This is a genomic window from Novosphingobium clariflavum (genome assembly GCF_026420865.1).
GTDB lineage: Bacteria > Pseudomonadota > Alphaproteobacteria > Sphingomonadales > Sphingomonadaceae > Novosphingobium > Novosphingobium clariflavum.
Window position 1 is genome coordinate 52,903 of sequence record NZ_JAPCWC010000008.1, and the last position, 84,357, is coordinate 137,259.

General features: G+C 66.4%; 74 protein-coding genes and 1 tRNA gene. 34 read left to right on the plus strand and 41 right to left on the minus strand.

The features are described from left to right. Positions 1-81: 81 nt before the first annotated feature. From rpsO to OKA11_RS12855, 4 genes are read right to left on the minus strand one after another with little or no spacing between them, the layout of a single operon-like run. Positions 82-351, minus strand: coding sequence for a 30S ribosomal protein S15 (gene rpsO, locus OKA11_RS12840; protein ID WP_021232261.1), 270 nt, complete (start codon positions 349-351; stop codon positions 82-84). A gap of 6 nt (positions 352-357) precedes the next feature. Further along, positions 358-1,281: a tRNA pseudouridine(55) synthase TruB gene (gene truB / locus OKA11_RS12845; RefSeq protein ID WP_267220842.1), complete on the minus strand. Its 924-nt coding sequence runs from the start codon at positions 1,279-1,281 to the stop codon at positions 358-360. A 46-nt stretch (positions 1,282-1,327) separates the two neighbouring features. Then, positions 1,328-2,014, minus strand: coding sequence for a site-2 protease family protein (locus OKA11_RS12850; protein WP_267220844.1), 687 nt, complete (start codon positions 2,012-2,014; stop codon positions 1,328-1,330). A gap of 56 nt (positions 2,015-2,070) precedes the next feature. Then, positions 2,071-2,991: a hypothetical protein gene (locus tag OKA11_RS12855; protein ID WP_267220846.1), complete on the minus strand. Its 921-nt coding sequence runs from the start codon at positions 2,989-2,991 to the stop codon at positions 2,071-2,073. 177 nt (positions 2,992-3,168) lie between these two features. Between OKA11_RS12855 and OKA11_RS12860 the strand changes: the two genes are divergently transcribed. Then, positions 3,169-3,552, plus strand: a complete 384-nt coding sequence (locus OKA11_RS12860; RefSeq protein WP_267220848.1) for a hypothetical protein — start codon at positions 3,169-3,171, stop codon at positions 3,550-3,552. A gap of 6 nt (positions 3,553-3,558) precedes the next feature. Here the strand turns inward: OKA11_RS12860 and OKA11_RS12865 are convergent, their stop codons facing one another. Beyond that, positions 3,559-4,149: a thymidine kinase gene (locus OKA11_RS12865; RefSeq protein WP_267220980.1), complete on the minus strand. Its 591-nt coding sequence runs from the start codon at positions 4,147-4,149 to the stop codon at positions 3,559-3,561. Between the two features lie 131 nt (positions 4,150-4,280). Between OKA11_RS12865 and OKA11_RS12870 the strand changes: the two genes are divergently transcribed. Continuing rightward, complete coding sequence (locus OKA11_RS12870) at positions 4,281-5,933, plus strand: DUF1963 domain-containing protein (RefSeq protein ID WP_267220850.1); 1,653 nt, start codon at positions 4,281-4,283, stop codon at positions 5,931-5,933. Between the two features lie 18 nt (positions 5,934-5,951). Here the strand turns inward: OKA11_RS12870 and rbfA are convergent, their stop codons facing one another. Beyond that, on the minus strand, positions 5,952-6,347 hold the full coding sequence (rbfA, locus tag OKA11_RS12875) for a 30S ribosome-binding factor RbfA (protein ID WP_142632391.1): 396 nt from the start codon (positions 6,345-6,347) through the stop codon (positions 5,952-5,954). A gap of 122 nt (positions 6,348-6,469) precedes the next feature. Here rbfA and OKA11_RS12880 point away from each other — a divergent pair, with 122 nt between their 5' ends. After that, a complete protein-coding gene (locus OKA11_RS12880; protein WP_267220853.1) occupies positions 6,470-6,808 on the plus strand; it encodes an RcnB family protein in 339 nt (112 codons plus the stop codon). Positions 6,809-6,864: 56 nt separating this feature from the next. Here OKA11_RS12880 and OKA11_RS12885 read toward each other — a convergent pair whose 3' ends face one another. The 10 genes from OKA11_RS12885 to pspF form a co-directional block, all read right to left on the minus strand. Then, positions 6,865-7,398, minus strand: coding sequence for a DUF1697 domain-containing protein (locus OKA11_RS12885; protein ID WP_267220855.1), 534 nt, complete (start codon positions 7,396-7,398; stop codon positions 6,865-6,867). Between the two features lie 381 nt (positions 7,399-7,779). After that, the gene (gene infB / locus OKA11_RS12890) at positions 7,780-10,611 is read right to left on the minus strand and encodes a translation initiation factor IF-2 (RefSeq protein ID WP_267220857.1); all 2,832 of its coding nucleotides are present in this window, start codon (positions 10,609-10,611) and stop codon (positions 7,780-7,782) included. Between the two features lie 23 nt (positions 10,612-10,634). Next, a complete protein-coding gene (locus tag OKA11_RS12895) occupies positions 10,635-11,363 on the minus strand; it encodes a DUF448 domain-containing protein (RefSeq protein WP_267220859.1) in 729 nt (242 codons plus the stop codon). Next, positions 11,344-12,963 carry a transcription termination factor NusA gene (gene nusA, locus OKA11_RS12900; protein ID WP_267220862.1) on the minus strand — a complete coding sequence of 540 codons (1,620 nt, stop codon included), beginning with the start codon at positions 12,961-12,963 and terminating at the stop codon, positions 11,344-11,346. The genes OKA11_RS12895 and nusA overlap by 20 nt, the downstream gene beginning before the upstream one ends. A 3-nt stretch (positions 12,964-12,966) precedes the next feature. Continuing rightward, the gene (gene rimP, locus OKA11_RS12905; RefSeq protein ID WP_267220864.1) at positions 12,967-13,527 is read right to left on the minus strand and encodes a ribosome maturation protein RimP; all 561 of its coding nucleotides are present in this window, start codon (positions 13,525-13,527) and stop codon (positions 12,967-12,969) included. Between the two features lie 502 nt (positions 13,528-14,029). After that, on the minus strand, positions 14,030-14,341 hold the full coding sequence (locus OKA11_RS12910) for a JAB domain-containing protein (protein ID WP_267220865.1): 312 nt from the start codon (positions 14,339-14,341) through the stop codon (positions 14,030-14,032). A gap of 32 nt (positions 14,342-14,373) precedes the next feature. After that, a complete protein-coding gene (locus OKA11_RS12915) occupies positions 14,374-14,877 on the minus strand; it encodes a hypothetical protein (RefSeq protein ID WP_267220867.1) in 504 nt (167 codons plus the stop codon). A 20-nt stretch (positions 14,878-14,897) separates the two neighbouring features. Further along, entirely contained in the window at positions 14,898-15,236 is a 339-nt protein-coding gene (locus OKA11_RS12920) for a hypothetical protein (RefSeq protein WP_267220869.1), read from the minus strand. Between the two features lie 87 nt (positions 15,237-15,323). Beyond that, on the minus strand, positions 15,324-15,848 hold the full coding sequence (locus OKA11_RS12925; protein WP_267220871.1) for a helix-turn-helix domain-containing protein: 525 nt from the start codon (positions 15,846-15,848) through the stop codon (positions 15,324-15,326). A gap of 169 nt (positions 15,849-16,017) precedes the next feature. Then, positions 16,018-17,157: a phage shock protein operon transcriptional activator gene (gene pspF / locus OKA11_RS12930; RefSeq protein ID WP_267220873.1), complete on the minus strand. Its 1,140-nt coding sequence runs from the start codon at positions 17,155-17,157 to the stop codon at positions 16,018-16,020. A 160-nt stretch (positions 17,158-17,317) separates the two neighbouring features. Between pspF and OKA11_RS12935 the strand changes: the two genes are divergently transcribed. From OKA11_RS12935 to OKA11_RS12965, 7 genes are all read left to right on the plus strand, one after another. Beyond that, a complete protein-coding gene (locus OKA11_RS12935; RefSeq protein WP_267220875.1) occupies positions 17,318-17,506 on the plus strand; it encodes a hypothetical protein in 189 nt (62 codons plus the stop codon). Further along, positions 17,503-18,414, plus strand: coding sequence for a phage shock protein PspA (pspA, locus tag OKA11_RS12940; RefSeq protein ID WP_267220877.1), 912 nt, complete (start codon positions 17,503-17,505; stop codon positions 18,412-18,414). The genes OKA11_RS12935 and pspA overlap by 4 nt, the downstream gene beginning before the upstream one ends. 119 nt (positions 18,415-18,533) lie before the next feature. Next, on the plus strand, positions 18,534-18,974 hold the full coding sequence (locus OKA11_RS12945) for a PspC domain-containing protein (protein ID WP_267220879.1): 441 nt from the start codon (positions 18,534-18,536) through the stop codon (positions 18,972-18,974). 33 nt (positions 18,975-19,007) lie between these two features. Further along, positions 19,008-19,307: a hypothetical protein gene (locus OKA11_RS12950; protein WP_267220880.1), complete on the plus strand. Its 300-nt coding sequence runs from the start codon at positions 19,008-19,010 to the stop codon at positions 19,305-19,307. Beyond that, a complete protein-coding gene (locus OKA11_RS12955; RefSeq protein ID WP_267220882.1) occupies positions 19,304-19,588 on the plus strand; it encodes a hypothetical protein in 285 nt (94 codons plus the stop codon). The genes OKA11_RS12950 and OKA11_RS12955 overlap by 4 nt, the downstream gene beginning before the upstream one ends. A gap of 19 nt (positions 19,589-19,607) precedes the next feature. Further along, complete coding sequence (locus OKA11_RS12960; RefSeq protein WP_267220884.1) at positions 19,608-19,946, plus strand: hypothetical protein; 339 nt, start codon at positions 19,608-19,610, stop codon at positions 19,944-19,946. Further along, positions 19,943-20,182 carry a hypothetical protein gene (locus tag OKA11_RS12965; RefSeq protein WP_267220886.1) on the plus strand — a complete coding sequence of 80 codons (240 nt, stop codon included), beginning with the start codon at positions 19,943-19,945 and terminating at the stop codon, positions 20,180-20,182. The genes OKA11_RS12960 and OKA11_RS12965 overlap by 4 nt, the downstream gene beginning before the upstream one ends. 69 nt (positions 20,183-20,251) lie before the next feature. On the opposite strand, the gene OKA11_RS12970 is transcribed toward OKA11_RS12965, so the two are convergent. From OKA11_RS12970 to OKA11_RS12980, 3 genes are all read right to left on the minus strand, one after another. Then, on the minus strand, positions 20,252-21,244 hold the full coding sequence (locus tag OKA11_RS12970) for a phosphatase PAP2 family protein (RefSeq protein WP_323748322.1): 993 nt from the start codon (positions 21,242-21,244) through the stop codon (positions 20,252-20,254). A 170-nt stretch (positions 21,245-21,414) separates the two neighbouring features. After that, the gene (locus OKA11_RS24625; protein ID WP_288806332.1) at positions 21,415-22,239 is read right to left on the minus strand and encodes a CatB-related O-acetyltransferase; all 825 of its coding nucleotides are present in this window, start codon (positions 22,237-22,239) and stop codon (positions 21,415-21,417) included. A gap of 115 nt (positions 22,240-22,354) precedes the next feature. Continuing rightward, positions 22,355-24,409 (minus strand): NAD(+) synthase, encoded by a 2,055-nt coding sequence (locus OKA11_RS12980; protein ID WP_267220888.1) that lies wholly within the window; start codon positions 24,407-24,409, stop codon positions 22,355-22,357. Between the two features lie 78 nt (positions 24,410-24,487). On the opposite strand from OKA11_RS12980, the gene OKA11_RS12985 reads away from it, so the two are divergent. Beyond that, complete coding sequence (locus OKA11_RS12985; protein WP_267220890.1) at positions 24,488-24,910, plus strand: SufE family protein; 423 nt, start codon at positions 24,488-24,490, stop codon at positions 24,908-24,910. After that, positions 24,907-25,266 (plus strand): YbaN family protein, encoded by a 360-nt coding sequence (locus OKA11_RS12990; protein ID WP_267220892.1) that lies wholly within the window; start codon positions 24,907-24,909, stop codon positions 25,264-25,266. Before OKA11_RS12985 ends, OKA11_RS12990 begins: the two co-directional genes overlap by 4 nt. Positions 25,267-25,386: 120 nt before the next feature. Here OKA11_RS12990 and OKA11_RS12995 read toward each other — a convergent pair whose 3' ends face one another. The 3 genes from OKA11_RS12995 to OKA11_RS13005 form a co-directional block, all read right to left on the minus strand. Next, entirely contained in the window at positions 25,387-26,793 is a 1,407-nt protein-coding gene (locus OKA11_RS12995) for a L,D-transpeptidase scaffold domain-containing protein (RefSeq protein WP_267220894.1), read from the minus strand. A 65-nt stretch (positions 26,794-26,858) separates the two neighbouring features. Continuing rightward, positions 26,859-27,128, minus strand: coding sequence for a hypothetical protein (locus OKA11_RS13000; RefSeq protein WP_267220897.1), 270 nt, complete (start codon positions 27,126-27,128; stop codon positions 26,859-26,861). 169 nt (positions 27,129-27,297) lie between these two features. Continuing rightward, positions 27,298-27,864, minus strand: a complete 567-nt coding sequence (locus tag OKA11_RS13005) for a sterol desaturase family protein (RefSeq protein WP_267220899.1) — start codon at positions 27,862-27,864, stop codon at positions 27,298-27,300. Between the two features lie 603 nt (positions 27,865-28,467). Here OKA11_RS13005 and OKA11_RS13010 point away from each other — a divergent pair. From OKA11_RS13010 to OKA11_RS13045, 8 genes are all read left to right on the plus strand, one after another. Then, positions 28,468-28,854, plus strand: coding sequence for a hypothetical protein (locus tag OKA11_RS13010; protein ID WP_267220901.1), 387 nt, complete (start codon positions 28,468-28,470; stop codon positions 28,852-28,854). Between the two features lie 112 nt (positions 28,855-28,966). After that, positions 28,967-30,400 (plus strand): 3-isopropylmalate dehydratase large subunit, encoded by a 1,434-nt coding sequence (leuC, locus tag OKA11_RS13015; RefSeq protein ID WP_267220903.1) that lies wholly within the window; start codon positions 28,967-28,969, stop codon positions 30,398-30,400. A gap of 7 nt (positions 30,401-30,407) precedes the next feature. Next, the gene (locus OKA11_RS13020) at positions 30,408-30,569 is read left to right on the plus strand and encodes a hypothetical protein (protein WP_267220905.1); all 162 of its coding nucleotides are present in this window, start codon (positions 30,408-30,410) and stop codon (positions 30,567-30,569) included. Then, a complete protein-coding gene (gene leuD / locus OKA11_RS13025; RefSeq protein WP_267220907.1) occupies positions 30,569-31,171 on the plus strand; it encodes a 3-isopropylmalate dehydratase small subunit in 603 nt (200 codons plus the stop codon). The genes OKA11_RS13020 and leuD overlap by 1 nt, the downstream gene beginning before the upstream one ends. A 208-nt stretch (positions 31,172-31,379) precedes the next feature. After that, entirely contained in the window at positions 31,380-31,697 is a 318-nt protein-coding gene (locus tag OKA11_RS13030) for a DUF1476 domain-containing protein (RefSeq protein ID WP_142632368.1), read from the plus strand. 12 nt (positions 31,698-31,709) lie between these two features. Continuing rightward, positions 31,710-31,943, plus strand: a complete 234-nt coding sequence (locus OKA11_RS13035) for a BolA family transcriptional regulator (protein ID WP_267220911.1) — start codon at positions 31,710-31,712, stop codon at positions 31,941-31,943. Positions 31,944-31,972: 29 nt separating this feature from the next. Continuing rightward, positions 31,973-32,302 (plus strand): Grx4 family monothiol glutaredoxin, encoded by a 330-nt coding sequence (gene grxD, locus OKA11_RS13040; RefSeq protein WP_267220913.1) that lies wholly within the window; start codon positions 31,973-31,975, stop codon positions 32,300-32,302. Positions 32,303-32,863: 561 nt separating this feature from the next. After that, positions 32,864-33,625, plus strand: coding sequence for an NUDIX domain-containing protein (locus tag OKA11_RS13045; RefSeq protein WP_267220983.1), 762 nt, complete (start codon positions 32,864-32,866; stop codon positions 33,623-33,625). 96 nt (positions 33,626-33,721) lie between these two features. Here OKA11_RS13045 and OKA11_RS13050 read toward each other — a convergent pair whose 3' ends face one another. The 7 genes from OKA11_RS13050 to OKA11_RS13080 all read right to left on the minus strand — a co-directional run bounded on the left by OKA11_RS13050 (position 33,722) and on the right by OKA11_RS13080 (position 45,314). Continuing rightward, positions 33,722-34,981, minus strand: a complete 1,260-nt coding sequence (locus tag OKA11_RS13050) for an MFS transporter (protein WP_267220915.1) — start codon at positions 34,979-34,981, stop codon at positions 33,722-33,724. 176 nt (positions 34,982-35,157) lie between these two features. Then, on the minus strand, positions 35,158-35,478 hold the full coding sequence (locus tag OKA11_RS13055; RefSeq protein ID WP_267220917.1) for a PilZ domain-containing protein: 321 nt from the start codon (positions 35,476-35,478) through the stop codon (positions 35,158-35,160). Between the two features lie 144 nt (positions 35,479-35,622). Next, positions 35,623-36,630, minus strand: coding sequence for a bile acid:sodium symporter family protein (locus OKA11_RS13060; protein ID WP_267220919.1), 1,008 nt, complete (start codon positions 36,628-36,630; stop codon positions 35,623-35,625). A 166-nt stretch (positions 36,631-36,796) separates the two neighbouring features. After that, positions 36,797-38,878 carry a glycoside hydrolase family 97 protein gene (locus tag OKA11_RS13065; RefSeq protein WP_267220921.1) on the minus strand — a complete coding sequence of 694 codons (2,082 nt, stop codon included), beginning with the start codon at positions 38,876-38,878 and terminating at the stop codon, positions 36,797-36,799. Next, positions 38,875-40,509 (minus strand): alpha-amylase family glycosyl hydrolase, encoded by a 1,635-nt coding sequence (locus OKA11_RS13070; RefSeq protein ID WP_267220923.1) that lies wholly within the window; start codon positions 40,507-40,509, stop codon positions 38,875-38,877. The genes OKA11_RS13065 and OKA11_RS13070 overlap by 4 nt, the downstream gene beginning before the upstream one ends. A gap of 22 nt (positions 40,510-40,531) precedes the next feature. Next, positions 40,532-42,361: an alpha-amylase family glycosyl hydrolase gene (locus OKA11_RS13075; protein WP_267220925.1), complete on the minus strand. Its 1,830-nt coding sequence runs from the start codon at positions 42,359-42,361 to the stop codon at positions 40,532-40,534. A gap of 238 nt (positions 42,362-42,599) precedes the next feature. Continuing rightward, a complete protein-coding gene (locus OKA11_RS13080; RefSeq protein ID WP_267220986.1) occupies positions 42,600-45,314 on the minus strand; it encodes a TonB-dependent receptor in 2,715 nt (904 codons plus the stop codon). Between the two features lie 389 nt (positions 45,315-45,703). On the opposite strand from OKA11_RS13080, the gene OKA11_RS13085 reads away from it, so the two are divergent. The 5 genes from OKA11_RS13085 (at position 45,704) to OKA11_RS13105 (ending at position 55,099) form a co-directional block, all read left to right on the plus strand. Then, positions 45,704-46,744: a LacI family DNA-binding transcriptional regulator gene (locus OKA11_RS13085; protein ID WP_267220928.1), complete on the plus strand. Its 1,041-nt coding sequence runs from the start codon at positions 45,704-45,706 to the stop codon at positions 46,742-46,744. A gap of 732 nt (positions 46,745-47,476) precedes the next feature. Beyond that, a complete protein-coding gene (locus tag OKA11_RS13090; RefSeq protein ID WP_267220988.1) occupies positions 47,477-48,994 on the plus strand; it encodes an MFS transporter in 1,518 nt (505 codons plus the stop codon). A 153-nt stretch (positions 48,995-49,147) separates the two neighbouring features. Then, on the plus strand, positions 49,148-51,778 hold the full coding sequence (locus OKA11_RS13095) for a TonB-dependent receptor (RefSeq protein ID WP_267220930.1): 2,631 nt from the start codon (positions 49,148-49,150) through the stop codon (positions 51,776-51,778). 605 nt (positions 51,779-52,383) lie between these two features. Next, a complete protein-coding gene (locus tag OKA11_RS13100) occupies positions 52,384-52,899 on the plus strand; it encodes a porin family protein (protein ID WP_267220932.1) in 516 nt (171 codons plus the stop codon). 223 nt (positions 52,900-53,122) lie between these two features. Then, a complete protein-coding gene (locus OKA11_RS13105) occupies positions 53,123-55,099 on the plus strand; it encodes a hypothetical protein (protein WP_267220934.1) in 1,977 nt (658 codons plus the stop codon). A 569-nt stretch (positions 55,100-55,668) separates the two neighbouring features. On the opposite strand, the gene OKA11_RS13110 is transcribed toward OKA11_RS13105, so the two are convergent. From OKA11_RS13110 to OKA11_RS13120, 3 genes are all read right to left on the minus strand, one after another. Beyond that, positions 55,669-56,769 (minus strand): glycoside hydrolase family 53 protein, encoded by a 1,101-nt coding sequence (locus OKA11_RS13110; RefSeq protein ID WP_267220936.1) that lies wholly within the window; start codon positions 56,767-56,769, stop codon positions 55,669-55,671. A 14-nt stretch (positions 56,770-56,783) separates the two neighbouring features. Then, positions 56,784-59,315: a beta-galactosidase GalA gene (galA, locus tag OKA11_RS13115; protein ID WP_267220938.1), complete on the minus strand. Its 2,532-nt coding sequence runs from the start codon at positions 59,313-59,315 to the stop codon at positions 56,784-56,786. Positions 59,316-59,479: 164 nt separating this feature from the next. Beyond that, entirely contained in the window at positions 59,480-60,202 is a 723-nt protein-coding gene (locus OKA11_RS13120; RefSeq protein ID WP_267220940.1) for a FadR/GntR family transcriptional regulator, read from the minus strand. 136 nt (positions 60,203-60,338) lie between these two features. Between OKA11_RS13120 and OKA11_RS13125 the strand changes: the two genes are divergently transcribed. Then, positions 60,339-60,791, plus strand: coding sequence for a tRNA (cytidine(34)-2'-O)-methyltransferase (locus tag OKA11_RS13125; RefSeq protein WP_267220942.1), 453 nt, complete (start codon positions 60,339-60,341; stop codon positions 60,789-60,791). A 371-nt stretch (positions 60,792-61,162) separates the two neighbouring features. Here OKA11_RS13125 and OKA11_RS13130 read toward each other — a convergent pair whose 3' ends face one another. The 4 genes from OKA11_RS13130 to OKA11_RS13145 form a co-directional block, all read right to left on the minus strand. Next, on the minus strand, positions 61,163-61,396 hold the full coding sequence (locus OKA11_RS13130) for a hypothetical protein (RefSeq protein ID WP_267220945.1): 234 nt from the start codon (positions 61,394-61,396) through the stop codon (positions 61,163-61,165). 284 nt (positions 61,397-61,680) lie between these two features. Continuing rightward, positions 61,681-62,865, minus strand: coding sequence for a pyridoxal phosphate-dependent aminotransferase (locus tag OKA11_RS13135; protein WP_267220947.1), 1,185 nt, complete (start codon positions 62,863-62,865; stop codon positions 61,681-61,683). Positions 62,866-62,906: 41 nt separating this feature from the next. Next, a complete protein-coding gene (locus OKA11_RS13140) occupies positions 62,907-63,734 on the minus strand; it encodes a sulfite exporter TauE/SafE family protein (protein WP_379489442.1) in 828 nt (275 codons plus the stop codon). An 86-nt stretch (positions 63,735-63,820) separates the two neighbouring features. Beyond that, a complete protein-coding gene (locus OKA11_RS13145; RefSeq protein WP_267220951.1) occupies positions 63,821-66,448 on the minus strand; it encodes a TonB-dependent receptor plug domain-containing protein in 2,628 nt (875 codons plus the stop codon). A 945-nt stretch (positions 66,449-67,393) separates the two neighbouring features. Between OKA11_RS13145 and OKA11_RS13150 the strand changes: the two genes are divergently transcribed. From OKA11_RS13150 to OKA11_RS13160, 3 genes are all read left to right on the plus strand, one after another. Next, positions 67,394-68,368 (plus strand): helix-turn-helix domain-containing protein, encoded by a 975-nt coding sequence (locus OKA11_RS13150; RefSeq protein WP_267220953.1) that lies wholly within the window; start codon positions 67,394-67,396, stop codon positions 68,366-68,368. Between the two features lie 335 nt (positions 68,369-68,703). Beyond that, complete coding sequence (gene adh / locus OKA11_RS13155; RefSeq protein WP_267220955.1) at positions 68,704-70,230, plus strand: aldehyde dehydrogenase; 1,527 nt, start codon at positions 68,704-68,706, stop codon at positions 70,228-70,230. Between the two features lie 197 nt (positions 70,231-70,427). Continuing rightward, entirely contained in the window at positions 70,428-71,198 is a 771-nt protein-coding gene (locus OKA11_RS13160; protein ID WP_267220957.1) for a TorF family putative porin, read from the plus strand. A 44-nt stretch (positions 71,199-71,242) separates the two neighbouring features. Here the strand turns inward: OKA11_RS13160 and OKA11_RS13165 are convergent, their stop codons facing one another. Both OKA11_RS13165 and OKA11_RS13170 read right to left on the minus strand, forming a co-directional pair. After that, the gene (locus OKA11_RS13165; RefSeq protein WP_267220959.1) at positions 71,243-74,371 is read right to left on the minus strand and encodes a glycoside hydrolase family 2 TIM barrel-domain containing protein; all 3,129 of its coding nucleotides are present in this window, start codon (positions 74,369-74,371) and stop codon (positions 71,243-71,245) included. Positions 74,372-74,576: 205 nt separating this feature from the next. Continuing rightward, positions 74,577-74,653: transfer RNA gene (locus OKA11_RS13170), tRNA-Arg, on the minus strand. Positions 74,654-74,772: 119 nt separating this feature from the next. On the opposite strand from OKA11_RS13170, the gene OKA11_RS13175 reads away from it, so the two are divergent. Together OKA11_RS13175 and recF are read left to right on the plus strand one after the other, a co-directional pair. After that, on the plus strand, positions 74,773-75,585 hold the full coding sequence (locus OKA11_RS13175; RefSeq protein WP_267220961.1) for a queuosine precursor transporter: 813 nt from the start codon (positions 74,773-74,775) through the stop codon (positions 75,583-75,585). Between the two features lie 53 nt (positions 75,586-75,638). Continuing rightward, positions 75,639-76,742, plus strand: a complete 1,104-nt coding sequence (gene recF / locus OKA11_RS13180) for a DNA replication/repair protein RecF (protein ID WP_267220964.1) — start codon at positions 75,639-75,641, stop codon at positions 76,740-76,742. On the opposite strand, the gene OKA11_RS13185 is transcribed toward recF, so the two are convergent. After that, the gene (locus tag OKA11_RS13185) at positions 76,739-77,473 is read right to left on the minus strand and encodes an arylesterase (RefSeq protein ID WP_267220966.1); all 735 of its coding nucleotides are present in this window, start codon (positions 77,471-77,473) and stop codon (positions 76,739-76,741) included. The genes recF and OKA11_RS13185 overlap by 4 nt on opposite strands. Before the next feature lie 48 nt (positions 77,474-77,521). On the opposite strand from OKA11_RS13185, the gene OKA11_RS13190 reads away from it, so the two are divergent. Together OKA11_RS13190 and OKA11_RS13195 are read left to right on the plus strand one after the other, a co-directional pair. Continuing rightward, positions 77,522-78,241 carry an ABC transporter ATP-binding protein gene (locus OKA11_RS13190; RefSeq protein ID WP_267220968.1) on the plus strand — a complete coding sequence of 240 codons (720 nt, stop codon included), beginning with the start codon at positions 77,522-77,524 and terminating at the stop codon, positions 78,239-78,241. After that, positions 78,207-80,762: an ABC transporter permease gene (locus OKA11_RS13195; RefSeq protein ID WP_407673449.1), complete on the plus strand. Its 2,556-nt coding sequence runs from the start codon at positions 78,207-78,209 to the stop codon at positions 80,760-80,762. Before OKA11_RS13190 ends, OKA11_RS13195 begins: the two co-directional genes overlap by 35 nt. A gap of 68 nt (positions 80,763-80,830) precedes the next feature. Here OKA11_RS13195 and OKA11_RS13200 read toward each other — a convergent pair whose 3' ends face one another. Beyond that, on the minus strand, positions 80,831-81,367 hold the full coding sequence (locus tag OKA11_RS13200; protein WP_267220970.1) for a DUF805 domain-containing protein: 537 nt from the start codon (positions 81,365-81,367) through the stop codon (positions 80,831-80,833). Between the two features lie 462 nt (positions 81,368-81,829). On the opposite strand from OKA11_RS13200, the gene typA reads away from it, so the two are divergent. Next, a complete protein-coding gene (gene typA, locus OKA11_RS13205) occupies positions 81,830-83,659 on the plus strand; it encodes a translational GTPase TypA (RefSeq protein ID WP_267220972.1) in 1,830 nt (609 codons plus the stop codon). Between the two features lie 70 nt (positions 83,660-83,729). Here the strand turns inward: typA and OKA11_RS13210 are convergent, their stop codons facing one another. Beyond that, complete coding sequence (locus tag OKA11_RS13210) at positions 83,730-84,140, minus strand: PilZ domain-containing protein (protein ID WP_267220975.1); 411 nt, start codon at positions 84,138-84,140, stop codon at positions 83,730-83,732. Between the last annotated feature and the right edge of the window lie 217 nt (positions 84,141-84,357).

Consider the following 84,357-nt stretch of genomic DNA (forward strand, 5'->3'; position numbering starts at 1 on the left):
CGACCCTCAGGCCCTCCGCCGGATTGCGAAGGAGCCCCTGATGCAAGAAGCGGCCCGCTAGGGGCCGCTTCCCGTTAAGTCTTACTTACGCAGACCCAGCTTCTGGATCAGGGCGTTGTACCGCGCGACGTCCTTCTTCTTCAGGTAGTCGAGCAGCGAGCGGCGCTTGTTGACCATGGCCAGCAGACCGCGACGCGAGTGGTTGTCCTTGTGGTGAGCCTTGAAGTGCTCGGTCAGATTGCGGATGCGCTCGGTGAGGATCGCGACCTGAACTTCCGGGCTGCCCGTGTCGCCAGCGACGCGTGCGTTGTCCGAAATGATGTCCTGCTTCTTTTCAGCGGTAACCGACATAGTACTTTACTCCGCGACATCCGATAGATTGAACCCTCTGACGACGCGGGCTTCTCCGCCCGAAAGCTCCATCAGCGCGACGGGTGTGATCCCTTCTCGCGCCCAATGCAGCCCGTCTTCATAAGGCAGTCCGGTCAGAACGCGGCCCTGGCGGACCGCTCTTGCCTGCTCCGAACCGAGGTCGATGGCCGGGATGTCGTCCAGCCCCACCTCCAGTGGCAAGAGTATCTGTTCAAGCGCTGCCCCCTTGCCGATTTCGTTCAATTTGTCCAGCGAAATCGCGTGAGACAGGTCGAACGGACCGGCCTTTACGCGGCGTAGCATGGAGACTGTTCCGCAGGTTCCAAGGGCCTGTGCGATGTCGCGTGCAAGGGACCGGATGTACGTGCCCTTGGAGACGTGGGCCCGCAGGGTAGCGCCCTCCTCCGCATCGAATCGCTCGAGGCTCAGTTCGAAGATCGTCACGCTGCGCGACTTCATTTCGACCTCCTGCCCGGCGCGCGCCAGATCGTAGGCGCGCTCGCCATCGACCTTCAGCGCCGAATAGATCGGCGGCACCTGCTCGATCGGGCCGGTGAAGCGCGGCAGCACGGCCTCCACCTCGGCCTGCGAGGGGCGGACGACGCTGGTGGCGATGACCTTGCCCTCAAGGTCGAGCGTGTCGGTCTCCTCGCCGAAGCGCACGGTGAACGCGTAGGTCTTGCTGGCATCGAGCATCCGCCCGGTCAGCTTGGTCGCCTCGCCGAGGGCAACCGGCAGGATGCCGGTGGCCAGCGGATCGAGCGTGCCGCCGTGGCCGACCTTGACCTTCTTGCCATAGCCCGCCTCGCGCAAGTTGCGCTTCACGGCGGCAACCGCCTGGGTCGAGCCGAGGCCCAGCGGCTTGTCGAGAATGATCCAGCCATGCGGCGTCTTCAGGGTTTCGCTCATGCCCTTCCCCAAGGCGAGGCAGGCGGCGATGTCAACGCCCGACGGTTCAAACCCCGCCGACAGCGCGCGCCAGCGCCTCGTAATGATCGAGCATCCACAGCACCGGCGGCAGCACCACCCGCTGCACCAGCCCGAGGCCCGGCGCCAGCCAGGGCAGCACGACGATCAGCAGCACGATGATCGGGAACCCGTAAGGCCGCAGCCGGGCATAGCGGCGCGCAAGACCGTCGGGCAGCAGCCCCTCGACGATGTGCGAGCCGTCGAAGGGCGGGATCGGCAGCAAATTGAAGAACGCCAGGAAGACGTTTACCATGACGAAGAAGCCGAGGCTCGTCACGACGAACGAGAGCACCGACCCACTGCCATCGCCGAAGAAGCGCATCAGCAGGCCGAGCAGGACCGAGCCCAGCGCGGCGAGCACGAGATTGCTGAGCGGCCCGGCGGCTGCGACCACCATCATGCCCCGGCGCGGATTGCGCAGGCGCCAGGCGTTCACCGGCACCGGCTTCGCCCAGCCCAGCACCGGCGCTCCGGTCAGCGCCAGAAAGCCCGGCAGGATGAGCGTGCCGAACGGATCGACATGGCGCAGCGGATTGAGCGACAGCCGCCGCTGCTCCCGCGCGGTCGGATCGCCGAGTGCGAGGGCAGTCCAGCCATGGGCGACCTCATGGAAGACGATGGCGACGATGAGGGGAACGATGAGCGCCGCGGCTTGCAGCAGGGTATTTTCCATGCCGCCGATCTAGGAAGCGTACCGCGCTATCGCAATGGCCGCCTCGCCGGACCGGCTCAGAGCGGATAGCCCAGTTCCTCCAGCGGCAGGTCGCGCAGTTCCATCAGACGGCGGTTGCTTTCAGGATAGTGCGCGGCGATGCGGGCCTGCATGCGCGGCGAAAGCCGCGCCGGGCGGTTGTTGATCACCGGCACCCGGCCTGCCAGCCACTTGGCACCATGGCGCAGCGCCTGGCTGCCCGGCAGATCGATGACATAGTGCTTGTTCACCACCGACTGGCGCGAGAACAGGTTGGCCCCGCGCACCATCGCCAGCCCCACCGCCCCCAGCGAACGATTCGCGCGCGAGCCCTCCGGCGGCAGGCTCTCGATCGCGAGGCCGAGGTCCTGCTGCATCCGCGCAATCAGCACATCGCGCTCGCGCAGCCATTCATAGGGATAGACGTGGACGTGATCGCGTCCGAACAGGGCGTCGTAATGGGCGATCAGCCGGTCATATTCGAAATGCTCGAATTCGAAGGCCGGCGCCTTCCACGGACGGGTCAGCGCGCCGCGCACCTTGCGCGCAGTCTCGAAATAACGGTGGGAGCCCCAGGTGCCGCCGCCCGAGACGTACTGCGCATAGCTCGCCCGGCAGATGTCGAACTGGTTGCGGATGAAGATGACGATATGCGCGTCCGGCAGCACCGCCTTGATCCGCCGCGCCACTTCCGGGGCGAGGAACCCGTGCAGCCCGCCATTGTGGAGATAGCCCGAGAGGTTCTCCTCGCTCAGCAGAACCGGACGGTTGCGGCCATGCAGCGAGAGCACCTCGCTCGCCTGCTCGGGGCAGAAATGCATGCCGCAAGGCTTGAGAAAGGCTTCCTGCACGGTCTGCCGCGGCACATAGTCATGACTGGTGGCGCTGGGGAACAGCTGTTGCTGCAGCCAGGTCGTGGCTGTCTTGTGATATCCCAGATGAACTATCGCACTCTGCATCTCGGCCCGTCTGCACCCGTTGTCGCACTGCCAACGAGGGGACGGTGTAGAAGTTGCCTGCGAATTTCGCATAGTTTGCGGCGAAATGACAGCGTGCCGGGAACAGCTGCGGCAGTCGGAATGCGATGCCCCCCCGGGGAGGAAATATCTTAACCCTGCAGCGTCAACAGTACCGCCATGGCCAACGAACCCTTGTCGGAACATTGTTCCTTGTTGTCGAAGCCCGGAGGGCCGCCCAGGCCGGCCGACCGTCCGGCCGATTGCCCGAAGGACGCCGCATATATCAAGCCGGTCGGCGCCGGCACATCGACCTTGCCCGGCAACGCGCCGTTCCCGATTGTCTTCGAAGGCGGCGACGGTGACGACAAGGTCACTTTGGTGGGTCAAAGCAAGGCCGGGGTCATGGTCTTCGGCGGCAAGGGAAACGACAGCCTTCTGGTGGAAGACAGATGGACCTGGCTGGTCCATGAACTGACCCCGCCCGGAGCCCTGTCGCTCGCACTGGTCATCGCGATATTGCTTGGGCTGATCACGTTACGGGCATTGCGGCTGGGCGAGTAGCGCCGGCTAGGCCAGCGATTCCCCGAAGTGACGGCGGCACAGCGCGACGTAGCGGTCATTGCCGCCGATCTCGGTCTGCTGGCCTTCCCGCACCGCCGCGCCCGAGGCATCGACGCGCAGGTTCATCGTCGCCTTGCGGCCGCAGTGGCATACCGCCTTCAGCTCGATGAGCGCGTCGGCAATGCCCAGCAGCACCGCCGAGCCCGGAAACAGCTGCCCGCGAAAATCGGTGCGCAGTCCGTAGCACAGCACCGGGATATTGGTCCGGTCAGCCAGACGCGCACATTGCCAGACCTGCTCGGGGGTCAGGAACTGCGCCTCGTCGATCAGCACGCAGGCAAGCGGTTCCACCGCGTGGACCGCCCCGACGCGCGCCGAAAGGTCGGTATCAGGCGAAAAGCGATGCGCCGCCGTGTGCAGGCCGATGCGGCTCTCGATCGCGTGATCATCGCCCCCCTCGCCGCTGCCCCGGTCGTCGTGCGCGGCGGTCCACAGCATCGTGCGCATGCCGCGTTCGTGGTAGTTGAAATTCGCCTGGAGCAAGGTCGCCGACTTCCCGGCATTCATGCTGGCATAATAGAAATAGAGCTTGGCCATCGCAGCTGGGGATAACATGCCGGTTTGCCCCGCGCACGGGCACGATCCGCGATTGTCCCCGCTTGAATGGACAGGCCCAAGGTTATCTAATGGTTCCGGGCGGCACGCGGGGGCCGGGAGTGGAGGTGGTCATGAGACGATGGATCGCCGTCTTTGCGGTCTTGGCACTGGCCGTGCTGGTTGCGGCCTACATCGCCCTGTTCCCGCTGGCACCGCAAGGCGGCGCGCTTGCCCCGCTGCTGTCCAGGCTTGACGATACCGCCGCCAACCTCGTCGTCCGTTCGGGGCGCGAACTGGCAGTGCTCACGCCGCTGGCGCTGGGGATCATCCTGGCGCTGCTGCTCGCCGCCAGCGCCCACCGCGCCGGCCTGGCCGCTGCCAGGGGCGCACGCAAGCGCATGCCGGGAGGCCGCAAGGGCAATCGCCCCGACCCCGATGCCGTCTGGCGCCCCGAACCGGAACCCGTCGAGGCGGAGATGGACCATGTCCCCGGCCTTGAGCGCCGCGCCGCCGGCGATGCGGAAGCCGGGACCGGCACGGGCGCGCCGGTCGCCGCCGCCCGCACGCCGGCGGCGCCGCCGCTGATGCCCGACCTTGACGACGAACCTGCCCTGCCGCCGATCCCCGGCGCGATCGTGCTGGCCCGCAAACCGCGCGAGCGCACCACCAGCGAGCAGGCCTGGTTCGACGAGACCAGCTGGCTCGGCGGCCTGCCCCGTCTCGGCACGGCCGCCTGGCCCGCGGACGAACGCGGCCCGCTGCCCTTCGCGGCCCAGCTGGACCTCGCCGCGATCGCCGCCGCCTGCCCCGACAGCCCTTTGCCCAGGTCCGGTTCGCTCGCCTTTTTCCTCGGCTCCGGCGCAGTCATCGAAGTGCCCGGCGCGCCGGAACTCTTCACCGAGCCGCCTCCCGGCCTGCCCCCCGCCTTCGACGAGGGAGGACACCCCCTGCCCGCCCATGCCGGTCCGCTGTCGCGCGCATTTTTCCCGTTCTGGCCGGTGGAACCGCTCTCTATGGACCTGCCCGGAGACACGGCCCCACGCAGCGAAGGCTTCACCGCAACCCAGCCCGCAGAGCACCTCTGGTGGCACGGCGCCGTGCACCTGGCCGATTGCCTGCACATGGCCCACCACAGCGCCGCCCATGCCGTCGCCACCGAGCGTGAGCGGGGAACCCTTGCAGCCGCGCGGCTGGCCCGGCTCGAACAGGATCCGACCACCAGCATCGAGGACCTCGACGAGGCCGGCGAGGCGCTGGCCGCCTGCGAACGGCAATTGCCCGCGATCCTGGCCGAACAGGCCAGTCTGGCACAAGTGGTGACGGCGATGGACGGTTTTGTCGCCGACCGCGATCCGTGGACGGCGCTCAACGCCGAGGAAATCGCGGTGCTGGGCGAACTGCTGGCCCATGTGCAGCGCGACTGCCCCACCCTCGTCCGCTTCTACGTGCCTGAAACGCTGGGAGAACTCACGACCTTGTCGCTGCGCGCGATGATGACCGGCGATGCCCGGGCCTTCGCGCAGGTGCCCGCGGCCGAGCTGGCGCGGATCAACGATCAGCACCGCCTTGCCATCGGCCATCAGCACCAGCTTTTCGGCATCGCGGCGCCGCGTCCGCGCCATGCACCGCCGCCGGACGGCGACGTGCTGCTGCTCCAGCTCGGATGCGACGACATGATGGAATGGAACTGGGCCCACAAGGGCCTGTTCCAGTTCCGCCTCTCCGCCCGGGACATGGCCGAGCGGCGCTGGGACCGGGTAACGCTGACCTTCCTGCCGGAATAACGACTCCGCGCGGAAGACCTACTCTTCGTCGAGGTCGCGCTTGACGCGCGGATCGCTCAGCAGCGCATCGATGCGGCTGGCCTCGTCGAACGTCTCGTCGGCCCGGAAACGGATCTTGGCGGCGAACCGCAGCTTGAGACGCTGGGCAACCTCGCGCTGGAAAAACGCGGTGTTGGTACGCAGGGCCTTGAGCACCGCTTCCTCGTCCTCGCCCAGCAGCGGCTTCACATAGACCGTCGCGATCCTGAGATCCGGGCTCATCCGCACTTCGGTGACCGAGACCGAATGCCCGCTCAGCGTGGCGTCGTGGACCTGCTGGCGGGTGAGGATTTCCGAAATGACGTGGCGCACCTGCTCGCCAACCTTGAGAAGGCGGACGGACTGCTGCTCGGGCGTGATCTGCTGGCGGGACATGACGACCTCCATGTGGGCGTAATGCGACAATTTGCAACAAATGATTACGGCACCCATCGCCGTTCCTGTGGTTAAGGGCTGCAAGAGACACATTCCCCCCACCCGTTCAAGGAGCCGAACCCATGCGTAAATTCACCGCAGCCCTGCTCGCCGCCGCGATCGTCGTGCCCAGCCTGGCAGCCCCGGCGATGGCGCAGCCCGGCAAGCCCACCCAGGGTCATTCGAATCAGGGTCACGCGACCCCGGCCAAGAAGCCGAGCCAGACCCCGCACCGCTTCAAGAAGGGCGAGAAGTTCGACCGCAGCCGCGCATCGCACTACCAGACGGTCGACTACCGCAAGTATCGCAACGTGAAGGCCCCGCCGAAGGGTTACCACTACGTGCGTTCGGGCAATGACCTGCTGCTCGTGGGCATCACCAGCGGCCTGGTTGCCGCCGTGACCATGAACATGTTCCACTGATCCTTCAGCGGACCTGAAAACCGAAAAGGGCGGCACCTGCAAAGGCGCCGCCCTTTTTACATCTTGGCGTCGATCCGCGCCAGCGAGCGGACATTGCGCGCGGTGGCCCGGCAGCCGAGGCGATTGCCGACGAATTCCATCGTCAGCAGGCTTTCCGCCGGCGGACGGGCATAATCGATGAACAGACAGCGCGTGCCGAGCGCCAGACGCTCGCCGCCCAGCGTGCCATGATCGGCCTGCAACCGCTCGAACTGCGCCTGCGCCGGTTGCCCCGACAGCAGCAAGGTGTGCACGAAGCTGTCACCGCTCTCCCCGGCGAAAGGATTCTCCTCCACCGCCGCGCGAATTTCCGCGCGGGTACGCACGGCGACAAACGCCTTGAGGTCGAACCGGTCGCGCATCAGATAGGCCAGCAGGTCCTCCAGCCCTTCGCTCGGCCGCTCCTCATACTCGAACAGGACATTGCCGCTGGAGATCACCGTCTCGGCATTCTCCAGTTCCTCACGCTCGAAGGCATACCTGAGGTCCGCCATCGACAGGCGGTCGCCGCGAACGGTCAGGCTCTCGAAAAAGGCGCAATAGCGGGTCATCGCAGTATCATCAGTCCTATTGGCAGAAAGAGTCTGTTTGAAAAATGCCCGAAAGGGCATTTTTGGTCCGGCACCGGCCCGCTCCCCCACCCGACCGCCCATCGGCAGTATCCTGTGGGTGGTCGGGTGGGGGAGCGGGCCGGTGCCGCGAAATTCGCTTTGCGCGAATTTCCAAACGATCTCTAACATCGCCGCGCAGGTCAAAGCTCCAAGGCAGCCGCATCCGGTGCGCGTCACCGCTTCATCGACAAGGGCATTCCCGAAGGCCCTGCCGATCCGATCACGGCGCCTGAAACGAGGGCGGCCACCGCCGGGCTTGTCGCCCGACGATGGCCGCTGCTGTCCTTTCGGCCGGCGCCCGCGCGAAACGGGCACCGTCTATCAGCCGACGGTACGCTCGCGGTGGCTGACTTCGAAGACTTCGAGGTGGTCGCCCGCCTTGATGTCGTTCGTGTCGGCCAGCACGACACCGCATTCGAGCCCGGCGCGCACTTCGTCCACGTCGTCCTTGAACCGGCGCAGCGAGGAGATGGTCGTGGCCGAAACGATGACGTCGTTGCGGGTAAGACGCGCGCTGAGCCCCTTGCGGATGTAGCCTTCGACCACCAGCAGACCGGCGGCCTTGTCGCGCTTGCCGGCCGGGAAGACCTGCTTGACTTCGGCGCGGCCGACGACGGTTTCGATCCGTTCGGGGCCCCAGATGCCGGCCATCTGCTTGGCGACTTCGGCGGTCAGTTCGTAGATGATGTCGTAGTACATCATCGGCGTCTTGGTCTTCGCGATCAGTTCGCGCGCCTTGGCGTTCGGACGCACGTTGAAGCCGACGATCGGAGCCCCCGAGGCCGAAGCCAGAGCCACGTCGGTTTCGGTGATGGCACCGACGCCCGACTGCAGGATGCGAACCTTGATCTCGTCGTTCGACAGGTTGTTGAGCGCGGCGCTGATCGCCTCGACCGAACCCTGGACGTCGCCCTTGATCACCACCGGATACTCGATGACATTCTGCTTGGCGGCCAGCGCCGAGAACATCGTATCGATGTTGGCGGGCGCCGTTGCCGTGCGCTTGGCGGTCGCCTGTTCCTGACGGTAGGACGAAACCTCGCGGGCACGCTGCTCGCTCTCGACGACGGTCAGCTTGTCACCGGCCATCGGCACGCCGCCGATACCCAGCACTTCCACCGGCATCGACGGCGGTGCGGCCTTCACCTGGCGGCCCTTGTCGTCGAGCATGGCGCGCACGCGGCCGCTCTCGGTGCCGACGACGAGGATGTCGCCGACCTTGAGGGTGCCGCGGTTGACCAGCACGGTCGCCAGCGGGCCCTTGCCCTTGTCGAGCTTGGCTTCGATCACGGTCGCCTCGGCCTCGCGGTCGGGGTTGGCCTTGAGCTCCATCAGTTCGGCCTGGAGCAGGATCTTCTCGATCAGCTCGTCAAGACCGACACCGGTCTTGGCCGAGATTTCGACGTCCTGGACGTCGCCCGACATCGCCTCGACGACGACCTCGTGCTCGAGCAGACGCTCGCGGACGCGCTGGGCGTTGGCTTCGTGCTTGTCGATCTTGTTGATCGCCACGATCATCGGCACGCCGGCGGCCTTGGTGTGATTGATGGCCTCGATCGTCTGCGGCATGATGCCGTCGTCGGCCGCAACCACCAGGATCACGATGTCGGTCACGTTGGCGCCGCGCATACGCATCTGCGTGAAGGCGGCGTGACCCGGCGTATCGAGGAAGGTGACGAGATCGCCGCCCTTGGTCTTGATCTGGTAGGCGCCCATGTGCTGCGTGATGCCGCCGGCTTCGCCCTTTACCACGTCGGTGCCGCGCAGGGCATCGAGCAGCGAGGTCTTGCCGTGGTCGACGTGGCCCATGATGGCAACCACGGGCGGACGCGACTTCAGGGTTTCGGGTGCATCGACGTCCACCGAGGTGTCGATGTCGACGTCGCTGTCCGAAACGCGCTGGATGTTGTGGCCGAATTCGGTGACGAGCAGTTCGGCGGTATCCTGGTCGATCGTCTGGTTGACGGTGACCATCATGCCCATCTTGAACATCGCCTTCACAAGGTCGGCGCCCTTCTCGGCCATGCGGTTCGCCAGTTCCTGGACGGTGATCGCCTCGGGGACGATCACGTCGCGGACCTGCTTCTCACGCTGCTGCGACTGGCCGCCGAAGTGGGCACGGCGTTCCTTCTCGCGGGCGCGCTTGAGCGCCGCGAGCGAACGGGCGCGGGCGCCCTCGTCGTCGTTGAGCGCGCGGTTGACCGTGAGCTTGCCCGACTGGCGGCGATCACCGCCCTTGCGGTCACGCTCGGGGGTGCTGCGCGGCGGCGGGGCGCTGGTCTTCTTGGCGCCGGCCGGGCCCTTGGGCGCGCTGCCGGCGTTGCTCGAACCAGCGGCATTGCCGCTTGCATTGCCGCTTGCATTGCCGCCGGCGTTGCCAGCCGTATTGCCACCGGCATTGGCGGGAGCGGCTTCCGGACGGCGCACCGGCTCGGGGCGCTGCACCGGGGTGAAGCGGCGCGGCGCGGGTGCCGGTGCGGCGGCCTGCACAGGTGCCTTGGCGACCGGAGCGGGCGCGGCTGCCGGGGCAGCAGGCGCCGCAGCAGCGGGTGCCTCGGCCGGAGCGGCCTCTGCCGGAGCAGCCTCTGCCGAAGGCGCCTCTGTCGGAGCCTGGGGCGCGGCCACCGGCTGCTGGGCCGGAGCAGCCGCTTCGGCGCTGGCTGCGGCTTCGGCCGCTTCGCGGGCCTTGACGGCTTCTTCCTCGGCGCGGCGATTGGCTTCGGCGCGCTGCTTCTCTTCCTCGATCGCGCGCAGCTTCTGTTCCTGCTCGCGGCGGGTGGTTTCCTCCAGCACCGCAAGGCGCGCTTCTTCGGCCTCACGCTGCAGGCGGGCGACACGTTCCTGCGGGGTTTCACCGGGGATGAAGGTCGGCTTGCGGGGCGCAGGCTGCGGAGCCGGGCGCGCGGGCGCAGCGGCCTGCGGCGCGGGCGTAGCCTGCGGTGCGGGTGCGGGTGCAGGTGCAGCCTGCGGAGCCGGGGCAGCCTCGGCACCGCCCTCGCCGGGCTTGCCGATCACGCGCTTCTTCTTCACCTCGACCACCACCTTGTTGGTGCGGCCGTGGCTGAAGGTCTGCTTGACCTCACCCGCTTCCACTGAGCGCTTAAGCCCAAGCGGCTTGCGGCCCAGGGTCGGTTTGTTGTCGGTCTCGCTCATATCTCTCGTCTTGCCCTTCGGTCTCAATTCGTCGTCGCGGATGCGGCAGCCTGTGCCGGATCCGTGCCACTAGCCATATCGCCCCCGGCCGCATCGGCGCGGGGTTGCCCCTGGAAATGCAGTAGGCGCTGCAATTGCGCCGCGACTCGGGAAGCCGAGCCGCGATCGTTGAGCGCCAGGTGAACGACGTTGTCGCGGCCCAATGCCACAGACAGCGTCTCCCGGTCCAGTGGCAAGCGTGTGCCCTTGAGACCGCTTCCTTCCGCCTCGCTCCCGACTCTCCAGGCCTGGTCGAGCTTTCGCGAGCCGTCTTCGCTCGCATCGGCGGCATGGGCAAGCCACGTGACCCGGCCCTCACGCGCGTTCTGCGCAATGCGGTCCGAGCCCATGAGCAACTTGCCCGACTTCAGTTCGAGCCCCAGCCGGTCGGTCAGCGCGCGGATGAGCGCCTGTTCGATCCTGTTGCCGAGGTCGTCCGGAATGGTGAGTGCTGCGCCCTTATAGGCGCGCGCCATCGCGCCCTTTAGTTTGCCCTTCACGAGGGCAATTTCAAGGGTCTCGCGTGAAACGCCGATCCACGCGCCGCGCCCGGGGGCACGCGCGTGGACGTCGGGAAGGACCAGACCGTCCGGCGAAATCGCCAGACGGATCAGGTCTTCACGCGCACCGGTCTCGCCGGAGAGAATGCATTTCCTCTCCGGACCGGTGCCATCGATGTCGGAGCTTACGCGCTCATTGCGAGGATTCCGCATCGGCGGCCTCCTCGGTTGCCGGTTCGTCTTCGAACCAGTGGGCACGGGCAGCCATGATGATCTCGTTGCCCTGTTCTTCGGTCAGGCCGTACTCGCCAAGCGCGCCGCCCTTGTCCTCGTCACGCGCACGCTTGTTCACCGTGCCGTCGCGGCGACGCTGCTCGGTGCGCTTCTTGGCGATCAGCTCGTCGGTGGCGAGGTCGGCCAGATCGTCGAGCGTCTTGATGCCGGCCTTGCCGAGCGTGACCAGCATCGCTTCGGTGAGGTGCGGCAGGTCGGCGAGGCCGTCCTCGACGCCGAGCGCACGGCGTTCCTGGCGGCTTGCCTCTTCGCGGCGCTCGAGCGCTTCGTGGGCGCGGCTCTGGAGTTCCTCGGCCAGTTCCTCGTCGAAGCCCTCGATGTTGGCCAGTTCGCCGACTTCGATGTAGGCGACCTCTTCCAGCTCGCTGAAGCCTTCGGCGACCAGCAGCTGCGAGAGCGTCTCGTCGACGTCCAGTTCTTCCTCGAACATCTTCGAGCGCTCGGTGAATTCCTTCTGGCGCTTCTCCGAGGCTTCCGCCTCGGTCATGATGTCGATCTGCGAGCCGGTCAGCTGCGAGGCAAGGCGCACGTTCTGGCCGCGACGGCCGATCGCCAGCGACAGCTGGTCATCGGGAACGACGACTTCGATGCGGCTTTCTTCCTCGTCGATGACGACGCGGCTGACCGTGGCGGGCTGGAGGCCGTTGACGACGAACGTCGCGGTGTCCTCGCTCCAGGGGATGATGTCGATCTTTTCGCCCTGCAGTTCCTGCACGACGGCCTGGACGCGGCTGCCCTTCATGCCGACGCAGGCGCCGACCGGGTCGATCGAATGGTCGTTGCTGATCACGCCGATCTTGGCGCGCGAGCCCGGATCGCGGGCTGCGGCCTTGATCTCGATGATGCCGTCGTAGATTTCGGGCACTTCCTGCGCGAAGAGCTTCTTCATGAAGTCCGGGTGGGCGCGCGAAAGGAAGATCTGCGGACCACGGTTCTGGCGCTCGACACGCAGGACCAGCGCACGGACGCGCTCACCGACGCGGGCGGCTTCGCGGGGGATCTGCTGGTCGCGGCGGATCACGCCCTCGGCGCGGCCGAGGTTGACGATCACGTGGCCGAATTCGACCGACTTGATCACGCCGGTGATCACTTCGCCGACGCGGTCCTTGAATTCCTCGTACTGACGGTCACGCTCGGCGTCGCGGACCTTCTGGAAGATCACCTGCTTGGCCGACTGCGCGTCGATGCGACCGAGGTCCACCGGGGGCAGCGGATCGACGATGAAGTCGCCGAGCTGCGCGCCCTTCTGGAGCTTTTCGGCCTGCTTGAGGTCGACCTGCTTGAAGTAGTCCTCGACATGCTCGACCACTTCGACGACGCGCCACAGGCGCAAGTCGCCGGTGCGCGGATCGAGCTTGGCGCGGATGTCGTTCTCGGCGCCGTAACGGTTACGGGCCGACTTCTGGATCGCTTCTTCCATCGCCTCGATGACGATCGACTTGTCGATCATCTTCTCCGACGCGACCGAGTTCGCGATTGCAAGCAGCTCGGCGCGGTTGGCGGAAATCGCACTGGCCATGGCTTAGTCTTCCTGTTCCTCGACGATCTCGTCGGCCCCGCTGACGTCCAGCGGGCGGGTTGCGGCGATCAGCTTGTCGGTAAGGACGAGCCTTGCGGAATGAATGATGTCCAGCGGGAACGTGACGCGGCCGGACTTCTTGTCGTCGACCGTGACCTGGTCGCCGTCGATGCCGACGAGTTCGCCGGTCAGCCCCTTGCGGTTGCCGTCGACCGGCGCCGTCAGGTTCACCTTGACCTCATGCCCGGCCCAGTTCGCATAGTCCTTGGGGCGGGTCAGCGGACGGTCGATGCCCGGCGAGCTGACTTCGAGACGATAGGCTTCCTCGATCAGCACGTCGCCGGCTTCTTCCAGCGCGTCCATGCGATCGGAAATGCGGTGCGAGAGCTTCACGCAGTCCTCGATCACCAGCTGACCCGTTGCCGGGTTCTCCGCCATGATCTGCAGCGCGATCTCGTCGTCGCCCACTTCGCTCTTGCCGAACACACGCACGCGCACGAGATCGAAGCCGAGGGCGGTAACCTCCGGTTCGATGACTTCAATAAGGCGTGCGATGTCGGCCAAGCCGTATTCTCCGAATCGATTCGTTGCTGTGAAACCGGCCACCGGGGCAACGCAGTTTCGCGCCGGCCCCTTCCGGCGCCAGCCCGAACCTTGTTTCACCAATGTCGGGATGAGGCGCAGATAAGCGCATTGCCGGAAAAACGCAAGAGCGAGAGTCGCAGCCGCGGCGACGCGGGCACAAGGGCGCATGAACCGCCGTAAACGGCACCGACCCGCCGCCTTGGCGACCTCCCGTCAGGACACACGCCGGGAAGTCAGCCGGTTTCTCCACCTTGGCGAAAGGACCCGAGGGTCGCGTTCGGGCCCGCCAGGAGAGCGACGGATCGGTGCCGCCAACCCGCCACCAGAGTGGCGAGCGCACCTCACAGGACATGCAGGCCGGGCGGGATCGTGTGTGGGGGTGGGGCCCACCCGGCCTGCGTCCGGCGACGGAGGGAGGTGTCGCCGAACCACGTCATTCTTGTTGCCGGCGCGGGCATGATCGCCCCGCGCCCCGCAGGCGCTACCCCGCGCCTGCCATCAGACCTGCCTGGCGCATGCTGGCAACGCTGCGCCCGCCGATCACGAGATGGTCGAACAGATCAAGGTCCACCGCCCGGCATACCGCGGCGATCTGGCGCGTGGCGACAACGTCGGCCCGGCTCGGCCGATAGCTGCCGGAGGGATGGTTGTGCGCCAGCACGATGCCCGCCGCGTCACAGGCCAGCGCCCGCTGGACCAGCATCCGATAGCTGCTGCCGATCGAGGCGACGCCGCCGGCGACGCACACCGCCTCGCCGATCAGCCGCCCGGCGCGGTCGAACGGCAGTTCCACCAGCACTTCCCGGCCAAGCCGGCCAAGCCGGACTACCAGCGTTTCGAGTAACCGGCTCGAGAGCGGACGGACCCGGCAGTATCCCGGGACCAGATCTGCCAGGAACGATCGCTGCCATCCCGCCGCATCCGGCGCATATGCATCAGCGTCCCCGCCAGCAGCACCGCAAGCGCCAGCCCCGTCGGCGTACTGCGCATCACGGCATAGACCACCGGCGGGATGCCGATGTCCGCCCACCGTGCGAAATGCGCGCTGAGGCTCAGCAATTGCAGCGAAGTTGCCCATAACGGCCAGATCCTCATCGCGTGAAGCGCCAGCATGCCGAAACCGATGGTCCCTACCAGGTCCGTCAGGAGCGACAGCGGGTCCACGGTCCGGAAGCCGCTGGGAAGGAAGATCTCGGCGGTAGCCTCGAACCCGACCATCGCAAGGATGACCACGGCGCCCCAGCGTTCGGGAGCCCCACCCTTCCACAGCGCCAATGCCAGCGAAACGACCAGGAGCAGGAAGAAAACCAATTGTTCCGAATTGATCACACCAGCCCCTTCGCCATCGATCAGGCGGCGGTTGCCACCATCGCGCCGATCTCTTCCGCAGTCATCTCCGCGAGACGTGCTTCATCGGGGCAGCGGATCGGAATGTCCATGGTTTCCGCGATCTTCGAGAGGTCGCGGTGCGCCCGCACCAGTTCGAGACGGGCATCCATCAGGCTCTGCTGCAGCCGGGCGACGCGCGCCATCGGCTGCTGGCCAAGCCGGGCCGCTTCCTCGGTGACGATACGCGCCCGGGCGATCTCGGCAAAAAGCTCGCTCGACTTGGCGAGCAATTCGTCCATGTCGTTCTCGACCGAGCGAATGGTGCGTGCGATCCGCATGCCTGCGATTTCCGGTGTCATGCCTCTAACCCCTATCTGCGCCTTGGCGCCGGTTCCCGTGACGGAGGCATCGGCAGCGGCCAGGCACGAGAGCAAGGGCAGGCGCCGCTAGATCAGCCGCCCCAGGACATCGGCGATCGACAGCGTTGCCGCCAGCGTCACCGCCATCATCAGGGCCAGCACGATTACCGCGACGATGCGCCCGGCCCGGCCGAACTTCGCATCGAAAGCCTCCAGACCCGCCGGTTCGATCGTCGGGGCTCCGTACCAGTCCGGATGCCGCTCCATCGGGCGGGCATCGGAGAGAACGAAGACCGGATCGACCGGCAAGTCCTGATCCGCTTCATCCGGCAGCGCGGGGTCGGCGTCGACACGGGAAAAATCACATAGGGGTTTGCCACATAGCTCGACCAGCTGGGCATAGAGGCGCGCGGTATCCTTGCGGTTGACCGTTCCCCACTTGTCGCGCACGGCACCGATCCGCTGATCCACGGTGTTGGGCGCAATCGCCAGCTCACGGGCGATTTCCTTGGTGGTGCGATGCATGACCAGCAGGTCCAGCACCTCGACCTGCTTGTCGGTCAGGCTGCCCAGCATGGCCTTGCCTTCCGCAATGTCGGTCACGTCGTCCACACTGCCCTCAATCGGTGTATCCCAGGGTCCATGCCCGCCGGGCTACTATACCAGAACACCACCCTATACGGGCAGTCCCTTAAAGAAAATATCTTCAGGAAATCAGTCGCCGGATGTCCGGCTTTCCCAAGTCCGCCCAGAAAAACCCCATACGGGTTCACCGGGCCCCTTAAACCGATTCGGTGTCCGAAAGCGAATCCCGCCGCCCGGCAGCCAAAGACGGCGCCACAATCATATCGGCGGAAAGGCGATGCCGTTTGATCGCATGGCGCAACTGGTCGTAACTCAATCCCAGCGCCGCCGCCGCCCGCCGCTGGTTCCAGCGATGCCCCTCCAGCGCCTCGACCAGCAGCGCCCGCTCGTAGGCCTCGACCGCGCCCCGCAAGTCGCGCCCGGCACGAGGCGGACCTGCCGAAACCGGCACAGATTGCACCGCAGGCGGAACCGGCACATCGGCAAGCGGCGACACGCGCACCGGCCCCGGAACTGGCCCCGGAACTGGCCCCGCCCCCGGAACTGTCACCGGCTCGGCCCGCCAGGGATAATCGAACGGGTCGAAGACGATTCGCGCGATCGGCTCCTCCTCCAACCCCCAGCGGTAGACCGCCCGCTCCACCACATTGCGCAGTTCACGCACGTTGCCGGGCCAGCGATGCGCCTCCAGCGCCGCCATCGCCTCGGCCGCGAAGCCCGGCCAGCGATCCCACTCCAGCTCGCTGGCCATGCGGCGCCCATAATAATCGGCCAGTTCGAACACATCCCCTTCCCGCGCCCGCAGCGGCGGCAGGTTGATGACCTCGAAGCTGAGCCGGTCGAGCAGGTCGGCGCGGAACGTCCCCTCCTCCACCATGCGCGGCAGGTCGGCATTGGTGGCGCCGACGATGCGCACATCGACCTGCACCGGCCGCGAGGCGCCGATCCGCGCGACCTCGCCATATTCGATGGCGCGCAGCAGCCGCTCCTGCGCCGCCATCGACAGGGTGCCGAGTTCGTCGAGGAACAGGGTCCCGCGATCGGCCTCCTCGAAGCGCCCTGCCCGCGCCCGCACCGCGCCGGTGAAGGCCCCCGCCTCGTGCCCGAACAGTTCCGCCTCGATCAGCGTCTCGGGCAGCGCCGCGCAGTTGAGCGTGACCAGCGGCTCCCCCCAGCGCGGCGAGAGGTGGTGGAGCCGCTGGGCGATCAGTTCCTTGCCGGTCCCCCGCTCACCGATCACCAGCACCGGGCGGCGCACGGCAGCGGCACGGCTCGCCCGCTCGACCGCGTCGAGGAAGGCCGAGGACTGGCCGATGAACTGGACTTCGCGCTCCATTCCCAAATGTTAGCGAAATTTCCCATTCATTGGCAATTCATATTTCCAGCGCATCCGAGACAAGACACTGAAATCACGCAATTCCGCCATTTCCGCAATTTGGCACACCCCTTGCGAAGCATTGGGCAATCTCACTGATCCCAACCGAAGGACCGATGCCATGCCGTTCCATGAAGCTCCCGCAGCCAGCCGCGACGCCGCCGGCGCCCCGGTGCGCAGCAAGCTCGACTGGGCGATCCTCATCAGCATCCTGGCGATGGGTTCGCTCAACCTCGTGGCCATGAGCGATCAGTTCGCCACCAAGGCCCATGCGGCGGCCCCCGTGTGCATGGGGAGCCACCTGCAATGAGCAGGCTCGACGCGGAGATCGAAATTCTCCAGACTTCGGGCCAGGCCGCCGGCAGCGCCCGGGACGGCCGCGCCCGCCCTTTCGATCCGAGCCAGCTCGGTTTCGAGAACCGGACGCGGACAGGCGGCAACCACGGCACCACGGGCTTCAAGGCTTCGGGCATCAATAATTCGGGCTTCGGCACCAAAGGAACGACCACGATGGGTATCTTCTCCCGCACCCGCGACATCATCGCCGCCAACTTCAACGACATGCTCGACAAGGCCGAAGACCCGGCCAAGATGATCCGCCTGATCATCCTCGAGATGGAAGAGACGCTGGTGGAGGTGCGCACCAGCAGCGCGCGGACCATCGCCGACCAGAAGGAACTGCGCCGCCACGTCGGCAAGCTCGACCGGCTCCAGGCCGACTGGGGCGACAAGGCCCAGCTCGCGCTCAGCAAGGACCGCGAGGATCTTGCCCGCGCCGCCCTGCTCGAACGCAAGAAGGCCGCCGACATGGCCGAGCAGCTCAATGCCGAGATCCTCGTGCTGGACGATGCCCTGCGCGCCTACGAGACCGACATCGCGAAGCTGCAGAGCCGCCTGCGCGAAGCGCGCAGCCGCCAGTCCTCGATCGCCGCGCGCTTGCAGAGCGCCGAGAATCGCGTCAAACTGCGCACCTTGCTGTCGAGCGAGCGCGTGGACGAGGCGCTGGTGCGCTTCGAACAGCTCGAACGCCGTGTCGACTATGCGGAAGGCCGTGCCGAGGCGATGAGCCTGGCCGACAAGCGCCAGCCGACGCTCGCCGAAGAGATCGCCGCACTCGCCGATGGCGACACGATCGACGCCGAACTGGCCGAGATGAAGCGCGCGATGGGCACGCCTGCCGCCAGCGCTCCTGCCAAGCCGGACGGCGACCCGTTCTGATCCTGTCGGCGCGCACCTGGCCTCCCGGCATGCGCGCGCCGTCCGGCCCCTTCAGATGGGGCGTGTGACCGGGAGCGGAGGCCTGCGGCCTCCAGCGTTTCAGGGGAAGGAAACAAACAGTGTCACGCGGAAATTTCTATCTCGACAAGTCGAACGGCAAGATCAAGGGCGTCTGCGCGGGGATCGCCGACTATACCGGGATCGACGCATTGTGGGTGCGCCTTGCGGCCGTGCTGCTCACGTGTTTCGGCCTCGCGGGCTTCACGATCTTTGCCTACATCATGATCGCCTGGCTGGCCGACGACAAGCCGATGTACCTCTATTCCGAAGAGGAGGAGGACCGCCTGCTGCGCCGCATGGAACAGCGCCGCGTGCGCCGCAGCCGCGGGCTTGATCGCGGCCTCAATCTCAGCGGCTTCGGCATGACCCGCGAAACCGCCCGCTCCAGCCGCCTGCGCTCGGACATCTCGGACATCGACCGCCGCGTCGCCGAGATGGAGGAACACTACAAGACCAGCAGCACCTCGCGCCTCGCCGCCGAAATCGACAGCCTGCGCTGACCCGCCCCCCGACGGCAAGAGAGATACAGGACCATGGACAACCACACGATCGCGCTGCTCATTCCGCTGGCGCCGTTCATCATCGGCGGTTTCGCGATCTGGACCCGCCACCAGCGCAAGATGGCGGAACTGCAGGTCGAGGCGACGGCCGAAAAGGCCGCCCAATACGCCTCGAACTCCCGCGAGCTGGAAGAGCGCGTGCGCGTGCTCGAACGCATCATCACCGATGGCGGCTACGACACCGCGCTCCAGATCGAGGCCCTGCGCGACACACGGATCGGCGATCAGCGCGCCATGGAAGCCGGCACGACGGAAAAGGAAACCCGCCAGTGAGCTTCGGAGACTTCATGGGCCTGGCCGCCGTCATGGGCGCGATGATCGCCATGGCCGCGATCCTTGCCGGGGCCTACAAGCGCCGCCTTGCCTTCCTGGAGCGCAAGCTGGAGCTGACCGCGGGCATCACCGCCCAGAACGCCGCCGAAAAGGCCGCGCAGTACGCCACCCATAATGCCGAGATCGAGAGCCGCCTGCGCGCCCTCGAAACCATCGTCACCGACGGCGCCTGGGACACCGCGCGCCAGATCGAAACGCTGCGCGAACCGCGCGCGAACTGACCACAGGGGACTTTCACACATGGCACTCGACTTCGTCATGATCGAAGCGCTCGCACCCGTCATCATCTCGGCGACCGCGGTGGCGACGCTGGGCTGGGTGGTCAACAACTGGCTGCGCATGCGCAACGGCTATCCGCTCGAGAATTCGTGGGGCAAGGCGGTCTACCCCAAGGACGACACCGAGGCCCAGGCCCGCGTGCAACTGCTGACCCAGGAGAATGCCCAGCTGCGCGCCGAAGTCGGTTCGATCAAGGACCGCCTCGCCAGCGTCGAGCGGATTGTCACCGACCAGGGTTATGATGTAGCCCGCCAGATCGAAGGCCTGCGCGAGGCCCGCCACGAGGTTACCAAGCAATGAGCTTCTGGACTGCCGTTGTCGTCATGTTCGCCATCGCCAGCGGGGTCTGGCTGCGCGCCCAGAAGCTGCGCGGCGAGAAGCTGGGCTTCGGCGCCGGAGACGATGGCCAGCGCGAACACGAACTCGAAGCCGAAGTCGAAAACCTGCGCAAGCGCATCGCCGTGCTCGAACGCATCGCCACCGATGACAAGCGCGGTTCCGACCTCGCCCGCCAGATCGAGGCGCTGCGGGATTGAGGCCGCTCCGGGGTTGAGGCCCTGCGGGATTGAGTAAAGTCCGCCCGCAAGCGAATTTACAGACCTCTCTCAGGCCGCGAGAAGCCCCGCTTCTCGCGCGCCGCTGCGCCGCAGCATCGCCCGGTAGGCCATGACCAGCGAGAGCGAGACCCCCGCCACCGCCGCACCGATGATCATGTCGATCAGGTAGTGCGTTCCCTCCACCGGGGTCGACAGCAGCATCGCCGTGTTCAGGGTAACGATCGGCCAGCGCAGCCCGGCGATCCGCCAGCCCGCCGCGATATAGAGAACCGCCGCCGCGGTGTGGAAGCTCGGCGCCGAGACGATCCCGCGCAAGTGGGCGATGTCGACTTGCGTCACGCTGTGCGCCCGCAAGCCCGGGATCAGCCCCTGCTGCCACAGCTCGCTCTCGGGCATATAGGGGATTGCCCCGTGCCACAGGTAGGAGAACGGGCCGACCGCCGGCATCAGGCTGAACACGCCGAGCGTGATTACGGCCGCCAGCCAGAAGGCGGCGAGAAACTCGTAGGCCCGGCCCTGCCGTCCGGTCCAGGCCGCATGGGCCAGCAGCACCGCCGGAGTGAAATAGATGCTGCGGTAGGCGGCCGTGCCCAGCAGTTGCAGCAAGGGATGCGCGGCGACGCGCCGGTAGCAGGCCAGCCAGTCGAACCCAAGCGCCAGGTCGATGCGCTGCAAGGCCGCATCGGCATAACCATGCGTGAGCGCCGCCACCGGATAGCTCGCCGTCGCCCCCATCAGCGAGATCAGCGTGAAAAGCGCCGCATACTCGCTGAAGCGGGCGACCGGTACGGCGTGGCGCCAGTCGCTGCGCGGCAAGCCGAAACGCAGGATGAGCAAGGCCAGGCCCGCGCCATAGAACGGCAGGTTGTCACCGTGCCACGGATCGATGTGCAACGCCGCGCGGCGCATCAGCAGCGACAGCACGCAGAGACTGACCAGCAGAGCGACCAGCAAATGCCGCCGCAGACGCGGCCCGCTCTTGCGCAGGGCCGCCAGGGCCGTGGCCATTGCGGCGGCCTGTGCATCGTGCGCAGCGGCCACGGGACTATCTTGCAGGCGCCAGGACGGCGGCGTCGGGATCATCGAATCGAATCCAGGAGGGTATGAAAGCGTAACACCGGGCTCCGGCGATCCGCCCGCGACGCTTAAGCGAAGGTGAACTGGATAGCCATAGACCGCATGCGTTCGCCGGCTCCCATCCCCATTCCGGTTCAGATCGAGACGGGAACCATTCCCTGCGCATCGGCATCGTAGCGGCAGAACGAGAGGCTGCGGTCGTGCCCGATCACCGCCAGCGTCCCGTCGTGAAGACGCGCCTCGCCCGAAGCGATGCGGCGGTCCGCAGTCGCGATGACATCGGCAATATCGGTGAAGTCTGCTCCTTCCAGCGCTGTCAGCCCATAGTTCCACCATTGCAGGCGCAGCAGTTCGGCAATGACTTCCGGCTCGAAACGATAGCGGATGATCCGCGCGGGCGAGCCGCCGACAATCGCGTAAGGCGGGACATCCTTCGTCACCACCGCGCGCGCCGCAACGATCGCGCCATCACCGATCGTCACCCCGCACCGAATGAAGGCGCCTTCGCCGATCCACACATCGTTTCCGATACGGACCTTGTTCGCCCGCTCGCCCAGTGCCGAGGCCAACTTGCGTCCAGCAACGGCCATGCCGTGCCGGTTGTTGGCCTTGAAGGTCTCGATCGCACTCCCCTTCATCGGGAAACCTAGGAAGATCGGACTGGCGGACACGAAATCGGTGGGATGCTCGGACTGGCCGCAAATCACGTTGGCTGCGATCGAACAGAAGCGGCCGATGGATTCGATGTGCAGCATGAAGGTGCTCGACCCATTGATGCCGATATAGCTAAACGCGCCCATGAAACCGAACTTGAAGACGCCGTAATCGAGCCGTGCCGGGCTTTCGATGATCGTCTCGCTAGTATCGTGATGGGTGTACAGGAACTGGGTGTCCCCCCGAATCTCGATATCGATGCCGTTCAGCGATGCGATCTGGTCATCGGAAAGAGCGGCAATCATCCTGAACCTCAATAGTGTTGAGGCCTTATTATAGGCGGCACTCAGCCGCATGAGCCGAACATCGCAAATGGCCGCGCCTTACATTTTGTCAAATGAAGTCGCGACCACGGATCCTTCAGCGGATCGGCACTTTCGCCTCCAACTCGGCCAGCCACACCGCCGCGCTGGCATCGGACGGCGCGCGCCAGTCACCGCGCGGGCTCAGCGCGCCGCCGGACGACACCTTCGGCCCGTTCGGCACCGCCGAGCGCTTGAACTGGCTGAAAGCGAAGAAACGCCGCAGGAACTTCTCCAGCCAGGAGCGGATCGCGGCGAGGTCGTACTCGTTCTTGCGGTCCTCGGGGAAACCCGCAGGCCAGGTGCCGAGGGCAGCGTCGTGCCAGGCATGGAGCGCGAGGAACGCCACTTTCGACGGCTTCTGCCCGAAGCGCATGACGTGATGCAGGAAGAAGTCGTTGAGTTCGTAAGGCCCGATCTTCGCCTCGGTGCTCTGGATCGCGCCGTCCGCGCCTGCCGGCACGAGTTCGGGCGAGATCTCGGTGCCGAGGATGGCGAGCAGCACTTCCTCGGTTTCCGCGCCGAACTGGCCGGTCGTGGCGCACCAGCGGATCAGGTACTGGATCAGCGTCTTGGGCACGCCCGCATTGACCGTGTAGTGGCTCATCTGGTCGCCGACACCGTAAGTGCACCAGCCCAGCGCCAGTTCGGACAAGTCGCCGGTGCCGATCACGAAGCCGTCGTGCTGGTTGGCGAGGCGGAACAGGTAATCGGTGCGCAGGCCCGCCTGCACGTTCTCGAAGGTCACGTCATAGACGGGCTCCCCATTCGAGAAAGCGTGGCCGATGTCCTGCAGCATCGTCGTCGCGGCGGGGCGGATGTCGATCTCCTCGGCGGTGATGCCCACGGCGTTCATCAGCGTCCAGGCATTGGATTTCGTGCCGTCGCTGGTGGCGAAACCGGGCATCGTGTAGCCGCGAATGAAGCTGCGCGGCAGGCCCAGCCGGTCGCAGGCGCGGGCGGCGACGATCAGCGCGTGGGTGGAATCGAGCCCGCCCGAGATGCCGATCACCATCGACTTCGCGCCGGTAGCCTCGATCCGGCGCATCAGGCCGTCCACCTGGATATTGAACGCCTCGTAGCAGTCGGCATCGAGCTTGTCGGCGCGCGAGGGCACGAAGGGGAAGCGCGAGACCGGGCGGATCAACCCGATGTCGCCGCCCGCCGGGGCATGGCGGAAGCGCACGGTGCGGAACGTCTCGTCCGGCCTGCCCGCCACTTCGGCCGCGTCGTTGAACGTGGGCACGCGCATGCGGTCCATGACGATGCGATCGACATCGACGTCGGCGATGCAGAGTTCGGCCTCCAGCGAGAAGCGCTCGCTCTCGGCCAGGAGGTCGCCCAGTTCGTAGACGATGCCCTGCCCGTCCCAGGCAAGGTCGGTCGTGCTCTCGCCGTGGCCCGCCGCCGAATAGATATAGGCCGCCGTGGCCCGGGCCGACTGCGAGCGGCAGAGCAGGTGCCGCTCGTCCGACTTGCCGATGACGATGTTGGAAGCCGAAAGGTTGCACAGGATGGTCGCCCCGGCGAGCGCGCCGTGCGAGCTGGGCGGAGTGGCGGCCCAGATGTCCTCGCAGATCTCGATGAAGAAGCGGAAGTTGGGCAAGACTTCGGAGGCGAAGACCAGATCGACGCCGAAGGGCACCTCCTGCCCGTTCACGCGGATGGTCTGGCCCTTCAGCGTCTTGCCGCTGGCGAACCAGCGCTTTTCGTAGAACTCGCGGTAGTTGGGCAGGTAGGACTTGGGCACCACGCCCAGCAGCCGCCCATGCGCGATGGCGAGCGCGCAGTTGTAGAGCCGCCCCTTGTGCGGCAGCGCCGCGCCGACCAGCAGCACCGGTGAAAGATCGGCGCTGGCGTGGACGATTTCCGCCACGGCCGCTTCCACCGCCTCGATCATCGCCGCCTGCAAGTGCAGGTCGTCGATCGCGTAGGAGGAGAGGCACAGTTCGGGAAAGACCAAGAGGTCCACATGCGCCTCATGCGCGCGCTGCGCCTCGGCCAGCACGGCGTCGCGGTTGAAGGCGACATCGGCGGTGCGGACCTTGGGCGTGGACGTGGCGACGCGCACGAAGCCGTGTTCGTGCATGGAATAGAAGGGATGTGCACTCATGGCCAAATCCCTGACAGGAACGAGCGCGAGAGGCAACTTCCCCTTGCCCTCCCCCGCGCCGCGCTTAAATGGCAGGTCATGCGCAGCCTCGACGACATCCGCGAAGAATACGAGTTTTCCGAAGGCGATGAACGCTATCGCCTGTTGATCGGCCTCGGTTCCGAACTCGACCCCATGCCCGATGCGCTCAAGACGGACGCCACCAAAGTGCGCGGCTGTTCGGCCAGCGTCTGGGTCTATCCGATGGCGCAGGCGGACGGCACGCTGCACTTCCTGGCGGACAGCAACGCGGCGATCACCAAGGGCATCGTCTCGCTGGTGATCTCCGCCGTGCAGGACCGCCCCGCCGCCGAAGTGGCCGCGACCGACATCGCCGCCGCGCTGGAGCCGTTCGACCTCAAGAACCAGCTCTCCTCCAACCGCACCCAGGGCGTGCCCAACATGATCGCGCTGATCCGCGAGACGGCGGCGCGCTATGCGCAAGGCGCGGGAACGGAATGAGGCACGTCGGCCGCCACGCATGGATGGCGGCGGGGCTGTTCTTCGTGGCGCTGGGCACGATCGGCATCTTCCTGCCGGTGATGCCGACGGTGGTGTTCTACCTGCTGGCCGCCTGGTGCTTCGGCAAGAGCCACCCGGCATGGGCCGAACGGCTCTACAACCACCCCACCCACGGCCATCACTTGCGCGCATGGCGCGACCGGCGCGCCATCAGCCGCAAGGGCAAGGTCTCGGCGATCCTTGCCATGAGCGCCTCGGTGCCGTTCACCGGATTCACCGTCGGCTGGCCCTGGGTGCTGATCCCGGCGGGCGTGCTGCTGGTGATCGGCCCGTGGATCTGGACCCGCGCCGAATAGACGGCCCTCTAGAGCGTTTTGCGATCTGATTGAATCAGATCGGGCTCTCCAGATTCTTTGTTTTCCGCGTTTTTCCGAGTCACTGCGGGTTCCACTCCGTTCGAAAAACGCTCTGAAGGATCAGCGCGCCGCCACCTGCCGGGGCCGGCCGTCGCGGCCGTAGACATCCTCCAGCAGCGCCACCCCGTCCCCGTCTGCCGCAGCGGTAAGGTACGTGAGATAGACCGGGACCGCGGCCGGCAGGGCCACCTGCTGCTCGGGCGCGCTGCCCGGGGCAGGAAGCCGGTAGGCCGCTCCCATCAGCCAGCGCCCCAGTTCATCCGCATTGCCGAGCCGGACGCAGCCGTTGGAAAAGTGCCGGTTCTCCTTCAGCAGCAAGTCCCGGCTCGGCGTATCGTGCAGGTAGATACCCTCGCCGTTCGGGAACACGAACTTGACCTTGCCCATCGAATTCGTCGGCCCCGGCAGTTCGCGCACGCGCAAGTCCCGCGTGCCCGCCGCCACCGCGCGCCAGTCGATCGTGGCGGGATCGATGCGCCGGGGATTGTCACCCCAGTCCGACAGGGCCTCCATGTGCATCGAGGCCAGCGTACGCCCGGCCAGCACCTTGCGGGCGATGCTGTCGCGGGTAAGGTAGTCGGGCACGTTCCAGTAGGGATTGAACACCGCCCAGCCGACGTAGCCCGCCAGCATCGGCGTCTGCGTCCGGCCCGCGCCCACCACCACTTTCATCGATCCGGCCAGCCTGCCGTCCTGATAGTACCAGAGGCGGGCGCTGGCCGCATCGACGACGATATGGCGCACCGAGGCGGGCGGCAGCACCCGCGCCCGCTCGATGTTGAGGCGGATGACCCCAACCATCTCCTCGCCCTCACCCCGCGCCAGCGCGGTGCGCAGCAGATCGCGCAGGCGCAGGTAGTGCGGGCTCATCCAGGCCATGGTCTGCAGATGGGTGCCTAGGTCCTGCGCCGTTGCCGCGCGCAGCACCGCCTCGTCGTCGAGCCGGGGCGGTTCGAGCCCCGGCCCGACAAACGTCATGCCGACATCGCGCGTCTCCCGCATCTCGTGGACATAGCGCACAAAGACGCGCGACAGCGCCAGTTCGGCACGGGCCTGCGCGCGCGGATCGCCGCCCTGCGCGGCGGCCAAGGCGCCGCGCAGGGCGGCGGGATCGTAATGGCCGGGCCTGAGCCCATCGAGATCGGCCTCGCCAAGCTCCTCCAGCAGGAGCTCGGCCGGCCTGCCGATCTGCCCGTTCTCCAGCCAGAGCGGGCGGTAACCCCGCGCCGCGTAGAACCGGCCGAGCTTTCCGCCCGCCTCGGCCCGGATCGCCGCCTGGAGGGCAAGCTCCCCTGCGGCTCCCGGCGCGCCTGAAGCGGCGTCCGGAGGCGCACCGGAGAGCTTGCTGGCAGGCGTGCCGGGCCCCGATGCACGCACCGACGCCAGCGCCGATCCGCTCGGCAGCGCCGTCGCGGCGAGGACCAGCGCAGCCGCGCCGGCGCCAGGGAGAAGCGGGCGGCAGGTCATGGCAAGGTCATGGCAAGCTCATCGCAAGGTCATCGCCACTGGGCGAACACCCGCGAGGGCGTCGCTCAGCCGCGCTCGCCCCGACTGCCGGACGGCGGCGGCACGCAGGTCGGGTGGTAGACACCGTCGGAAGTGTAGTAGCCATCGACCACGCCATCGCCGTCACGATCGGCCGCCATCGTTCCGGGGATCGCCCCCGGCGGCAGCGGCGGCCTTGCCGGCGGCGGCGGGGCAGGCGCGGGAATCGTGTCCCCACTCGACGAGCAGCCGCCCATTGCCAGGCTGCCCGTCATCAGGCCGCCTGCTACCAGCACTTTCAGGATGTCCTTTCTCATGGGGCAACACTCCCAAAGACACGTGCCGGGAAAGGAACGGCTGGGATCACACGTCTAAGCGTTCCGGTGGCACGGAAAAATACGTACTCCCGATGCCGGGGGGCCTATATGGACGGTTGTAGCATGCGCGGCAAGGCGTGCATTATGAGCGACGAGTTGAGGTGCCCACTCAGGGCTCTCCGGCCTCCTCGAATCCGCGCCCGGCATCGCCGTCCACCGCCTCGCGCAGCACCGCGATGCCGGACAGCCGCTGCTGGCGCAGCTCCCGCCGCAAGGCCGCCGGATCGCGCGCGACCAGGAAACCGAAGCTCACCCCGCCCTCCTTGCCAAGCGTCGCATGGTGCAAGCGGTGCGCCTGCACGAGTCGCCGCGCATAGCCGCGGCGCGGCACCCATTTGAAATAGCGCTGGTGCACCAGTCCGTCGTGGATCAGGCTATAGATCACGCCGTAGATCAGCACGCCGATGCCCATCCACGTCCCCGGCGCCCAGGCCCGCGCCCCCAGGATCATCGGCGAGCCCAGCACGAACAGGCCGATGCTGATCCCCGCCCCGAACAGGGCATAGAGGTCGTTCTTCTCCAGCACGCCCGTGTGCGGTTCATGATGGTCGCGGTGCCAGGCCCAGCCGAAGCCGTGCATCACATACTTGTGGCTGGCCCAGGCGATCCCTTCCATCGCGGCCACCGTGGCCAGGACAACAAGAACCGGAAGCAGCAAGGCGGGAATGGAGGACATGCGGCCAGCCTAGCGCCGCCCCCCCGGTTTGTCAGGAACCGATTGCCCTTTCGCCGCGACTTTGCCCGGCCAGCCCCCCGTTCACAGGACAAGAAGGGCGCAGGACAAAAAAAAGGCCGGTCCGTGAGGACCAGCCCTTGAAAGTCTTTGGGAGAGGATGCCTGAAAGGCGAGTTCCTTTTGCGTCAGACCGCGCCTAACCGCAAATGACTAGGTGGAACTGCCAGTTGCGCGGGACGCAACAAAATTGCACGCAGCGCACGCAACTCCCCCTCCAGGCCCGCAAAGGTTGCGTTTTTCGCACTTCAAGTTGCGCGCACCGCAACGCAGGACGGCAAACGCTCTCGAATTGTCGGAAAGTCGGGAGAATCGGGAATGCAGAGGCGGCCGTGTCGGCTCGGTGGCGAAACACGTCCGCGCCTGCATTCCTTCTGTTTTCAGGCGCCCTCTCCCTCGGGTCGCAAGCGGGTTCATACCGCAGCGCCCTTGCGACACTTAGTTACAAATGCCGACAGGACTGTGACCTCTTGGTCGTCTCCCGTTCATCTTCGGACTTCTAAATCTGAACTCACGAAACAAGATCCGAAAATGGAAGGAAAATTCGATGCGCAAGATTGCCCGCCTGATCGCCCCCGCCCTCGTCGCCACGCTGGCCTTCTCGGCCGTCGCGCCGGGCATGGCCGAGGCCGCGCCGCGCTACGACGCACCGCGCCAGCAGGCCGCCCATGTCACCCCCAAGCGTGAAGCGGCGATCCGTGCCGACATCGCGGGCCTGCGGGCGCAGATCGACCGCGCCGCCACCCGCCGCACCATCAGCCAGCGCGAAGCCGCCGGCCTGCGCCGTGAAGCCGCCGACATCCAGCGCCTCCACACCGCCTACGCCCGCGGCGGCCTCAATGCCCGCGAGATGGAGACGCTCGAGCGCCGGATCGACAAGGTCCACGTCGCGCTGCGCGGTGAACGCAGCGATCGCAACGGCCACAGGGGGTAATGGGGCCCGCCGATAAAGGCTCCCCCTGGCGGCCCAGCAAATAAAGTTGCGCGAAAAGGCGCGCCGATCCCCCTTGAATTGCGGGACAGGCGCGCCTAATCGCGCATCCATCATGACCAAACAGCCGCGCACCCTCTACCAGAAGATCTGGGACGCCCACGTCATCGACACGCGCGATGACGGCACCAGCCTCATCTACATCGACCGGCACCTCGTTCACGAGGTCACCAGCCCGCAGGCCTTCGAAAGCCTTCGTGTCGCCGGACGCCCGGTGCGCCGCCCCGACCTTACGCTTGCGGTGCCGGACCACAACCTGCCCACCACCGCCCGCAAGGACGCGGCAGGCCATATCCTGCCGATCACCGACCCCGAAAGCGCCCAGCAGCTGGCCGCGCTGCAGAAGAACGCGCCCGAATTCGGCATCCGCTACATCGATTCGACCGACGCCGAACAGGGCATCGTCCACGTCGTCGGCCCCGAACAGGGCTTCTCGCTGCCCGGCGCCACCATCGTCTGCGGTGACAGCCACACCGCCTGCCACGGCGGCCTCGGCGCCCTCGCCTTCGGCATCGGCACCAGCGAGGTGGAGCACGTGCTCGCCACGCAGACCCTGCTGCTCAAGCGCTCGAAGACCATGGAAGTGCGCGTCGAGGGCCAGCTCGGCGCCGGCGTCACCTCCAAGGACGTCGTCCTCCACGTGATCGGCGTGATCGGCACGGCCGGCGGCACCGGCCACGTGATCGAGTTCTGCGGCAACGTCTTCGAGGAAATGACCGTCGAGGGCCGCCTGACGGTGTGCAACATGGCCATCGAGGGCGGCGCCCGCGCCGGCCTGATCGCGCCCGACGAGACGACCTTCGCCTACGTCAAGGGCCGCCCCTACGCGCCCAAGGGCGAGGACTGGGACAAGGCCCTGGCCTGGTGGCGGAGCCTCGCCACCGATGAAGGCGCGACCTTCGACAAGTCCGTGCAGATCCGCGCCGAGGACATCCAGCCCACCGTCACCTGGGGCACCAGCCCCGAGGACACCTCGGCCATCGGCGGCAGCGTGCCGGCGCCGGAAGACTTCGCCGACGCCTCCAAGCGCGAGGCGGTCAAGGTCAGCCTCGACTACATGGGCCTGACGCCGGGCACGAAGCTGACCGACGTGGAAGTGCAGAACGTCTTCATCGGCTCGTGCACCAACAGCCGCATCGAGGACATCCGCGCCGCGGCCGAAGTGCTCAAGGGCCGCCACAAGGCGGACAACGTCAAGTGGGCGATCGTCGTCCCCGGCTCCGGCCTCGTGAAGGCGCAGGCGGAAGCCGAAGGTCTCGACAAGATCATCATCGATGCCGGCCTTGAGTGGCGCGAGCCGGGCTGCTCGGCCTGCCTGGCGATGAACCCCGACAAGGTTCCGGCGGGCGAGCGCTGCGCGTCGACCAGCAACCGCAACTTCACCGGCCGCCAGGGCCCTGGCAGCCGCACCCACCTGATGAGCCCCGCCATGGCCGCCGCCGCCGCCGTGACCGGCAAGCTCACCGACGTCCGCGAACTGATGGGATGATCACGAGATGACCGACGAAACCAAGGATCTGGCCGGCAAGGCCGCCATCGCTGCCGGTGCCGCCATCGGTTCGGCCGCCATCGCCGCGGCCCTGCTCTTCGTGAAGCGCCGCAAGGCCCGCAGCAACGAAAAGGCGCTGCACCCCGAAAAAGCCACCGAGACCGATTGATGGACGCGATTTCCCACGTCGCCGGGCGGGCCATCCCGTTCGGCCGCAAGAACGTCGATACCGACGTCGTCATCCCCGCCCACTGGCTCAAGACGATCACCCGCGAAGGCCTTGGCAAGGGCGCCTTCGAGGCGGTCAAGAAGGAGCCGGGCAACGTCTTCACCGATCCCGAATATGCGGGCGCCCCGATCCTGATCGCGGGTGACAACTTCGGCTGCGGATCGAGCCGCGAGCACGCCGCCTGGGCCCTGCTCGACATGGGCGTCTCCTGCGTGATCGCGCCGAGCTTCTCGGACATCTTCTCGGGCAATGCGTTCAAGAACGGCATCCTCACCGTGGCGCTGCCGCAGGAGGCGATCGACCGCCTGATGGAAGTCGCGCGCGAGCATCCGATCGACGTCGACCTCGAAACCCAGTCGGTGACGACCCCGTTCCAGGACCGCTGGACCTTCGAGATCGATGCCTTCCGCAAGCACTGCCTGCTCGAAGGGCTCGACGAGATCGGCCTGACCATGGCGCAGGGCGATGCGATCTCGGTCTACGAAGCCAAGGCCAAGGCAGACCTGCCCTTCCTTGCGAAGACACCTGCGACGGCGGCCTGACGGGTTTCTGCCCGCAGCGCCCGGCGATCGGATAGCGGCCCGCCCTCCCACCGGAGAGCGGGCCGCTATCGTTTCCGGCCGCCGCACTGCCGCGCTTTTGCGTTTCATTCTGTGAAACGGGATTGAACAGGATCAATCCCCGCCCTATCGGCACGTGCTAATCCGTGCGGCCCAGTGTATGGACACTTGTATTGACAGAGGGTGCAAGATGACGACTTTCCAGGATCGTGAACGGGCTGAGGAGGCCAAGTTCGTGCATGACGCCGATATCCAGTTCCGCATCCAGGCCCGCCGCAACCGCCTTCTGGGCGAATGGGCGGCCGAGCGCATGGGACTTTCCCACGCCGAAACCGAAGCTTATGCAAAAGCCGTGGTCCAGGCCGACTTCGAGGAAGCCGGCGACGAGGACGTGATCCGCAAGCTCATCGGCGACATCACCGCCGCCGGCGTGGACACCAGCGAAGCCGAAGTGCGCAGCGCGCTCGAGGCCAAGCAGGTCGAAGCCCGCCGCGCTTTCCTGGGCTGAGGATCACGCACGATGGCCATGTCCGCCCCCGAGATCGAGGCTCTCATCCGTGAGGCCCTGCCCGACGCCCAGGTCGAGATCACCGACCTTGCCGGTGACGGCGACCATTACGCCGCCCACGTGACCAGCGCCGCCTTTGCCGGCAAACCGCGCGTCGCGCAGCACAAGATGGTCTACGAAGCACTGGGCGGCCGCATGGGCGGCGTCCTCCACGCCTTGCAACTTACCACCGCCGTTCCCAACTGACGTCGGTCCGTTTCTGAAGGTTTCGAAAAATGTCCGACGTCAACGCCCGCATCGGCGAGATTGTAAACAATAACGACATCGTCCTGTTCATGAAGGGCACGCCGCTGTTCCCGCAGTGCGGCTTCTCCAGCCGCGCCGTCGCCATCCTGGAGCGCCTTGGCGCCCCTTACGAGAGCGTCGACGTGCTGCAGGACATGGAAATCCGCCAGGGCATCAAGTCCTTCTCGGACTGGCCGACGATCCCGCAGCTCTACGTGAAGGGCGAATTCGTCGGCGGCAGCGACATCATGATGGAGATGTACGAGGCCGGCGAGCTTTCGCAGCTCTTCATCGACGCAGGCCTCGCCACGCAGGGCTAGAGCAGTTTCCGAGTCATCAGGTGATTCCACCTGATGAGAAAACGCTCTAAAAACCAGCGTAAAGCATTTGCAAAGCGCCCGGGGGGAAACCTCCGGGCGTTTTCGCATGCGCGCGATACAGCTTCGCCGCCAGCGAGAGCAGGAATTTCGCGGATTTCGAAAAAGGGGAGAGGCTCGGGGAGACGGGGCCGGGAGACTTTCGGCCCCGTCTCAGTCGAGACATACTCGGGGTACGCAGATATATAAGCACAAGTCGTGCCAAATTCCAAATTTCGCGGAATTCCGCCATTCGTATGATTCGCGAGGCAACGAATTGTCAACGATTGTAAAGAGAACCGACAATAGACGCCGATCCGCTGCGATCCGGCGCCGGTCTGCCCTGCCGCCCCGGCGACGAATTGCCGGTTTGCCGCCTTTGCCGACAATTCGCCTTGCCACCCCGCCCGGCCGCGCCATGATCGGGCGATGACCACGACACCGCCGAACGCTCCGTCCACAAGCGGCCCGCCCCAGAGCGACCAGCCGAGCGCTTACCAGAGCACGCCCCCGAGCGACCAGCCGATGCCCGCCGATGGCCCCAGGGTCATTCCCGCCGCCACCCTGGTGATTTTCCGGGGGGCTGCCGACGGCCCGCCGGAAGTGCTGATGGTCCAGCGCGCCAAGGAAATGCGCTTCGCGGGCGGCGCGGCGGTGTTCCCGGGCGGCCGGGTGGATGCGGCCGACCGCGAGCTTGCGCGCAGGATCCTGCCCGGCGAGGCAGAGGAAATCGCCGCCGCCCGCATCGCCGCCATTCGCGAGACGCTGGAAGAGACCGGCCTGATGGTCGCCACGACCGCACCGGTTTCCCCCGCCGAGGCTGCCGGGGCGCGGGCGATGCTGCTGGAACAGGGCAGCCTGGCCCCGGTGCTCAAGCACTTCGGCTGGCATCTCGAACCCCAGCGGCTGGCGCTCTACGCGCATTGGTGCCCGCCATGGGAAGGCGCCTTCGACACCCGCTTCTTCGTGATCGACCTTGGCACCGGCGCCGTCGACATCGAGGTGGATGCCACCGAGAACACCCGCCTGTTCTGGACCAGCGCCGCAGAGGCGCTCGCCATGGCGGATCGCGGCGAGATCTCGGTGATCTTCCCGACCCGCCGCAATCTCGAACGCCTCGCCCGCTTTGCCAGCCACGAGGAGGCACTGGAAGACATCGCCCGCCACCCGGTCCGCCGCATCCATCCCCGCATCGAGATTCGGGACGGCGCCCAATGGCTGACGATCCCGGCCGACCTCGGCTATCCGGTGGACGGACAGCCAAGAGCGACCGCGCAAAGGGGTTAGAGCAGACGATCCGATTGCATCGGATCGTCTGCTCTAAGATTTTGGTTTTACGCGTTTTCCGAGTCATCAGGTGATTCCACCTGATTAGAAAACGCTCTAAGCGGGAGCCGCCTCGGCCACGCCAGGGCGCGCCAGGCGCCCTCCGGCGGCGTAGAGCCCCAGCAGCATGGCCACGACGAAGAAGCCCGCCATCGCCATGATGGCGCCGTCGTAGCTCTGCGTCAGCGAGAAGACCTTGGCCGAACCGACCACCGAGATGGCAATGAACGGCAGGCCGATCAGCGTGTTGAGGCCAAAACCACGGCTGTAGCTGGCCTGCCCGAAGGCATCGGACAGGCCGCGTCCCAGCGCCGGGATCGCCCCTGCCCCGTGCAGGCCGATCAGGCCGATCACCACGCCGGTCACCGCGAACGGGGGATGCAGCAGCAGCACCGCCCAGAGCACCGCGCAATCGAAGCCAATCAGCGCCAGCGAGCGGCCGCCGCCCAGCCGGTCTGCCACCCAGCCGAACAGCACCGAACCGGCGATGCCGACCAGCGACATGCCCGATTGCAGCAGCGCCGCTTCGGCGCGGGTGAAGCCCCAGGACTGCCCCATCGGCACCAGCAGCGAACCAAGCATGACCGAGCTTGCCATGCTGGCGATGGCCGCCAGGCACAGCGCCCAGAAACGCGGGCGCGAGAGCAACTGGGCAACGCTCAGCGAGCCGTCCGACGTGCGCTTGCCTGCCGAAACCGGGGCCTTGCCCTCACCGCCGGGAGGGTGATCGATCGCCAGCAGGCTTGCCGGCACGAGGATCAGCGCAATGGCGGCCGCGATGCCGAGATAGATCGCGGTCGGCGTGAAGACGCGCAGTCCGCGCTCCACCAGCCAGGGCATGATCGCAATAACGACCGGCAGATGGACAAGCCCGAGCGCCAGCCCCCGGTTCTGCACGAACCAGCGCGTCACCAGCGTGGCCGGGGCGATCGATCCTGCCAGGATCATCGCCGGGCCCAGCAGCAGCGCATAGACGGCAAGATAGAGCGCATAGCTGTGCGTCAGCGCCAGCATGGCAAAACCCGCAGCGCCCAGCAGCGCGCCCAGCAGCATCAGCAACCGCAGCGAGAACCGCGCGATCAGCACGCCGACGAAGGGGGCCAGCAGCGAGGAGCCGACCAGCACCAGCGGAATACCGGCGGCGGCCGCTTCCGCACTGACGCCCAGCCTCTGTTCGGCGGGGGCCAGCATGATGCTGAACGCGCCCATGATCGTGCCGATCACCAGGTTATGCGAAATGCCCGCAATGACGCCCATCCGCCGTGCCAGCGGATGGTTCGGGGCCTCGTGAACGGCCGCATCGGCATCAGGTGCCATGTCTCTCTCCCGACTCGCCGGCCCGTGGCCGGATGCTTTGTCTGGGAAGGCAGCCTAGGCACTGCGGCCCGGCGGGCGAGACACTTCGCCCCGGCCGCGCGCAAATACCGCCGCGGCGAAGCGGCCTGGATTCTGTCCGGGAAAGCTCCGGGCGGGCCTTTTTTCCGAAGCCGCCCTCAGCCCGGCACGACCGTGGTCACCCCGTGGAGCCGGACAAGATGGTCGACCACCGGCTGGTAGATCTCGCGGTCGAACTCGACCCCGGCATAATCGCCATCGACCCAGCGCACCACGCCGGTCAGCCCTTCCAGCCCTTGCGGGCGGATGACCACGCGGGCGCCAACGCGGAAATAGAGCCCGGATACCCGCACGCAGCAACCGCTGGCGGAAATGTCGGAAATTTCGCCGCGATCGCGCAGGCCGCTTTGCGTGCGGCACTGCGCAGTCAGCGAAACAGCACGGCGCGATGCCTGCCTGGGGGATGAAGAGCGGGCCATAGCCGCATTGTACCGAGACAGGGTTTACACTTTGTTAAGCGCAAGAACAGATCCCGGAATTTACTCAGATCACCGCACAATACATTGGCGAAAAAGCAGAATTTTCGCCTCGACATTACTTTGACCTTACTTTCAGCGCCAGGATCAGGGCGCTTTGGCAAGTTCCGCGCGGGCCGGAACGGCCGCTTGCGCCTCGGCCTGCGCCGCCAGCCGGCGCGCCAGCACCGCGCAGACCATCAGCTGGATCTGGTGGAAGAACATCAGCGGCAGGATGATCGCGCCCACTTGCGCCGGCGCGAACAGCACGCCTGCCAGCGGCACCCCGGTGGCGAGGCTCTTCTTCGAGCCGCAGAACAGGATGACGATGCGGTCCTCGTGGTTGAAGCCGAGCAGGCGCCCCATGACATTGCCCGCCACCATGATGACCGCAAGGATGCCCAGCGACAGCGCCGCGATCAGGCCCAGCTCGGCCAGCGTCACCTTGTGCCACAGCCCGTCCAGCACCGCGGCGCCAAAGGCCGTATAGACCACCAGCAGGATCGAGCCGCGGTCGGTGTAGCCCAGCAGCTTCTTGTGACGGCTGACGAAACCGCCGATCCACGGGCGCAGCAAGTGTCCGGCGATGAACGGCAACAACAACTGGACGGCGATGGTGATGATCGGGTCGGTCGAGAAGCCCTGGGTCTTGCCGGTGATGAACAGTGCCGTCAGCACCGGGGTGATGAAGATGCCCGCCAGGTTGGAGAACGAGGCGCTGCACACCGCCGCCGCCACGTTGCCCCCGGCTATCGCGGTGAAGGCGATGGAGGACTGCACGGTCGAGGGCAGCAGGGTCAGGAACAGCAGGCCCATCGCCAGCGAGGGTTCCAGCCCCGGAATGACGCTGACGCCGAGGCCGACAACGGGGAACAGCACGAAGGTCAGGCAGGCGACCGTCAGGTGCAGCTTCCATGCCTTGGCGCCGTCGATGATCGCCTCGCGCGAGAGCTTGGCGCCGTGGAGGAAGAACAGCAGCGCAATGCCCGCATCCGCCGCGCCTCCGGCGATCCCCGCCCAGGCGCCGCGCGCCGGGACGATCGAGGCGAGCCCCACGGTCGAGACCAGCAGCAGCAGATAGGGATCGATGTTCAGGCGCGCGAGAAGACGGTTCATGCCCGCCTGTCTAAGCACAACCGGCGCGCGGCAAAAGCCCTCACCTGCAATCGTCCCTATCCGTCAAGATCGCGGCGATCCGCAGGGAAAATCCCCGCACCGCGCCCCGCGCCTCTGAGATTTTGCCGGGAAAATGCCCGAAGGGGCATTTTTGGTCCGGCCCCGTCTACTTGCCCGGCACCAGCCGCATCGCCGCGCCGCCGCCCGGCGCCAGCCAGAGCGTGTAGGTATCGCCCTTCTTCACGCTGCGCGTTTCATAAGCGATCCGGTGGCGGGCCTCGGTCAGGTAAGTGGCGCCCTCCCCGTCCTTCCAGATCGTTGCCTTGTAGGTCTTGCCGGGTTCGAGGAAGTCGAACGAGAGCGTGACGCTACGCGCGGTCGCGTCGTTGACGCCGCCGACGAACCATTCGGGGCTCCCCCGGTCCTTGCGCGCGAAGATCGCATAATCGCCCACTTCGCCTGCGATCAGGTGGCTTTCGGCCCAGTCGGTGGGGACGTGGCTGATGAACTCCATCTCGCGCGGGTACTTGTCGAGGTTCTCGACAAAGTCCGCCGCCATCTGGATCGGCGAATAGATCGCGAGATAGAGCCCGAGCTGCTTGGCGAGCGTGGAGGCCAGCGGATCGTGCTTCGCGCCCTCGAGGCTCAGCACGCCGGGCGTGAAGTCCATCGGACCTGCCAGCATGCGGGTATAGACCAGCGTCGGCTCATGGTCCGGCCCGTTGGCGAAGGCCCCCCAGGCGTTGTATTCCATGCCCCGCGCGCCTTCGCGGCTGACCCAGTTGGGATAGGTGCGGCGCAGCCCCGTGTCCTTGACCGGCTCATGCGCGTCGATGGAAATGTGGTGCTGCGCGGCCAGCTTCACCACGTCGAGATGATGGTTCACCTGACGCTGGCCGTCATGCCATTCCATATGCGTTTCGCCCGGCTTCTCGCCGAAATGCCAGGTGCCGGCGATGATGCCGCCGCCGTCCGCCACGTAGCCGGTCTTGACCGCCGTGACGCCGAGCTTCTCGTAGAGCGCAAAGCCTGCATCCATCTGCTTCTCGTAGATGGCGATATTGCCGCCGGTCTCGTGGTGGCCGATCAGCACCACGCCCTTCTTGCGCGCATAGTCGGTCACTGCCTTGATGTCGAAGTCCGGCGTCGCTTCGGTGAAGCTGAAATCGCCGTGGCCGAACCAGTCGCCGTCCCAGCCCTTGTTCCAGCCCTCGATCAGCACGCCGCCGAAATTGTGGCGCGCGGCATAGTCGATGTACTGCTTGGCCCGCGCGGTGGTGGCGCCGTGCCGGGGGCCGGTCGCCCAGGTCCAGTCGCCCCGGATCATGCCCCACCAGATGCCGATGTAGCGCATCGGCCTGACCCAGCTGACATCGCCCAGCGCGTTGGGTTCGTTGAGGTTGAGTTCCAGATCGTTCTCGACAAGGCCCGCTACATTGTCCGCTATGCGGATCGTGCGCCAGGGCGTGTTGAACGGCAGATCGCGCACCACCCGCGCCCCGCGTGACGAGGGCGAGAGCGTGGTGCGGAAGGTCTGCCCGTCAGCCCGCTTGAACCAGTAGCCGGCATAATCCACCAGCGCCGCTTCGTGGAACGAGAGGTGGGTGCCGTCCTCCAGCTTCATCGTGATCGGCGTGTGGGCGGTGGAAACGGCGTCGATCGCGGTCTTCTGGTAGACCTGCTCGTAGCGGTTCCACTCGCCGCCCGGGATCCACCACGCCGTCCCCTTGGGCACGATGTCGAATTCGGTGGTCTCGTCGGCGATCTTCATCGTCTTCATCGCCGGCTGCGCGGGCAGTTCGTAGCGGAAACCGATGCCGTTATCGAACAGGCGGAAATGCACGTCCATCAACCGGCTGCCCTGCGCGGCGGACTGGCGGAAGTGGACGGTCACCTCGTTGTAGTGATCGCGCACATCGGTGCGCTCGCCCCAGGGCTGCTGCCAGGTATCGTCCTGCGCGCCCGTCTCGCTGCCGGAAATCGCAAAGCCGCGCACCATGTTGACGCCGTCGGTGAGCACGAAGCCCAGCTTGCTCGGCGCGATCAGCAGCTGCCCCTTGCGCGACAGCGACCAGGTGGGGCGGCTGTCGTTGTCGGTGCTGACGGTGAGCACGATCGAACCATCGGGCGAGGCAGCGGTGACGCTGGGTTTGGCTTCCTGCGCATGGACGGCAAGCGGCGCGAGAGCAGCGGCGAGGATGCCGGCTCCAAGAAAGCGGGCGGGGGCCAGCAGGCGGAAAGGCTTCATGCGGGTTCTCCGTTAGGAGCCTTGGCCCCTTCTTCAATCCAGATCGCGCCCCAGGCGGGGAGCCAGCCGGGTACAGTCTCGTTGACGGCGGCGAGGACTGGGCCGGCAACCGGCACGCCCTCGGGCCAGAGCGCCTCGTTTTCACCGATGTTGAACACGGCCAGTACCGAACGCCCCTCCGCCGCGCGGCGCAGCACCAGCCGCGCCGCGTCAGCCAGCAGCACCTCGCAGGTGCCCTCGCGCAGCGCCGCATCGCTGCGGCGCACGTGGATGAGGCGGCGCGTCAGGTGCAGCAGCGAGGCGGGATCGGCCTCCTGCCGGTCCACCGCGCGGGCCAGGTTCGCTTCGCTGAGCGGCAGCCACGGGTGGCCGCTGGTGAAGCCGCCATGCTCGTCCTGCGCCTGCCACGGCAGCGGCGTGCGCACGCCGTCGCGCGAGAGGGTGAGCGGCCAGTTGGCGATGGCCTCGGGATCCTGCAGCAGTTCGAACGGCACCTCGTCCTGCTCCAGCCCGAGTTCCTCGCCCTGATAGACGATCGGGTTGCCCCTGAGCGAAAGCAGCAGCATCGCCTTCATCCGCGCGAAGGCATCACGGTGTCCCGGGCCAAGTTCAACAGGGCACCAGCGCGAGACGGCGCGGGGGGCATCGTGGTTCTCGAAAGCCCAGCTCGGCCAGCCCATGCCTGGCTCATCGGGCCAGAATTCCTGCGTGGCGGCGACGCGCGCGGGCGTCAGGCTCTCGGCATAGAGGAAGTCGAAGCCATAGGCGCTGTTCAGCCGCGCGGGGCCTTGCGTGAAGGCCTTCATCTCCACCCCGGCATTGAGCCCGCCGACTTCGGCCAGCGAATAGGTATCGGGATAGGACGCAATCAGCGCCTGCAACCGCTCGATGAAGGTCAGGAGATCCGGGTGCGACTGGTTGTAGCGCTGGGTCTGGAAGTCGTAGGGCCGCGTGCGCAGTTTGCCGTCCTGCGGCGCGGGCGGATTGTCGCGCAGCAGCGGATCGTGCATCGCATGGTTGAGCGCATCGATGCGGAAGCCCGCAACGCCCCGGTCCAGCCAGAATTTCGCCACGCCCAGCAGCGCGTCCTGCACCGCGGGGTTGTGGCAATTGAGCTGCGGCTGCTCGGCCAGGAAGTTGTGCATGTAGTACTGCCCGCGCCGCGCGTCCCAGCGCCATGCCGGGCCGCCGAAGATCGACTGCCAGTTGTTCGGCGGCGTGCCGTCCTCCTTCGGATCGGCCCAGACGTACCAGTCCGCGCGCGGGTTATCGCGGCTGGAGCGGCTTTCCGCGAACCATGCGTGCTTGTCGGAGGTATGCGCGTAGACCTGATCGACGATGATCCTGAGCCCCAGCTCGCGGGCCCGCGCGATCACCGCATCGAAGTCGTCCAGCGTGCCGAAGATCGGATCGACCGCGCAGTAATCGGCAATGTCATAGCCGAAATCGGCCATGGGCGAGGCGTAGAACGGCGAAATCCACACCGCCTCGATGCCAAGGCTGGCCACGTGCCCCAGCCGCGCGGCGATGCCGGGCAAGTCGCCGATGCCGTCGCCGTTGGCGTCCGCGAAGCTGCGGGGATAGATCTGGTAGATGGCGGCGCCGCGCCACCACGGGGCTGTCTGGGTCATGGTCGTTTCCGGGGGGAGTGAATCAGGGTTTGGCCGCGCAGACCGCAAAGCCGAGCGGCGGCAGGTCGACGCGCACCGAGCCGGGCGCGCTGGCCGCGGCGGCGCAGGCCGTGCCCGCCAGCGTCTCGAAGGCGAGCGAGGCCGGATCGACGGCAACTTGCGCCGAAACCGGCGCGTCCGAGGTGTTGAAGGCCAGCAGCACTTCGCGGCCCGTCCCGGGATCGAAGCGCGATACGGCGACGAGGCCGGGCTTGTCCGAAGCGGCGCGGGTGACCGAACGGCCTTGGGTCAGTGCCGGGGTCTTCACGCGCAAGGCGGAAAGCTGCGCGATCAGGCGGTAGAGCGGATGGGCGGGATCGAAGCTTGCGCTTGCCGTCGTCCTGGCCGTGCCGACCAGCGGCTCAGCGTTGTAGATCGCCACTTTGCTGGCAAACATGTCCTGGCGCGACAGCTGGTCGCCGCCGCCCCCTGCAAAGCCCTGCTCGTCACCGTAATAGATCGTCGGCACCCCGCGCAGGGTGAGCAGCATGGCATGGGCCAGCTCGTCCCGCCGGAGCAGTTCGTCCGCGCCCATCGCCGGGTTTGCGGCCTTGAGGAACATCGCCGCGCGCCCGGCGTCGTGGTTGCCAAGGAACGTCGGCAATTGCATCGCCGCCGCGCCTCTGCTGGTATTTGGGCCGCCCTCGTAAAGCCCGTCATCCTCGGGCAGGCGCGCCAGTTCCTCGGCGCTGCCGCCGCCCGCCGCCTTCAGCACCGCGTGCATGAAGGCGAAGTCGAGCACGCCGGGAAGGCCCGCATTGCGGGTCCAGCTCGCCAGCAGCGCCGGGTCGTAGTCCCCCGTCATCACTTCGCCGAAGATGTGGAAGTTCGGGATGCCTCTCGCCGCCGCGCGCGCCTTCATGGCGGGGACGAACGCGCGCCAGAACTGCGGGTTCACATGCTTGGCGGTATCGATGCGGAAACCGTCGACGCCGTACCGGTCGATCCAGTCGCCGTAGATCGCGATCATGCCCTCGACCACGCGCGGGTTCTCGGTCGCAAGGTCGTCCAGCCCGACGAAATCGCCGTACTGCGCGCTCTCGCCCTTCCAGTCGGTATTGCCGCGATTGTGGTAAAAGATCGGATCGTTGAGCCAGGCGGGCACTTTCACCCGCTCCTCGCCCCGGGGCACATAAGGCGTATAGGCGAAGGAGGGATCGGTCAGCTTCGCCCAGTTCGACGCGCCCGCATCGCCGTCACCGGCAAAGCCGGGATTGATCGGCGCGCCGGAGACACCGCCCCTGCGCGAAAACGGGTAATCCGCCTTCGAGCGGTAGGGATAGCCCTCGGCCCTGCCCTCCTTGTACTGGATCACGTCCGCCGTGTGGTTGACGATGATGTCCATGTAGACCTTCAGCCCCCGCGCATGGGCGGCATCGACCAGTGCCCTGAAGTCCGCGTCGGTGCCGAAATGCGGGTCGACATGGGTGAAGTCGGTGATCCAGTAGCCGTGATAGCCCGCGCTCTCGCCGCCCCTGGGCCCCTGCACCGGCTTGTTCCTGAAGATCGGCCCCACCCAGATCGCCGTCGCGCCGAGGTTCTGGATATAGCCCAGCCTTGCAGTGAGCCCCTTGAGGTCGCCGCCATGGTAGAACGCCTTGTCCGCCGGATCGAAGCCGGTGGTCAGCCTGCCCCCCTTGAGGCCGCCCGCATCGTTCGACGGATCGCCGTTCTCGAAACGGTCGGGCAGGACGAAGTAGATCACTTCCTGCTCGGGGCTGCGGGCGCGCAGGTCTTCCAGCGGGCCCGCCGCCGCGCCCGTCGCGACAAGCGCTACGGCCAGGGTCAGGAGAGAAGGGAGCAGGCGTTTCATCTCGGGCACTCTCCGATGTCTTGTCTCATCGTCGCCCCGAAACCCGTTCGGGGGAAGCGGAACCGGGAAGGGAGGGAGAGGGACTTCCCGGTTCCGCCCATGGCGGTGCCGCCGGAGAGGAGGAGAGGTTCCCCGCACGGCACCGATAACTGGCCTCAGAACTTGCCCCGAGCCCGGCGGGGCTCAGAACTTGCCCGGGCCCGGATGGGCTCAGAACTTACCCGAGCCCCGGATGGGCTCAGAACTTATACGTGAAGCCGGCCAGATACCGCGCGCCGTAGCGCTGGTAGTCGATGATCTGGCGGTTATCGCCCGGATTGGTGGTCACGAACGGCGCATTGGTGAGGTTCTGGCCCTGAATGTAGAGCGAGAGCCCTTCCAGCGAACTGCCCGGCTGGAAGTCGTAGCCGATCTGCGCATCGACGATCGTTTCCGGCTGGGCGCGGCGGCGCACGCGGTTGGCCGCGAAGCCGGACACTTCACCGATGAAGGTCGAACGATAGCGCACCGAGGCGCGGGCGTTGAAGCCCCACTTCTCGAAGAAGGCGGTGCCGTTGGCGACCCACTTCGAATAGCCCGGCAGCGCCGAGGCCGGTTCGCCCGGGGTCGGGTGGATCTTCGACTGGGTATAGGCCACCGAGCCGGTCACGCCGAAGCCCTCGAGCGCCGAGGTGAAGGCATCGAACGGGATCGTGCCCGCCACTTCCACGCCGTAAAGCTTGCCGCCCTGCCCGTTGACCGGGATGTTGATCACCGCCGTCGGCGAGATCGTGTAGCCCGCGCCCGGATCGGGCAGCGCCAGCGTGGCGCTGTCGATCACCACGTCCTGGTTGTAGACGTAGCTCTTGAGGTCCTTGAAGAAGAACTGCGCGGCGATGTAGCCCTTGGCGGCGAAGTACTTCTCGAAGGTCAGGTCGAGCGCATTGGCGCGCCAGGGCCGCAGGTCCGGGTTGCCCGAGGAGCCGGTCACCTGCGCCACGCCATTGGTGAAGGTATAGCCATATTCCAGCGAGGCGCGCATGTCGTCGAGGCGCGGGCGGATGATCTCGCGCGCGGCGGCAAAGCGCACCACGAAGTCGCTGGGCATGCGCAGCGAGAGGTTGAGGCTGGGCAGCACGTCGAGATAGTCCGTGCTCGAACGGCGCACCGCGTAGATGTAGGCGGGCGAGCCATTGGCATTGACCACCTGCTGGCCGGTCGCCGGATCGATGTTCGGCGCGGCGCTGCCGCCGGTCGAGTTCTGGTCGGTCCAGATCGCCTGGACGCCGATGTTGCCGGTCAGCTCCGAGGCGCCGATCTGCGAGCGGATGTTGGCCTGGAGATAGGCCGTCATCAGCTTCTCGCGGATCGCGTAGCCCTTCGAGACGACATCGCCGGTGGGGTTCGGCACGAGATTGTAGATGCCGTCGCGGATCAGCGCGAGCGGGTTGTAGCTGATGACATTGCCCAGCCCGAGGTACTTGAGGTTGGTGGTGCCGAGGCGGTACTGCTCGGGCACTGCCAGGCTGACGGTGCCGTCGGTATTGGCGGCAAGACCGAGGAAATATTCCTCCGGCGTCAGCGTCTTGGAATGGTTGGTGTAGTTCATGCCCGCCTGGATCGAGCTGAAGAACGAGGATTCCAGCTCCTTCGTCACCTCGCTGCGGAACTGCCAGAGCTCGTCCTTGATCTTGCGGTTGTTGTAGTAGCCGTCCTGGCCGCCGTAGATCGCAGTGCCGTCGGTGCCGATCTGGGTGCCGCCCCAGCCCTGCGGGCTGGTCAGCAGGATCTGGCTCCAGTCGCCATAATCGATGTCGTGGGTGAAGGTCGTGCCCTTGGCGGCGCTGGTGAAGCCGATCGTGTCGGTGGCGCCGGTGCCGGCGCGGCCGGTGCCCGAATAGCTCTCGATCGTCAGCTCGTTGCGGTCGGTCTTCGAATAGCTGGCATCGGCCATCGCGGTCCAGCCATTGTCGCCCTTCCAGGTGTTGTTCCAGCCGAATGAATAGAGCTTGGCGTGGCGCTGGAACACGTCGTTGCGCAGCACGCCCTTGACGTTCGAGAAGCTGCCCGCGCTGATCAGCCCGTCCTCGACCGTATAGCCGGGATCGAGCGTGGCCGAGGACCAGTAGAGCGGCAGTTCGATGCCGCGCTTGATCTGGTTGTCCTTGAAGTTCGAATAGAAGGCATCGAGGGTCGAGGTGAAGTCGGGGCTCGGGCGCCACTGCAGGGTGCCGTTGAGGCCGAGACGCTTGAGCTTGCTCGAGGTGTTGTACGACTTCGAGCCGCCGATCACCTTGTTGCCGTCGGCGGTGTCGGCATAGCCCCAGGCGTTGAACTCCTGCACCTGGTAGGGCTCGCTGTTGTAGCTGGCGCCCAGCGCCACGCCGAGCGTGTCGTTCGCGAACTGGTCGACGTACATGCCGTTGATGCGGTACCCCTTGTCGTCCGAGCCCTTGTTGAGCTTGCCGAGGTCGGCATAGACGCCGCGCGCGCCCACGGTGACGATGCGCTTGCCGGCATCGAGCGGGCGGATCGTGCGCATGTCGACGGTGCCCGACAGGCCCTGGCCGACCAGGCTCGCCATCGGCGTCTTGTAGACGTTGACCGCGTTGATCACCTCGGAGGGATACTGGTCGTACTCAACCGCGCGGTTGTCGCCGGTCGAGGTCTGCTCGCGGCCGTTCAGCAGCGTGGTCGAGAAGTCCGGCGCGAAGCCGCGGATCGAGATCGCGTTCGAGCGGCCGTTGACGCGCTGCGAGGTCAGGCCCGGCAGGCGGGCGATGGATTCGGCGATCGAGGCGTCGGGCAGCTTGCCGATGTCTTCGGCCGAGACCGATTCGACGATCTGCTCGGCGCCCTTCTTCTTGTTGACCGCCGATTCAAGGCTGGCCCGAAAACCGGTGACGACGATCGACTGGGTCTCGGCGTCGGAGGTAACCGTGCCCGCTTCCTGCGCCGATGCGCCGTGCGGCATGGCAACCAGCGCGATGGCGAGCGCCAGCGAAGACACGGTCTTCGCGCCCGAAATGAAGGCCAGCGAAGACACCGTCTTCGGGCCCGACATGAAATCCAGCGAAGACACGGTCTTCGGGCGCGAGATAGGGTCGTGAAGCAACATCTGTGTCCTCCTCCAAAGTGACCGGCGGATCGGGGCAAATGCGCATCCCCAAGCGCCGTGGAAGGCCCGGTGGTTGTCCACCGCGACGCTTCCGCTCTCCCCCTGCTTAGGACGGGACAGGTGAATGCATAATATGGCATACGTATACGCAAGTGCCGGTAGGCCACGCGGCGTTGCCGTTCTGCCACCTCCGTGGAAACGCGCAGTCTCGTGGAAATTCTGGATTTTTTACGGAAGAGGACAAGGTGGGACGCAAGCCGAGCAACAGGCCGACCAGCTTCGACATCGCCTATCGCGCCGGGGTCTCGCAGCCCACGGTCAGCCGCGCGCTCAGGGGGTCGAAGGCGGTCAGCGCCGCCACCCGCGAGCGGATCGAGGCCATCGCGCGCGAGCTGAACTACTCGGTCGACAAGAACGCCTCGTCGCTGCGCTCGCAGCGCGCCAACACCATCGCGCTGCTGTTCTTCGAGGAGCAGACGCCCGACGATTCGAAGATCAACCCCTTCTTCCTCGCCATGCTGGCATCGATCACCCGGCAATGCGCGAATCGCGCCCTGGACCTCCTCATCTCGTTCCAGAAGATGGAGGACGACTGGCACGTGCGCTATCAGGACAGCCACCGCGCCGACGGGCTGATCCTGCTGGGGTACGGCGACTACACGCTCTACGAAAGCCGCCTCGAACAGCTGGTCAGGCAAGGCACCCACTTCGTGCGCTGGGGTTCGGTGGACGATCGCACCATCGGCGCCACCGTGGGCTCGGACAATTTCGGCGCGGGCAAGCTGGCGGGCGAGCACCTGATCGGCCTCGGCCGCAAGCGCATCGCCTTCCTCGGCCAGGCGGACGAGCACTACCCCGAATTCGCCGACCGCTACCGGGGCCTGTGCAGCGCGCTGGCGGAGGCCGGCCTCGCCTGCGACCCCATGCTCCAGCGCGATGCGATCAGCCACGAGGAACTCGGCCAGCGCGCCATGCAGGACATCCTGGACAGCGGCGCCGGGTTCGACGCGGTGTTTGCCGCCAGCGACCTCATCGCCATCGGCGCGATGCGGGCGCTGGCCGCGGCCGGACGCGCGATCCCGGACGACGTCGCGGTGATGGGCTTCGACGACCTGCCTGCCGCCAGCATGACCCATCCGCCGCTGACGACGGTGATGCAGGACCTCAAGGGCGCGGGCGAACGGCTGGTCGAGACGCTGGTCGCGCAGATCGAGGACACCCCCCTGCCCGCCCCCACCCTGCCGTCACGCCTGATCGCGCGGGCCAGTACCCTGAAGTCAGCGTAACGTGGGGAAACGAGGGGGATGGGAGGTCATGTTCGGGTGGAAAGCGGACGCTGCCCTAACCACCCCGCTCATGCTGAGCGTGTCGAAGCATGGGGGCTGAGCGCCCCGCTTCGGGGCCTTCGACAAGCTCAGGCGGAGCGGGTTTGGTCCGTTTCGGGTGGCTATGTGCCGGTCGGACTGACGGTTAGCGCTCGGGCCTTGTCGATGTAGACCATCCTCATCCAACCTGGCCGGTTCCGCGTCAGTGGGCATGTGTGGAATGTGCCCCAGACACTTCGTTCAAAAGATGGCGACAGCCTTGAGATACTGTCCGGAAGAACGCCGCGCCCTTCTGCTGCCCCCTCGCGGTTGAGAACTCCAAGAATTCGCTTTGTACCGCGAGGCCAAATCCTGATGCTGGGCGTCCCGTTTGCGACAAACAGGCGGCCTGTCACCCACTTGCAGTTTGACGGAAGCCGAGCGTCGGCTGCGATAGGCACGGGGGTTGCCAGCAACGAAAAGGCTGGCAGCAGGGTGAGATATCGAAGCATACGGTATCGTAACTCAGGCCCCCTATGACTGCTATGGGGCGTGATCGGATCTGTCTGCGGCTCCTGACCGGCATCCCCCCGCCCCCGGCCCGCACCGCCAAAGCATTCGTATGCATCTTGCCCAGGCGCACCGCCCATGCGAGGCCCGGCGTTACACAAACGCCGGGCCTCGATGCCTTGCGGAACCAGGGAAAAGGACGTGATGGATCAGGCGGTTTCGGGCGCGATCAGGGCGGAAAAGCCGCGGCAAGGCTGGGCCGGCCTGTGGAACATCAGTTTCGGCTTCTTCGGCATCCAGATCGGTTTCGCGCTCCAGAACGCGAACATGAGCCGCGTGTTCCAGTCGCTCGGCTCCGCGATCGACGATCTCCCCGCGCTGTGGATCGCCGCTCCGCTGACCGGCCTGCTGGTGCAGCCGGTGATCGGCCATTTGTCCGACAGAACCTGGCTCGGGCGGCTCGGCCGCCGCCGCCCCTATTTCCTCGGCGGCGCGCTGCTGGCGGCGCTGGCCTTGCTGGTCATGCCGGAAAGCTCCGGCCTCCTCATGGCAGCGCTGCTGCTGTGGATGCTGGATGCCAGCCTCAACGTCTCGATGGAGCCGTTCCGCGCCTTCGTCGGCGACATGCTGAGGAAAGACCAGCACACCGCCGGATACGCCGTGCAGACCGCCTTCATCGGCGTGGGCGCGGTCGCAGGCTCGCTGTTTCCCTATGTCCTCGACCATCTCGGCGTCAGCAACATCGCCGCCCCCGGCGGCATTCCCGATACCGTGCGCTTCAGCTTCTGGGCGGGCGGTGCGGCGCTGTTTGCCGCCGTGCTGTGGACGGTGCTGAGCACCCGCGAATATGCCCCGCACGAACTCGCCGCCTTCGAGGGCGAGGAGCCCTTCCACGCCCCCAGCGCCGAGGCGCTGGCCACGCGCAGCCCGCTTGGCGGCCTCGTCTGGATCGCCGCCGGCGCAGCGGTGGCGCTGGGCGTCTGGACGTGGAATCTGGAAAAGGAAGTCTACCTGCTCGGCGGATTGCTGGCGGGCTACGGCCTTGCGGTGATCGCCGCCGTCCTGCTGGCCCGCGCGGGCCGCAGCGCCTCGATGCTGGCCGGGATCGTCGGCGATTTTGCCGGCATGCCGCCGATCATGAAGCGCCTCGCCTTCGTGCAGTTCTTCAGCTGGTCCGCGCTTTTCATCATGTGGATCAACACGACCCCGGTGGTCGCGCAGTACCACTTCGGCTCGGCCGATCCCGCCAGCGCCGCCTATCAGCAGGCGGGCAACTGGGTGGGCGTGCTTTTCTCCGTCTATAACGGCGTGGCAGCCATCGCCGCCCTGGCCCTGTTGCCCTGGCTGGCCCGCCGCCTCGGCAAGGCGCGCACCCATGCCCTGTGCCTGACGTTCGGCACCCTCGGCTTCGCCCTGTTCCTGGTGCTGCGCGACCCCCACCTGCTGGTGCTGGCCGAGATCGGCATCGGCATTGCCTGGGCCTCTATTCTCGCCATGCCCTACGCCATCCTCGCAAGCAGCCTGCCGCAGGCGAAACTCGGCATTTACATGGGCCTTTTCAATGTCTTCGTGGTGCTTCCGCAGCTGCTGGTGGCCACCGTCATGGGCTCGATCATGAAGGCTTTCTTCCCACACGAGCCGATCTGGACGATGGCCTTTGCCGCCGCGACGCTGCTCGTCGCCGCCGTCGCCGCGCTGCGAATCAAGGCCCCGGCAGACTGATAGCGCTACCTTAAAAACGGCGCCTTTCCCGATACCCTCGACAATCCGCCATTTACCGCGATTCCCGGCGTTCCCCACGGCTGCGCGTTGACTTTCATGTCCGACAAATATAATTGTCCGATAAATAAGACATCTGCTTATTGGGAGGGATACGTGGACCTGAAGCTTCGCACCGCATTCCGTGCGTCCAGCGCGCTCGCCATCGCACTTGGCGTGCAGGCGCTTTCGCAGCCGGCATTCGCACAATCGACCGACACCGCCGCAGCCGACCAGAGCGCCGCCGAAAACGACGCCATCGTCGTCACCGGCCTGCGCGCCTCGCTGCGGGACGCGCTCAACGCCAAGCGCGCGCAGACCGTCGTCACCGAACAGATCAGCGCGAAGGACATCGGCGCCCTGCCCGACGTCACCATCGCCGATTCGCTCGCCCGCCTGCCGGGCGTCACCGCCACGCGTGACCGCGGCAACGCCAGCCAGGCCGCCGTGCGCGGCCTCGGCCCCCGCCTCGTGCTCGGCCTCATCAACGGCCGCGAAGTCGCCTCGTCCGAGCCCGACCGCAACGTCCGCTGGGAAATCTACCCCTCCGAAATCGTCTCGGGCGTCACCGTCTACAAGTCGCAGGCCGCCAACGTGATCTCGGGCGGCGTCGCGGCGACCATCGACATCCGCACCGTGCGCCCGCTCGACTATCAGGGCCCCGCCCTCACCGTGCGCGCCGGCGCGCTCTACAACGACGGCGGCAAGGACATTCCGGGCTATTCCGGCTGGGGTTCGCGCGGCAGCGCCCAGTACATCGGCCACCTGACCGACAATCTCGCGGTCGTCGTCGGCGGCACCTTCCAGCGCCAGAAGAACGGCTACAACTCGTTCCAGGGCTGGGGCTACAACACCTACGACGTCAACGGCGCCTCGGCCCCCACGCTGAACGGCGAGCCGGTCAACGCCCCCTGGGGTGCGCAGACCGAGATCAAGGCGCTCAAGGAAACCCGCTGGTCCACCACCGGCGCGATCCAGTGGAAGCCGACCACCGACTGGGACATCAACCTCGACGTTCTCTACTCCAAGGTGAAGATCGACGAGAACCAGGCGCAGCAGTGGTACGGCCGCTCGAACGGCTGGGGCGACTGGGGCGGCACCATCGGCGCGCCGGGCGACATCTACCAGAACGGCAGCTACACGCTTTCGGGCAACACGATCACCGGCGCGACGCTGAACAACTACTCGTCGGTCACCAACGCGATCGCCAAGTACACCGAGGACAAGAACCTCTTCGTCACCGGCCTCAACGCCAAGTACGACGATGGCGACTGGACCGTGAAGTTCGACGCCTCGTACTCGCGCGCCCGCCGCGACAATTCGTGGGGCGCGCTCTACGTCGACATGTGGCCCGAAAGCACGACGTTCGCCACCGGCCGGAACCAGGTGCCCAGCGTCTCGGTCAGCGCGAACACCGCCGACCTTTCGAACCAGGTCGTCTCGGGCGGCCAGTATGACGGCCCGCAGCGCCTCAAGGACGATCTCGGCGCCGGCCAGGTCGACATCTACCGCCACATCGATGGCGGCTTCTTCACCGGCTTCGGCGCGGGCCTGCGCTACTCGAACCGCGTGAAGAGCTACGATGCCTACAGCGCCTCGGTCTCGGGCAGCGGCACGATCGATTCCTCGTACCTCACCGCCTTCGACGTCCACGGCTTCGACGTGCCCACGCTCGTCTGGGGCAACTACAAGACGCTGGCCGCCGAATACCTGACCATCGGCACCCCCACGCAGGACAAGTCGAAGTACTGGCGCGTCAAGGAAGACAACTTCGAAGGCTACCTGATGTCGGACTTCGCGGGGTCCTTCTTCACGGGTAACCTCGGCGTGCGCTTCGTCAACGTGGCCACCCACTCGAACGCCTTCTCGGGCCGCACCTACTGGGACGGCACGCAGAACGTGACCGAGTATTCGCCGGTCAACGACAACAGCAAGTACTTCCGCGCGCTGCCCAGCCTCAACCTCAACTTCGACCTGACCGACACGCTCAAGCTGCGCGCCGGTGCCGCCCGCGTGATCTCGCGTCCGCCGCTCGACGAACTGCGCGCCAGCCTCGCGCTCAGCAACTACCCGCCGACCAACACCGCCTCGGGCGGCAACCCGTACCTGAAGCCGCTGATGGCGACGCAGGGCGACCTCAGCCTCGAGTGGTACTTCCACAAGGACGCGATGATCGCCGTCGCCGCCTACTACAAGGACGTGTCGAGCAACGTCGGCTATACCCAGACCCAGCAGGTCATCGGCGGCGACACCTACACCGTCACCTCGCCGGGCAACGGCAAGGGCGGCCATGTCGCCGGTGTCGAAGGCACGATCCAGACGCCGTTCTACTTCCTCGGCATCGACAACTTCGGCCTCTACGCCAATGCCAGCTACGTGGATTCGAACATGAAGGAGCTGGCGCCCGCCAGCAATCCGTTCCCGGCGGTGGGTCTCACCAAGTTCACCGGCGAATTCGACCTGTGGTATTCGGGCCACGGCATCGACGCCCGCGTCGCGCTCAAGCACCACAGCCCGTTCACCGTGATCTACGGCTGGGATGCCTCGCAGCTGACCCGCCTCGAATCCGAGACGACGCTGGGGGCCAGCGTGTCCTACGCGATCAACAAGAGCATCTCGGTCCGCTTCCAGGCGAACAACCTGACCAACCAGGTCGCCCGCTTCTACTGGAACAACGACCCCGACCAGATCGCCCGTTACGAGAAGTATGGCCGCAGCTATCTGGCGGACATCACCTTCAAGTACTGATCTTCCGGATCGGGCCGCGCCTCCATCGCGGCCCTATAACCGGCCCGCCCATACGGGCCGAAACCTCGAAAAGGGGCGCCAACTCCTCCCGGCGCCCCTTTTTTCGTGCCTGCCGCCTAGGCAAAAGTGCCGCCGGTTTGTGCGAAAGTGTAACCATGTGGCGCAAAATCATCACCTTGCGGCGCGCAGCCCAAGCGTAGTCCGCGCGTCGTCCGCGCTCCTGGCGCACAAGACGCCGCATGGCCCTGAAAACCCGATGAAACGGCGATTTCAGGCGATTGCGACAGGGCGGACAAGCGCGAGCGCAGCGCCCCCGCCAGCCCGGCCGCTGCCCCAAAATCGCCACGAACCGACCCGCGCCATGACGAAGCTGTCACATTTGTGAACGCCGACATTACGGCCCATTAATTTTGAGTACACCCTTGAACGAGCATAGCAAATTCACCCCAAGGGGTTGCTCGACAAACATATCACCCCCCGAAATGTCCGAGCAACATGGTAGAAACGAACCAAGCAAAGCACCGCAGGTCGAGTAATACTCGATTTACTGGTCGATGAATGCCGCCCTTTGGATCTATATTTATAATGGAATTATGAGGAATCTTATGAAGTACATCGTTCTTTCGGCTGCCGCCGCTCTCGCTGCTTCGGCTTCGGTCCCCGCCTTTGCGCAGGACGGCGAGCCTTTCACGGGCCCGCGCGCCGGAATCACCATGGGTTTCGACAAGATCCAGGGCGATGAAGGCTTCTCGTACGGCGTCAACGCCGGCTACGACATCGGCGTTGCCCCCCGCATCACCATCGGCCCCGAAGTGACCCTCGGCGACGCCACCACCGACAGCGCCACCACCGACGTCAGCCGCGACCTCACCGCCTCGGTGCGCGCCGGCTACGTGGTCACCCCGAAGGTCCTCGCCTTCGCCAAGGTCGGCTACACCAACACCCGCTTCGAGCCGGTTGCCGGCGGCAACTACTCGCTGGAAGGCGTGCGCTACGGCGGCGGTCTTGAATACGCGGTGACCCCGAAGACCTACATCTCGGCCGAATACCAGCGCACCGAATACGAATCGAACTTCGGCGGCCGTGACGCCGGCGTGGTCGGCATCGGCTACCGCTTCTAAACACTTCCGACCCGCCACCGAGACGGGAAGGCAACAGGAACGGGAAGGGTTGTCCTGCGGGACCACCCTTCCCGTTTTCGTTCGTGCGGCGAGCGACCCTCCGGAAATTCGCGAGAGGCGCATTTCGCAGCCCCCCCGTCCGCTCCCACGCCCCGAATGGACAAGACCCCGAACACATCATAGGTCTCTGCTTGCAAGCATCTGTGCATGCGGGGGAATATTGATGACTTTGATGGTGTTTCTGGCCGCTGCGGCGGTCGCCGCGCCCAATGCGGCCCCCGCGCCTGCGGCCGGCGGAACCTTGCAGGAACGCTTCAATGCGGCGAGCGAACTGGCTGCCGCCGACAAGTGCATCGAGGCGGTCCCCCGGTTCGAAGCGCTCGAAAAATCCCCGCACGTCAAGCCCGGCTCGTTTGCCGCCGCCTCGATCGCGGTGCGCAAGGGCACCTGCCTCGTGCGCCTTGCCCGCTACAGCGAAGGTGAAAGCGCCATCGACACCGGCCTCGCCGCACTCGTGGCCGCCGGCCCCAAATTCGCCAGCGACGTCTCGGATGCCCGCCTCGCGCTGGGCGACGTGCACATGGCCCGCTCCGACCGTGCCGGGGCGGCCGGGTACTTCCGCCAGGCGCTGGAGAGCCGGACCGGCGAGACCCGCCTCGTCCCGCTGGCCCGCCTGTCCCGCGCCCTTGCCTTCGACGGGGGCGAGGCCGCACTGGCTCCCAGCCGCGAGGCCCTGCAGATCCTCGGCTCCGGGTCACAGACAAACAAGCTGGTGCTTGCCGGCTATCACACGCTCTACGCCCGCACGCTGCTCAACCAGGGCCGCAATGAAGAGGCCTACACGGAACTCCGGCAAGCGCTGTCGCTGAGCGGTGGGCTGACCTTCCGCTCTTCGGTCGAGCAAATCTCGCTGCGCAGCGATCTGGCGATGGCGGCGATGCTGACGAAGCACCCGAGCGACGCCCGCCGCTACCTGGCCTATACCGGCGCCGGTCGCACCCGCGGCGCGCCGCTCATGCCCGCCGAATCGATGGAATCGCCGCTGTGCGGGACGGAAACCGGCCTGCGTCCTGACGATGTCGCAATCGTGGAGTTCGGCATCAGGGATGACGGCACGATCTCCCATGCCGAAACCGTCTACTCGCGCGGAGGCCCAGAGGTGGCAGCCGCTTTCGAGCAGGCCGTTCGCGAGTGGTACTGGAAGCCCGAGGATGCGGCCAAGCTCCCACCGTTCTATCGCGCCGCCGTGCGCATGGAGCTGCGTTGCAGCAACCGGCTGGGCGATGCCCCCGACGTCTGGGCCCCCCTCACCACGCGGTTTCGCGAATGGGCGCAAAGCGCGCTTCCCGCCACAGCAACGGCGGGCGACGACCGCAAGAGCGTGCTGAATACCATGCGTCCGCTGGCCGCCGATACCAGCGGAGCGACTTCCCCGGCCGCCCGCGCCGCCGCGCTTGGCCTGATCCTGTCCTACGACCCGTTCGCGCCGGATGCCTCCGCGCAGACGGCGCTCGATCTCGCAACCGGGGCGCAGGCACCGCCAGCTGCCATCAACTGGCTGCGCGTGGAGCAGCTCAGACGCTCCATCAAGCATGGCAGCTACGAGACCGGTAACCAGGCCGGCAAGCCGCGCCCCCAGACCTTTACGCAGCTCGCCGGCGATCCCGCTTTGGCCACCGATCCGCTGGCAGTCGATACACTGTTGCTGGCAGCGGCACAGGAGCGCTTCTATCGCCGCCAGCCCCAGTCGAACACCTGGCTGCTGAGCGTCGCGCAGGATGCGCGCCTGCCCGAACATCACCCGCTGCGTCAGTTGAGCTGGCTGGAACTGGCCAACCGCGCCGCCGCCAATCACGACTTGCCCCAGGCACAGGACTATTATGGCAAGACCGGGCTGACCGCGGAGCAATGCGCGCTCATCAGCTTGCCGCCGGCGATGCGCAGATCCAATGCGACCGGCTCCTCCTATCCGCTCTCGGCCCTGTTTCTGGGTTTCGAGGGCTGGGTGAACATCGAGCACGACATCAAGGCCGACGGCACGCCCGCCAACGTACGCGCGCTGGCGGCCTACCCTCCGCTGATCTTCATCGAGGCGGCAACGGCGTTGGCCGGGAATGTGCAGTACGACCCCACCTACCGCCCCGAGCAAAGCACCGCCTGCAGTGCGCACTCCGTTGTGATCGGCTTCGGGCTCAGATGAGCGGCCACAAGAGCGTTTTTCGAACGCGGTGAAACACGCAGTGACGCGGAAAACAAAGAATCTGGAGAGCCCGATCTGATTCAATCAGATCGCAAAACGCTCTAGGCCGTAAACTCATAAACGGCACCATCGAGGCGTCCAAATGGCGAACAGCTCGGGCCGAAGCGGCCGCCGGGCGGGCTGGTTGCCCGTCCAAGGCCGCATCGGTTCGAGATGGAAGCCATTTGGACGCCCCGTCGGGGTTTGACCAAAATGGTCCATCGCTGCGTCAGGAAGCCTAGAAATATCGACATATTCCGTCGCCTTCCTTCCTCACGCTGAACCATTTTGCCTCAAACCTCGATGGTGCCGTTTATGAGTTTACGGCCTAGGCGAGGCGCACAGACAGACATACTGGCAAGGCCGGCGCTTCCCTTTCGGAACCACCGGCCTTGCTGCATTCAGGGCATCGCTACCGTCAGGTCACTGTGCCGCCTTGACGCAATGCCAACCTGCATTGAGCGTGACTCATTGCAGGTCGGCTAAGCCCGCGCGGCGCCTGAGCGTTGCAAGCTGCTGATGCGTCAGCATCACTGCGCCTTGGTGTAGGTCTTCGCCAGGAAGTCCATCGCCGGCAGCACTTCGTGGCGCTTGAGGTCGAACCACGCCGCGTTTTCCCAGTTCGAGCCGGTGCCCCAGCGCGTCTTGCACTGGGTCGAGACCCAGTCCGGCGCCCAGTAGACGACACCGTTGCCGCCCGCATTCACCACCGTCTGCGTCAGGTCCTCGAGATACTTGAGCTGGCCCTTGGGCGTCGCCGGATAGCCCGGGATCAGCGAATCCGTGCCCAGCAGGTTGGTCGAGGCATCGGCGCTTTCCTCGGTGAAGGGATAGGCCGTCTCCACCACCATGACATCGGCGCCGTAACGCTGGTGCGCCGCCGAGATCACCTTGGCGAGCCCGGAGAGATTGTAGGTCGACCACTTCGAATAATAGCTGATGCCGATGATGTCGTAATCGAGCACGCCCGCCGCCGTGGCATCGTCGAACCAGGGCAGCACGTTCTCGGGCTGGGCGATGTGGAGCATGACCTTGATCGGCTTGCCGGTGACCTTCGATGTCTCGCGCACGGCGGCAACGCCCGCGTTCAGCAAGCTGGCATTGCGCTTCCAGTCGATCGCCTTGGCCTTGACCCCGCCCATGACCTCCGGGTTGGTCTCGTTGCCCACCTGCACCAGTTCGGGCAGTTCGCCCGCCGCGTTCAGCTTCGCCAGCACATCGCGGGTATAGTCATGCACGGCCGTAATCTGCTGCGCGGTGGTCATGCCCGCCCAGGCCTTGGGGACGATCTGCTTGTCGCCGTCGGCCCAGTCGTCCGAATAGTGGAAGTCGAGCAGCACCTCGAGGCCCGCCGCATGGGCGCGGCGCACGGTCTTCAGCACGTCCTCGTAGTTCGAGTAATGCGTCCACTCCGGGTCGTTCCAGATGCGCACGCGCATCAGGTTGCCGCCCTTCTGCTTCAGCAGCACGAAGGGATCGACCGGCTTGCCCTTCTGGCGGAAGACCGCGCCGCAGTCCTCCATCTCGTTGGCGAACGACAGGTCGGCGCCGAGGTAGAGCTTTTCAGCAGCATGGGCCTGGGCAGCCGACAACAGGGTGGCAGCCGCAAGCGCGGCGCGGATGGCTTTCATGGAATGCATGTCCTTCAGGAATAGAAGCTGAGGTCGACGGCGGCGCTGGCCAGCCCCGCACCCGAGACGGTGACGCGCACCGCCCCGCCTGCCCCGGAACTTTGGCCAGTGCCCTGCACGATGGCCTGCGCCAGCCCGTTGAACGCCTTGCGCGCGGCGCCCTTGTCCGGCTCGGTCGACGTGGGATTGCCGTTGCCGAGGCCGATGATCTTGCCCGGGCCGGAGACCGTGAAATTGAGCGCGCTGTCGGCGGTAGGCACCAGGTTGCCCGCCTTGTCCAGCACTTCCACACGCAGCATCGCCGCATCGGCAATCGCGGCGGAGTAGCGCTTGCGGTCGGCCGTGACGCGCAGCTTCGCCGGAGCGCCTGCCGTCACCCGCGTGTCCTGCGCGGCGAGCCTGCCGCCGTTGTAGCCGCGCGCCTCCAGCTTGCCGGGTGCGTAAGGCACCTGCCATTCGAGGTGGCCGTTGCGCGGCATGGCCTTGCGGCCAAGGCTCTTGCCGTTCAGCAGGAGTTCGATCTCCTCGCAGTTGCCGTGCGCCCAGACCGGGATCGGCTGGCCTTCGCGGCCCGCCCAGTTCCAGTGCGGCAGCAGGTGCACCAGCGGCTGGTCCGGCCGCCACCAGGCGCGGTAGTAATAGTAGTTGTCCTTGGCGAAGCCGCAGCTGTCCATCGCGCCGAAGTAGCTCGCAACGCTGGGGAACGCCGGATAGGGCGTGGGTTCGCCGCGATAGTCGAAGCCGGTCCAGATGAAGCCGCCCGCGATATAGGGCGCGTTCGCCACGATGGTCCACCACTCCTCGGCGGTGGAGGCCCACCAGGGGTGCTCGGTGTCGTAGGCCTTGACGATGTGGCGCGCCGCGTCGTTCTCGTAGGCGCCGCGGGTGGAGACGGTGCTGCCCGTCTCGGTGCCGATCACCGGCTTGTTCGGGTGGCGCTGGTGCCAGGCCGGGATCTTGTCGGTGCGGTAGTTGAAGCCGACGACGTCCACGGCCTCTGCCGCGCCGCCGTCCCAACCGGTGTCCATCGCCTGCGTGGTGAGGCGCGTGGGATCGAGCGCCTTGCAGCGCGCCACCAGTTCGGCCGAAATCCGGCGGCCACGCTCGCTGCCCTGATGGCCTTCCTCGTTGCCGACCGACCACAGGATCACCGAGGGGTGGTTGCGCGAGGAGAGGATCATCCGCTCCAGCTCGTCCATCGCTTCGGGATTGGTGGTGTTGAGCCGCGTCTCCGCGATCATCATCATGCCCTTGCGGTCGCAGATGTCGAGCAGCGCCTGCGCCGCCGGATTGTGCGCGCTGCGCCAGGAATTGACGCCCATCTCGATCGAGCGATCGACCCGCCATGCGTGCAGCGCATCGGGGATCGCGGTGCCGACCCCGGCGTGGTCCTGATGGTTGCACACGCCCATCAGCTTCACGTTCTGGCCGTTGATCGTGAAGCCCTTCACCGCATCGAAGGTGACGGTGCGAATGCCGAAGGGCGTCTCGGTGCGGTCCACCACCGCGCCGTCACGCAGCACTTCGGTGATGAGCGTGTAGAGCACCGGGCTCGCGGGCGACCACAGCTGCGGCGCGGCGATATGGGTGTCCTGCGCGGTCTCGGTGCGGCCGAGCGGCGCCAGTTCCACCTGTCGGTCCGCCGCGCGCGCCACCTCGCGGCCCGCATCGTCGCGGACCGACTGGCGCAGCGTCACCGCCAGCGCGCCCTCGGAGTGGTTGGCGAGCGTCGTCGCCAGCGAGACCCTGGCGCCTGCCGCGTCAATCTCGCTGCGCACGCAGGTGCCCCACTGCGGCACGTGAGCGGCATCGGCGCTGACAAGGTGGACATTGCGGTAGATGCCCGCGCCTTCGTAGAACCACCCCTCGCCCAGCGAAGCGTCGACGCGCAGCGCCAGCTGGTTCGGCCCGCCCTCGTAGTCGAGGAAATCGGCGATATCGACCTTGAACGGCGCATAGCCGCTCTCGCTGCCGCCCGCCTCGAAGCCGTTGACGAAGACCTTGCAGGCGCGGAACACCCCGTCGAACTCCAGCCAGATCGCGCGGCCCTTGTCGCCCCCTCCAACCGGCAGGCGCAGGCGGTACCAGCCCACGCTGTTTTCCGGGAAGGCGCGGCCGATCGCCTTGAAGCCATGCGCGGCGACGGCATCGGCCTTGTCTTCCGGCGCGGGCGCGGCGGGCGGCGCGAACGGCAGGTCCACCGCCCAGTCGTGCGGCACCGAGACGTGCGACCAGGCGCTCTCGTCGAAATCGGCCACGGCTGCCGGAGAGGTGACAAGACCGGGCTTAGCATACGTGCGCTGGTTGATGCCCCAGTCGAAATCCTTGGTCATGTCCGCCGCATGACCCATGTGGAAACGCCAGCCCCGGTCGAGCAGCCAGGTACGGCGCGGGCTGGCGGAAGCCGGGGCAGTAGCCTCCTCCGCGCGCGCTGCGGCGACCTGCGGCAGCGTCGTTGCGGCGAGGCCGGCCACGCCCAGCGCCATGGCCTTGCGGCGGTCGGTCGTCAGAATGCGGGGCCGAACGATTTGGGGGGAGTCGGTCATGTCTTTCAGGGGCTCTCTTAGGTGTCGCTGAGGCAGCTGTTCTCGGCACAGTCGGGAGCCCGCCCAGTCACGCGCGCGACCGGGCCCATGCAGTTCAGGCTCCCCACTCTTCGCTTATTTGTATGATATATATGTTCAGGACGGTCAACCGCTCTGCCCGCCCATCAGGCCGCGCTTTCGTTGTGCTGGATGGCGTCGAGCGCATCGACGATGATCTTTTCCATCCGCGCGCGGGCCAGATGCGGGTCGCGGGCAAGGATCGCGCGCATCACCCCCTCGTGCGCATCGAGATCGGCGCTGCGCCCGACGATGCGGTTGGTATAGTGGATCGAGGTCTTGAGCGCGGTGGACACGACGTCGCGGAACTGCCCGAAGAACGGATTGCCCGAAGCCTTGAGGATGGCGACATGGAAGGCGACGTCGGCCTCCAGCACATCGTCCTGCCCGGCCTCGGCGGCCTGCATGCGCGCGAACCCCGCTTCGATCAGCGCCCGCCCCTCCTCGCCGGCCGCCTGCGCCGCCAGCGCCGCTGCGGCAGGCTCGATGGCGACGCGCAGCTGGCTGAACTGCCTGAGCAGGTCGATCGAGAAACGCCGCTCCAGCATCCAGCGCAGCACGTCGGTATCGAACAGGTTCCACTGGCTGACCGGCAGGATCGAGGTGCCCTGCCGGGGCCGCGCGGTAACGAGGCCCTTGGCGGTCAGCATCTTCACCGCCTCGCGCGTGACCGAGCGGCTCACCCCGTGCTGCTGCGACAGTTCCATTTCGGTGGGAAACGAACGCCCCGTCCAGGTGCCGCCGACGATCTGCGAGCCCAGACGGTCGAGCAGCCCATAAGTCAGATTGCGCCCCAGCGCGTCGCGGTTTTCCTGCGGGTCTACGGGCATGACAGTCGCGGCATCCTCGCTATTCTATCTCTTTAATCATATAAAAGGGCATTACTGGACATTGGCAAGCGGAAACGGGGCAGGATTACGCGCAAGCAGACTTGCCAGCCGCGCCGGACGCCGCCAAGCAGCGGCGATGCGTATTGCCCTGTTCGAACCCGAAATCGCCGGAAACGTCGGCGCCGTCCTGCGCCTCGGCGCCTGCCTCGGAGCGGCCGTGGACCTGATCGAGCCGCTGGGCTTCGAATGGGACGACAGACGCGTGCGCCGCACCGCGATGGATTACATCGACCACGTCTCGATCACCCGCCACGCCAGCTTCGACGCCTTCCGCGCCACCGTCGGCACCGGCAGGCTGGTGCTGTTCACCACCAAGACCACCCGGTCGGCCTACGCGTTCGAATATAGAGCCGACGACATCCTGCTGTTCGGCAAGGAAAGCGCGGGCGTGCCGCAGTCGGTCTCCGACATCTGCGACGAGCGGGTGCGCATCCCGCTGCGCGCCGAAGTGCGCTCCCTGAACCTCGCCACCGCCGCCGCCCTCGCATTGGGCGAGGCCCTGCGCCAGACGGGAAGCCTGCCGGGCTGAGCCTGTTTGCATCGCCGGGATCGCTCTCGATCAGGCGGAAAGATTCATAGGAAAAAAGCAGATTCCGGGGATGATCCCCCGGACCCGCGAAACGTCTACCTTGCGCCCCTCTACACGTTGCGCGCCCATTGTGAGGCGGAACGGAAAGGCCTTCGGCCGCTTAGCGATCAACGGAACGGCTGCATTCGAGTTGGCCATTCGAGATGTTAAAGGGCAGCGAGGCCGGGGATTGCGGCCATTGCTCCACCCACTCCGCTCATGCTGAGCTTGTCGAAGCATGGAGCCACAGCGCCCAGCCTCGGGGCCTTCGACAGGCTCAGGCTGAGCGGGATGGAGATGTCTGATTTGGGTGGTAAGCAGGCGCTGGAGAACTAACCGAAGAGTTGGACAAAATTGTCGATTTCTTCATCAGAAGCCTGCCATGCCTCGCCTCTAGCTTCCGCCATCGCTATCAAACCGAGAAGAGCGACAGGGCCGTTGGCTGCGAACGAGTTTTCCGCACGTTCCGCAAACATTAGGCTGCCTTCGGACCGCACCGAATAGCCCCTCGACAAGATCGTCAGATAGGCTGGGGTCATCGTATTCGTAGCGTCAACGAGGCGCATGTAGGTTCGCTCCGGTAGAATATGAACAACGTAGCAGCAGCAATCATAAAAGTCCGCAATGGGGCGATTCCAGAAAGTCCGCTTCGCTCAAAGAATCTGCAAAAGCGGACATGGATAGATCCCGTGCCCCCAAGGCCGGCCTATTTCCCGCTCCCAAAACCGAAAATGGACCCGGCACGCCCCTCCCCTTGCGGAGCGCACCGGGTCCAACCTGACGGGCGATCGCCCCGCCGCCATCCGGTCCATGCCCCCATGAACCGGCGCGGCAGGGGCGATGCCGGCGATCAGGCCATCAGCACCTTGTCGAGAGCGAGGCGGAACTTCTGCATTTCTTCCGCCGAGCCCACCGTCACGCGCGACATCGTCGGATAGGCGCTCCACGAACGACCGATCTGCACGCCTTGCGCCAGCAGCGCCTCCATCATCGCCTTGGGCGCCTTGCCGCCCCAGTCGACCATGAACATGTTCGCATGGCTGCCCGGCAGCACCTTGAGACCGCGCTTCTCGACATGGGCGATGCTTGCCTCGCGCGCGGCGATCATCTGGTCACGGCGGGCCTTGATCTGGTCGGCCAGCGTCAGCGAGGCGGTGCCGCAGGCCACCGCCGTCATCGGCAGCATCGAGGTGACCTGCCCACCGTCGTAGCGCATCATCTTCTCGTGCAGCGCCGGCGAGCCGAGCGTCAGGCCGAGCCGCATGCCCGCCATGCCGAACAGCTTGGAGAAGGTGCGCATCACCAGCACGTCGTCGCGCGAGGCGGCGAGCTTCGCGGCGTTTTCGGTGCCGGCGAAGTGGATATAGGCCTCGTCCACCAGCAGGACCGCGTCCTTGGGCTTGTTCTCGGCCAGCCAGACGATGTCGGCGATCGGCGTCAGCGTACCGGTCGGGTTGTTGGGCGAGCAGATATAGTAAAGCCCGGCGTTGGGATCGGCGGCCAGCATGGCCTTGACGTCGTGCCGGTAATCCGAGGTGAGCGGCACCTTGGTGACCTTGGCGCCGATCCAGGCGCCGGTGCGCCAGATCGATTCGTAGGTCGGGTCCGCGGTGACGATCCCGCGCGAGGGCGAGGCGAACGTGATCGCGGTGCGGCTGAGCGGGTCGCTCGATCCCGGCCAGGCGACCACGCGATCCTCGGGAATGCCCTCGACCTGGGCAACGGCGGCAAAGAGCTTGGCGTGATCGTCGTTGGGCTCGTAGCGATTGCCTTGCGAGACGATCGCCATGGCCGCCTGCGCGCCGGCCGGAAACGGCCCGGTCCAGCATTCGTTGGCGCCGATGCGCACGGCGCCGACCGCGGCCTTGGCGGCCTGCTGCGCGCTCGCCGGCATGACCTGCATCGCCGCCATGCCGCCGCCCAGCAGCGCCGCGATCTTGCCCAGGTTGCGGCGCGAATAGCCGCGCGCCAGCAGGTCCTGCGTTACCTCTTCACCGCCGATACGCTCGGCCAGCATGTCTTGCTCAAGCTGCATCTTTCAAACTCCTTCTCGAATCAGGTGGCAGTCGGATTGGGTCAGATTTTCAGGGCGTTGTGGAACATGACCATGGAGATCACGATCAGGTAGACGCCGAAGATCCGCTTCAGCATGCGCGGCTCCAGCCAGTGCGCGGCGGCCACGCCGAGCGGCGCGGTGAGGACCGACATCGAGGCGATGGCGAGCGTCGCGGGCACGTTGACGAAACCGAGCGAACCCCAGGGCAGGCCCTTGTCGTGCAGGCCGATGATGGCAAAGCCGATGGCGCTGGGAATGGCGATCAGCGTGCCGACGCCCGAGGCCGTGCCCACCGCCTTGTGGATCGAGCGGCCGCACAGCGTCATCACCATGATCGCGATGGTGCCGCCGCCGATGCCCAGCAGCGAGGAAAAGGTGCCGAGCCCGCCGGCGATGCCGACACGCAGCATGCCGGAGGGCATCTGGTCGGTGATCACCTTGTCGCCCATGCGCGGAACCAGGAAATTGAGGCTCATCAGCAGCACGCCCGAGGCGAAGACCATGGTGAGTACCTTGCCGTCGACATGGCTGGCCAGCAGCACGCCGACGCCGTCGCCCAGCACCACCCAGGGCGCCCAGGACTTCAATATCTCGAAATCGACCGATCCGCGCTTGGCATGGCTCATGACCGAGCGGATCGAGGTGACGATGATCGTCGCCGCCGAAGTGCCGATGGCGACATGCGCGTACTGCGCATGGTCGCCGCCCAGCAGCGGCAGCATCAGCAACAGCGCGGGAACGACGATGAAGCCGCCGCCGATGCCGAAGACGCCGCCTGCGAAGCCGGCCACAAGGCCCGCTATCAGCAATCCCACTGCCGGCACCAGCCAGCCTACACTTTCCACCACGTACAACCCCTTGTTTGCTATTCCAGGGAAACCTGGGAGCGGGAGCGCTGCCGTACCGCCGGCAGCCTCCCGCTCCGGACTTCGGATCAGAACGTCAGGCTGAGCTTCGCGTAGTAGAAGCCGCCATTGATGCCGTAAGGCGAGTAGGTCGGGTATTTGCTCGAGGAGTAGCTGCGGCCGCTGACCCCGCGGGCGAGCTGCCACTTGCGGATGAGCTCGTAGGACCGCTCGGTCGGATACTTGTTGAACAGATTGTCCGCGCCGATCGAGATCCGGATCGGATCGGCGATCTGGTAGGACAGCTCGAGGTCGGTGAGGAACGAGGACTTGACCGGGACCTTGATGTTCTGGCCGGCCACCGGGCTGCCGCTCGGCGCGGTCTCGATCTGGTAGACCTCGGAGTAGTAGCGCTCGCGCAGGTTCGCGCTGAACTTGCCGAGCGTCCAGAAGGCATTGGCGGTGGCGCGGAACCTGGGCGTGCTGTGCTCGAGTTCGACGACGCTGAAGTCGTCGATCAGCGCGGTCAGTTCGGGACTGATGGTGCTCGAGTAGAGCGCCGAGGGCAGGCCGTTGATGCCCTGCACCTTGTTGGCGTTGTAGTTGCCGTTGAGTGTCCAGTCGACGATGCCGAGGCTGCCGAGATCGGTCTGGTAATTGACCACCAGGTCGACGCCGCGGGTGCGCATCTTCACGCCGTTGACGAAAGTCTGCACCGCGACCGAGCCGTCGATGTTCCGCGAGACGCCGTCGTCGAGATAGAGCACGTAGGAGGGGATCGCGGTGGCCTGGGTCCAGTCGGTCAGGGTGCCGCTGCCGCCCAGCGCCGCGTTGACTGCGCCCAGCACCGCCAGCTGGTTGTAGATGTTGTAGCTGTCGGCATCGTAGGGAAGGCAGCCCGACTGGGTCGAGCCGGCAGGACAGTAATTGCCGCTGAAGCCGTAGAAGGTGCTGGAGATCATGATGCGGTTGCGCACCGTGGTCTGGTAGGCATCGAGCGTGATCGTCAGCTTGGGCGCGGGGTTGAAGACGAGGCCGGCGCTGAAGCTGGTCGACTTCTCGGGCTTCAGCGCACCGAAGCCGAGCGCCTGCGCGGCGGCGGAACTGGGCGGCAGCACGCCGCCGATGTAGCCCGGGCCGACGTTGAGGCCCGAATAGCCGCCTTCGGCGAGCGTCGGCGCGCGGAAGCCGGTGCTCGCCGTGCCGCGCACCGCCACCGCATCGGTGAAGTCGTAGCGCGAGGTCAGCTTGAACACGGTGGTATCGCCGAAGTCGCTGTAGTGCTCGTGGCGGACCGCACCGTCGACGAGCCAGGCCTCGACCGGCTTCACCGAGAGGTCGAGGTACTGCGAGAAGTTGTTGCGCTTGTAGCTGCCGGCATCGTTCGGGCTGTAGCCGAAGAACGACTGCGCGCCGCCGCCGTAGTACGAGGCCGGATCGCCGGCGGTGATGCCGTACGTCTCATGCCGGTATTCGAGGCCCGCCGCAACGTTGAGCGGTTCGGCAAGGCCCACGTCGAACTGGTGCGTGAGGTCGAGCGTGTTGGTCCACTGGCTGGCCTTGAAGTCACCGTTGTGGAAGTGCGTGGGCGAGAAGCCGGTGTCGGCGTAAAGCTCGGCATTGCCCGAGTTCTCGACGTAGACGCGCACGATGTCCTTGCCGTAGGTCGAGGCGAAGTCGAAGGTGGTGTCGCCGATCAGGCCCTTGAAGCCGCCGGTGACGCTGTAGTCGGTCTCGTCGATATGCTCCTGCGGCGCGAAGCCACTGGGGTACATGCCGGGGATGACCGTGGGCGCGCGGGTGTTCTCGTAGGCGCGCGCATCCTTGTGGCCGTAGCTGCCGAAGCTGTAGATCTCGTAGTCGCCGAACTCGTAGCCGGCGTTGTAGCTGACCACCGTCTGGTCGATGCGCGGATCGCCGATGATGCGGTTGGTGTAGGGATAGCCGGGAAGGTCCTTGACGCCCGGATAGCCGTGCTCTGCATAGTAGATCGACTGCGGGTTGATGTCGCCGCGGAAGCTGTAGTCCTTGAACTTCTTCTGCGCGGCAATGTTGAGGTAGGCCCCGTCGAAGGGGGCCAGGCCGATGTCGCCCGAAATCGAATAGGTCTGGCCGCCCTGGTCCATGTACTGGCCGCCCATCACGTTGACGGTGCCGCCGTGATCGCTCTTCTTCTGGATGAAGTTGATGACGCCGGCGATGGCATCGGTGCCGTACTGGGCGGCGGCGCCGTCCTGCAGGACTTCGACGTGGTCGATCGATTCCGGCACGATGAAGCTGACGTCGGGCGCGGCGCTGCCGCCGAACGGCCCGCCCGCGACCGAGACGTTGGCGGTGCCGTGGCGGCGCTTGCCGTTGACGAGGATGAGCGTGTGGTTGGGCGACATGCCGCGCAGCTTCATCTGCAGGTTGTGCGCCTGGAGATCGCTGCCGAAGGATTGCACCTGGATCGAGGGAAGGTTCTGCGCAAGGCTCTGGACCAGATCCGGCTGGCCGGTGCGGCCCAGCGCCTCGCTGCTCATGATCTGGATCGGCGCCGGGCTGTCCGCAGCCTTCATGCCGATCGTGCGCGTGCCGGTGACGATGATCGCGCCGGTGGCGGTATCTGCCGCTTCGGTCGCCTCTCCTTCGACCGGCTCGTCCGCCAGTGCCGGGGCGGACCCCATGATGAGCGCTGCTGCCAGCGCCGATGCCGATACGGATACCCTGTACTTCATCTAGGCCCCCTTGCCTGGTTCATGTCCACGGTTACGGCCTCTCCCTGTGTCTCGCGGTCACCCTGCCTGCGCCCGGCACGCGCACCCTCCCCCGCCGCCGAAATGCCCCCGACGGCCGGACAACGGCCCGAAGGCCGCCCGGAAAGCGCGTGCACGCAAACGGCGCCGGACCGGGCCCTTGCGAAAGGGCGGCCGAAGCGCGTCTGAAGCAGAACGCCGCGAATTGAGTTCATTCGGGAAACGCTGCAGGCCCCGTCGCCCCGGATGCCGCATCACGGCGACATCGCTGCAGGCACGCCGGACCGGCGGTCACCTCATGGCGAGGTCCTGATCTTGCAGGATGACGCGCCTCCTGCCGGCATCACGGCCGCAGCAGGTCGCCCGGAGCAAGGCTCCGCCTCATGGACACACTACGATGCGACCACGTTCCCTGAAATTTTTCTATGTATATTTGAAATGCACCAAAAACGATTTCATCAATGCGTAATCAACGCCGATATAGGCACGCGAATTCCCGAAGAACATTGACCAGCCCCCTCATAAAGTTGGTCCTGCGTGTTTCCTTCGGACATCGACCCCTGGAAATATTATTTTGTAATATTATTTCGTTTCTGTTGCTCGACCGTATTTGAAATTTTTCGCGTGTCAACGCGGTGCGAGGTCAATTTTGCCCACTCAAGATTATGTGCGCCCAGCGTCAAATTGATCGCAAACGAATGCACTTCGAAACGGCATATTCTGCCGCGCAGCTCGGCGCAAAAGGCCATCCCGCTGCCCACTTTTCACTGGAACGACCGTCTCATGAATGAGACATTCCCGCCTCTATCCGGACTCGACCGGAATTGCGTCCGGACTGCAATCGATAGCAGGATAACCGCGCCTGAATCGATACCTTGCAGCTCAAGCGAAGCGGCGGGTCATGATGGCGGAGAAGGACGACCGAGAATGGCCAGCGACAAGCTGAATCACAGCGATCAGGTCATGCACACCGTGCATCAGGGCAATGCCGCAGCGGTGTCCGCCGTGGCCGCATCCTGGTGCCGCTCCGCGCTGCATCACGGTCTCGACCCCGCCGCCTCGCGCAAGGGTGAGCGAATCGGCGGCACCTCGCTCACCGTCCTGCGCGAAAGCAGCGGTGAACTGATCGCTGCGGCCACTCCCGCGCTCGACCAGCTGTTCGGCAGCGTCGGCCGCACGGGATGCTGCGTCATCCTCTCCAACATCGACGGCGTGGTGATCGAGGCACGTACCGGCGCCAGCGACGTGGCCCTGTTCGATTCGATCGGCCTGGCCCCCGGCGGCCAGTGGGGCGAGGCGGCCGAGGGCACCAACGGCATCGGCACCTGCCTTGTCGAGCAGCGCCCGGTGACGATCCTGCGCGGCGAGCATTTCGCCAGCCGCAACATCGGCGTCAGCTGCATGGACGCCCCGGTCTTCGATCCCGAGGGACGACTGGTCGCCGCGCTCGACGTCTCGAGCGCGCGCGCCGACCACGGCGAGGCGATGGCGACGATGATCGCCGCGCTGGTCCAGGACGCCGCCCGCCAGATCGAGCGCGACTACTTCTGCATGCGTTATGCCGATGCCCGCATCGTCTACAGCCCCGACCGCCAGGGCAGCGTGCCGCGCGGACGCGGGATCTCGCTGCTGGCGGTCGACCGCGACGACCTGGTGATCGGCGCCACCCGCGCCGCGCGCCTCAGCCTGCGGCTCGGCACCAACCCGTTCGATCGCCCGCGCCCGCTGGCCGACGTGATGGGCGATTCGTCCAGCAGTTTCGACGACAGCGAGCGCGCGATCCTGCGCCAGGCGCTGGCGCGTTCGGGCGGCAACGTCACCCGCGCCGCCCGCGACCTCGGCATCGGCCGCGCCACCATGTACCGCCGCATGGAACGCGTGGGCATCTCGCCGGGACAATAACCGGCGCAGCGGCGGGCAGCGAAAGCGGCGCCCCCGACCAATCCCCCCCCCAATCCTCCGGCCAATCCGCCCCCCCCCTACCTGCAAGCACAGGCCGCCCATCCTGCTTGTGCGACCGCCATGCCCGGCCGCCGCGAAATGGCGGCTTTGCGGGCCCCGGCGCCTGTTCCGGCCGAGTGTTTCGCGGTTGTGACGGCAGCCCGCGCGACCGTCTCACCCGCGATACACCCGGCCCGGCGGCTTGGGGCGCCCCCCTGTCTGGGCGCCCCGGAAGCTGACACTCTTCACGCCAAGGACGGGCAACCCGCCCGGACCACATAGAGAGGATCAAGACCATGTCCGACACGAACGTCTCCGAACGGCCCTCGGTGCTGGTGTCACCCTTCGCCGCCAGCTACGACAACTTCATCGGCGGCAAGTGGGTCGCCCCCGTGGCCGGCCGCTATTTCGACAATGTCAGCCCGATCACCGGCCTGCCGGTCTGCCGCGTCGCGCGCTCGGATGCCGACGACATCGAGCTGGCGCTCGACGCCGCCCATGCCGCCAAGGACGCCTGGGGGCGCACCTCGCCCGCCGATCGCTCGCTGATCCTGCTGCGCGTCGCCGACCGCCTGGAACAGAACCTGGCCAAGCTGGCCGCCGCCGAGACCTGGGACAACGGCAAGCCGATCCGCGAGACCACCCTCGCCGACATTCCCCTCGCGATCGACCACTTCCGCTACTTCGCGGGCTGCATCCGCTCGCAGGAAGGCTCGATCGGCGAGATCGACCATGACACCATGGCCTATCACATCCACGAGCCGCTCGGCGTCGTCGGCCAGATCATCCCCTGGAACTTCCCGATCCTGATGGCCGCCTGGAAGCTGGCCCCCGCCCTCGCCGCCGGCAACTGCGTGGTGCTCAAGCCCGCCGAGCAGACCCCGGCCTCGATCCTGGTGCTGGCCGAACTGGTGGCCGACATCCTGCCGCCCGGCGTGCTCAACATCGTCAACGGCTTCGGCATCGAGGCGGGCAAGCCGCTCGCCAGCTCCAAGCGCATCGCCAAGATCGCCTTCACCGGCGAGACCTCGACCGGCCGCCTGATCATGCAGTACGCCAGCGAGAACCTGATCCCGGTGACGCTGGAACTGGGCGGCAAGAGCCCGAACATCTTCTTCGAGGATGTCTGCGCGCAGGATGACGACTTCTTCGACAAGGCGATCGAGGGCTTCGTGATGTTCGCGCTCAACCAGGGCGAAGTCTGCACCTGCCCGAGCCGTGCGCTGATCCAGGAATCGATCTACGACCGGTTCATGGAAAAGGCGCTGAAGCGCGTTGCCGCGATCAAGCAGGGCAGCCCGCTCGACATGGAGACGATGATCGGCGCGCAGGCCTCGCAGGAACAGCAGCAGAAGATCCTGCGCTACCTCGACATCGGCCGCGAGGAAGGTGCGCAAGTGCTGATCGGCGGCGGCGCCGCCCAGCTCGGCGGCGACCTGTCTGGCGGCTTCTACGTGCAGCCCACCGTGTTCAAGGGCCACAACAAGATGCGGATCTTCCAGGAGGAGATCTTCGGCCCGGTCGTCTCCACCACCACGTTCAAGACGCAGGAAGAGGCGCTGGAAATCGCCAACGACACGATGTTCGGCCTCGGCGCCGGCGTGTGGAGCCGCGACATCAACACCTGCTACCGCTTCGGCCGCGCCATCCAGGCCGGGCGCGTGTGGACCAACTGCTACCACGCCTATCCCGCCCATGCGGCCTTCGGCGGCTACAAGCAGTCCGGCATCGGCCGCGAGACGCACAAGATGATGCTCGACCACTACCAGCAGACCAAGAACCTGCTGGTGTCCTACAATCCCAAGAAGCTCGGCTTCTTCTGATCGCCTTGCCGCTGCCCCGACGCGGGCAGCGGCCTTGAACACCGCGTTACCCTGCGGGGTCGCACCAGCCCGGCGCGGGCGCGTCATGCGCTCTCTCCCAAGCGCCCGCGTCGGGCATTTTCCGTAACCGCGCATTTTCGACACGACAAGGCGTGCGGCCGTAAGAGCTTCACGCCACAGGGAAGGATTATCCGAACATGACGAACCGCCAGATTGCTGCGGCGTGCCTCGCCGCGGCCCTCTCCAGTCTTGCCTGCGCTCCGGCGGCCTCGGCGCAGGATGCCGCAGCCGCCACCGACAGTGCTGCGCAGCCCCCTGCCCCAAACAGCGCCCCAAATAGCGCCAATACCAAGCCGGCATCCGATCTCTCGGTCAGCGTCACGCTCAAGGGCACGACCGACTACGTCTGGCGCGGCGTCAGCCAGTCGGACAACGACCCGGCCGTGTTTGCGGTCGTGAACCTCGGCTACAAGGGCTTCTATCTCGGCGCCGAGACCGAGAACGTGCGCTTTGCCGGCATCAAGCAGGAATGGGACATGTGGGGCGGCTATGTCGCCAGGCTGGGCGGCGGGGTGGCGCTCGATGTCGGCTTCGTGCGCTATGGCTATGTCGATGCGCCGATCGACATCGACACCTTCGAGGTGAAGGCGGCGCTGTCGGGCAAGGTCGGCCCGGCCTCGGTCAGCCTCGCGGGGTATCACACCTGGGACTATTTCGGGACCGGCGAGAACGCCACTTACGTCGAACTGGGCGCCTCCGCGCCGGTGATCGACAAGCTCTCGATCTCGGCGGCCGCCGCGCGCCAGCAGATCGACCGCCTGAGCGACTACACGACCTGGAATGCGGGCCTGAGCTATCAGGTCCTGCCCGGCGCCTCGGTCGACCTGCGTTATTACGACACCGACCTCGACAAGCTCGGCAGGCTGTCGAAAGCCCGCGTGGTCGGCGCCTTCACCGTCACGTTCTGAAGCCGCGCAGTCCGGCCGGGGCGATGCCCGGCCGGACTTTCGTCTCATCGCGCCGCGCCGATGGTAAAGGCGTAGGTCAGCGGCTTGAGCGCGATGCGGTAGGGCATGTGCGCCCGGCCATCGATGTTCCAGCCGGTATCCCCGCCGACGCCGGCCTGCGCCGCATCGATCAGCAGCGTGCCGTTGCCGTGCGGGCGAATGTCCGAGCTATGCGCCTGCGAGGGCGGCTTCATCGCCAGATCGGCATAGGGGAACGCCAGCGCATTGACCGAAAGCGGCTGCGCGCCGGTGACGCGCAGTCCTGTTTTGGGCCCCGTCCCGGCACCGGTCAGTTCGATCCAGCGCACGTCGGTCTTGTTGCCCGATTCCTGCGGGCGGGCGTAGTCGTGGAACTGCTCGGCCACGCTGCCCTGCCACTGGGCGATTAGGCCGCCGGTCTTGCGATCGGCATACGTCTCCTGCGGCCCGCGCCCGAACCAGCGAACGTGGTCCAGCATGGCGGGCGTCTCGAAAGCGAGGCCGACTCGCAGCGGATCGGGCAGGGTATCGCGCAAGGGTTCGAAATGGACGGTGACGCCCACCGATCCATCGGCGGCCATCGTCCAGCGCGTCTCGGTCTTCACCGAGCCGACGCCCATGTCGTGGTGGACGACGATGGCATTGCCGTCCCGCTCGATGCGCTCGACGCGGCGATGCTCGGAGAAGTACTGCCACATGGCATGGCTCTTGGGCACGCCGGAGCCCACATCGTTATCGGTGGGCGCGCGCCAGAAGTTGGGCGCGCCGCCGGTCAGCAGCAGCGTGCCGCCGCGTTCGTAGCGGGTGACGAGGCCGGTGGCCTTGTCGATCTCCAGCACCGCATCGCCCGCGGCAAGGCGAAGGGTGGAGGCGGTCTCGCCGGGCGCGACGGTACCGGCCGCGACCGGCACCACGGCAGGGGCGGAAAGCGCGAACTGCTCCCAGCCGACGACATGCCCTGCAGGCTGTGTCGGCACCGCTCCGGCCCTGGCGCGGGCACGCAGGACCAGGATGCGTTCGGCCGAGGGGTTCTTCGCCGCCGGGATCGGCAGGATGAGCGGCGCCGAGGCGCCTGCAGGCACGTCAGGGGTCGTTAAGGCCCCTCTAGAGGCTTCTCTGCCGTCCTCCATCACCGTCCAGTCGAGCGTGAAGCGCGAGAGGTCGATATGGTCGTGGCGGTTGACCACGCGGTAGCCATTGGCGTCGTGCGTAAAGGCGATCGGCGCCTGCACCTTGGCCAGTTCGTAGTATTCGGGATCGGGCGTGCGGTCGGACTGGATCACCCCGTCGCCCACCGGGCTGTCATCGCCGTGGACGCCCGGCGCCTTGGGGTCGGGATCGTAGTCGAGGCCCTGCCCCCAGTACGTGCGGCCCTGCTTGTCCTTCAGCTCCATGGTCTGGTCCACCCAGTCCCAGATGAAGCCGCCCTGCAGCTTGGGATAGGCGCGCATAGTATCCCAATAGCCCTGAAGATCGCCCAGGCTGTTGCCCATCGAATGCGCATATTCGCACAGGATCAGCGGCTGGGTGAAGGCCGGATCCTTGGCATAGTCGATCATCTTGGGCACGTCGTCGTACATCGGCGCGAAGATGTCGACGTAGCTGTTGGTCGGGTGGCGCCAGTTGCTCATGCTCCAGCCGAGGAAGTTGATCAGCCGGGTGGGATCGTTCGCCCGCACCCACTTGCCCGCCGCCTCGAAGTTGGGGCCGACACCGCTCTCGTTGCCGAGCGACCAGAAGATGATCGAGGGGTGGTTGCGGTCGCGCTGCACCATGCGCTCCACCCGGTCGAGGTGCGCGGCCTGCCACTTGGGATCGGTGGCCAGCAAGTACTTGGGATCGTTGCCATGTTCCTGCGAAAGGCTGAGATAGCCGTGGCTCTCGATATTGGCCTCGTCCATGACGTAGAGGCCGTATTCGTCGGCAAGGTCATAGAAGCGCGGATCGTTGGGATAGTGCGATGTGCGCACGGCATTGACGTTGGCCGCCTTCATCAACTCGACATCGCGGCGCATCGTCGCTTCGGAAACGACATGGAAGGTATGGGGATCGTGCTCGTGGCGGTTGACGCCGCGGATCATCACCCGCTTCCCGTTCACGCGCACTTCGCCGCCGGCGATCTCGACGGTGCGGAAGCCGATGCGGCGGCTGGTCGCCTCCACCAGCTTGCCGTTCGCGTCCAGCAGTTCGACCAGCAGCGTGTAGAGCTGCGGGTCTTCTGCCGACCACGAGCGCACGGCGGCAAGCGTGCCCGCCAGCGAAACCGTGCCGCCGTTCGCGGTGCCTTCGCGCTTCAGGACCTCGCGCTGGCCGTCCAGTACCGTTGCCCGTACACGCATGGCGGCAGGCTGGCCGGCAAGGTCGACCTTGAGGTCCAGCTTGCCGTCGCGGTAGCCGTTCTCCAGCCCGGCATCGACGTTGAGGTCGCGGATATGGGTGGCAGGCGCCGCGTAGAGCGTGACGCTTCGCTCGATCCCATTGACGCGCCAGAAATCCTGATCTTCCAGATAGCTGCCATCCGCAAAGCGGTAGAGTTCGATGGCGACGGTATTCGTGCCCGCATGGGCATAGCGCGTCACGTCGAACTCGGCGGGAAGCTTGGAATCCTCCGAATAGCCGACACGCTGCCCGTTGACCCAGATGTAATAGGCCGCGCCCGCGGCGCCGACCGTGAGCAGCAGCCTGCGGCCCGACCAGTTTGCCGGGACGGTGAACGCGCGGCGGTAAGAGCCGACTTCGTTGAGGTCATGCGCGATCCACGGCTGGTTGCGCGGAAACGGGTAACCGCTGCCGACGAAGACCGGGCGGCCATGCCCCTCGGCCTGGAGAATGCCGGGGACTTTCATCGTCTCCCACCCGCTCACGTCGAAGCCGGGCTTGTAGAAATCGACCGGGCGCGCCTCCGGACTGGGCGAGAGGTGGAACTTCCAGTCGCCGTCGAGCGAGAGATGGTAGCGCGACTTCGATACATCGCGCGACAGCGCCCCGGCGCGGGTTTCAAAGCCGTCGAACGTCGTATGCATGGGCTCCGCGCCCTGACGGATGACTTCGGGCTGCTCCCATTCCGGCGGGCCGGTCTCAGGCGTGGCCTGCGCGCGGGCCGAAGCCGGGGCCGTCAGGGCGATGATGAGACTGCCGACAGCACAGCCCTGCATGAATTTGCGCATTGAAGGCACGTTCCCCGCCTGATCGGACGGCGCACCCTAGAACCGCGCGCCGCCACTCCATAGTTACATATATCGTATACGGATTGCCACCCATTGCAACGCCGACCTCCACGCCGTCCCGCCGCAGGCAAGCCCGCAGCCGCGCGGCAATCCCGTTCTCACAGGCATTTGGCGGTGATGAAGGGGGAGAATCTGGCGCGCCCGGCAGGGTTCGAACCTGCGACCCCAAGCTTAGAAGGCTCGTGCTCTATCCAGCTGAGCTACGGGCGCGCGCTAAGTCTGCGGGGCTCCCCATAGCGCGGTTCTGCGCTCACGCAAACCGCACATCCGATCGATCCCCATCAACTTGTGCTTTGCCGAACGTTGCCGGCGGGTTACGCATGGCGGCAATGAGCGAAGCACACCTCTCCCGTATCGACGGCATGGCCGGCGCCCGGCGCCATTTCCGCTATTTCGACTACGTGATGGTCGCCTTCGTGGTGATCCTGCTGCTCTCCAACCTGATCGGCGCCGCCAAGCAGGCGGAAGTCACCTTCCCCGTGTTCGGGCCGATCACGTTCGGCGCAGGGGTACTGTTCTTCCCGGTGTCCTACATTATCGGCGACGTGCTGACCGAAGTCTACGGCTATGCCAATGCCCGCCGCTGCATCTGGGCGGGCTTCTTCGCGCTGCTGTTCATGGTGCTGATGAGCGTGGTGGTGGTGAACATCCCTGCCAATGCCGAATGGGCGCTTGCCTCGGCCACCTACACCGTCGAGGGCAAGCAGGTGACGGCGCCGAACCAGGCTGCCTATTACTCGATCTTCGGCCAGACGCCGCGCATCGTCTTCGCCTCGGTCTGCGCGTTCTGGGCGGGTGAGTTCGTCAATTCCTTTGTCCTTGCCCGCATGAAGATCATGACCCAGGGCAAGCACTTGTGGACACGCACCATCGGCTCCACCGTGCTTGGCGAAGGCGTGGACAGCGCACTGTTCTACCCCCTCGCCTTCCTTGGCGTCGCGGGCTTCACCCCGCATTCCATCGCTTTCCTTGCGATCACCCAGTGGGCGATCAAGACCGGCTGGGAAGTGGTATTGACCCCGGTGACTTACGTCGTGGTCGGCTGGCTCAAGAAGCGCGAAGGCGTCGACGTCTACGACAGCAATGTCGACTTTTCCCCCTTCGCCAAGGCGCGCAAGGCCGCGGCTGCAACCAGCGAATAAGCCGGCCAGACGACTTGGCATGACCGGTCGGCCCCGGTAGGTCCGCCGCAGCCATGCTCGACCGCATCCTCCTGTCCCGCTTCCGCAACCACCGCGAAACCGCGGTGGACGGCACGGCACAGTTCAACCTGCTGGTGGGCGAAAACGGCGCTGGCAAGACGAATGTGCTGGAGGCAATCTCGCTGCTGTCGCCGGGACGGGGCCTGCGGCGCGCTGCGCTGGCCGACGTGCCGGGACAGCAGTTCGATGGCGGCTTCGCGGTCAGCGCATCGCTGATGGTGCCCGGCAACGAACCCGTCCGCCTTGGCACCGGCGTTACGGCGGAGCGGCCCGGACGACGGCTGGTGCAGGTCAACGGCGCCGAGGCTCCGGCGGTGCGGCTGGCCGAATGGCTGTCGATCGGCTGGCTGACCCCGGCAATGGACCGCCTGTTTGTCGAAGGCGCCGGGGCACGGCGGCGATTCCTCGACCGGATGGTCATGGCCATGCGCCCCGACCACGCCAGCCACGCGACCCGCCTCGAAAACGCCCTGCGCGAGCGCAACCGCCTGCTCTCGGGTGAATATGCCCCCGATCCGCGCTGGCTGGACGCGATCGAGAGCCAGCTTGCCGAAGCCGGCGCCATGGTCGCTGCCGCGCGCGCCGAACTGGTGGAGCACCTGGAAAGGACACTGACCGCGCTGCCGGAATCCCCTTTCGCACGCCCCTCGCTGGCCTATCAGGCGGGCGGACCGATCGAAGCCGAAGCCCTCGCCCGCGCCTTGCGCGATGGCCGCCCCCGCGAACGCGCCGCCCAGCGCACCCTCACCGGCCCGCATCGCGACGAAATACTGGTGACGATGGCAGGCAAGGGGGCTGGTAAAGGCCAAGCCGCCGCCGAATGCTCGACCGGCGAGCAGAAAGCGATGCTGATCGCGATCACGCTGGCCCACTCGCAATTGCTGGAGGGCGGCACGGAGCAACGCCCGCGCCTGCTGCTGCTCGACGAAGTGGCCGCCCACCTCGACCCGCTGCGCCGCGAAGCGCTGTTCGATCGCCTCCGCGCCGGATCGGCGCAAGTCTGGCTGACCGGCACCGAACTGGCCCCGTTCGAGGCCATCGCCGCGGAAGCGGCGATATGGGAAGTCAGCGGCGGCGCGGTACGACGGTTGGATTAACGGCCTTTACTTGCCTGCTTCGGCCCCGTCTTCTTGGGCAATGCATCCGCCACATCGTCGACCGTTGCCGTGACGATTTCCTCCACCCCGATGGCGGTGGGATGGACGTGGTCCTTCTGCAGCAGGTCCGGCTTGTCGATCACCGGCTGGAGGAAGAACGGCACCAGCACGGCATCGTACTTCTGGGCAAGCTGCGGGTAGATCGGATTGAACTGCGCGGCATAGTCCTTGCCCAGATTGGGCGCGGCCATCATCCCCAGCAGCACGACGCGGATGCCCTCGCCCTGCAACCGCTTCAGGATTGCCTCAAGGTTCCGGCGCGTCTGTTCCGGCGGTAGCGAGCGCAGCATGTCGTTGCCGCCAAGGCTGATGATCGCCAGTTCAGGCTTCACCGGCTGGCTCTTGAGCGTGAAGTCCAGCCGCTCCAGCCCGGCCGCCGTGGTATCTCCCGAGACACCGGCGTTGGTGATCCGCGCGTTGACCCCGCGTGCCCGCAGGGCATTTTCCAGCCGCGCGGGGTAGCTTTCGCCATCCTCCAGCCCATAGCCCGCCAGCAGCGAATCCCCGAAGGCCAGGATCGGCCGCTCCGGCCCCATCACCGGGATCGACGGCGGCGAGTCAAGCGCGCTGGTGCTCTGCTCGGGCGCGGGCGGGCTGCCCCTGTCGCAGGCGCTCAGGGCGAGAGGCAGGATGGACACAGCCCCGAGAAGGACGATCGCTTTGGCGCGCAAGGGTTTCTCCGGTGAAATGACTTGTGGAATGGCAAGCTGCCCACCCATATGGGGTCCGTGACCGATCCTGCCCAGCCCCCCTCCGCCGCCCTTTCCGTCCACGCGCAAGACCTGCGGCTTGCATTAGGAAGCGGCGACAGCGCGGTGGAGATCCTCAAGGGCATCGATCTTGCGGTGCAGCAGGGGCAGACGCTGGCACTGCTGGGGCCATCGGGTTCGGGCAAGTCCTCGCTGATGTCGGTGCTGTCCGGACTTGAGCGGGCTTCCTCCGGCGCGCTGCATGTCGCGGGACAGGACTTTTCGGCGATGGACGAGGATGCTCTTGCCCGTTCGCGGCGCGGCCGGATTGGCGTGGTGCTTCAGGCTTTCCACTTGCTGCCGACGATGACCGCGCTGGAAAACGTGATGACGCCGCTGGAACTCGCCGGGATCGACGATGCGCGAGACCGAGCGGAAGCGGAACTCGCCGCCGTCGGGCTTGGCCACCGCCTCCACCATTACCCCGCCCAGCTATCGGGCGGCGAGCAGCAGCGCGTGGCGATCGCCCGGGCACTTGCGCCGCGCCCCTCGCTGGTCTTCGCGGACGAGCCGACCGGCAACCTCGATGCGGCGACCGGCCACACCATCGTCGACCTGCTCTTCGCCCGCCGCGCCGAAGCCGGGGCAACACTGCTGATCATCACCCACGACAAAAGCCTCGCGCATCGCTGCGAGCGCGTGGTGACGCTGGCCGATGGCCGGATCGCGAGCGACACGCTTGCTGACTGAACGCACAATCTCCTGGCGGACCGCGTGGACGCTGGCCCGGCGTGACCTGTCGGCACGGTTCAAGGGCCTGCGACTGCTGCTGGTCTGCCTGTTCCTCGGCGTCGGCGCGCTGGCGGCGATCGGCAGCCTCACCGGATCGATCGAGCACGAACTGGTCGCGCGCGGGCGGCAGGTGCTGGGCGGTGACGTTGAGTTGCGGACATGGCAGCGCACGCTCTCCGACGCGGAGATGAAGGCGCTTGCCTCCTACGGCACGGTTTCGCGGGGCTACCGCCTGCAGGCCATCGTCCGCAAGGGCGACCTTACCGCGCCCGTGGCGCTAAAATCGGTGGATGCGGGCTGGCCGCTCTATGGCCGCCTGACGCTGCAGGACGGCCGCAAGGTCGGCGCGCCGCGAGAGGGAACGATCTGGCTGGCCGAGGGCACCGCGGCGCGGCTCGAAGTGAAGCCGGGTGACACAGTGACGGTGGCCGAAGTGCCCCAGAAGGTCGGCGGGATCATCGCCAGCGATCCCGAAACGCTCTCGGAGGGCTTTTCCTTCGGCGACACCGCGATCACGGCGCTGTCCCTGCCCGACCGCGCCGGGCTGACGACCACCGGCGCGATGTATCGCAGTGCGGTGCGCGTGAAGTTCGCCGATCCCGCGCGCGATCCCGACGCGGTCGTGGATGCGCTCAAGCGCCAGTTCGGCGATGCCGCTTTCGAAACCCGTACCCGCAAGGCCGCCTCGCCTTCCACGCAGCGTTTTGTCAGCCGGATGGGCCAGTTCCTCTCGCTGGTGGGGCTTGCGGCGCTGGCGATTGCCGGGATCGGCATCGGCGGCGGCGTGTCCTCCTATCTCGAAGCGCGGCGCAGCAGCATCGCCACCCTCAAGGTGCTGGGCGCGACAAGCCGTGACATCGCTCGTGTCTACCTCCTCCAGGTCGGCGCGGCGGCGCTGGCGGGAAGCCTGGCCGGCCTCGTCGTGGGGGTGGCGGTGACGCCGCTGCTCGCCCATGCGCTGGGCACCTTGCTGCCGGTGGAGGCGGGTTTCACATTCTCCCCCTTCGCCCTGCTGACCGCGGCAGCCTATGGCCTGCTGGTCGCGCTGGTCTTCGCCGCCCCGCCGCTGGCCCGCGCGCGCAGTTTTCCGGCGATGGCGCTGATGCGCGCCCGCGTCTCGCCGCTGGCGGCCCGGCGCAAGGCATGGGCGCTGCCGGTGGGACTCGGCCTTGCCGCGATTGTCGGGCTGGCCATGCTCAACGCCGCACAGCCGATGGTGACGGCGGGCTTTCTTGGCGGTGCGGCGGTCATGCTTGGCCTGCTTGCCTTGCTGGGAACCGGCATCCGGCATCTGGCCGCGCGCCTGCCGCGTCCACGCGACCCACTGCTGCGTGCGGGGCTCGCCAATCTCCATCGCCCCGGCGCGCAGACCGGCGCACTGGTGACGGCGCTGGGATTCGGGCTTTCCGCTTTCGTGCTGATCGCGGGGGTGCAGACCAGTCTCGACGCCAATATCCGCAAGAGCGTGCCCGACCGCGCGCCCGACTACTTCGTGCTCGATATCCCGCAGGACGGTGCCCAGGCCTTCCACGATCTGGTCGAGCACGAGATTCCGGGCGCCACGGCCCACATTGTCCCCAACTTGCGCGGCCGCATCCTCGCCTTCGGCCCCAAGGGCCAGATGACGCGCGTCACCGACATGAAGGACATCCCGGACGAGGCCTGGGCGCTGAAAGGCGAACGCGGCCTGACCTATTCGGCCTACCTGCCCGAAGGCAGCACAGTCACGTCCGGCCAGTGGTGGCCGCCGATCTGGCGCGGCGAACCGCTGGTCTCGCTGGACGAGAAGTTCGCCCAGTCGGTTGGCCTCAAGGTGGGCGACTATGTGACTGTCAGCCTGCTGGGCGTCGAACGCACCGCGAAAGTCGCGGCGCTGCGCCGGATCGACTGGGACACGATGGGGCTGAACTTCGTACTGGTGTTCTCCCCCAACACGCTGGCCGATGCCCCGCACAAGCTGGCCGCGACCATCCAGGCACCGCCGGGCCACGACGGCGCGCGGTTGCTGCCGCGCCTCGCCCGCATGTTCCCGTCAAGTTCGGTGATCGAGACCGGCACCGTGCTGACCCAGGCGCGCGACCTGCTCGACCAGATGAGCGTGGCGATCCTTGCCGCCGCCTCGGTGGCGGTGCTGGCAGGCCTGGCGGTACTGCTGGGTGCCATCGCCGCCGCACGGGCCAGCCGCACGTACGACAACGTGATCCTGCGCGTGCTCGGCGCCAGCCGGGGCCAGTTGCTGACGATCCAGCTGGTCGAATACGGCCTGCTGTCGCTGGTTCTGGCCACGGTCGCGCTGGTTCTGGGCAGCGCTATGGCCTGGGCAGTGATCGTCAAGCTGTTCGAATTCGACTGGCTGCCCGACTGGCCCCGCATCCTGGCGGTGCTGGGCGCCGGCCTCGTGCTGGTGCTGGGCTTCGCCCTCGCCGGCTCCCTCCCGCTGCTTCGGGCCAAACCGGCCAGGGCGCTGAGGGAACTATAGGGCCCCAAAAAAGCCCCGAGGGGATCATGCCCCCGGGGCCTTGCCTCTATTTCGCGTCGCCTGGCCCCTCAGGCAAAGACGTCGGCGCCCGTGGGATCGAGCGGATCGTCACCGAAACGGTTGGGACCGGGCGTGCCAGGCAGGCACATGATGACCAGCGAGGCGATGCTGGCGATCCAGCCGACCATCGGGATCAAGCCTGCGAGAAAGAACCCCAGATACCACCAGCCACTCATGTCCCGGTCATGGAAACGACGCACCGTCACCGCCAGCGACGGAACGATGATCGCCAGCCAGTAGATGCCCAGAATCGACAATGGCACGATCATGCTGGCGGTGAACAAGGCCGAAGGGCCGGCACCGTTTTCGATGTCCTGGAAAAGATTGAGCGAGAATGCGAAGGCCAGGAACACCGCGCCCAACACCATCATCACGAGAAAGTTGAGAAGCGCGAACGCCCAATACTCGCCGCGCGCCGACCTGCCCTTGAAGTCGGCAAAGCGCCGGAACGGCAGAATCATATTCTGAAGCATATATTCCCCCTTGAAATTCAGGGAGATATATTTGCCGATCAGGATCGCCCCGGCAAGCAAAATGGGGCGCACATTGCTGCGCGCCCCTTGTCAGTCTGCAATCCGCGCGTCTCCTCCCCGCAGCGCACGAACCGCTTTCACGTTCCGGACTTATGCCGGTAACGCGCCGCCGTGTCGTGGGACACGGCTGGTTCCTCCTGATATTTGCAAGCCTGAAGAAGATCCGCCAGAACCTGTCCGACAACTTCGGACCGATCGTCTGGCGGGAACCCCAGCCTTCCTCTCAACCGACGCCCGGAACTTGTCGCTGTTCCGATCCGCCTTATTCTTTCGTTGCCGCCACTCTATCGGATTGCCGAAGGCTTACAATCACTCGAAAGTCGGATTCGGAGACTTTTCGGCCAGCGTGACGGGAATGTCACATTTCGGCGCGTCGCGCCCCGCTTGCCGAAACAGACCATTTCAGTTAAGGGCGCGCCAATTTTGCGGCGCAGCAGGCGCTGCTGGCCAACTCCTCGAACCGATAGGCAACGCATGTCCGCCCCGCTTCCCTTGCGCAATATCGCAATCATTGCGCACGTCGACCATGGCAAGACCACCCTCGTCGACCAGCTTTTCCGCCAGTCCGGCACCTTCCGTGACAACCAGCGCGTCGAAGAACGCGCCATGGACTCGAACGACCTCGAAAAGGAACGCGGGATCACCATCCTTGCGAAGCCGACCTCGATCGAGTGGAACGGCTACCGCATCAACATCGTCGACACCCCCGGCCACGCCGACTTCGGCGCCGAAGTGGAACGCATCCTCTCGATGGTCGACGGCGTGATCCTGCTGGTCGACTCGTCGGAAGGCGCGATGCCGCAGACCAAGTTCGTCACCGGCAAGGCGCTCGGCCTCGGCCTCAAGCCGATCGTCGTCGTCAACAAGATCGACCGTCCCGACGGCCGCCACGCCGAAGTGCTGGACGAAGTGTTCGACCTCTTCGTCAGCCTCGACGCCAATGACGAGCAGCTCGACTTCCCGACCCTCTACGCGTCGGGCCGCAACGGCTACGCCAGCTACGATCCGGACGCGCGCGAAGGCACGCTGACCCCGCTGTTCGAAAAGATCGTCGAGCACGTGCCCGCGCCGAACCTCGACGTCGACGCGCCGTTCTCGTTCCTCGCCACCCTGCTTGACCGCGACAACTTCATGGGCCGCGTCCTCACCGGCCGCGTCCAGTCGGGCACGCTCAAGGTCAACGACCCGATCCGCGCCATCGACGCCGACGGCAAGGTGATCGAAGTGGGCCGCGCCTCCAAGGTGCTGACCTTCCGCGGCCTCGACCGCGTGCCGGTCGACGAAGCCCGCGCCGGTGACATCATCGCGCTGGCCGGTCTCGAGAAGGCCACCGTCGCCAACACCATCGCCGCCCCCGAAGTGAGCGTGCCGATCAAGGCCCAGCCGATCGATCCGCCGACCCTGGCGATGCGATTTGCCGTCAACGATTCGCCGCTCGCCGGCCGTGAAGGCGACAAGGTGACCAGCCGCATGATCCGCGACCGCCTGATGCGCGAAGCGGAAACCAACGTCGCCATCCGCGTCACCGAATCGGCCGACAAGGACAGCTTCGAAGTCGCCGGTCGCGGCGAACTGCAGCTGGGCGTGGTGATCGAGACGATGCGCCGCGAAGGCTTCGAACTGGGCATCAGCCGCCCGCGCGTGCTGTTCGGCACCGACGAGAACGGTGGCCGCACCGAGCCGTACGAAACCGTCGTGATCGACGTGGACGACGAATTCTCGGGCACCGTCGTCGAGAAGATGCAGCGCCGCAAGGCCGAGCTTACCGACATGCGCCCCTCGGGCGCCGGCAAGACCCGCATCACCTTCTCGGCCCCCTCGCGCGGCCTGATCGGCTACCACGGCGAGTTCCTCTCGGACACCCGCGGCACCGGCATCATGAACCGCCTGTTCGAGAAGTACGACAGCCACAAGGGTCCGATCGAAGGCCGCCTCAACGGCGTGCTGATCTCGAACGGCACCGGTGAAGCCGTCGGCTACGCGCTGAACAGCCTCGAAGATCGCGGCATCCTGTTCGTGAAGCCGCAGGAAAAGATCTACGAGGGCATGATCATCGGCGAGAACGCCAAGCCCGACGATCTCGAAGTGAACCCGATGAAGTCGAAGCAGCTGACGAACTTCCGTTCGACCGGCAAGGACGACGCCATCCGCCTCACGCCCCCCAAGGTCATGACGCTGGAACAGGCGATCGCCTACATCGACGACGACGAAATGGTCGAAGTGACCCCGCAGTCGGTCCGTCTGCGCAAGGCGATCCTCGATCCGCACGAGCGCAAGAAGGCGAACCGCAAGAAGGACGTCTGATCCCGAAACAAAAACCCCGCCGGAGCAATCCGGCGGGGTTTTTCGTTGTGCGTCTGAAGAGCCCTGCCGGTTAAAGGCTGGAGCCGCCCTGAACCCAGTTGCGCGCTGCCTGGCGCAGCAAGTCGGTATCGCGCGGCAGGTGCGCATTATCGTCCAGCGCGCGTGTGCCGAGCAGGATGCCCTCGGAAATCGGATCGAAGAAGGCCACGCCGCAATATTGCCCGCGGGTCCACACGACTTCGCCGAAAGCCTCGAACTTGCCCCATTCGAGCAGGACTTCCCCCCCGACCTTGAGCAATGCATCGGTGGCGATCTTCGCGCCGCTTTGCGACAGGTCGGCAAGGATGCCCACCTTGGTCTGCGTGCGCGTCACCACCCGAACGGGCAGGCGCACGCGTAACCGGCTGCGGGCCCGGCGCCCGCGATCGACACCCTGGGCGCCGCCTGACGAGAATTGCGAACCGGTGGGGGCTTCAGTCATTGTGTAATCTTGCCATTGTCTTGCCTAGCCACACGTTTGCGCGGGTCTAGTGGAACTGCCTTAGACACTCCGGCTTGGCCGCAGTCCGGGCCCATGGGAAACGCGCCCCGTCCCCACGGGTTCCTTCGGCAGTTCATTATAGGGAGCCGGCGCTGCGCGGTGGACGCCGGCCGGCGCGAAAATATCTTCCCCATGCTTCCATGTTTGCGCTTTGCCG

What these genes read in the sequence shown, in the direction of transcription:
- OKA11_RS13070 (WP_267220923.1), bottom strand. Translation starts at nt 40,509, where the DNA reads ATGACCCAGACAGCCCCGTGGTGGCGCGGCGCCGCCATCTACCAGATC.
- OKA11_RS13020 (WP_267220905.1), top strand. Translation starts at nt 30,408, where the DNA reads ATGACCGACGAAACCAAGGATCTGGCCGGCAAGGCCGCCATCGCTGCC.
- OKA11_RS13110 (WP_267220936.1), bottom strand. Translation starts at nt 56,769, where the DNA reads ATGAAAGCCATCCGCGCCGCGCTTGCGGCTGCCACCCTGTTGTCGGCT.
- OKA11_RS12860 (WP_267220848.1), top strand. Translation starts at nt 3,169, where the DNA reads ATGGCCAACGAACCCTTGTCGGAACATTGTTCCTTGTTGTCGAAGCCC.
- leuC (WP_267220903.1), top strand. Translation starts at nt 28,967, where the DNA reads ATGACCAAACAGCCGCGCACCCTCTACCAGAAGATCTGGGACGCCCAC.
- OKA11_RS12950 (WP_267220880.1), top strand. Translation starts at nt 19,008, where the DNA reads ATGGACAACCACACGATCGCGCTGCTCATTCCGCTGGCGCCGTTCATC.
- OKA11_RS13100 (WP_267220932.1), top strand. Translation starts at nt 52,384, where the DNA reads ATGAAGTACATCGTTCTTTCGGCTGCCGCCGCTCTCGCTGCTTCGGCT.
- OKA11_RS13175 (WP_267220961.1), top strand. Translation starts at nt 74,773, where the DNA reads ATGAGCGAAGCACACCTCTCCCGTATCGACGGCATGGCCGGCGCCCGG.
- OKA11_RS12870 (WP_267220850.1), top strand. Translation starts at nt 4,281, where the DNA reads ATGAGACGATGGATCGCCGTCTTTGCGGTCTTGGCACTGGCCGTGCTG.
- OKA11_RS13195 (WP_407673449.1), top strand. Translation starts at nt 78,207, where the DNA reads ATGGCCGGATCGCGAGCGACACGCTTGCTGACTGAACGCACAATCTCC.
- OKA11_RS13130 (WP_267220945.1), bottom strand. Translation starts at nt 61,396, where the DNA reads ATGCGCCTCGTTGACGCTACGAATACGATGACCCCAGCCTATCTGACG.
- infB (WP_267220857.1), bottom strand. Translation starts at nt 10,611, where the DNA reads ATGAGCGAGACCGACAACAAACCGACCCTGGGCCGCAAGCCGCTTGGG.
- OKA11_RS12855 (WP_267220846.1), bottom strand. Translation starts at nt 2,991, where the DNA reads ATGCAGAGTGCGATAGTTCATCTGGGATATCACAAGACAGCCACGACC.
- OKA11_RS13045 (WP_267220983.1), top strand. Translation starts at nt 32,864, where the DNA reads ATGCCCGCCGATGGCCCCAGGGTCATTCCCGCCGCCACCCTGGTGATT.
- OKA11_RS12980 (WP_267220888.1), bottom strand. Translation starts at nt 24,409, where the DNA reads ATGAGTGCACATCCCTTCTATTCCATGCACGAACACGGCTTCGTGCGC.
- OKA11_RS13005 (WP_267220899.1), bottom strand. Translation starts at nt 27,864, where the DNA reads ATGTCCTCCATTCCCGCCTTGCTGCTTCCGGTTCTTGTTGTCCTGGCC.
- recF (WP_267220964.1), top strand. Translation starts at nt 75,639, where the DNA reads ATGCTCGACCGCATCCTCCTGTCCCGCTTCCGCAACCACCGCGAAACC.
- OKA11_RS13065 (WP_267220921.1), bottom strand. Translation starts at nt 38,878, where the DNA reads ATGAAGCCTTTCCGCCTGCTGGCCCCCGCCCGCTTTCTTGGAGCCGGC.
- OKA11_RS13075 (WP_267220925.1), bottom strand. Translation starts at nt 42,361, where the DNA reads ATGAAACGCCTGCTCCCTTCTCTCCTGACCCTGGCCGTAGCGCTTGTC.
- OKA11_RS13120 (WP_267220940.1), bottom strand. Translation starts at nt 60,202, where the DNA reads ATGCCCGTAGACCCGCAGGAAAACCGCGACGCGCTGGGGCGCAATCTG.
- OKA11_RS13190 (WP_267220968.1), top strand. Translation starts at nt 77,522, where the DNA reads ATGGGGTCCGTGACCGATCCTGCCCAGCCCCCCTCCGCCGCCCTTTCC.
- nusA (WP_267220862.1), bottom strand. Translation starts at nt 12,963, where the DNA reads ATGGCCAGTGCGATTTCCGCCAACCGCGCCGAGCTGCTTGCAATCGCG.
- OKA11_RS13050 (WP_267220915.1), bottom strand. Translation starts at nt 34,981, where the DNA reads ATGGCACCTGATGCCGATGCGGCCGTTCACGAGGCCCCGAACCATCCG.
- OKA11_RS12920 (WP_267220869.1), bottom strand. Translation starts at nt 15,236, where the DNA reads ATGACACCGGAAATCGCAGGCATGCGGATCGCACGCACCATTCGCTCG.
- OKA11_RS13055 (WP_267220917.1), bottom strand. Translation starts at nt 35,478, where the DNA reads ATGGCCCGCTCTTCATCCCCCAGGCAGGCATCGCGCCGTGCTGTTTCG.
- OKA11_RS12865 (WP_267220980.1), bottom strand. Translation starts at nt 4,149, where the DNA reads ATGGCCAAGCTCTATTTCTATTATGCCAGCATGAATGCCGGGAAGTCG.
- OKA11_RS12995 (WP_267220894.1), bottom strand. Translation starts at nt 26,793, where the DNA reads ATGACCTGCCGCCCGCTTCTCCCTGGCGCCGGCGCGGCTGCGCTGGTC.
- galA (WP_267220938.1), bottom strand. Translation starts at nt 59,315, where the DNA reads ATGACCGACTCCCCCCAAATCGTTCGGCCCCGCATTCTGACGACCGAC.
- rbfA (WP_142632391.1), bottom strand. Translation starts at nt 6,347, where the DNA reads ATGTCCCGCCAGCAGATCACGCCCGAGCAGCAGTCCGTCCGCCTTCTC.
- typA (WP_267220972.1), top strand. Translation starts at nt 81,830, where the DNA reads ATGTCCGCCCCGCTTCCCTTGCGCAATATCGCAATCATTGCGCACGTC.
- OKA11_RS13210 (WP_267220975.1), bottom strand. Translation starts at nt 84,140, where the DNA reads ATGACTGAAGCCCCCACCGGTTCGCAATTCTCGTCAGGCGGCGCCCAG.
- OKA11_RS13060 (WP_267220919.1), bottom strand. Translation starts at nt 36,630, where the DNA reads ATGAACCGTCTTCTCGCGCGCCTGAACATCGATCCCTATCTGCTGCTG.
- grxD (WP_267220913.1), top strand. Translation starts at nt 31,973, where the DNA reads ATGTCCGACGTCAACGCCCGCATCGGCGAGATTGTAAACAATAACGAC.
- OKA11_RS12985 (WP_267220890.1), top strand. Translation starts at nt 24,488, where the DNA reads ATGCGCAGCCTCGACGACATCCGCGAAGAATACGAGTTTTCCGAAGGC.
- OKA11_RS12880 (WP_267220853.1), top strand. Translation starts at nt 6,470, where the DNA reads ATGCGTAAATTCACCGCAGCCCTGCTCGCCGCCGCGATCGTCGTGCCC.
- leuD (WP_267220907.1), top strand. Translation starts at nt 30,569, where the DNA reads ATGGACGCGATTTCCCACGTCGCCGGGCGGGCCATCCCGTTCGGCCGC.
- pspF (WP_267220873.1), bottom strand. Translation starts at nt 17,157, where the DNA reads ATGGAGCGCGAAGTCCAGTTCATCGGCCAGTCCTCGGCCTTCCTCGAC.
- OKA11_RS13165 (WP_267220959.1), bottom strand. Translation starts at nt 74,371, where the DNA reads ATGCAGGGCTGTGCTGTCGGCAGTCTCATCATCGCCCTGACGGCCCCG.
- OKA11_RS12990 (WP_267220892.1), top strand. Translation starts at nt 24,907, where the DNA reads ATGAGGCACGTCGGCCGCCACGCATGGATGGCGGCGGGGCTGTTCTTC.
- OKA11_RS24625 (WP_288806332.1), bottom strand. Translation starts at nt 22,239, where the DNA reads ATGATTGCCGCTCTTTCCGATGACCAGATCGCATCGCTGAACGGCATC.
- OKA11_RS13035 (WP_267220911.1), top strand. Translation starts at nt 31,710, where the DNA reads ATGGCCATGTCCGCCCCCGAGATCGAGGCTCTCATCCGTGAGGCCCTG.
- OKA11_RS12885 (WP_267220855.1), bottom strand. Translation starts at nt 7,398, where the DNA reads ATGACCCGCTATTGCGCCTTTTTCGAGAGCCTGACCGTTCGCGGCGAC.
- truB (WP_267220842.1), bottom strand. Translation starts at nt 1,281, where the DNA reads ATGAGCGAAACCCTGAAGACGCCGCATGGCTGGATCATTCTCGACAAG.
- OKA11_RS13080 (WP_267220986.1), bottom strand. Translation starts at nt 45,314, where the DNA reads ATGCCGCACGGCGCATCGGCGCAGGAAGCGGGCACGGTTACCTCCGAC.
- pspA (WP_267220877.1), top strand. Translation starts at nt 17,503, where the DNA reads ATGAGCAGGCTCGACGCGGAGATCGAAATTCTCCAGACTTCGGGCCAG.
- OKA11_RS12935 (WP_267220875.1), top strand. Translation starts at nt 17,318, where the DNA reads ATGCCGTTCCATGAAGCTCCCGCAGCCAGCCGCGACGCCGCCGGCGCC.
- OKA11_RS13160 (WP_267220957.1), top strand. Translation starts at nt 70,428, where the DNA reads ATGACGAACCGCCAGATTGCTGCGGCGTGCCTCGCCGCGGCCCTCTCC.
- OKA11_RS13090 (WP_267220988.1), top strand. Translation starts at nt 47,477, where the DNA reads ATGGATCAGGCGGTTTCGGGCGCGATCAGGGCGGAAAAGCCGCGGCAA.
- OKA11_RS13135 (WP_267220947.1), bottom strand. Translation starts at nt 62,865, where the DNA reads ATGCAGCTTGAGCAAGACATGCTGGCCGAGCGTATCGGCGGTGAAGAG.
- adh (WP_267220955.1), top strand. Translation starts at nt 68,704, where the DNA reads ATGTCCGACACGAACGTCTCCGAACGGCCCTCGGTGCTGGTGTCACCC.
- OKA11_RS12850 (WP_267220844.1), bottom strand. Translation starts at nt 2,014, where the DNA reads ATGGAAAATACCCTGCTGCAAGCCGCGGCGCTCATCGTTCCCCTCATC.
- OKA11_RS12965 (WP_267220886.1), top strand. Translation starts at nt 19,943, where the DNA reads ATGAGCTTCTGGACTGCCGTTGTCGTCATGTTCGCCATCGCCAGCGGG.
- OKA11_RS12895 (WP_267220859.1), bottom strand. Translation starts at nt 11,363, where the DNA reads ATGCGGAATCCTCGCAATGAGCGCGTAAGCTCCGACATCGATGGCACC.
- OKA11_RS13010 (WP_267220901.1), top strand. Translation starts at nt 28,468, where the DNA reads ATGCGCAAGATTGCCCGCCTGATCGCCCCCGCCCTCGTCGCCACGCTG.
- OKA11_RS12960 (WP_267220884.1), top strand. Translation starts at nt 19,608, where the DNA reads ATGGCACTCGACTTCGTCATGATCGAAGCGCTCGCACCCGTCATCATC.
- OKA11_RS13030 (WP_142632368.1), top strand. Translation starts at nt 31,380, where the DNA reads ATGACGACTTTCCAGGATCGTGAACGGGCTGAGGAGGCCAAGTTCGTG.
- OKA11_RS13150 (WP_267220953.1), top strand. Translation starts at nt 67,394, where the DNA reads ATGGCCAGCGACAAGCTGAATCACAGCGATCAGGTCATGCACACCGTG.
- OKA11_RS13145 (WP_267220951.1), bottom strand. Translation starts at nt 66,448, where the DNA reads ATGAAGTACAGGGTATCCGTATCGGCATCGGCGCTGGCAGCAGCGCTC.
- OKA11_RS13000 (WP_267220897.1), bottom strand. Translation starts at nt 27,128, where the DNA reads ATGAGAAAGGACATCCTGAAAGTGCTGGTAGCAGGCGGCCTGATGACG.
- OKA11_RS13105 (WP_267220934.1), top strand. Translation starts at nt 53,123, where the DNA reads ATGACTTTGATGGTGTTTCTGGCCGCTGCGGCGGTCGCCGCGCCCAAT.
- OKA11_RS13125 (WP_267220942.1), top strand. Translation starts at nt 60,339, where the DNA reads ATGCGTATTGCCCTGTTCGAACCCGAAATCGCCGGAAACGTCGGCGCC.
- rpsO (WP_021232261.1), bottom strand. Translation starts at nt 351, where the DNA reads ATGTCGGTTACCGCTGAAAAGAAGCAGGACATCATTTCGGACAACGCA.